The 112,792-nt window shown below is 72.1% G+C and carries 100 protein-coding genes, 3 tRNA genes and 1 pseudogene (1 of these 104 cut by a window edge); 76 read left to right on the top strand and 28 right to left on the bottom strand.

What is annotated here, in order from left to right:
• Positions 1-503 carry the 5' portion of an MFS transporter gene (locus ACLIBK_RS02105; protein WP_415385543.1) on the bottom strand. 667 nt of this gene lie to the left of the window's left edge, so 503 of the gene's 1,170 nt are visible here — the first part of the coding sequence; the start codon lies at positions 501-503; its stop codon lies off the left edge, out of view.
• Positions 504-929: 426 nt separating this feature from the next.
• Here ACLIBK_RS02105 and glmM point away from each other — a divergent pair, with 426 nt between their 5' ends.
• From glmM to ACLIBK_RS02085, 4 genes are all read left to right on the top strand, one after another.
• Positions 930-2,309, top strand: coding sequence for a phosphoglucosamine mutase (glmM, locus tag ACLIBK_RS02100; protein ID WP_415385542.1), 1,380 nt, complete (start codon positions 930-932; stop codon positions 2,307-2,309).
• Entirely contained in the window at positions 2,306-3,121 is an 816-nt protein-coding gene (thiD, locus tag ACLIBK_RS02095; protein WP_415385541.1) for a bifunctional hydroxymethylpyrimidine kinase/phosphomethylpyrimidine kinase, read from the top strand. The genes glmM and thiD overlap by 4 nt, the downstream gene beginning before the upstream one ends.
• On the top strand, positions 3,118-4,041 hold the full coding sequence (locus ACLIBK_RS02090) for a PhzF family phenazine biosynthesis protein (RefSeq protein WP_415385540.1): 924 nt from the start codon (positions 3,118-3,120) through the stop codon (positions 4,039-4,041). The genes thiD and ACLIBK_RS02090 overlap by 4 nt, the downstream gene beginning before the upstream one ends.
• Positions 4,042-4,381: 340 nt before the next feature.
• Positions 4,382-5,761, top strand: a complete 1,380-nt coding sequence (locus ACLIBK_RS02085) for a cytochrome P450 (protein WP_415385539.1) — start codon at positions 4,382-4,384, stop codon at positions 5,759-5,761.
• A gap of 154 nt (positions 5,762-5,915) precedes the next feature.
• Here the strand turns inward: ACLIBK_RS02085 and ACLIBK_RS02080 are convergent, their stop codons facing one another.
• On the bottom strand, positions 5,916-6,917 hold the full coding sequence (locus tag ACLIBK_RS02080) for an AI-2E family transporter (RefSeq protein WP_415385538.1): 1,002 nt from the start codon (positions 6,915-6,917) through the stop codon (positions 5,916-5,918).
• A gap of 75 nt (positions 6,918-6,992) precedes the next feature.
• Positions 6,993-7,916, bottom strand: a complete 924-nt coding sequence (locus tag ACLIBK_RS02075) for a LysR substrate-binding domain-containing protein (protein ID WP_415385537.1) — start codon at positions 7,914-7,916, stop codon at positions 6,993-6,995.
• Positions 7,917-8,036: 120 nt separating this feature from the next.
• Between ACLIBK_RS02075 and ACLIBK_RS02070 the strand changes: the two genes are divergently transcribed.
• On the top strand, positions 8,037-9,062 hold the full coding sequence (locus tag ACLIBK_RS02070; protein WP_415385536.1) for an amidohydrolase family protein: 1,026 nt from the start codon (positions 8,037-8,039) through the stop codon (positions 9,060-9,062).
• 137 nt (positions 9,063-9,199) lie between these two features.
• Entirely contained in the window at positions 9,200-10,381 is a 1,182-nt protein-coding gene (locus ACLIBK_RS02065; protein ID WP_415385535.1) for a phosphoserine transaminase, read from the top strand.
• 27 nt (positions 10,382-10,408) lie between these two features.
• On the opposite strand, the gene ACLIBK_RS02060 is transcribed toward ACLIBK_RS02065, so the two are convergent.
• Positions 10,409-10,957, bottom strand: a complete 549-nt coding sequence (locus ACLIBK_RS02060; RefSeq protein ID WP_415385534.1) for a hypothetical protein — start codon at positions 10,955-10,957, stop codon at positions 10,409-10,411.
• A gap of 173 nt (positions 10,958-11,130) precedes the next feature.
• On the opposite strand from ACLIBK_RS02060, the gene ACLIBK_RS02055 reads away from it, so the two are divergent.
• The 3 genes from ACLIBK_RS02055 to ACLIBK_RS02045 all read left to right on the top strand — a co-directional run bounded on the left by ACLIBK_RS02055 (position 11,131) and on the right by ACLIBK_RS02045 (position 14,408).
• A complete protein-coding gene (locus ACLIBK_RS02055; protein WP_415385533.1) occupies positions 11,131-12,282 on the top strand; it encodes an ATP phosphoribosyltransferase regulatory subunit in 1,152 nt (383 codons plus the stop codon).
• 5 nt (positions 12,283-12,287) lie between these two features.
• Positions 12,288-13,577, top strand: coding sequence for an adenylosuccinate synthase (locus ACLIBK_RS02050; RefSeq protein WP_415385532.1), 1,290 nt, complete (start codon positions 12,288-12,290; stop codon positions 13,575-13,577).
• A gap of 186 nt (positions 13,578-13,763) precedes the next feature.
• Positions 13,764-14,408: a hypothetical protein gene (locus ACLIBK_RS02045; RefSeq protein WP_415385531.1), complete on the top strand. Its 645-nt coding sequence runs from the start codon at positions 13,764-13,766 to the stop codon at positions 14,406-14,408.
• An 88-nt stretch (positions 14,409-14,496) separates the two neighbouring features.
• Here ACLIBK_RS02045 and ACLIBK_RS02040 read toward each other — a convergent pair whose 3' ends face one another.
• Positions 14,497-16,077: an ABC transporter substrate-binding protein gene (locus ACLIBK_RS02040; RefSeq protein ID WP_415385530.1), complete on the bottom strand. Its 1,581-nt coding sequence runs from the start codon at positions 16,075-16,077 to the stop codon at positions 14,497-14,499.
• 206 nt (positions 16,078-16,283) lie between these two features.
• On the opposite strand from ACLIBK_RS02040, the gene ACLIBK_RS02035 reads away from it, so the two are divergent.
• The 3 genes from ACLIBK_RS02035 to ACLIBK_RS02025 all read left to right on the top strand — a co-directional run bounded on the left by ACLIBK_RS02035 (position 16,284) and on the right by ACLIBK_RS02025 (position 19,176).
• Positions 16,284-16,682 (top strand): GFA family protein, encoded by a 399-nt coding sequence (locus ACLIBK_RS02035; protein ID WP_415385529.1) that lies wholly within the window; start codon positions 16,284-16,286, stop codon positions 16,680-16,682.
• 74 nt (positions 16,683-16,756) lie between these two features.
• Complete coding sequence (locus tag ACLIBK_RS02030; protein WP_415385528.1) at positions 16,757-17,533, top strand: class II aldolase/adducin family protein; 777 nt, start codon at positions 16,757-16,759, stop codon at positions 17,531-17,533.
• The gene (locus tag ACLIBK_RS02025; RefSeq protein ID WP_415385527.1) at positions 17,530-19,176 is read left to right on the top strand and encodes an amidohydrolase; all 1,647 of its coding nucleotides are present in this window, start codon (positions 17,530-17,532) and stop codon (positions 19,174-19,176) included. Before ACLIBK_RS02030 ends, ACLIBK_RS02025 begins: the two co-directional genes overlap by 4 nt.
• Positions 19,177-19,196: 20 nt before the next feature.
• On the opposite strand, the gene ACLIBK_RS02020 is transcribed toward ACLIBK_RS02025, so the two are convergent.
• Positions 19,197-20,447, bottom strand: a complete 1,251-nt coding sequence (locus ACLIBK_RS02020) for a hypothetical protein (protein WP_415385526.1) — start codon at positions 20,445-20,447, stop codon at positions 19,197-19,199.
• 87 nt (positions 20,448-20,534) lie between these two features.
• Between ACLIBK_RS02020 and ACLIBK_RS02015 the strand changes: the two genes are divergently transcribed.
• Both ACLIBK_RS02015 and ACLIBK_RS02010 read left to right on the top strand, forming a co-directional pair.
• Positions 20,535-22,886 (top strand): glycosyltransferase, encoded by a 2,352-nt coding sequence (locus ACLIBK_RS02015; protein WP_415385525.1) that lies wholly within the window; start codon positions 20,535-20,537, stop codon positions 22,884-22,886.
• Between the two features lie 133 nt (positions 22,887-23,019).
• On the top strand, positions 23,020-24,189 hold the full coding sequence (locus ACLIBK_RS02010; RefSeq protein ID WP_415385524.1) for an iron-containing alcohol dehydrogenase: 1,170 nt from the start codon (positions 23,020-23,022) through the stop codon (positions 24,187-24,189).
• A gap of 21 nt (positions 24,190-24,210) precedes the next feature.
• Here ACLIBK_RS02010 and ACLIBK_RS02005 read toward each other — a convergent pair whose 3' ends face one another.
• The 3 genes from ACLIBK_RS02005 to secD are packed head-to-tail and all read right to left on the bottom strand — an operon-like array spanning position 24,211 to position 27,739.
• The gene (locus ACLIBK_RS02005) at positions 24,211-25,152 is read right to left on the bottom strand and encodes a tripartite tricarboxylate transporter substrate-binding protein (protein WP_415385523.1); all 942 of its coding nucleotides are present in this window, start codon (positions 25,150-25,152) and stop codon (positions 24,211-24,213) included.
• Positions 25,153-25,166: 14 nt separating this feature from the next.
• On the bottom strand, positions 25,167-26,141 hold the full coding sequence (gene secF / locus ACLIBK_RS02000) for a protein translocase subunit SecF (protein ID WP_415385522.1): 975 nt from the start codon (positions 26,139-26,141) through the stop codon (positions 25,167-25,169).
• 11 nt (positions 26,142-26,152) lie between these two features.
• Positions 26,153-27,739: a protein translocase subunit SecD gene (secD, locus tag ACLIBK_RS01995; RefSeq protein ID WP_415385521.1), complete on the bottom strand. Its 1,587-nt coding sequence runs from the start codon at positions 27,737-27,739 to the stop codon at positions 26,153-26,155.
• Positions 27,740-27,890: 151 nt separating this feature from the next.
• On the opposite strand from secD, the gene ACLIBK_RS01990 reads away from it, so the two are divergent.
• A complete protein-coding gene (locus ACLIBK_RS01990) occupies positions 27,891-28,871 on the top strand; it encodes a Gfo/Idh/MocA family protein (RefSeq protein ID WP_415385520.1) in 981 nt (326 codons plus the stop codon).
• Positions 28,872-28,970: 99 nt separating this feature from the next.
• On the opposite strand, the gene ACLIBK_RS01985 is transcribed toward ACLIBK_RS01990, so the two are convergent.
• The 6 genes from ACLIBK_RS01985 to hisI all read right to left on the bottom strand — a co-directional run bounded on the left by ACLIBK_RS01985 (position 28,971) and on the right by hisI (position 33,778).
• Positions 28,971-29,612, bottom strand: coding sequence for a DUF1345 domain-containing protein (locus ACLIBK_RS01985; protein WP_415385519.1), 642 nt, complete (start codon positions 29,610-29,612; stop codon positions 28,971-28,973).
• Between the two features lie 73 nt (positions 29,613-29,685).
• Positions 29,686-30,834 carry a lipid-A-disaccharide synthase gene (gene lpxB, locus ACLIBK_RS01980; RefSeq protein ID WP_415385518.1) on the bottom strand — a complete coding sequence of 383 codons (1,149 nt, stop codon included), beginning with the start codon at positions 30,832-30,834 and terminating at the stop codon, positions 29,686-29,688.
• A complete protein-coding gene (locus ACLIBK_RS01975; protein WP_415385517.1) occupies positions 30,831-31,712 on the bottom strand; it encodes a carbon-nitrogen hydrolase family protein in 882 nt (293 codons plus the stop codon). Before ACLIBK_RS01975 ends, lpxB begins: the two co-directional genes overlap by 4 nt.
• Position 31,713: 1 nt before the next feature.
• The gene (locus tag ACLIBK_RS01970) at positions 31,714-32,310 is read right to left on the bottom strand and encodes a GNAT family N-acetyltransferase (protein ID WP_415385516.1); all 597 of its coding nucleotides are present in this window, start codon (positions 32,308-32,310) and stop codon (positions 31,714-31,716) included.
• Positions 32,311-32,385: 75 nt separating this feature from the next.
• Positions 32,386-33,291 carry a tetratricopeptide repeat protein gene (locus tag ACLIBK_RS01965; protein ID WP_415385515.1) on the bottom strand — a complete coding sequence of 302 codons (906 nt, stop codon included), beginning with the start codon at positions 33,289-33,291 and terminating at the stop codon, positions 32,386-32,388.
• A gap of 31 nt (positions 33,292-33,322) precedes the next feature.
• On the bottom strand, positions 33,323-33,778 hold the full coding sequence (gene hisI / locus ACLIBK_RS01960) for a phosphoribosyl-AMP cyclohydrolase (protein WP_415385514.1): 456 nt from the start codon (positions 33,776-33,778) through the stop codon (positions 33,323-33,325).
• Positions 33,779-33,859: 81 nt separating this feature from the next.
• On the opposite strand from hisI, the gene ACLIBK_RS01955 reads away from it, so the two are divergent.
• Together ACLIBK_RS01955 and ACLIBK_RS01950 are read left to right on the top strand one after the other, a co-directional pair.
• Complete coding sequence (locus tag ACLIBK_RS01955) at positions 33,860-34,309, top strand: Fur family transcriptional regulator (protein WP_415385513.1); 450 nt, start codon at positions 33,860-33,862, stop codon at positions 34,307-34,309.
• A 36-nt stretch (positions 34,310-34,345) separates the two neighbouring features.
• The gene (locus ACLIBK_RS01950) at positions 34,346-35,029 is read left to right on the top strand and encodes a type 1 glutamine amidotransferase (protein WP_415385512.1); all 684 of its coding nucleotides are present in this window, start codon (positions 34,346-34,348) and stop codon (positions 35,027-35,029) included.
• Positions 35,030-35,047: 18 nt separating this feature from the next.
• On the opposite strand, the gene metC is transcribed toward ACLIBK_RS01950, so the two are convergent.
• The 4 genes from metC to ACLIBK_RS01930 all read right to left on the bottom strand — a co-directional run bounded on the left by metC (position 35,048) and on the right by ACLIBK_RS01930 (position 38,622).
• Positions 35,048-36,199 carry a cystathionine beta-lyase gene (gene metC, locus ACLIBK_RS01945; RefSeq protein WP_415385566.1) on the bottom strand — a complete coding sequence of 384 codons (1,152 nt, stop codon included), beginning with the start codon at positions 36,197-36,199 and terminating at the stop codon, positions 35,048-35,050.
• 131 nt (positions 36,200-36,330) lie between these two features.
• Entirely contained in the window at positions 36,331-37,173 is an 843-nt protein-coding gene (locus ACLIBK_RS01940; RefSeq protein WP_415385511.1) for a sulfurtransferase, read from the bottom strand.
• A gap of 4 nt (positions 37,174-37,177) precedes the next feature.
• Positions 37,178-37,894, bottom strand: coding sequence for an alanyl-tRNA editing protein (locus ACLIBK_RS01935; RefSeq protein ID WP_415385510.1), 717 nt, complete (start codon positions 37,892-37,894; stop codon positions 37,178-37,180).
• A complete protein-coding gene (locus ACLIBK_RS01930) occupies positions 37,891-38,622 on the bottom strand; it encodes an NUDIX domain-containing protein (protein WP_415385509.1) in 732 nt (243 codons plus the stop codon). Before ACLIBK_RS01930 ends, ACLIBK_RS01935 begins: the two co-directional genes overlap by 4 nt.
• A 100-nt stretch (positions 38,623-38,722) precedes the next feature.
• On the opposite strand from ACLIBK_RS01930, the gene ACLIBK_RS01925 reads away from it, so the two are divergent.
• Positions 38,723-39,619 carry a DMT family transporter gene (locus ACLIBK_RS01925; RefSeq protein ID WP_415385508.1) on the top strand — a complete coding sequence of 299 codons (897 nt, stop codon included), beginning with the start codon at positions 38,723-38,725 and terminating at the stop codon, positions 39,617-39,619.
• Positions 39,620-39,746: 127 nt separating this feature from the next.
• On the opposite strand, the gene parA is transcribed toward ACLIBK_RS01925, so the two are convergent.
• Together parA and ACLIBK_RS01915 are read right to left on the bottom strand one after the other, a co-directional pair.
• Positions 39,747-40,373 carry a ParA family partition ATPase gene (gene parA, locus ACLIBK_RS01920; protein ID WP_415385507.1) on the bottom strand — a complete coding sequence of 209 codons (627 nt, stop codon included), beginning with the start codon at positions 40,371-40,373 and terminating at the stop codon, positions 39,747-39,749.
• Between the two features lie 87 nt (positions 40,374-40,460).
• Positions 40,461-41,327 (bottom strand): dienelactone hydrolase family protein, encoded by an 867-nt coding sequence (locus ACLIBK_RS01915; protein WP_415385506.1) that lies wholly within the window; start codon positions 41,325-41,327, stop codon positions 40,461-40,463.
• 397 nt (positions 41,328-41,724) lie between these two features.
• Here ACLIBK_RS01915 and ACLIBK_RS01910 point away from each other — a divergent pair, with 397 nt between their 5' ends.
• The 52 genes and pseudogenes from ACLIBK_RS01910 (at position 41,725) to ACLIBK_RS01655 (ending at position 96,847) form a co-directional block, all read left to right on the top strand.
• Positions 41,725-43,278, top strand: a complete 1,554-nt coding sequence (locus tag ACLIBK_RS01910; protein ID WP_415385505.1) for an NAD(P)H-hydrate dehydratase — start codon at positions 41,725-41,727, stop codon at positions 43,276-43,278.
• Between the two features lie 33 nt (positions 43,279-43,311).
• A complete protein-coding gene (locus ACLIBK_RS01905) occupies positions 43,312-44,724 on the top strand; it encodes a malonyl-CoA decarboxylase (protein ID WP_415385504.1) in 1,413 nt (470 codons plus the stop codon).
• A gap of 121 nt (positions 44,725-44,845) precedes the next feature.
• A complete protein-coding gene (locus ACLIBK_RS01900; protein WP_415385503.1) occupies positions 44,846-45,832 on the top strand; it encodes a class I SAM-dependent methyltransferase in 987 nt (328 codons plus the stop codon).
• A 140-nt stretch (positions 45,833-45,972) separates the two neighbouring features.
• Positions 45,973-46,057, top strand: a tRNA-Leu gene (locus ACLIBK_RS01895).
• Positions 46,058-46,106: 49 nt separating this feature from the next.
• The gene (gene tig, locus ACLIBK_RS01890; RefSeq protein WP_415385502.1) at positions 46,107-47,450 is read left to right on the top strand and encodes a trigger factor; all 1,344 of its coding nucleotides are present in this window, start codon (positions 46,107-46,109) and stop codon (positions 47,448-47,450) included.
• A gap of 230 nt (positions 47,451-47,680) precedes the next feature.
• A complete protein-coding gene (gene clpP, locus ACLIBK_RS01885; RefSeq protein ID WP_415385501.1) occupies positions 47,681-48,337 on the top strand; it encodes an ATP-dependent Clp endopeptidase proteolytic subunit ClpP in 657 nt (218 codons plus the stop codon).
• A gap of 131 nt (positions 48,338-48,468) precedes the next feature.
• A complete protein-coding gene (gene clpX, locus ACLIBK_RS01880; protein WP_415385500.1) occupies positions 48,469-49,725 on the top strand; it encodes an ATP-dependent Clp protease ATP-binding subunit ClpX in 1,257 nt (418 codons plus the stop codon).
• A gap of 159 nt (positions 49,726-49,884) precedes the next feature.
• The gene (gene lon / locus ACLIBK_RS01875; protein WP_415385499.1) at positions 49,885-52,293 is read left to right on the top strand and encodes an endopeptidase La; all 2,409 of its coding nucleotides are present in this window, start codon (positions 49,885-49,887) and stop codon (positions 52,291-52,293) included.
• 190 nt (positions 52,294-52,483) lie between these two features.
• Positions 52,484-52,756: an HU family DNA-binding protein gene (locus tag ACLIBK_RS01870; protein WP_415385498.1), complete on the top strand. Its 273-nt coding sequence runs from the start codon at positions 52,484-52,486 to the stop codon at positions 52,754-52,756.
• Positions 52,757-52,857: 101 nt separating this feature from the next.
• A tRNA-Val gene (locus ACLIBK_RS01865) sits at positions 52,858-52,932 on the top strand.
• A 68-nt stretch (positions 52,933-53,000) separates the two neighbouring features.
• Positions 53,001-53,077, top strand: a tRNA-Asp gene (locus ACLIBK_RS01860).
• 169 nt (positions 53,078-53,246) lie between these two features.
• Complete coding sequence (locus ACLIBK_RS01855) at positions 53,247-53,615, top strand: NADH-quinone oxidoreductase subunit A (protein WP_415385497.1); 369 nt, start codon at positions 53,247-53,249, stop codon at positions 53,613-53,615.
• 34 nt (positions 53,616-53,649) lie between these two features.
• A complete protein-coding gene (locus ACLIBK_RS01850) occupies positions 53,650-54,201 on the top strand; it encodes a NuoB/complex I 20 kDa subunit family protein (RefSeq protein WP_415385496.1) in 552 nt (183 codons plus the stop codon).
• Positions 54,194-54,916: an NADH-quinone oxidoreductase subunit C gene (locus ACLIBK_RS01845; protein WP_415385495.1), complete on the top strand. Its 723-nt coding sequence runs from the start codon at positions 54,194-54,196 to the stop codon at positions 54,914-54,916. Before ACLIBK_RS01850 ends, ACLIBK_RS01845 begins: the two co-directional genes overlap by 8 nt.
• Positions 54,913-56,175 (top strand): NADH-quinone oxidoreductase subunit D, encoded by a 1,263-nt coding sequence (locus tag ACLIBK_RS01840; protein WP_415385494.1) that lies wholly within the window; start codon positions 54,913-54,915, stop codon positions 56,173-56,175. The genes ACLIBK_RS01845 and ACLIBK_RS01840 overlap by 4 nt, the downstream gene beginning before the upstream one ends.
• Positions 56,172-56,828 (top strand): complex I 24 kDa subunit family protein, encoded by a 657-nt coding sequence (locus ACLIBK_RS01835; protein ID WP_415385493.1) that lies wholly within the window; start codon positions 56,172-56,174, stop codon positions 56,826-56,828. The genes ACLIBK_RS01840 and ACLIBK_RS01835 overlap by 4 nt, the downstream gene beginning before the upstream one ends.
• Positions 56,829-56,833: 5 nt before the next feature.
• Positions 56,834-58,144, top strand: a complete 1,311-nt coding sequence (gene nuoF, locus ACLIBK_RS01830; protein ID WP_415385492.1) for an NADH-quinone oxidoreductase subunit NuoF — start codon at positions 56,834-56,836, stop codon at positions 58,142-58,144.
• A 7-nt stretch (positions 58,145-58,151) separates the two neighbouring features.
• Positions 58,152-60,230: an NADH-quinone oxidoreductase subunit NuoG gene (nuoG, locus tag ACLIBK_RS01825; protein ID WP_415385491.1), complete on the top strand. Its 2,079-nt coding sequence runs from the start codon at positions 58,152-58,154 to the stop codon at positions 60,228-60,230.
• Positions 60,231-60,235: 5 nt separating this feature from the next.
• A complete protein-coding gene (nuoH, locus tag ACLIBK_RS01820; RefSeq protein WP_415385490.1) occupies positions 60,236-61,246 on the top strand; it encodes an NADH-quinone oxidoreductase subunit NuoH in 1,011 nt (336 codons plus the stop codon).
• Between the two features lie 65 nt (positions 61,247-61,311).
• Positions 61,312-61,800, top strand: coding sequence for an NADH-quinone oxidoreductase subunit NuoI (nuoI, locus tag ACLIBK_RS01815; protein ID WP_415385489.1), 489 nt, complete (start codon positions 61,312-61,314; stop codon positions 61,798-61,800).
• 55 nt (positions 61,801-61,855) lie between these two features.
• Positions 61,856-62,542 carry an NADH-quinone oxidoreductase subunit J gene (locus tag ACLIBK_RS01810; RefSeq protein WP_415385488.1) on the top strand — a complete coding sequence of 229 codons (687 nt, stop codon included), beginning with the start codon at positions 61,856-61,858 and terminating at the stop codon, positions 62,540-62,542.
• Entirely contained in the window at positions 62,542-62,853 is a 312-nt protein-coding gene (gene nuoK / locus ACLIBK_RS01805) for an NADH-quinone oxidoreductase subunit NuoK (protein WP_415385487.1), read from the top strand. Before ACLIBK_RS01810 ends, nuoK begins: the two co-directional genes overlap by 1 nt.
• Before the next feature lie 4 nt (positions 62,854-62,857).
• Entirely contained in the window at positions 62,858-64,774 is a 1,917-nt protein-coding gene (gene nuoL / locus ACLIBK_RS01800) for an NADH-quinone oxidoreductase subunit L (RefSeq protein WP_415385486.1), read from the top strand.
• Positions 64,771-66,282 carry an NADH-quinone oxidoreductase subunit M gene (locus tag ACLIBK_RS01795; protein WP_415385485.1) on the top strand — a complete coding sequence of 504 codons (1,512 nt, stop codon included), beginning with the start codon at positions 64,771-64,773 and terminating at the stop codon, positions 66,280-66,282. Before nuoL ends, ACLIBK_RS01795 begins: the two co-directional genes overlap by 4 nt.
• A 7-nt stretch (positions 66,283-66,289) precedes the next feature.
• Positions 66,290-67,711, top strand: coding sequence for an NADH-quinone oxidoreductase subunit NuoN (nuoN, locus tag ACLIBK_RS01790; protein ID WP_415385484.1), 1,422 nt, complete (start codon positions 66,290-66,292; stop codon positions 67,709-67,711).
• Positions 67,708-68,472: a biotin--[acetyl-CoA-carboxylase] ligase gene (locus ACLIBK_RS01785; RefSeq protein ID WP_415385483.1), complete on the top strand. Its 765-nt coding sequence runs from the start codon at positions 67,708-67,710 to the stop codon at positions 68,470-68,472. The genes nuoN and ACLIBK_RS01785 overlap by 4 nt, the downstream gene beginning before the upstream one ends.
• A gap of 17 nt (positions 68,473-68,489) precedes the next feature.
• Positions 68,490-69,308 carry a type III pantothenate kinase gene (locus ACLIBK_RS01780; protein ID WP_415385482.1) on the top strand — a complete coding sequence of 273 codons (819 nt, stop codon included), beginning with the start codon at positions 68,490-68,492 and terminating at the stop codon, positions 69,306-69,308.
• A 26-nt stretch (positions 69,309-69,334) separates the two neighbouring features.
• On the top strand, positions 69,335-70,981 hold the full coding sequence (locus ACLIBK_RS01775) for a ribonuclease J (protein ID WP_415385481.1): 1,647 nt from the start codon (positions 69,335-69,337) through the stop codon (positions 70,979-70,981).
• Positions 70,982-70,984: 3 nt separating this feature from the next.
• Positions 70,985-71,242 carry a DUF1467 family protein gene (locus tag ACLIBK_RS01770; protein WP_415385480.1) on the top strand — a complete coding sequence of 86 codons (258 nt, stop codon included), beginning with the start codon at positions 70,985-70,987 and terminating at the stop codon, positions 71,240-71,242.
• Positions 71,243-71,666: 424 nt separating this feature from the next.
• Positions 71,667-72,974, top strand: coding sequence for a proline--tRNA ligase (gene proS, locus ACLIBK_RS01765; RefSeq protein ID WP_415385479.1), 1,308 nt, complete (start codon positions 71,667-71,669; stop codon positions 72,972-72,974).
• On the top strand, positions 72,974-74,227 hold the full coding sequence (locus tag ACLIBK_RS01760) for a lipoprotein-releasing ABC transporter permease subunit (RefSeq protein WP_415385478.1): 1,254 nt from the start codon (positions 72,974-72,976) through the stop codon (positions 74,225-74,227). Before proS ends, ACLIBK_RS01760 begins: the two co-directional genes overlap by 1 nt.
• Positions 74,220-74,906: an ABC transporter ATP-binding protein gene (locus ACLIBK_RS01755; protein ID WP_415385477.1), complete on the top strand. Its 687-nt coding sequence runs from the start codon at positions 74,220-74,222 to the stop codon at positions 74,904-74,906. Before ACLIBK_RS01760 ends, ACLIBK_RS01755 begins: the two co-directional genes overlap by 8 nt.
• A 73-nt stretch (positions 74,907-74,979) precedes the next feature.
• Positions 74,980-78,411 carry a DNA polymerase III subunit alpha gene (gene dnaE, locus ACLIBK_RS01750; RefSeq protein WP_415385476.1) on the top strand — a complete coding sequence of 1,144 codons (3,432 nt, stop codon included), beginning with the start codon at positions 74,980-74,982 and terminating at the stop codon, positions 78,409-78,411.
• 243 nt (positions 78,412-78,654) lie between these two features.
• Positions 78,655-79,401 (top strand): annotated as a pseudogene (gene rpsB / locus ACLIBK_RS01745) (30S ribosomal protein S2); the annotation flags it as partial.
• Between the two features lie 253 nt (positions 79,402-79,654).
• Positions 79,655-80,566, top strand: a complete 912-nt coding sequence (gene tsf, locus ACLIBK_RS01740; protein ID WP_415385475.1) for a translation elongation factor Ts — start codon at positions 79,655-79,657, stop codon at positions 80,564-80,566.
• A gap of 104 nt (positions 80,567-80,670) precedes the next feature.
• Positions 80,671-81,390 carry a UMP kinase gene (pyrH, locus tag ACLIBK_RS01735; protein WP_415385474.1) on the top strand — a complete coding sequence of 240 codons (720 nt, stop codon included), beginning with the start codon at positions 80,671-80,673 and terminating at the stop codon, positions 81,388-81,390.
• Positions 81,391-81,400: 10 nt separating this feature from the next.
• Positions 81,401-81,976, top strand: a complete 576-nt coding sequence (gene frr / locus ACLIBK_RS01730; RefSeq protein ID WP_415385473.1) for a ribosome recycling factor — start codon at positions 81,401-81,403, stop codon at positions 81,974-81,976.
• Positions 81,977-82,004: 28 nt separating this feature from the next.
• Positions 82,005-82,745, top strand: a complete 741-nt coding sequence (uppS, locus tag ACLIBK_RS01725; RefSeq protein WP_415385472.1) for a polyprenyl diphosphate synthase — start codon at positions 82,005-82,007, stop codon at positions 82,743-82,745.
• Entirely contained in the window at positions 82,746-83,606 is an 861-nt protein-coding gene (locus ACLIBK_RS01720) for a phosphatidate cytidylyltransferase (protein WP_415385471.1), read from the top strand.
• On the top strand, positions 83,603-84,769 hold the full coding sequence (gene dxr / locus ACLIBK_RS01715) for a 1-deoxy-D-xylulose-5-phosphate reductoisomerase (protein ID WP_415385470.1): 1,167 nt from the start codon (positions 83,603-83,605) through the stop codon (positions 84,767-84,769). The genes ACLIBK_RS01720 and dxr overlap by 4 nt, the downstream gene beginning before the upstream one ends.
• Before the next feature lie 25 nt (positions 84,770-84,794).
• A complete protein-coding gene (gene rseP / locus ACLIBK_RS01710; protein ID WP_415385469.1) occupies positions 84,795-85,910 on the top strand; it encodes an RIP metalloprotease RseP in 1,116 nt (371 codons plus the stop codon).
• A gap of 131 nt (positions 85,911-86,041) precedes the next feature.
• The gene (bamA, locus tag ACLIBK_RS01705) at positions 86,042-88,384 is read left to right on the top strand and encodes an outer membrane protein assembly factor BamA (RefSeq protein ID WP_415385468.1); all 2,343 of its coding nucleotides are present in this window, start codon (positions 86,042-86,044) and stop codon (positions 88,382-88,384) included.
• A 20-nt stretch (positions 88,385-88,404) separates the two neighbouring features.
• Positions 88,405-89,196, top strand: coding sequence for an OmpH family outer membrane protein (locus ACLIBK_RS01700; RefSeq protein ID WP_415385467.1), 792 nt, complete (start codon positions 88,405-88,407; stop codon positions 89,194-89,196).
• Between the two features lie 4 nt (positions 89,197-89,200).
• Positions 89,201-90,256: a UDP-3-O-(3-hydroxymyristoyl)glucosamine N-acyltransferase gene (gene lpxD, locus ACLIBK_RS01695; protein ID WP_415385466.1), complete on the top strand. Its 1,056-nt coding sequence runs from the start codon at positions 89,201-89,203 to the stop codon at positions 90,254-90,256.
• Positions 90,253-90,732, top strand: coding sequence for a 3-hydroxyacyl-ACP dehydratase FabZ (fabZ, locus tag ACLIBK_RS01690; protein ID WP_415385465.1), 480 nt, complete (start codon positions 90,253-90,255; stop codon positions 90,730-90,732). Before lpxD ends, fabZ begins: the two co-directional genes overlap by 4 nt.
• Complete coding sequence (gene lpxA / locus ACLIBK_RS01685; protein WP_415385464.1) at positions 90,729-91,562, top strand: acyl-ACP--UDP-N-acetylglucosamine O-acyltransferase; 834 nt, start codon at positions 90,729-90,731, stop codon at positions 91,560-91,562. The genes fabZ and lpxA overlap by 4 nt, the downstream gene beginning before the upstream one ends.
• The gene (locus tag ACLIBK_RS01680; protein WP_415385463.1) at positions 91,559-92,443 is read left to right on the top strand and encodes an LpxI family protein; all 885 of its coding nucleotides are present in this window, start codon (positions 91,559-91,561) and stop codon (positions 92,441-92,443) included. Before lpxA ends, ACLIBK_RS01680 begins: the two co-directional genes overlap by 4 nt.
• Entirely contained in the window at positions 92,440-92,841 is a 402-nt protein-coding gene (gene gloA / locus ACLIBK_RS01675; RefSeq protein WP_415385462.1) for a lactoylglutathione lyase, read from the top strand. Before ACLIBK_RS01680 ends, gloA begins: the two co-directional genes overlap by 4 nt.
• The gene (locus ACLIBK_RS01670; RefSeq protein WP_415385461.1) at positions 92,841-94,265 is read left to right on the top strand and encodes a YcjX family protein; all 1,425 of its coding nucleotides are present in this window, start codon (positions 92,841-92,843) and stop codon (positions 94,263-94,265) included. Before gloA ends, ACLIBK_RS01670 begins: the two co-directional genes overlap by 1 nt.
• A 53-nt stretch (positions 94,266-94,318) precedes the next feature.
• On the top strand, positions 94,319-95,155 hold the full coding sequence (locus ACLIBK_RS01665; protein WP_415385460.1) for a DUF697 domain-containing protein: 837 nt from the start codon (positions 94,319-94,321) through the stop codon (positions 95,153-95,155).
• A gap of 84 nt (positions 95,156-95,239) precedes the next feature.
• A complete protein-coding gene (locus tag ACLIBK_RS01660) occupies positions 95,240-96,496 on the top strand; it encodes an aminopeptidase (RefSeq protein WP_415385459.1) in 1,257 nt (418 codons plus the stop codon).
• A gap of 117 nt (positions 96,497-96,613) precedes the next feature.
• A complete protein-coding gene (locus ACLIBK_RS01655) occupies positions 96,614-96,847 on the top strand; it encodes a hypothetical protein (protein WP_415385458.1) in 234 nt (77 codons plus the stop codon).
• Positions 96,848-96,860: 13 nt separating this feature from the next.
• Here ACLIBK_RS01655 and gltX read toward each other — a convergent pair whose 3' ends face one another.
• Positions 96,861-98,255, bottom strand: coding sequence for a glutamate--tRNA ligase (gltX, locus tag ACLIBK_RS01650; RefSeq protein WP_415385457.1), 1,395 nt, complete (start codon positions 98,253-98,255; stop codon positions 96,861-96,863).
• A gap of 109 nt (positions 98,256-98,364) precedes the next feature.
• Between gltX and ACLIBK_RS01645 the strand changes: the two genes are divergently transcribed.
• Positions 98,365-100,581 carry a ComEC/Rec2 family competence protein gene (locus ACLIBK_RS01645; RefSeq protein WP_415385456.1) on the top strand — a complete coding sequence of 739 codons (2,217 nt, stop codon included), beginning with the start codon at positions 98,365-98,367 and terminating at the stop codon, positions 100,579-100,581.
• On the opposite strand, the gene lexA is transcribed toward ACLIBK_RS01645, so the two are convergent.
• The 6 genes from lexA to ACLIBK_RS01615 form a co-directional block, all read right to left on the bottom strand.
• Positions 100,575-101,288, bottom strand: a complete 714-nt coding sequence (gene lexA, locus ACLIBK_RS01640) for a transcriptional repressor LexA (protein WP_415385455.1) — start codon at positions 101,286-101,288, stop codon at positions 100,575-100,577. The genes ACLIBK_RS01645 and lexA overlap by 7 nt on opposite strands.
• 96 nt (positions 101,289-101,384) lie before the next feature.
• Positions 101,385-102,590 carry a gephyrin-like molybdotransferase Glp gene (gene glp, locus ACLIBK_RS01635; RefSeq protein ID WP_415385454.1) on the bottom strand — a complete coding sequence of 402 codons (1,206 nt, stop codon included), beginning with the start codon at positions 102,588-102,590 and terminating at the stop codon, positions 101,385-101,387.
• Positions 102,590-103,081, bottom strand: coding sequence for a cyclic pyranopterin monophosphate synthase MoaC (moaC, locus tag ACLIBK_RS01630; protein WP_415385453.1), 492 nt, complete (start codon positions 103,079-103,081; stop codon positions 102,590-102,592). The genes glp and moaC overlap by 1 nt, the downstream gene beginning before the upstream one ends.
• Before the next feature lie 11 nt (positions 103,082-103,092).
• Entirely contained in the window at positions 103,093-103,947 is an 855-nt protein-coding gene (gene trpC / locus ACLIBK_RS01625) for an indole-3-glycerol phosphate synthase TrpC (RefSeq protein ID WP_415385452.1), read from the bottom strand.
• Positions 103,948-104,022: 75 nt separating this feature from the next.
• Entirely contained in the window at positions 104,023-105,117 is a 1,095-nt protein-coding gene (gene trpD, locus ACLIBK_RS01620) for an anthranilate phosphoribosyltransferase (protein ID WP_415385451.1), read from the bottom strand.
• A 196-nt stretch (positions 105,118-105,313) separates the two neighbouring features.
• Entirely contained in the window at positions 105,314-107,215 is a 1,902-nt protein-coding gene (locus ACLIBK_RS01615; protein ID WP_415385450.1) for a SurA N-terminal domain-containing protein, read from the bottom strand.
• Between the two features lie 109 nt (positions 107,216-107,324).
• Here ACLIBK_RS01615 and tpiA point away from each other — a divergent pair, with 109 nt between their 5' ends.
• The 5 genes from tpiA to eno all read left to right on the top strand — a co-directional run bounded on the left by tpiA (position 107,325) and on the right by eno (position 112,688).
• The gene (tpiA, locus tag ACLIBK_RS01610; RefSeq protein ID WP_415385449.1) at positions 107,325-108,083 is read left to right on the top strand and encodes a triose-phosphate isomerase; all 759 of its coding nucleotides are present in this window, start codon (positions 107,325-107,327) and stop codon (positions 108,081-108,083) included.
• Positions 108,084-108,239: 156 nt separating this feature from the next.
• Complete coding sequence (gene secG / locus ACLIBK_RS01605) at positions 108,240-108,569, top strand: preprotein translocase subunit SecG (RefSeq protein WP_415385448.1); 330 nt, start codon at positions 108,240-108,242, stop codon at positions 108,567-108,569.
• A 170-nt stretch (positions 108,570-108,739) separates the two neighbouring features.
• Positions 108,740-110,374 carry a CTP synthase gene (locus ACLIBK_RS01600; protein ID WP_415385447.1) on the top strand — a complete coding sequence of 545 codons (1,635 nt, stop codon included), beginning with the start codon at positions 108,740-108,742 and terminating at the stop codon, positions 110,372-110,374.
• Positions 110,371-111,213: a 3-deoxy-8-phosphooctulonate synthase gene (gene kdsA / locus ACLIBK_RS01595; protein ID WP_415385446.1), complete on the top strand. Its 843-nt coding sequence runs from the start codon at positions 110,371-110,373 to the stop codon at positions 111,211-111,213. The genes ACLIBK_RS01600 and kdsA overlap by 4 nt, the downstream gene beginning before the upstream one ends.
• 194 nt (positions 111,214-111,407) lie before the next feature.
• Complete coding sequence (gene eno, locus ACLIBK_RS01590; RefSeq protein ID WP_415385445.1) at positions 111,408-112,688, top strand: phosphopyruvate hydratase; 1,281 nt, start codon at positions 111,408-111,410, stop codon at positions 112,686-112,688.
• Positions 112,689-112,792: the final 104 nt, after the last annotated feature.

The following is a 112,792-nucleotide window of genomic DNA, read 5'->3' as shown; positions in this document are numbered from 1 at the left end:
ACGCCGATCGCCACCACCGCCCAGAAGGTCGCCCGCCAGCCCGCCACCTGGCCCAGCGCCGTCCCCAGCGGCACGCCCAGCACATTGGCCAGGGTCAGCCCGGAAAACATCAGCGCGATGGCGGCCGACCGGCGATGCCGCGGCACCAGATCCGCCGCCACCACCGCCCCCGTGCCGAAGAAGGCGCCGTGGCAGAAGGCGGTGACCACCCGCGCGCCCATCAGCGTCGCGTAGCCCGGCGCGATGGCGCAGAGCAGGTTACCCAGGATGAAGATGCCCATCAGCCCCAGCAGCGCCGCCTTGCGCGGCAGCCGCCCGGTGGCCACGGCCAGCAGCGGCGCGCCCAGGGCGACGCTGATGGCGTAGCCGGACACCAGCAGCCCCGCCGTGGGGATATCCACGCCGAGGTCGCGCGACAGTTCGGGCAGGAGCCCCATGATGACGAACTCGGTGGTACCAATGCCGAAGGAGGCGATGGCCAGGGCAAGAAGGGGCAGGGACACGGGCAATTCCGGAACGGGGCGATGCTGCGGTGCAGCATGGCGGAGAGTTCGCGCCCTGGACGGGGGAGATCAAGGCCCGCCGCCCAGGCTGCCAGGGCCGCCGAGGCCGATCGCTCCGGCCTCCCCACCGCAAACCCCTGGCAGCCCGCCGCTTCCCGCACCGCCACCCACCGCCCGGACATGGCGGACCCGTGTTTTCCCGGCAGGCTCGGCCGGTTCCCAGGCCGCCCGGCCCACCGCCGGGGCCGCTTCGCTCGTCGGACTCGGCCGCATCGCCCGACCGGTCCGACGACCTCGCGCACCGCCCTGGCGCCTCCGCCCATCGGCCCCGAAGGCTGACCCACCGAACCCGTTCCGCTTCGATGGACCCGGCGCGGCACGCGGGCTACGAATCCACCCTTTCCGGTACGGGCTCCTCGTCGTCGCATGAACCACCTGACCCCACCGCCGTCGCGCCGCCTGTTCGGCACGGATGGGATTCGCGGCGTCGCCAACAGCGCGCCGATGGACGCGGTCACCGCCCTGCGCCTGGGCCAGGCGGCCGGGCTGTACTTCAACCGCGGGGCGCACCGGCACCGCGTGGTGATCGGCAAGGACACGCGCCTGTCCGGCTACATGCTGGAACCGGCGCTGACCGCGGGCTTCGTCGGCGCCGGCATGGACGTGGTGCTGGTGGGTCCGCTGCCGACGCCGGCCATCGCCATGCTGACGCGCTCGCTGCGCGCCGACCTGGGCGTGATGGTCTCGGCCTCGCACAACCCGTTCGAGGACAACGGCATCAAGCTGTTCGGCCCCGACGGGCTCAAGCTGTCCGACGCGCAGGAGCTGGAGATCGAGGCGCTGATGGCCAGCGACATCGCCGCCCTCGCGCCGCCGGCCAAGCTCGGACGCGCCTCACGCCTGGAGGATGCCGCCGGCCGCTACATCGAGGCCGCCAAGCAGGCCTTTCCCAAGGGCCGCACGCTGGGCAACCTGCGCATCGTCGTGGACTGCGCCAACGGCGCCGCCTACCGCGTGGCGCCCACCGTGCTGTGGGAACTGGGCGCCGAGGTGGTGTCCATGGGCGTCGCCCCCGACGGCTTCAACATCAACGACGGCTGCGGCTCCACCGCGCCGGGCCGCATGGGCGAGCTGGTGCGCGAGCGCCGCGCCGATCTCGGCATCGCGCTGGACGGCGACGCCGACCGGCTGGTGCTCTGCGACGAGGCGGGGCGCATCATCGACGGCGACCAGGTCCTCTGCCTGATCGCGGAAACCTGGGCGGCGCAGAACCGGCTGCGCGGCGGGGCGGTGGTGGCCACGGTGATGTCCAACCTCGGGCTGGAACGCCGGCTGGCGGAGAAGGCCATCGGCCTGCACCGCACCAAGGTCGGCGACCGCTACGTCGGCGAGCGCATGCGCGAGAGCGGCTGCAACCTCGGCGGCGAACAATCCGGCCACGTCATCCTCAGCGACCACGGCACCACCGGCGACGGTTTGGTGGCGGCGCTGCAGGTCCTGGCCGCGCTGGTGGAGGAAGGCCGTCCCGCCAGCGAGGTGTGCCGCCGCTTCGAGCCGCTGCCGCAGCGCCTGGTCAACCTGCGCCACGGCGGCGGCGACCTGCTGGCCACCCCTTCGGTGCGCGACGCCGTGGCGGCGGCCGAAGCGCAGCTGGGCCGCCGCGGCCGCGTGCTGATCCGCCCCAGCGGCACGGAACCGCTGCTGCGGGTGATGGTGGAGGCGGAGGAACAGTTCCTGCTGGACGAAACCATGGAACAGCTGCTGGCCGCCATCCGCGCCGCCGTGCCGGCCAGGGCCGCGGCATGAAGGGTCGCGTGCTGGTGATCGCGGGTTCGGACTCCGGCGGCGGGGCCGGGATCCAGGCGGACATCAAGGCGATCACCGCCCTGGGCGCCTATGCCGCCACGGCGATCACTGCCCTGACCGCGCAGGACACCCACGGTGTGCACGGCGTCCACCCGGTGCCGCCCGACTTCATCCGGCAGCAGATCAGGCTGTCCCTGGACGACATCGGCGCGGACGCCATCAAGACCGGGATGCTGGGCGACAGCGGCACGGTGGAGGCGGTCTGCGAGGTCCTGGCCGAAAAGGCCGCGGGCATCCCGCTGGTGGTGGACCCCGTGATGGTGGCCAAGGGCGGCTCCCGCCTGCTGGCCGGCGACGCGGTGGAAGCCATCAAGCGCCGCCTGCTGCCCTTCGCCGCGATCATCACCCCCAACCTGCCGGAGGCCGAGGTGCTGTCGGGCATGGACATCCCCGACCTGGCCGCCATGCACGCCGCCGCGCGCAGCATGCTGACCCTGGGCGTGCCGGCGGTGCTGCTGAAGGGCGGCCACCTGCCGGGCGACACGGTGTACGACTTGCTGGCCACGGAGGACGGCGTAGAGGTGATGCAGGGCCGCCGCATCGACACTTACCACACCCACGGCACCGGCTGCACCCTGGCCAGCGCGATCGCCGCCGGCCTGGCCCAGGGCATGGCGCTGCGCGAGGCCGTGCGCCGCGCCCGCGCCTACGTGCAGGCCGCCATCCTGGCGGCGCCCGGCTTCGGCGGCGGCCACGGCCCGCTGAACCACGCCGTCACCCTGGACCCCGAGCGGCTGCGCGCCCTGGCATGAAGCTGCGCAGCTTCACGGTGGACGCCTTCGCGGAGCGTCCCTTCGAGGGCAACCCCGCCGTAGTGGTGCCGCTGGAATCCTGGCTGCCCGACGCGCTGTTGCAGGCCATGGCGGCGGAACACAACCTCAGCGAGACGGCTTTCATCGTGCCGGAGGCGCGTGGGAACGGTGGAAGCGGCACCGCGGCGGCACACGGACAGGGCGCGCCAACGGCGGGCGAGGGCGCCGCGGCGCCCGCTGGCCACGGCGCGCAATGGCACCTGCGCTGGTTCACCCCCACCGTGGAGGTCGAACTGTGCGGCCACGCCACGCTGGCCACCGCGCATGTGCTGGCCTCGGAATTCGGCATCACCGACACGATGCGCTTCCGCACCCGCTCCGGCCTGCTCGGGGTGGAGCGGGATGGCGACCGCTACGTGCTGGACTTCCCCGCGATGCCGCCGGTGCCCAGCCGGGCGCCACCGGGCCTCGCGACCGCGCTGGGCGCTGTGCCGCGCGAAGTCTGGAAGGCGCGCGACTGGATCTGCGTCTTCGACGACCCCGCGGTGGTGCGCGACCTGCGGCCCGACCATGTCCGCATCGCCTCGCTGCCGGATACCCATGAGGCGCGGGGCACCGGCAGCCTGATCGCCACGGCCCCGGTGGCCCGCACCATCGCCACGGCTCCCGGCGGCGAGAGCGGCTACGACGTCGTGTCCCGCTACTTCGGGGCGCGCATTGGCATCAACGAGGACCCTGTGACCGGCGCCGCGCATACCGAGCTGGTGCCCTTCTGGGCGGCACGGCTGGGCCGCAACAGCCTGGTCTGCCGCCAAGTCAGCGCCCGCGGCGGCACCCTGTGGTGCGAGCTGCGCGGCGACCGGGTCCGCATCGGCGGCCATGCGGTGCTCTACGCGCAGTCGGAGATCACGCTGCCCTAGGCCTGGCCGCGGAACGGCCCGCGGCCGGACCCTTACGCGGACCGGGAATGGCAGAAACGATAGAAGTGGCACAAGACGCCAGAAGTGGCACAGAACCCGGAATCTGCCACGGCGATCACCACGCTTGACCGCTAGCACCCTGAAGTTGTAGGATTATTTTCTGAAAAACCGGTCGGCTGGGCGGGCGGCGGTAAGGAAGTAAGATGGTAAGGAAGTAAGGCGAAGCGCCGTTTCGGAGCCCTGGCCGCACCCGCGACGTCCGATGGCACTGGCGCGTCCGGCTGCGGTCCCGGCCGGCGGAAATGCTGGACCGCAGGCCGCGCCGTCCCATCTCTGGCGTATGGCCGAACTCCTCTCCTCCAGCCGCACCGTGGCCCTGCCGCGGCCGCCCGTGCCGACGCGGCTGCGCACGCAGCTCGAAGCCTTCCTGGTGCTGCGCCGCAACCCCCTCGAGCTCTGGGGAGAGGCGGCCTACGAGGAAGCCATCCTTCCCGGACGCTTCCTGGGGCGCGAGCAGCTCCTGCTCAACGACCCCGAGGCGATCCGCCACGTCCTGGTGGACAACCACGAGAACTACGGCCGCAACGTCGGCGCCCGGCGCGTGCTGCAGCCGGTGCTCGGCAGCGGCCTGTTCCTGGCGGAAGGCAAGGCCTGGAAGCACCAGCGCCGGACCATCGCCCCATCCATGGCGCCCCGCGTGATGCCGGTGCTGGCGCGCCACATCGTGGACGCCAGCGAAACCGCGGAACTCGCGCTGGACCGCCGCGCCGGCCTGCCGGTGGAGCTGCTGCGCAACCTGCAGCATCTGGCCCTGACCATCGCCGGGCAGTCCATGTTCTCGCTGGAAATGTCCAGCTTCGGCGACGAGCTGCGGGCGATGCTGGTGCGCTACGCCACGCGCTTCGCGCAGCCGGGCTTTCTCGACCTGCTGCTGCCGGGCACGATCTCCTCGCCGATGGATCTCGGCCGCGCCGGCTTTCGCAAGGACTGGCTGCGGCTGATCGACCGCATCATCGACGCTCGCGAAGCCCAGCCGCGCCGCAGGGACGAGCCGCGCGACCTGTTCGACCTGCTGGCCTCGGCGCGCGACCCCGAAACCGGCGAGGGCTTCGACCGCGGGCAGCTGCGCGACGAGATCGCGACCATGATCCTGGCCGGGCACGAGACCACGGCGGTGACGCTGTTCTGGGCCTGCTACCTGGCGGCGCTGCTGCCCGAACATGCCGACCGCATCGCCGCGGAGGCGGCTGAAGCCGACCTGTCGCCGGACAAGGCCGCCGCCAGCATGCGCGCGCTGCCCTTCACCCGCGCCTTCGTGGACGAGACTCTGCGCCTCTACCCGCCCGCTTTCCTGCTGGTGCGCGAAGCCCGCGGACCCGACCGCATCGGCGACCACGCGGTGGCCGCCGGGACGGTGGTCAGCGTGTCGCCCTGGGTGCTGCACCGGCACCGCAAGCTGTGGGACCGGCCCGGCGTGTTCGACCCCGGCCGCTTCTTGCCGGGCGCCACGCCGCCGCACCGCCACGCCTACATGCCCTTCGGCGCCGGGCCGCGCATCTGCGTCGGCGCGCAGTTCGCGTTGACCGAGGCCGTGGTGGTGCTGGCCCGCCTGCTGCGCCGCTTCCGGCTGGAGTTCTTCGGCAGCGGCACCGTGGTGCCGCGGGGCCTGGTCACCACCCAGCCCGACCGTCCCGTGCGCTTCATCCTGACACCGCGCTAGGCACGGCGGGAAAAGACAAGCCGGGGGGAGGTATCCCCCGGGACCCCCTTCTATTTTCGGGAGTCTGGGGGTGCTCCGATGGCCGATGGCGCTGCCCGAAACTCCCGAAAAAAGGAGGGGGCCCGGGGGAGTTCACTCCCCCGGCCTTCCTTCCTCAGTTCTCGCCTTCCAACCGCTGCTCGACGTAGCCGGCGCGGATCGCCGTCATCGCCACCGCCGCCAGCGGCGCGGCCAGGATGATGCCCAGCACGCCCAGCGAGGCCCCGGCCAGGGCCTGGGCCGCCAGCAGCAGCCCCGGCGGCAGGTCGGTGGTGTGCTTCTGCACCATTGGCGTCAGCACGTTGCCCTCAATGGCTTCCACCACGCAGAACAGGCCCAGCGCCCAAGGCAGCAGCGAGGGGTCCTGGCCCAGGGCCACCAGCGCCGCCGGCACCGCGGCCACGAAGGCGCCGATATAGGGCACGAAGCTCATCAGCCCGGCGATCACGCCCAGCAGCCCGGACAGCGGCACGCCCAGCGCCCAGAGGCCCAGGAACACCAGCGTGCCGTTGAAGGCCATGGCGCACATCGCGCCGATCAGCCAGCCGCGCAGCGCCGCGCCGGACTGGTCCAGCACGTACATGCCACCCGGCCGCAGCGCGGGCGCCAGCAGTGCCACGGCGCCGCGCCGGTACAGCGAAGGCTCCGCGGCCAGGAAGATGCCCAGCAGCACCACCAGCACGATGTCGCCCAGCACGCCCACGCCGCCGCTCAGCCCGGCCGCCGCGAGCCCGGCCGCATCGCCGGCGGAAGGGATCATCTGTTCCGGATGCACCCGTTCCAGCACCCAGCGGCCCAGCCCGTACTGGGACACCTGCTCGCGCAGGGACTGCAGGGTCCGGGGCAGGGACTCGGCGAAGTTGCCGGCCTGCTCGCTGAGCGGGGCGGCCACTGCCCAGGCCGCCACCCCGAACAGCAGCACCAGCGCCAGCGACACCAGCAGCACGGCCCAGCCGCCGCGCAGGCCGAGATGGATGGCCACCGGCGCCGCCAGGGAACGCAGCCCCACCGCCACCAGCGCCCCCGCGAAGATCACCAGCACCACGTGCGGGGTGAGCCAGCACAGCAGTGCGAAGGCCCCCAGCAGGACCAGGACGGACAGGGTGGAACGGGTCATGGCGGCGCGCGGCGTCTCCTCGGGCCAGCCGTCATGCGGCAGCAAACCCAGGGCGGCAAGCGAGTGGCCAGCGGCTCAGGGTGCGGCGGCTTCCCAGCCCAGCGCGCCCTCGGCGATCCGGCGCTGCACCAGCGGCCGCAGCAGCGCCGCCAGTTGCGCGGCCTGCTCGGCGGGCAGGGCGCGGCGCAGCAACAGGAACAGGGTGCGGCGAATCCGCGGGCGGACCACCCGGCGGGCGCGCATCCGCCCGGCGGCGATCTCGTCCAGGAACAGGCCGAAGGGCACCAGGCTGCCGCAGCCGCCATCGGCCCGCATCACCGCCCGCTTCATGTCGGAGGGCTCGATCTCCAGCCGCACGTTCAGCCGCACGCCCTCCGCCGCGGCCAGCGCGTCGATCAGCCGGCGCGTGCCGTGCGGCGGACGGTCCAGCACCAGGGGGATGCGCGGCAGCTCCGCCAGGGCGATCTCCTCGCCCGGCCCGATCACCTCCGGGCGGCCGACCAGGAACAGGTCCTCAGCGAAGAGCGGGGTGGCCGTCAGCCCTTCCGCGGCCGGGTCGTAGCACAGCGCCGCGTCCAGCGTGCCGGCCGCGACCTGTGCCGCCAGCTCGTCGCTCAGGCCTTGGCGCAGTTCCAGCCGCAGTGCCGCGTCCGGGGCGGCCCCGGCCTGGATCAGCTCCGGCACCAGCGCCTGCCCTGGGGTCGGCGTCACCCCGAGGGACACCGGCCGCGGCGGCGCCGCGCGGAACCCGTCCACCGACCGCTCCGCCGCCTCGGCCGCATCCAGCACGGCTTCCGCGCGGGGCAGAAAGGCACGCCCGGCCTCGGTGAGCCGGGCGCCCTTGGCGTGACGCTCGAACAGCACCACGCCCAGCCGTTCTTCCAGCCGCCGCACATGGCCGCCCAGGGCCGGCTGCGACAGGTGCAGCCCGGCCGCGGCCGCGGTGAAGGAGCGCGTGCGCGCCACGGCGACGAAGCAGCGAAGCTGGCGGAGGAGCATGCGGACACGGCACCGGGAGGAAGCGGTAAGCTTTCCTTACAGCACCGTCGCGCAAACGGTACTGGCCCCCGTGGCGCCACGGGCCGACAACCGCCCGCCGAACCACGGGAGGACCCGCCCATGCGCTACGTCGACGCCTTCAACCACTTCTTTCCCAAGCGCCTCTGGGAAAAGCTGGAATCCTCGCCGGGTGCGGGCCAGGACATCGGCAAGCGGATGCGCGGCATCCCCGCCATCTTCGACCTGGACGAGCGCTTCCGGGTGATGGACCTGTTCAGCCAGCACGACTACTCGCAGATCCTGTCGCTCGGCATGCCGCCGCTGGAAAGCCTCGGCACGCCCGAGGAGGTGCTGGAACTGGCCAAGCTCGGCAACGACGGCATGGCCGAGCTGGTGCAGAAGTACCCCGACCGCTTCGCCGGCTATATCGCCTCGCTGCCGATGAACGGTCCCGACCTGGCGGTGCGGGAAGCCGAACGCGCCTTCACGCAGGCCGGCGCCAACGGGCTGCAGATCCACACCAACGTCAACGGCGCGCCGCTGGACGAGGAACGCTTCTTCCCGATCTTCGAGATGGCGGCGAAGCACAACAAGCCCGTGCTGCTGCATCCCTCGCGCGGCGCCAACATGCCGGACTACAAGACCGAGGATAAGTCGAAGTACGAGATCTGGTGGACCTTCGGCTGGCCCTACGAGACCAGCACCGCCATGGCCCGCCTCGTCTTCTCGGGCTTCATGGACCGGCTGCCGAACCTCAAGGTGCTGGCGCACCACCTCGGCGCCATGGTGCCGTATTTCGAGGGCCGCGTCGGGCCGGGCTGGGACCAGCTGGGCAAGCGCACCTCGGACGAGGACTATTCCGTGGTGCTGAAGAACCTGAAGAAGCGCCCCGCCGACTACTTCAAGGATTTCTACGCCGATACTGCCGTGTTCGGCTCCCGCCCGGCGACGATCTGCGGCCTGGAATACTACGGCGCCGACAAGGTGCTCTTCGCCTCCGACTCGCCCTTCGATCCGGAGCGCGGCCCCGGCTACATCCGGGACACCATCGCGATCCTGGAATCCCTCGACCTGACGCCGGAAAACCGGGACAAGATCAACTTCCGCAACGCCGAGAAGCTGTTCGGCCTGACGCCGAAGAACTGAACCGGGCAGGGCACCCGCGGCCGGTCGCGCCGCGGGCGCCGCCTCTGGAGATTGATCGAGGGCCGTGCGGGCGCGTAAGGGCGTGCCCGGGCGGCCCTTTCCCGTTTCGGGCCCGCCACCCGAGGGAGCTCCCCGCCATGACTGCAGCGGACACCCGGCCCAGCCGGCGCCCGGCCAATCCCAACTTCGCCTCCGGCCCCTGTGCCAAGCGTCCGGGCTGGTCCCTGGAGGCGCTGTCGGGCGCGCTGGTCGGCCGCTCGCACCGCGCCAAGGGCCCGCATGCCCGGCTGGCGGAGGTGATCGCGCGGTCCAAGGCGATCCTCGGCATGCCGGACGACTGGCGGCTGGGCATCGTGCCGGCCTCCGACACCGGCGCGGTGGAGATGGCGCTGTGGAGCCTGCTGGGCGCCCGCGGCGTGGACGTGCTGGCCTGGGAGTCCTTCACCGGCGAATGGGCCACGGACGTCGTGAACCAGCTGAAGCTGCCGGATGCGCGGGTGCTGCGGGCGCCCTATGGCCGGCTGCCGGACCTCGCCGCGGTGGACTGGTCGCGCGACGTGGTTTTCGCCTGGAACGGCACCACCTCCGGCGTGCGGGTGCCCGACGGCAACTGGATCGCCCCGGACCGCGAGGGGCTGGCGATCTGCGATGCCACCTCCGCCGCCTTCGCGATGGAACTGCCCTGGGACCGGCTCGATGTGGTCACCTGGTCCTGGCAGAAGGTGCTGGGCGGCGAGGCGGGGCACGGCATGCTGGCCCTGTCGCCCCGCGCCGCGGAGCGTCTCTCCACCTTCACCCCCGACCGCCCGCTGCCCAAGATCTTCCGCCTGGCCAAGGGCGGGAAGCCGATCGAGGGCATCTTCGCCGGCGATACCATCAACACCCCCTCCATGCTCTGCGTCGAGGACGCGATCGACGGCTTGCGCTGGGCGGAGTCGGTGGGCGGGCTACCGGGGCTGATCGCACGTTCCGAAGCCAACCTCGCGGCCATCGCCCGCTGGGTGGAGCGCAGCGACTGGGCCGGCTTCCTGGCCGAGGACCCCGCCACCCGCTCCTGCACCTCCATCTGCCTGCGCATCACTGCGCCCTGGTTCGCCGGGCTGGAACCGGCGGAGCAGAACAAGGCTGCCAAGGAGATAGCAGCACTGCTGGACGCCGAGGGCGTGGCCCACGACCTCGCCCCCTATCGGGACGCCCCGCCCGGGCTGCGCATCTGGGGCGGCGCCACGGTGGAAACGGCCGAGATCGAGGCGCTGCTGCCCTGGCTGGACTGGGCCTTCGCGCAGATCACCGCCCGCTACGCCCGTCAGGCAGCCTGAAGCCGCCCGGATGCTCCGGGGAAGCGGCTAGAGGATACCGGGGCGCGCGCTGCGGCCACTGGGGTTCGCGGCCTGCGCCACGGCCTGCGCCGCCTCGTCCACCAGCCGCAGCCGCGGCAAATTGTCCAGCCGCGCCAGCGTGCCGGCCCCGCCCAGGGTGAAGCCCGGCGCGGACAGCGCCGCGGCGGCCGCGCCGCGGTCCCCCGCGCGCAGGGCCAGGGTGGCGCGATACAGCGCCGTTTCCGCCGCTTCCGGCGGAACATCGGGCGCGATGCCCAGGGCTTCCCGCATCTGCCGCCGTGCCAGGTGCAGCTGCGGCTGCAGCAGCGAGGTCCCCGGCGCCTGCCAAAGCGGCTCCGTGTCCACCGACCGGGCCTGCTGCTCCACCCGGAAGGCGGCCAGCGCGGCCTCGGCCGGACGGCCGGCGAGCTGGCCGGTGCGGCCGAAATCCCAGGGTGCGTTCAGGGCGCCGGCCCGCTCGGGGCTCCCGAAGCCGAACAGATAAGGCTCGCCCGGGTCGTTGCGGCAGGCCGCCAGCGCGAAAGGGGCGAGGAGGAGCAGGAAGCAGGGCCGCATGCCATCTCAACACCGGCGCGGCCGCGGCGTTGCCGTCCTCGGGCGTTGGATCGGACCGCGATCGGTCGCGCCTGCCCGTGCGGCGCGCGGCGCTTCGGGCCGGCCGGCCGCTTGCGGCCTTGCCGTTCCGGCCTCCCCCTGCCACACAGCCGCGCCCTATAGCGACCGGAACCATGTCCGCCGACGGCTTCAACCCCGCATTGCTGCCCGCGGGCCTGTCCGACCTGCTGCCCCCCGACGCCGCCCGCGAGGCCGCGCTGGTGGAAGCGATGCTGGCCGTCTTCGGCGCCCACGGCTACGAGCGGGTCAAGCCGCCGCTGCTGGAATTCGAGGAAGGGCTGCTCGCCGGTTCCGGCGCCGCGGTGGCGGAACAGACCTTCCGGCTGATGGACCCGGTGTCGCAGCGCATGATGGGCCTGCGCGCCGACACCACCCCCCAGGTCGCGCGCATCGCCGCCACCCGGCTGCGCGGCGTGCCCCGCCCGCTGCGCCTTTCCTACGCCGGCCAAGTGCTGCGGGTGAGGGGGACCCAGCTCGCCCCCGGGCGGCAGCTGCCCCAGGCCGGGGTCGAACTGATCGGCGCCGACAGCCCCGCCGCCGATGCCGAAGTGGCGCTGGTGGGCATCGAGGCGCTGGCCGCCGTGGGCGTGGCCGAGGTGGCGCTGGACATCACCCTGCCGGCCATGTCGCCCGCCCTGCTCGACGCCGCCGGGCTGAGCGGCGAGCAGCGCGCCGCCCTGGGTCGCGCCCTGGACCGCAAGGACGCCGCGGCCGTCACGCAGCTCGCGGAAGCGGCCGGCCCGCCCGCCGTGTTCCTGCCCGGCCTGCTGGCCGCCGCTGGCCCGGCCGACGGCGCCCTGGCCGCCCTGGCCGAGGCGGCGCTGCCGCCGGCCGCCCGCGCCATCGCCGACAACGCCGCCGCCGTGATTGCCGCCATCCGCGCCCGCGCCCCCGGGCTGCGCATCACCCTGGACCCCGTGGAGTTCCGCGGCCTGCGCTACCACACCGGCGTCGCCTACACCGTGTTCGGCCCCGGCCGCACGGGCGAGCTGGCGCGCGGCGGCCGCTACATGTCGGGCGAGGAGCCTGCCACCGGCCTGACCCTGTACCCCGATGCCGTGCTGCGCGCCGCCCCGCGCGCGCCGGAACCGCGGCGGGTCTTCCTGCCCTTTGGCGCCGATCCCACCGCGGCCGCGGCGCTGCGGGCCGCGGGCGACGTGACGATCGCGGCCCTGTCGGAGAGCGACGACGCGCAGCCCCAGCGCTGCACCCACATCCTGCGCGGCGGCACGCTCGAGCCCTGCGCCCCCATCGTGAAGGACTGAGAATCATGGCCAATGTCGCCGTGATCGGCGCCCAGTGGGGCGACGAGGGCAAGGGCAAGGTGGTGGACTGGCTCGCCAGCCGCGCCGACATCGTGGTGCGCTTCCAGGGCGGCCACAATGCCGGCCACACGCTGGTGGTGGGCAACCAGACCTACAAGCTCAGCCTGCTGCCTTCCGGCGTGGTGCGCGGCAAGCTCGGCATCATCGGCAACGGCGTGGTGCTGGACCCGCAGGCGCTGCTGGACGAGATCGCCCGCGTCGGCGCCCAGGGGCTGGAGGTCGGCCCGCACAACCTGCGCATCGCCGAGAACGTGCCACTGATCCTGCCGCTGCACCCGGCGCTGGACAAGGCGCGCGAGGCGGCGCGGGGGGACCGCAAGATCGGCACCACCGGCCGCGGCATCGGCCCGGCCTATGAGGACAAGGTGGCGCGCCGCGCCATCCGCCTGTGCGACCTGAACGACCACGAGGTGCTGAGCCACAAGCTCGACGAGCTGCTGCTGCACCACAACACGCTGCTGCGGGGCCTAGGCGCGCCCGAGTTCTCCAAGGACGAACTGCTGGCCGGGCTGCTGGACCTGGCTCCCAAGGTGCTGCCCTTCGCCGAGCCGGCCTGGGAGCGCCTGGACGCCGCCCGCATCGAAGGCAAGCGCGTGCTGTTCGAGGGCGCGCAGGCCGTGATGCTGGACGTGGACCACGGCACCTACCCCTACGTGACCTCCTCGAACACCGTGGCCGGCAATGCCGCCGCCGGGGCCGGCATCGGCCCGCACGCCATCGGCACGGTGCTGGGCATCGCCAAGGCCTACACCACCCGCGTCGGCTCCGGCCCTTTCCCCACGGAACTGCACGACGACGTCGGCAAGACCCTGGGCGAGCGCGGCCACGAGTTCGGCACCGTCACCGGCCGCCCGCGCCGCTGCGGCTGGTTCGACGCCTGCATGGTGCGCCAAGCCGTCAAGGTCGGCGGCATCCAGGGGCTGGTGCTGACCAAGCTGGACGTGCTGGACGGGCTGGAGGAGCTGAAGGTCTGCACCGGCTACCGCGTGGATGGCGAGGTGCTGAAGCGCCTGCCTGCCAGCGCCGCCGCCCAGGCCGCGGCGGAGCCGGTCTACGAGACGATGGAAGGCTGGACGCAGAGCACCCGCGGCGCCCGGTCCTGGGCCGAGCTGCCGGCCACGGCGGTGAAGTATGTCCGCCGCATCGAGGAACTGGTGGAAGCGCCCGTCACCATGCTGTCCACCAGCCCGGAGCGGGACGACATCATCCTGATGAGCGACCCCTTCGCGGGCTGAGGCAGGGCAGGGCGGCGCGGTCTGCGGCCGTGCCCCGCCGGGCAGCGTGCCGCCGGACCAGGCCGGCCCCGCCCGTGGCACGCGGCAGCGCGCCGGCGGGGCTCAACCTGGACCGGAATTTCGTGACACAGTGCAACGAGCCGGTCCCGGCCACATTTCCCGACCAGACGAGGATAGAAACGCCCCATGAACGCTTCCCTCACCCGTCGCCTGCTGCTCGCTGCCGCGATGTCGGGCCTGACTTCCGGGATCGCGGCCGCGCAGGGAAATGACCCCTCTTTCTACCTGCGCAACGGCGGCACCGAGACGATCCAGGAAGCCTACGTATCCTCCTCGCAGGTTTCGACCTGGGGCCAGGACCGGCTGGGCGCCAACGTGCTGGCCAGCGGCCTGGCCATCCGCATCGAACTGCCCGCCGGGCAGTGCGAGAACGACCTGCGCGTCGTCTACAACGGCGGCCGGTCCGAGGAGCGGCGCAACATCAACACCTGCCAGATGCAGGAAGTGGTGTTCGGCAACGCGCCCGCCGCAGCCGGCAGCAGCGGCAAGGGCGGTCCCGCCGCGGCCTCGCAGCAGGGCAATCCCTCCTTCAACGTGGTGAACAACGGCCGCGACGCCATCGTGGTGGTGCGCGCGTCCCTGACCACCGAGCAGAGCTGGGGCGAGGACCGGCTGGGCGCCAACACCGTGATCGCCCCGGGCCAGACGCAGGCGATCCGCCTGCCGCAGGGCGCTTGCAATTACGACGTCCGCTTCGAGTTCCAGGGTGGCCGCGCCGAGGAACGCCGCAACCTCGACCTTTGCGCCATCAGCAGCCTGACGGTTCCCTGACCAGACGGGAGCCCCGGCCGGGGCTCCCCCTCCCGTTGCTGGCGCGGTTTCCGCGGCAACGCGGGGCGCTCGGCCCCGCGCCCCGGCCTCAGCGCTTCCGCACGCCCCAGAACACCGGCACGGTGGTGGCGCGCACGCCCTCCACGTTGGAGCGGAAGGCGGCGCGGGAGCGGAACTGCCCGGCGTTGATGTAGGGCACTACCTCGAAGGCCCGGCGCTGGATGTCGTCCACCAGCGCGCGGCGCTTAGCGGCGTCGGTTTCCTCCCACCAGGCGCGGCGCAGCTGTTCCAGCTGCTCGTCGCAGGGCCAGCCAGCCAGGCCGCCCTGGCAGGGCGAGGCGAGGTACAGGCTGACCAGCGGATCGCCGCCGTCCAGCACGTTGCCCACGGTGACGAACAGGTTCCAGCCGCCCTGCGCCACCGGGTCGCGCTTGTTGCGCCGGGCGGTCAGGGTGGCGAAGTCGCTGGCCACCACGTCCACGTTCAAGCCGATGCCACGAAAGGCTTCCGCCAGCACGGAGGTGGCGGCGTGGTTGGTGGACAGGTCCGTGGCGTCCAGGAACACCACCGGGCGGCCGTCATAGCCGCTCTCGCGCAGCAGCGTCCGGCCGCGCTCCAGGTTGGGTCGCTCCAGCCCTTCCGCCCCGGCGGCGGTTTCCAGCGGCGTGCCGCAGTAGAAATACGCCGGGCACCAGTCGCGCCGATCGGCTTCGGGTATGCCGGCGGCGTCCAGCACGTCGCGCTGGTTGATGGCGTGCAGCAGCGCCTGCCGGGCGCGCGGGTCGTTGAAGGGCGGCTGCCCGTGGTTCGGCCGCAGCCAGACCTGCGAGCCCACCGGGTCGATCGCCGTCAGCCGGATCTGCCGGTTGCCTTCCAGCAGGGGGATCAGGTCGGGTGGCGGCAGTTCCCAGTAGTCGATCTCGTTGTTGGCCAGCGCGCCGGCCGCGGTGGCGGGGTCGGGCATGGAGATCCACTCGATGCCGTCCACCTCCGGCCGCTTGCCGCCGGCCAGACCGTCCGGCGCTTCGGCGCGCGGGCGGTAGTTCGGGTTGCGGGCATAGATCGCCCGGTCGCCCGCCCGCCACAGCTCGCGCCGGAAGATGAAGGGGCCAGAGCCCGTGGCGTCGGTGATCTGCTCCGTCGCGGGGGTCTGGGCGATGCGCTCGGGCATGATGAACAGGGCCGAGGCGGTGGGCCGCGCCAGGGCCTGCTCCACCAGTGCGAAGGGGCGCGACAGGGTCAGGGAGAAGCTGCGCTCGTCCACCACCTCCAGCTTGCCCGTGGCCGCGGCCAGGGCCCGGCCCACCACGTCGCGCTGCGCCCAGCGCCGGATGGAGGCCACGGCATCGGCCGCCCGCACGGGCTGGCCGTCATGGAAGGCGAGCCCTTCGCGCAGCACGAAACGGTGGGTCATGCCATCGGCCGAAACCTCGTGCCGCTCCACCATCTGTGGCCGCGCCTCGCCCTTGGAGTCCAGCCCGTAGAGCTGGTCGTAGACCAGGAAGCCGTGGTTGCGCGCGAAGGTGGCGGTGGAGGCCACCGGGTCGATCCCGGCCAGCTCGTTGCGCAGCACCATGCGCAGAGTGGTCTGCGCCTGCGCCGCGGCGGAGGTGACGAGGCAGCACGCGGCCGCCACGGAGGCGACCCACGACGCGCGTGAAACAGGCATCCGAACGTTCCTTCCCAACCCTCGGCCGCGCGCGAACCCCGGCGCCGGCCTTCCCGCGCCACTAACCAGCGCCGCGATGGCTGGCAAGCGCCGCTGCCCTGGGAAGCATCGCCCGGAGCGAAATGGCCGTAGCCGCGCGGGCCTTTGCCCGGCGATGATGCCGCGCCGGCGCAGGACGCGGGATCGCCGGGAGGAAAGGACGGAACATGCTCCAGGGCGGGTGCTTCTGCGGCGAGGTCCGCTTCGAAACGGACGGGACACCGTTCCATTCCACGGTCTGCCACTGCACGGATTGCCGCCGTTCCAGCGGGGCCCCCTTCGTGGCCTGGTTCACCGTGCCGGTCGCCACGCTGCGCATCACCGCGGGGCAGCCGCGGCGCTTCGCGTCCAGCGAGGCGGGGCGGCGCAGCTTCTGCGGCGGCTGCGGCACCTCGCTGTTCTTCGCCAGCACCGCGCTGCCCGAGGAGATCGACATCGCCACGGCCACCCTGGACGCGCCGGACGCCGTGCCGCCCGAGGACCACGTCCACGTTCGCAGCCGGGTCGGCTGGGTGCGGCTGGGCGACGGGCTGCCGCAGTTCCACGCGTCGCGCTCCGACGGCTGAGGCCGGGTTCCCGTCGGTTGACGGCGCCGGGGGCCGGGGCAGAAACTCCGCTTCCGTTGTCGGAAGGGCCCGCCGTGAACCTCGCCACCCCGCCCAGCACGCTGCGAAACTGCTCGGCCGAGGAGTGGCAGATCCGCTGCGACCTGGCGGCGCTGTACCGCCTCGTCGCGCATCACCGCATGACGGACCTGATCTACACTCACCTCAGCGCCCGGCTGCCCGGCCCCGGGCATCACTTCCTGATCAACCGCTACGGCGTGCTGTTCCACGAGATGCGGGCCAGCGACCTCGTAAAGATCGACCTCGACGGCCAGGTGCTGGAGGACGAGCCGCAGAGCAAGCCGGTCAACGCCGCGGGCTTCACCATCCATTCCGCCGTGCACATGCACCGGCCGGACGCGATGTGCGTGGTGCACACCCACACCAGCGCCGGCATCGCCGTGTCGGCGCAGAAGCAAGGGCTGCTGCCGATCTCGCAGCACGCGCTGAAGTTCTACGGCCACCTCGCCTATCACGGCTACGAGGGGATCGCGCTGGACCTGGACGAGCGCGACCGGCTGGTGGCCGATCTCGGCCCGCACGACGCGATGATCCTGGCCAATCACGGGCTGCTGGCCTGCGGTGCCTCCATCCCGCAGGCCTTCCACACGATCTACTACCTGGAACGCGCTTGCCAGGCGCAGGTGGCGGCCCTGGCCGGCGGCGCCGAGCTGATCTTTCCGCCCGAGGAGGTGCGCCGGAAAACGGCGGCGCAGTTCAACCGTCCCGGCGGCGGCGGCGAGCACGCCCGGATGCTGTGGAACTCGGCGCTGCGGCTGATCGAGGGCGAAGGGACCGACTGGCGCTCGTGACCGGCGACCTCCTGCTGCGCGGCGGCCGCATCTTTCGCGGCCTGGGCCGGAACGGGGAAGGGGAGTTCGCCGAGGCGGTCCTGCTGCGCGACGGCCGCGTCGCCGCGGTCGGCGACCAAGCGGAGGTCGAGGCCGCCGCCCCCGCGGGCACGCCGCGCCTGGAACTGGCAGGACGCCTCGCCATCCCCGCCTTCAACGAAGCGCACATGCACCTGCTGCCCTACGGCCTGGGGCTCAGCCAGGTGAACCTGCGGCCGGATGACGGCGTCCGCAGCCTCGACGAGGTCCTGACCCGCGTCCGCGCCGCCGCCGCCCGGCTGCCGCGCGGCGCCTGGGTGCTCGGGCGCGGCTACGACCAGGGCGAGCTGGATATCGGCCGGCACCCCGACGCGGCGGAACTGCAGGCCGCGGCGCCCGACAACCCCGTGCTGGTGACTCGCACCTGCGGCCATAGGGGCGTGGCCAGCACCGGGGCGCTGCGCCTGGCCGGGCTGGGACCCGCCACCCCCGATCCGGAAGGCGGGCTGCTGGAGCGCCGCGACGGCCGGCTGACCGGCCTCCTGCAGGAACGCGCGCTGAACCTGCTGCGCGACCACGTCCCGGTGCCGGACGAGGCGGCGATGGTGGCCGCCATCGAGGCCGCGGGCCGCGACCTCGCCGCCCGCGGCTTCGCCAGCGCCACCGACATGAATGTCGGCATGGTGGCCGGGCTGGCGGAGGTCGCGGCCTATCGCCGCGCCCTGGCGGAAGGGCGGCTGCACCAGCGCATGTGGCAGGTGCTGGCCGGCAACCCGGAGGGCATCGCGGCCGAAGCCTGGGAGGCCGGGCTGCGTCCCGACCTCGCCGACGAGCGGCTCGCCTGGGCCGCGGTGAAGGTCTTCGCCGACGGTTCCGCCGGCGGGCTGACCGCGGCCTTCGGCGAGCCCTACCGCGCCGAGGCTGGCGGCGGCACCGGGCTGCTGTGCTTTCCCGGCTCGGCGATGCGGGAGATGCTCGGGCGCTATCATCGCCAGGGCTGGCAGCTGGCGATCCACGCCATCGGCGACGCGGCGATCGAGCAGGTGCTCTCCGCCATGGAAGCGGCCGATGCCGACGGACCGCCGATCGCCGGCCGGCGCCACCGGGTCGAGCATTGCGGCTTCCTGCGGCCCGACCAGGGGCGCCGCATGCGCGCGCGCGGCATCCTGCCCGTGCCGCAGCCGGTGTTCCTTTACGAGTTCGGCGACCTGTACCTGCGCAACCTCGGGCCGGAGCGCACCGTCGCGAGCTACCCGATGCGGTTCTGGCTGCGCGACGGCCAGCACCCCGCCGCCTCCTCGGACGCGCCGGTCAGCGCGGTGGACCCGTTCAACAACCTCCTCACCATGGTCACGCGGCAAACCAACCGCGGCACGGTGCTGGGGGCGGAGCAGCGCCTGACGGTGGCGGAAGCGCTGCACTGTCAGACTTGGTGCGGCGCCTTCACCCAGTTCGCGGAAGGGCGCCGCGGCACGCTGGAATCGGGCATGCTGGCCGACCTGGCCGTGCTGTCGCGGGACGTGTTCGCCGGCGGGCCCGAAGCGATCCGCGCCACCCGCGCCGACCTCACCCTGCGCGGCGGCGAGGCAATCTTCGACCGGCACGGCGAGCTGCCCGCCGGCTGAACCGCCGGCCGCTGCGCCGGTCAGGCGTAGTGGAACACCACCTCGGCCACGGCGACGGACAATTCGCGCGCGTCGTCGCCGACGCCCTCCCGCGCCGGGCTGCCGTGCGACAGGCTGTCCAGCCGCAGCACGTCGAAGGCCACCGGCACGTCCGCGGCCACCAGCACCTCGCGCCCCTCGTTGCGCAGCAGGGCGGGGGCATCGCGGGCGTCGAAGCTGGCCAGCAGCCGGGGCTGCCCGCCGCCGTAAACGTGGTGCAACCGCACCAGCACGGACTGCACGGGGCGCCAAGGATCGGGGTTCTCCACCAGACCGCTCGGCCCCATCCAGCGGAACTCCGGCTCGGGCGGGTGCCAGCCCAGGGTGTAGGCGGGGTGCCCGGCGGGCAGCACCCGCTGCGCCGGCAGTTCCGGCGGCGGCGGCACCGCGCCGGCCACCAGGGCCCGCAGCGCCTCGATCCGGGGATCCTCCGGCCCGACCCGCACCGGCTCGGCGCCCGGACCGGCCAGCAGCAGGCCCATCGCGTGCTCGGCGAAAGCCTCGAAGCGGGCGTCGCGCTCGGCCATGCCGCGGTCGAGGTCGAGCCGCAGCCGGGCGTCGCGCAGGGCGGCGGCGTGCTCGGCGCCGCGCTGGCGGGACAGCAGGCTGGCCATGGCCTCCTCCGCGGCGCCGGGCAGCAGCGGGGCGAGGGCCCAGCGAGCCAGCGGCGCCTCGACCCCCTGGGCGGCAATCTCCACCGTCAGCCCGGTTTCGCCGATGTCCTCGACGCGCAGGGTCAGTGCGAAGCGGATGGAGGAGCTGCCGTCGGGGCGCGGCCGCGGCGGCTCGCTCACCACGGCCCGCGGCGGGCCGCCATTGACCCGCGCCGACAGCACCGGGGCGAAGAGGCCGTTCACGGCATTCAGCACCACCCCGCGCAGCACGCCGTTCTGCACCTCCAGCCCTTCCACCTCGGGCGCGCCGGCCCCCAGCAGGCGCCAGGGCGTCAGCCCGTCCCCCAGCGGCAAGGGTGGCGCGAGGTCCTCGACTCCCTCGGGCACGGCGAAGCGCAGCAGCGCGGGCGGCGGCACGCAGGGAAGGCGCGACACCGCGAGTTCCAGCTCCTCGTCCAGCTGCACGGCGCCGGCCTGGGCACCCATGCCGACCTCGATGCCGCCCAGCCAGGCCACCACCGGCTGCGGCAGGGTGCCGGGCGCCACGCAGCGCAGGCGGATCAGCTGCGGGCCGATGCCGGCATGCTCGAACTGGGGGCAGGCTTGCTCGTCGGACATGAGATGGGCGACTCTCCCTGGACGGCGCTCACCGTCATCCGCAACATCCCGGCTTGCCCCGGCCGGGCATGAGGGACCATCAACGCGTTGCCGCGCCTTCATATGTTCACGCCCTTGCCCCCCGCGCGCAACGGCGTCGCCGATTATGCCGCCAGCCTGCTGGAAGCCTTGTCGGCCCATTACGACTGCGTGGCGCATGCCGAAGCACCGGCGGAGCCGCCGGCCGGCGTGCGGCTGGCCGAGGACGACCCGCCGCCCTTCGCGCGGGTGCTGCACCAGCTCGGCAACAGCGCCGGCCACGCGGCGGTGCTGCGGGCGATGCGGCGGGTTCCCGGCGTCGTCACGCTGCACGACCTGACCCTGGCGGTGCCGGTGCGGCTGGCCGCGGCCGGCGCGGAGGCCGGGCTGCGGGACGCGATGCGCGCAGCCTCGCCCGCGCTGGCGGACACGCTGGGGCGGGAATGGCTGGACACCGGCGGGCAGGCCGGGGCGGCGGCCGCGGTGTTCGACCTGGTGGCGCAGGGGCTGCGCGACGCCCGCGCCGTGGTGGTGCATTCCCGCTACGCGCTGAACCGGCTGCGGCAGCTGCACCCGGCCCTGGCCGGGCGCTGCGCCGTGATCCCGCACCTCGCGCAACCGGCGTCCGCGGACCGGGCGGCGGCCCGCGCCGCGCTGCGCTTGCCGCCGCACCGGTTCATCCTGCTGACCGCCGGCTTCCCGGCGCGGGCGAAGCGGCTGGACTGGGTGGCGGAAGCGGTGGCCGAGGCGCTGCGCCGCCGCGCCGACCTGCTCTGGATCCATGCCGGGGAAGGGGATGCCGCGGCGATCGCGCCGGCCCTGGCCGCCTCCGGCCACCTGCGCGCGACGGGCTACCTGACCGAGGAGTCGCTGGCGCAGCACGTCGCGGCCTGCAACGCGCTGGCCAACCTGCGCGCGCCCTCCGTCGGCGAAAGCTCCGGCACGCTGGCCCGCGCCCTGGCGGCCGGGCGCTGCACCCTGGTGTCGGGGGTGGCCGCCTACGCCGAGCTGCCCGTGGACGCGGCGCTGCACCTGCCCGCCCTGGGACCGCAGCAGCCCCTGGCCGAGGCGCTGGTGGCGATGGCGGCGCAGCCCGGCCTTGCCGACCTTGTGGGCGAGCGCGCGGCACGCTACGCCCGCACGGCGCTGGACCCGGATGCGGTGGCGCGCGCCTACCGCGACGTGATCGAGGAGTTCCGCGCCGCACCGCCGCTGCGCGCGCCCGGACCGCTGAGCGCCGCCGGGCCGCTGCAAACGCCTGGGTCGCTGCACGCGCCCGGGGTGTCACGGCGGGCGCCGCCGAAGCTGCTGATCGTGTCGCCGATGGCGCCCTGGCCGGTGCGGGCGGGCAATGCCGCGCGGCTGCGCGCCCTGGGCGAGGCGCTGGCCGCGCGCGGCCTGCCGGCCGAGCTCGCCTGCCCGGTGGACGGCGAGGCGTCCACCGACCACCGGGCCGCGCTGGGCCGCGGCTGGGCGGCGCTGCACCCACTGCCCTGGCGCACCCGGCCGATGCCCTCGCATCCCGACCGCTGGGCGCTGGACGATTGGTGCCCGGACAGCACGGTGGAGGCGGTGGCGGCGCTGCACGGGAAGCATCGCTACGACGCGGTGATCGCGTCCTACACTTGGCTGTCGGCGGTGCTGGAAGCGGTGCCGGGCGCCCTGCGGCTGCTGGACACGCATGACCTGGTCGGCGGCCGGCGGGAAGCGGCGCTGACGGCGGGGCTCGCGCCCTCCTGGTACTGGACGGGCCTGGCGGAGGAATCGCGCGGCCTGGACCGGGCCGACCTCGTGCTGGGAATCCAGCCGGCCGAGAGCGAGGTGCTGCGCGGGCGCACCGGGCGTCCCGTGCTGACGGTGGGCCATGCCCCGCCGCTGCGCTTCGGGGAAGGAGCCGAGCCGCCCGGCCCCTGGCCCTTCGGCACCCTGGCCAGCGCCAATGTCTGGAACACCCGGGCGCTGGAAGCGCTGGACGATGCCCTGGCCCGCATCGAGGCCGAGGGCGGCCCCGAGCTGCCCTGGCTAGTGGCGGGCGATGCCGCCGTGCCGCGCCGCTTCCGCTCGGCGGGCACGGCGATCGGCCCGGTGCGCGATGCGGAGGAGGTGTACCGGCTGATCCGCTGCGCCGTGAACCCGATGGAGGGCGGCACCGGCCTGAAGATCAAGACGGTGGAGGCGCTGTGCTTCGGCCGCCCGGTGATCGGTACCTCCGACGCCTTTGCCGGCCTGCCCACGACCCATCCCGCGCAACAGGCCATCGATGCCGCCGAGGTGGCCGCCTGGATGACGGAGCACGAGCGCTCCGCCGGCCTGCGCGACGAGTTGCTGGCGGGTTCGCAGCAGCTGGCCCGCGACTGGCACGCGGAGGTCGCCGCCGGGCTCGACGTGCTGGCGGCGACGCTGCGCCGCGGCGCTGTGTAAAGCGCGCGGGCTGGGGGCCGCTGACCTGCGCCGGGCCGGCCGTAGCGCGCGGGCCTGACAGCGCCCGTCGAGGCCCGCTAACCTGCGGCGGAAGGGCCGGGAACACCCGGCCCGCCAGGAGGGAGCGGTTCGCATGCAGGTTTCGCTGTTCGCGCCCCGGCTGATGCTGGTCGGTGGTGGCACCGTGTCGCGCCTCGCCGAGGTGCTCGGGCAGCTCGGCCTGCGCCGGCCGCTGGTGGTGACCGATCCCTGGATGGTGTCCTCCGGCACGGTGGAGCGCTGCCTCCTGCCGCTGCGCCGGGCGGAACTGCCGGTCGAGGTGTTCCACGACACCGTGCCGGACCCCACCGACGCGGTGGTGACGGCCGGCGTGGCGCGGCTGCGGCGGGGCGGGTTCGATTGCCTGATCGGCTTCGGCGGCGGCAGCCCGATGGACACGGCCAAGGCCATGGCCCTCCTCGCCGCCCTGCCGGAGGGCGAGCACATCCGCACGCTCAAGGCGCCGAACAGCGCCGACCGCGCCGCCCTCCCGGTGATCTGCGTGCCGACCACGGCGGGCACCGGCAGCGAGGCCACCCGCTTCACCGTGATCACCGACACCGAGCGCGACGAGAAGATGCTGATCGCCGGGCTCGGCGCCCTGCCCGTCGCCGCGGTGGTGGACCACGAGCTGAGCTGGAGCGTGCCGCCCCGCACCACCGCGGACACCGGCGTGGACAGCCTGACCCACGCGCTGGAAGCCTTCGTGTCGAAGCGCGCCAATCCCTTCTCCGACGACTTCGCCCGGGCGGCCATGCGGCTGATCGCGCCGCACCTGCGCACCGCCTTCGCGGAGCCGGGCAACGCCGCAGCGCGGGAAGCGATGATGCGCGGCGCCACCCTGGCCGGCCTCGCTTTTTCCAACGCCTCCGTGGCGCTGGTGCACGGGATGTCGCGGCCGCTGGGGGCGCATTTCCACGTCCCGCACGGGCTGTCCAACGCCATGCTGCTGCCCGTGGTGACGGAGTTCAGCCTTGCCGCCGCACTGCCGCGCTACGCCGAGGCTGCCCGCCTCATGGGCCTGGCCGGCGCGACGGCGGGGGACGAGGCGGCCGGGCGGGCGCTGCTGGACGGGTTGCGGGCCCTGAACCGCGACCTCGGCGTGCCGTCGCCGGCGGCCTGGGGGATCGACGGCGCGCGCTGGGACGCCCTGCTGCCCACCATGGCGGCGCAGGCGCTGGCCTCGGGCAGTCCCGCCAACAACCCGCGCGTGCCGGACGCGGCGGAGATCGTGGCGCTGTACCGCCGTGCCTTTGCCGGCTGAGAGGCCCGGCCGGCGGCCCGGTCAGCCCGCCGGCGCGACCCAGGGCGCGGTGGCCCAGCGCTTGGTCAGCGCGGCCAGATCGCGGCGCACCAGATCGGTCCAGGCGGCCTCGTCGAGGTAGCGCGGCAGGCTGCCGAGGGCCTGGGCCTGGGCCGCGTATTCGGGGTCCGACACCGCGTCGCGCAGCGCCGCCGCCAGCGGGCGCGCCAATTCGTCCGGCACGCCCAGGGGCAGCACGAAGCCGCGGCGGGATGCGGCGCGCACGGGCACGCCCTGTTCCGCCAGGGTCGGCACGTCCCCCAGCAACTCGCAGCGCCGGTCGGAAGCGACGCCCACGGCCGAAAGCCGGCCGTCGCGCAGGGCGGCGATCGTGTCGGGCAGCCGCACCAGGGCGGCCGCCACATTGCCCGACAGCGCCGCCTGCCGCGCCGCCGCCCCCGAGGGGAAGTTCAGCGGCGAGAGCGACAGCAGCCCCACCAGCCCCGAGGCGGCGAGGGCGGCGCCGGTGCCGGCCGGCGGCAGGCCGAGCACGCCGCCATCCCCCAGCGCGCGCAGCTCCGCCAGATCCACCCCGGGAGAGGCCACCAGCACCACGGGCTCCTCGGCCACCGAGCCCAGGAAGCGCAGCCGCAGCGGCATGTCCGGCGCGCCCTGTTCCACCGCGCGGGCCAGCAGTTCCGGCGTCAGCACATGGCCCAGCATCCGCCCGTCCGGGGCGGCGTCCACCAGCGCGTTCAGCATGCTCAACCCGCCGAGTCCGGAGCGGCTGACCACCTCCACCGAACGCCGCGGCAGGTGCCGTTCCAGAAAGGGCGCGAAGGCCCGCACCCAGTTGTCCGCCGCACCCCCTTCGGTGGCGCCGCTCATCAGCGTCACCCGCCCGGCGCTTCCCGCCACGCCGAGGCGCGGCGGGGCGGCGAGGGCAGCCCCCAGGCCCAGCAGCAGGCTGCGCCGTCCGGGCATGGGGGCGGGGTGGCTCATCGCGGCGAGGCGGTGGCCGGGCGCTTCGGCGCCGCCGGCAGTTCCACGCCGCGGCGCAGCCGGTGCTCGCCCAGGAACAGCAGCAGCGGCGCCGCGATGAAGATGGAGGAGGAGGTCGCCACCACGATGCCGAACAGCACCGTCCAGGCGAAGCCGGACAGCGCCTCGCCGCCGAACAGCGCCAGCGGCAGGGCCGAGAGCAGCAGCGTCGCCGAGGTGCCGACCGTGCGGTTGAGCGTCTGGTTGATGCTCATGTCGATCAGGTCGCGCAGCGGCATGGTCTTGAACTTGCGCAGGTTCTCGCGGACGCGGTCATAGACCACGACCTTGTCGTTCACGCCGAAGCCGATGATGGTCAGGATCGCGGCCACGGTGGTCAGGTTGAACTCGATCTGCGTGACCACCAGGAAGCCCACCGCCTTGGTGGTGTCCAGGATCAGGGTCGCCACCGCGCCGACGGCGAACTGCCATTCGAAGCGGAACCAGATGTAGATCAGCATCGCCAGCAGCGAGAGGCCGAGCGCGTACATGCCGCTCAGGAACAGCTCGTCCGACACGCGGTTGCCCACGGCGTCGGTGCGCAGGATGCGGGTGCCGGGGGCCAGCTGTTCCAGCGCGCCGCGCACCTTGGCCACGGCCTGCTGGGTGGCGGATTCCTCGCCCTGCACGGGCAGGCGCAGCAGCACGGAATCGGGCGCGCCGAATTCCTGCACGCCGGCTTCGCCCAGGCCCAGCCGGTCCAGCGCCGTGCGGATCTGGCCGATATCGGCCGGGCCGGGGGTGCGGGCTTCCATCAGGATGCCGCCGCGGAAGTCGATGCCCTTCTGCAGGCCGGGGTGATAGGCCAGCACCAGCGATGCGGCGGACAGGAAGGCCGACACGATCAGCCCGGCGAAGCGGCCGCGCATGAAGCGGATCTTGGTATCGTCGGGCACCACGCGAAACATCGGGCGGGACAGGAAGCTGAGCATGGGACTGCCCTTCAGACCGGCAGCACGCGCGGCCGGCGCCACGCGTACCACCGGGAGATCATGAGGCGAACCAGTGTGGTCGCGGTAAACAGGTGCACCACCGTGCCCAGCGCCACCGTCACCGCGAAGCCCTTCACCGGGCCGGAGCCGAAGGCGTAGAGGCAGGCGATGGCGATCAGGTTGGTCAGGTTGCTGTCCAGGATGGTGCCGTAGGCCTTGCCGAAGCCGGCTTCCAGCGCCGAGACCGGGTTGCGGCCGGCGCGCACCTCCTCGCGGATGCGCTCGTTGATCAGGATGTTGGCGTCCACCGCCGTGCCCAGCGTCAGCACCACGCCGGCGATGCCCGGCAGCGTCAGCGTCGCCTGCAACAGGCTCAGCGCCGCGCCGGTCAGCACCAGGTTGATCAGCAGCGCCAGGTTGGCGAACCAGCCGAACAGCCCGTAGGCGAAGCCCATATAGGCCAACACCAGCACCGTCCCGACGGCCAGGGAGATCAGCCCGGCGCGGATCGCGTCCGCCCCCAGCTCGGGCCCGACGGTGCGCTCCTCCACCACGGTCAGCGGGGCGGGCAAGGCGCCGGCGCGCAGCAGCACCGCCACGTCATTGGCGCCCTGGGCGGTGAAGTTGCCGCTGATCTGCCCGCGGCCGCCGGTGATGGGCTCGCGGATGACCGGGGCGGTGATCACCTTGTCGTCCAGCACGATGGCGAAGGGCCGGCCGACATTGGCGCGAGTGATGTCGGCGAAACGGCGGGAGCCGACGCTGTCGAAGGTGAAGTTCACCACCCATTCGCGGGTCTGGCTGTCCTGGCCGGCGCGGGCGTCGCTCAGGTTGGCACCGTCCACCTCCACGCGGCGGCGCACGGCGTAGCGCTGGCCATCGCGCTCGCCCTGCAGGAACTGCACGCCCGGCGGCGGCAGCGTGGCCTGCAGGTTGGCGTTCTCGTCCAGCAGGTGGAAGGTCATCCGGGCGGTGCGGCCCAGCAGGTCCTTGATGCGGTTCGGGTCCTCGACGCCCGGGAGCTGCACCAGGATGCGGTTCTGGCCCTGGCGCGCCACCAGCGCCTCGGCCACGCCCGTCTCGTCCACGCGGCGGCGCACGATCTCGATGGACTGTTCCACCGCACCGCTGGCGCGGCCCTGCAGGCCGCTCTCCGTCACCGTGGCGGTCACAACGCCGTCGGGGGTGGCGGCGACCTCGATGTCCGGGCTGGTGCTGCCCTGCGGTCCGGGCACGGGGTTGGCCAGCTCGCGCAGTTGGGCCACCGCGGCCGGGGCTTGGTTCGGGTCGCGCAGGCGCAGGGTCACCCGGCGGGCGGCGTTGTCGGCGGCCAGGGCGGTGTAGCCGATATTGGCCTGCCGCAGCCGGGTGCGGGCGCCGTCCGAGATGGCTTCCAGCCGGTCGCGCACGACGGTGCCGAGATCCACCTCCAGCAGCAGGTAGGACCCGCCGCGCAGGTCCAGGCCGAGCGAGATCTGCCGCCCCGTGGCCCAGCCCGGCAGCGAGGAGCGGGGGATCAGGTTCGGCAGGCAGAGCAGCACGCCCAGGACGATGACGCCGAGGATCGCGGCAACCTTCCACCGCGCGAAATACAACATGGCCCGGCTGGGACCCCCGTTTTCATGGGACCGGTCGGCGGATGCCGGCGTGGTCGAGGCGGCCGGAACATGCGTCTCGCGACCCCGTGATGCAAGCGAGGGCGGGACCTGCTAGAGCCGGCGCCGATTCGCGACGGGTACGGGGGCAGGCATGCGGCTGAAACTGGGCGTTCTCGGGGTCGGGCATTTCGGCCGCTTCCACGCGCTGAAGGCGGCCGCCGGTGCTCGGACCGAGCTGGTGGGCGTGCACGACGCCGACCCCGCCCGGGCCGCTTCCGTGGCGGCCGAGGCCGGGGTCGCTGCCCTCGACGCCCCGGCGCTGATCGCCGCGGCCGACGCGCTGATCGTGGCCTGTCCCACTGCCTTCCATGCCGGCCTCGCCATGGCGGCGCTGACGGCCGGGCGCCACGTGCTGGTGGAGAAGCCGATCGCCGCCACCCTGGCCGAGGCCGACGCCCTGATCGCCCTGGCGGCGGAACGGGGCCGGGTGCTGCAGGTCGGCCACCTCGAACGCTTCTCCGCCGGCATGGCGGCGCTGCGGGCCGAGGGCGGGGTGGCCGCCCGGGTCGGCCGGCCGCTCTACCTGGAAGCGGTGCGCATCGCGCCCTTCCGCCCGCGCTCGCTGGATGTGTCCGTGGTGCTGGACCTGATGATCCACGACCTCGACCTCGCCCTGGCGGTGTTCGGCGCGCCGCTGGTGGGGGTGGACGCGGTGGGCAGCGCCGTGGCCTCCGAGCGGACGGACATCGCCAATGCCCGGCTGCGTTTCGGCAACGGCGCCGTGGCGACGCTGACCGCCAGCCGGGTCAGCCTGAAGATGGAGCGCCGCCTGCGGCTCTTCGGCACCGCGGGCTACCTGCAGATGGATTTCCTGGCCCGCACGCTGCACGTCGTCCGCAAGGGCGCGTCCGGCGCGGAAGTGCAGCCGCTGGACCAGCTGCCCGGCTTCGGGGCCCTGCAGTCCTCCTGGCAGGACCGTGACAGCCTGGAAGCCGAGCATGCCAGCTTCGCCGCGGCCTGCCTGGACGGCGCCGCGGTGGAAGCGGACGGCACCGCCGGACGCGCCGCGCTGGATGCTGCCCTGCGGGTCGAGGAGGCCGTGGCCGCGTCCCGGCTGGCGGCCGACGCCTGATCCCGCCCGTCACCCCGGTCGCCAGCCCGAGTCCGCAGCGTCCCGTCGTGCTGCGCGCCGTGCCGCCCGCGCGGTGAACGCCGCCGCTTGCTGGTCGGGCTACTTCACCAGCCCCGCCGCGATGTTCACCGCCCCCGCGACCACGGCGGTGTTGAACACGAAACTTACCACCGCGTGCACCAGCACCAGCCGTCGCATCCCGGCGGAGGCCGTGGTCACGTCCGATACCTGGGCGGTCATGCCGACGGTGAAGCTGAGGTACAGGAACTCCAGCAGGTCCGGGTTCTCCGCCCCGCCGGGGAAGTCGATGCCGCCGCGCAGCGCCTGCTCGTGCAGGTAGTGGTTGGCGAAGAGCACGTGGAGGAAGCTCCAGGACAGCAGCACCGTGGCCACCGCCAGCCCGATCTCGGCCCCGTTCGGGGCGCCCTGGGCCCCCGCCAGGTCGGCGCCCACCGCCACCAGCGCGGCCAGCACCGTCAGCAGCGTGCCGCCCAGAACCGTCCAGCGCCCCTCGTCCAGCTCTTCCGCCTGCTTCCGCGCGGCCGAGGGGTCCATCGAGAGCGCGGCCCGCAGCAGCATCGCCAGGTAGGCCAGCACCGCGACGTCCCAGCCCAGCAGCAGGGCCGTGGTGGAGCGCAGGTCGAGCGCCAGCACCACGGCCAGCCAGGCCGCCGGCCCCGCCAGCAGGGCGGCCCGCAGCCCCGGCCGCCGGTGCAGCCTCAGCCCTGATCCGATCGCCAAGCGCCCACCCTCCGCCCGCATCCCGCCGCCGAAGGGGCACGCCGCAACAGGATGCACGGCGGGCCCGCGGGCGTCACCGCAGGCTGTTCAGCACCGCCGCCGCGGCCGCCTCGCTGGGCAGGCCCTCGGCCGGGCGCAGCAGGTCCAGCACCTGCGCGAAGCCCTGGCGCTGCGCGGCCGCCGCCTCGGGCTCGCGCAGCAGGCGCACCAGCTCGGCCGCCAGCAGCTCGGGGGTGCAGCGCTCCTGCAGGTATTCCGGGATCACCGGCGCGTCGGCCAAAAGGTTGACGATGCTGGCGTAGCGCACCTTCAGCAGGCGCCGCATGATCGCCGCCGTGACGGGGTTCACCCGGTAGCCCACGGCCATCGGCACCCCGGCCATCGCCACCTCCAGCGAGGAGGTGCCGGACTTGATCAGCCCCGCCGCCGCCGTCGCGAAGGCGTCGTGCTTCGCCGCCACGTCGTGCAGCAGGATCGGCGCCGGCTGCCAGAGCGAGGCCGCGGCGCGCACGGTGTCCTCCACCGGCCCGGCCAGCGGCACCACCGGCCGCAGCCCCGGCACGGCGGCGCTGGCCAGCCGCAGGGCCTCGCCGAACACCGGCAGCAGCCGCGACACTTCCGTGCGGCGGCTGCCGGGCATCACCAGCACCACCCGTTCCTCCGGGGCGATGCCGTGCGCCGCGCGGAAGCGGGCGGCGTCACCCGTGTCGGCACCGCTTTCCAGCACGGGGTGGCCGACGAAATCCACGGCGATGCCGGCCGCCTCGAAGAACGGCGCCTCGAAGGGCAGCAGGGCGAGGATGCGGTCCACCCGCTCCGCGATCTCCCGGACGCGCCCGGGCCGCCAAGCCCAGACCTGCGGCGCCACGTAGTGGATCAGCGGCACGCCCAGCGGCTTCACCCGCTTGGCCAGCCGCAGCGCGAAGCCGGGGCTGTCGATCGTCACGATGGCGGCCGGGCGGCGCGCCTCCACGTCCGCGGCGGTTTCCGTCATGCGCCGGGCCAGACGGCGGAGGTTGGGCAGGACCTCCAGCAGCCCCATCAGCGACAATTCGCCCATCGGAAACAGGCTGCGCAGCCCTTCCGCGGCCATGCGGTCGCCGCCGACCCCGGCGAAGCGCAGCTCCGGCCGCCGCTGCCGCAGGCGCGCCATCAGCCGCGCCCCCAGCACATCGCCGGACGCCTCGCCCGCGACGAGGTAGATCAGCGGCGCTTCCGTCACGCGAAGCGCGCCGGGCTGGCGGGCGGGAAGGGCGCCGAGGGCCAGTCCGCGTGGTTGCGCACGCCGCCATCCCGGCGCACCGCCTCCAGCCGCGCCGGGTCCAGCGTGGCGAAGACCCAGCCCGCCTGGTCCAGCGCGCCGCGCGCCAGCACGCCGTCCTCGGGGAAGCCGCGGTCCACGGGGCCGAACACGGCGGCGAAGCCGCGGTTCACGTCCAGCGCGGCGGACCAGGGCGCCGTTCCCACAGTGGGAGTGACCGCCACGAAGCACTGGTTCTCCAGCGCGCGCGCCGCGGCGGAAAAGCGTACGCGGTTAAAGCCGTGCATGCTGTCCGTGCAGGAGGGCGCCAGGATCAGCCAGGCACCGGCTTCCACCTGGGTGCGCGCATGGGCCGGGAATTCCACGTCGTAGCAGATCGACACGCCGATCCGGCCCCAGGGCGTGTCGAACACGGCGGGCGGGGCGCCGGGGGCGACCATCCAGCGCTCCGCCTCGAAGCGGGTCATGACGCACTTGTCCTGGAAGGCGAGGCTGCCGTCCGGGGCGATCAGGGGGGCGCGGTTGCGCACCCGGCCGTCCCGGTCGCGCATCGGCAGGCTGCCCGGCAGCAGCCAGAGCCCCGCCCGGCGGGCGGCGCCACGCATGGCCTCCAGCACGGCGGGTGCCGCGGCCACGATGGCGGCCAGCTCTCCGGCCTCGTCCGCCTCGCCGCCGGCCAGCCCGGTGCCCAGTTCCACGCAGGCATATTCCGGCAGCACGGCGAGGTCGGCGCGCCCGACCGCCTCGGCCAGCCAGGTGTCCAGCTTGCGCGCGAAGGCCTCGACGCTGGTCGGCCGCTCCACCGGGTATTGCAGCAGGCCCAGGCGCAGGGCCGTCACCTCAGAGGTCCTTCACCCAGGCGGATAGCTCGTGCGGCTCCTCCATCCAGCCGTCGACTTCCTTCCAGGACATCCGCACCACGATGTCGTAGCGCGGGCGGTAGCCGCGCTTCTTCCAGAAGCCGTCCAGCGGCACGTAGTCCGGCGGGCGGCGCGGGTCGTCCGCGTCGCGCTTCACCGACACGAAGGCCACCCGCGTCAGCCCGAGGGCGCGGGCATGCGCTTCCCGCCCGGCCAGGAAGGCCAGCCCCAGCCCGCGGCCACGATACGGCGGCAGCAGCACGGACTCGCCGAAGTAGCAGCATTCCGCCGGCGGCAGCCCGCCCGCGGCAAAGGAGGCCTGCAACTCGGGCGAGGTTTCGGCCATGGGCTGGCAGGTGGCCGCGCCCACCACCGCCTCGCCGTCGAAGGCCAGCACCGCGGCGGCGTTGGGGCTGCCGGCGAAGTTGCGGATGTAGCTGCCCTCGTGGGCCGCGTCGCCGTCGTACAGGTAGGGCCATTCACGAAACACCGCCACGCGCAGCCGTCCCAGGGTGGGCAGGAAAGGCGCTAGCGCGTCGGCATGCAGGGTGCGGGTGGTCAGGTCGGTTCCGGACATGCCCGCTGCATAGAGCAGATCGCCCGGCGCCGGGAACGGGGGCAGGGCTTCGGTGCGTCCTTTCCCGGCGCCTGCTCAGCCGCCCCGCAGCAACCGCCGGAACAGCCCGCCGAGGCGCCGGGTCGGCGGTCCCCAGGGTGGCAAGGGATCGCCGCGATGCGCGATGGCCGGCTCCCTGCTGCGCACCAGCGCCAGGGTGCGGGCAATGCGCGCCCGGTCCTCGGGCCCCAGGACCGCCGGTTCCGCCAGGCCCGCCCCCGCCGGGGCCGCGGTTGCCGTGCCGGCGTGCCGGCGCGGCCCGGCCAGGGCGGCCTCGGCGGCGGTGAGGCCCTCCTGCGCCTGGGCGTGGCCGGGTTCCTGCGCCAGAACGGAGCGGAACAGCGTCGCGGCTTCCGCCAGATCACCCACAGCGCGCAGCAGGTGGCCGAGCCAGAACAGCCGCGCCGCGTCCGCCGGGGCGGCGGCGAGGGCGGCCCGGGCTTCCGTGACGGCTTCCGGCATGCGGCCCTGGCTGGCCAGGGCATTGCTGAGGCCCATCCGGGTCCAGCCGGGGTCGGGATGGCCGGGCAGGGCGGCGCGGAAATGCGGCACCGCGGCGCGGGGATCGCCGGCCTCCAGCAGCAGGTGGCCCACCAGGGCCGCGAGGGACGCGTCCTCCGGCACCCGCTCGCGCCCTTGCCGGGCGACGGCGAGCGCCTCGGCGTGGCGGCCCTGCGCTCGCAAGGCCGCGGACAGGCCGAGATGCCCGGCGGACGCCCCCGGCCGCAGCCCGGCGGCCATGCGGAACAGCGGTTCCGCGGCGGCGGCCTCGCCGGCCTCGGCAAAGGCCTGCGCGGCGGCCGCGAGCGCGTCGAAATCCTCCGCCAGCGCCCCGGCACCGTGCTGCCAGGCCGCCTGGGCGGCGTCGCGGTCGCCTTGCCGGAGCAGGTCTCGGATCCGTTCGGGAAGCGCGGCGCGGACGGCCTCCGCGGCGGTGCTCACGCCCGGTACGGAGCGAGGCGGCAGGGGCGCGTCACGCCGGGTGCCCGTGCGCGTGGTCCTGCCCGTAGAGCGCGGCCGGGTTTTCCAACGGCGGCGCGATGGCCGCGACCTCCCCGTCCCGCAGCGCCCAGGAGAAGCAGGACCGCCGCCCGGTGTGGCAGGCCACCCCGACCTGGTCCACCAGCGCCAGCACCGCATCGCCGTCGCAGTCCAGCCGCAGCTCGCGCAGGTGCTGCACCTGGCCGGAGGTGTCCCCCTTGCGCCACAGGGTGCCGCGCGAGCGCGAGAAATAGGTCACCCGCCCGGTGGCCAGGGTTTCCTCCACCGCCTCGCGGTTCATCCAGGCGAGCATCAGCACCTCGCCGGTGTCGTGCTGCTGCGCCACGGCGGCCACCAGGCCGCGGGCGTCGAAGTGCAGCGCCTCCAGGAAGCGGGCGCGCGCCTCGGGCGGCAGGGTGACGGCGGGCGGAGTGGCTGCGGGCTGCATTCCCCACCATATAGCGACGGGATCGGCGTGGCGGGAGGCGCAGGGATGGCGCGGGAGTCGGGGCGTGTCGGAGCGGAAGGGATGGACCCGGTGCTGGACCGGGTCGCGGCCTCCTGCGCCGCCCGCGGCGCGCAGCTGACGCCGCTGCGCCGGCAGGTGCTCGCCCTGGTGCTGGATGCCGAGTCGCCGGTGGGCGCCTATGCCCTGCTGGACCGCCTGAAGGCGGAGCGTCCCGGCGCGGCGCCGCCCACCGTGTACCGCGCGCTGGATTTCCTGTTGGAACAGGGGCTGATCCACAAGGTCGAGCGGCTGAACGCTTTCGTCGGCTGCGTGGAGGCCGATCACGGCCACGGGCCGGGCCTGCACCACCCGCATCAGTTCCTGATCTGCGGCACCTGCGGCGCCACCCAGGAGGTGGCGGACGAGGCGGTGACGCGCGCCGTCGCCGCCGCGGCGTCGCGCGCCGGCTTCCGCCCGGCCCGCGCCACGGTGGAGGTCGAAGGCACCTGCGCCCGCTGCGTGGCGGCCTGACCGGAACCGGGCGGATCACGGGAGATGGGGCGGCGCATGGGCCTGCGGGTCACGGTGATCGAGAACGCGCCGGGCGCGCCGGTCGGCAGCTTCGGCGACTACCTGGTGGCGGAGCACGGCGCCGCGCTGCGGGTGATCCCCGGGCCCGGCCTGCCCGACCCGGCGGCGCTGGCGGAGGCCGACCTGCACGTGGTGCTGGGCTCCCCGCATTCGGCCTACGACGAGCTGCCCTGGATCGCCGCCGAGCGCCGCCTCCTCGCCGAGCTGATCGCGGCCGACCGCCCGGTGATCGGCATCTGCTTCGGGGCGCAGATGATCGCCGCCGCGATCGGCGGCACCGTGCAGCCCACGGGCACCTTTCACGGTGGCTGGACGGAGGTGGCCTCCCTGGGCGACCCGGTCTGGCAAGGCCCCTGGGTGCGCTGGCACGGCGACCACTTCCAGCTGCCGCCGGCGGCGGAGGTCCTGGCGACGGCGGACGGCACGATCCAGGCTTTCGGGTACCGCCGCGCCGTGGGCGTGCAGTTCCACCCGGAGGCCACGGAAGCGATCCTGCGGGGCTGGGCCGGGCGCGCCGATCCGCGCCGGGCGCTCGGCCCGGAGGGCACGGCGGCGATGCTGGAGGCCGCGGCAGCCGGGCTGCAGGGCGCGGCGGCCCGGCGGAAGGCGCTGTTCGACGCGATGCTGCGCCGCTGCCTCGCGCCGGTACCGGCCGGCTGAGCGGCGGCGCGGCCGAGTTCAGCGCGGCAGGGTGTCCAGCCCCGCCTGCAGGTCGGCGATCAGGTCCGCCGGGTCTTCCAGGCCGATATGCAGCCGGAAAGTCGGGCCGCCCAGGTCCTCGGCGGTGGCGGTGCGGCGGATGAAGCCGGTGGTGGGCAGCGCCAGGCTCTCGTAGCCGCCCCAGGAAGCACCGATCCCGAACAGCTTCAGCCCGTCGATCATCGCGAAGACCTGCGCTTCCGTGTAGCCGGGCCGCAGCACCACGCCGAACAGCGAGCAGGCGCCGGAAAAGTCCCGCCGCCACAGCGCGTGCTGGGGATGCGAGGGCAGGGCGGGATGCAGCACGCGCAGCACCTCCGGCCGCGCTTCCAGCCAGCGGGCGACCTCCATCGCGTTGGCGGCCTGCTGCTTCAGCCGCACCGGCATGGTGCGGGCGCCGCGCAGCGCCAGCCAGCAATCGTCCGGGCTGGCGTAGTGGCCCATGGCGCCGCCGGCGGTGCGCACCGCCACCCAGTCGGCCTCGTCGTTCACGGTGACGGAGCCCAGCAGCACGTCGGAATGGCCGACCACGTACTTGGTGAGCGCCTGGATCGACACGTCCACCCCGTGCCGGAAGGGCTGGAAGTGGTGGATGCCCCAGGTGTTGTCCATCAGCACCTTGGCGCCGGCGGCATGCGCGGCGCGGGCGATGGCGGGGATGTCCTGCACCTCGAAGGAATGGGAGCCCGGGCTCTCGGTGTAGACCACCTTGGTGTTGGGGCGGATCAGCGCGCGGGTTGCGGCCTCGTCCACCAGCGGGTCGTAGAAGGTGGTCTCGACGCCCCAGCCGCGCATCAGCCCTTCCGCCAGGGTGCGGGCGGGGCCGTAAACGCTGTCCGGCATCAGGCAATGGTCGCCGGCCTTGAGGAAGGCCAGCAGCGGCACCGCCACCGCGGCCAGGCCGGTGCCGACGATCATGCAGCGCGAGCCGCCCTCGATCTCCGCCACCACGTCCTCCAGGGCGTGGTGCGTCGGGCCGCCAGCGGTGCCGTAGGTCAGCACCTGCTCGAAGCGCTGCTGCGCCAGGTCCCGCCGCGCCTCGCAGGACGGGTAGAGCACGGTGGAGCCGCGATGCACCGGCGGGTTGACGAAGCCGTGCGAGCGCACCGCCGGACGGCCGGCATGCGACATGCGCGTGCTGAAACCGCCGGCCGGGTGGTCCGCCGGCACGTGCGCCGGGGCGGTGGGGGTCTCGTAGGCCGAGGCGGCGTCCAGCGGGGCGTCCGCGTCGGGCGCGCTGGCGCAGGGGGCGTCGTCGGGCATCAGGGCACCTTCGGGGTTTCGGGGCGCGACGCCCATTCGGTCCAGGATCCGTCGTACACCGCGGCTTCCGGGAAACCGGCGCGTTCCAGCCCCAGCGCCAGCACCGTGGCGGTGACGCCGGTGCCGCAGGAGGTGATCACCGGGCGGGTGCCGTCCACCCCCGCGGCGGCGAAGCGCTCCCGCAGCGCGTCGGGGGGCAGGAAGGCGCCATCGGGGCCCATCAGCTCGGTGGCCGGCAGGTTGGCGGCGCCGGGCATGTGGCCGGAGGGAAGGCCGGGCCGCGGCTCGGGCGCCGTGCCGTCGAAGCGGCCGCGGGCGCGGGCATCCAGGATCAGCGCGCCGCCGCCGCCCTGGCGCACCACGCGCTTCACGTCGCCGATCCCGGCCAGCCGTTCCGCGCGCAGGTCCGGCACGAAGCTGGCCGGGGTGGGGGCGGCGGGCTCGCCGGCCTCGACGGGGTGGCCGTCGGCGCGCCATTTCGGCAGGCCGCCATCCAGCACGGCCACCTGCTCGTGCCCGAACAGCTTGAACATCCACCAGCCGCGGGGCGCGCGGGTGGTACCGATCTGGTCGTAGAACACGATGCGGGACGCGTTGGACACGCCCATCGCGCCCACCAGCTTCGCGAAGCGCCCGGCGGAGGGCACCATGTGCGGCAGGTCGGTGTCGGGATCGGCGACCTCGTTGATGTCGAAGTAGCGCGCGCCGGGGATGTGGGCCGCGGCGAACTCCGCCCGGCCGTTCTTGCCTTCCGTGGGCAGGTAGTAGGTGGCGTCCAGCACCACGAGGTCGGGGGCGCCGAGGCTGCCCGCCAGCCATTCCGTCGAAACGAGGGGACCCATCCGCTTAATCCTCCAGCACCAGGTAGACCCGGCGGTTCTGCTTGCCCTTGCTTTCCAGCTTGGTGACGGCGATGCGGCCGATCTCGCCGGTGGCGCGGACATGGGTCCCGCCGCAGGGCTGCAGGTCCACCGGTGCTTCCTCCGGCCCGATCCGCACCAGCCGGATACGGCCGGCGCCGCGCGGCGGCTGCACCGAGAGCGTGCGCACCAGCTCCGGCTGCGCGTCCAGCTCGGCTTCCGAGATCCAGCGCTCGCCGACGGGGTGGTCGGCCTGCACCAGCGCGTTCAGCTGCTCCGCCAGCCATTCCTTGGTCGGCGGCTCCGGCAGGTTGAAGTCGAGGCGCGAGCGGTCGGCGCCGATCTGCCCGCCGGTGACGGAAATCTCCGGCATCACGCTGCACAGCAGGTGCAGCGCCGTGTGCATCCGCATGTGCCGGTGCCGCCGGTCCCAGGTCAGTTCAGCCGTCACCGTGTCCCCCACGGCGGGGCGGGGCGCGTCCTCGGGCAGGACGTGCAGCGCGGCGCCCTCCGGGTCCTTCACCGTGTCGGTGACCGCGGCCTCGCCGCCGGCCCAGCGCAGCGTGCCGGTGTCGCCGGGCTGGCCGCCGGCGCGCGGGTAGAAGACGCTGCGGTCCAGCACCACGCCCTCGGGGCCGCTGGACACCACGCGGGCGTCGCAGCGCGCGGCGTAGGCGTCGTCGCGGAAGATCGCGCCGCTCATGCCCATTCCGTCCGCAGCCGGGCGTGGTTGGCCTGCAGCCACAGGATCGCCAGGGCGGCGGGCGCCCCCTGGATTCGGTTGTCAGCCACCATGGCGAAGGCGTCCTCCGTCGGGATCACGACGAGTTCGGTTTCCTCGTGCTCGCTGTCCAGCCCGCCCCTGCGGCCCGCGGCGGCCGCGTGCAGGTCCACCCGCGCGAGGTGGAACTGCAGCATCTCGTCGCAGCCGCCGGGCATCAGCAGGAAGCGGCCGAAAGGTTCCAGCCGATCGCAGTGCAGGCCGGTTTCCTCCTCCAGCTCGCGGCGCGCCGCGGCCAGCGGGTCCTCGTCCGGCTCCAGCAGCCCGGCCGGGCATTCCGTCTGCAGCGGGTCGATCCCGGCGGCCAGGGCGGGCAGGCGGAACTGGCGGATTAGCGCGATGCGCCCGGTGCGGGGGTCCCAGGGCAGGATGATCACCCCGCCGTTGCGGCGCCACAGCTCCCAGGTCAGCTCACCGGACAGGCGGCCGTCGCCGCGGCGGTAGCGGAAGCGGACGCGCTGCAGCGGGAAGCGGCCGTTCCACACCACCTCGTCCGCGGCGGGCTCATAGAGCGGGTGGGCGGGCACCGGCGGGGCGCGGCCGGACCGCTCGGCCACGGGGCCAGAGGGGGCGGGGCCGACGCGGGCGAGGCCGACGGGGGCGAGGCCGGAGGGGATGGCTGCCGGCGCGGTGCCCCCGGCGTCAGGCACCCGGAACGGCGATGGCCCGGGCTGGGGCGGTCTGGCCTTCATCTGCGGCGGACCGTAACCTCCGCCCCCCACGCCGTCCACATGGGCCCCGCTGCTCCCGATGATCCCCTCCGCCGAGGCCGCGCGCGGTCGTGCGATCCTCTGCGTGGTCGGTGCCGCGCTGTTCTTCAGCCTGGCCGCGGCGGCGGTGAAGGGGCTGGGCGGGTCGCTGCCGCTGGCCGAGCTGATCCTGTTCCGCAACCTGCTGGCGCTACCGGTGCTGCTGCCGCTGGCCCTGGCGCAGGGCGGCTGGAGTCTGCTGCGGACGCGCGACCCGCTGGGCCACGCGCAGCGCTGCTTCTGGGGCCTGCTGGGCACGGCGGGGCCCTTCTACGGCTACGCCCACCTGCCGCTGGCCACCGTCACCGCGATCAACTTCGCCATGCCGCTGTTCCTGACCGCGCTGAGCGTGCCGCTGCTGGGCGAGCGCGTCGGGCCGCGCCGGGCCGCGGCGGTGGCGGTGGGCCTGTGCGGCGTGCTGCTGATGCTGCGGCCCGGGATGGGCGCCGGCGCGGCCTCGCCCGACCTGGTCGCCGTGGGCGCGGTGGTGGCGGGGGCCTTTTCCTGGGCGATGGCGATGATCTCGATCCGCCGCATGGGCGAGCGCGGCGAGGCCGGGGTGACCATCGTGCTGTGGTTCACCCTGGGCGCCGCCGGGGTATCGCTGCTGCTGGCGCTGCCGGTCTGGGTCTGGCCCACGCCGCTGGCCTTGGGGCTGCTGGCCGCGGTGGGGCTGCTCTCGGCGGTGGGGCAGCTGCTGATGACGGCGGGCTACCGGTCGGGGGAAACCACGCTGCTGGCGCCTTTCGAGTATTCCGCCATCCTGTGGACCACGCTGATGGGCACGCTGATCTGGGCGGAGGTGCCGGATGGCTGGGATGCCGGCGGGGTGGCGATCCTGGTGGCCTCGGGCCTGTATATCTGGCACCGCGAGGTGACGCTGGGCCTGCGCCGCTGAGGCGGGACGCCGACCCCCGGCCGGGCCCGCGTCCCGCTGAGGCGCTTGGCTCCGCCGCGGCCCAGGCCGGACGTTTCGCCGTGGTGGCGGGTTCGCCCGGTGGCCGGACCCGCGTTGCCGGCGGGGTTCAGCCCGCGGCTTCGCGCCGGATGGCTTCCGCCAGGGCGCGGGCCTCGTCCGCGGCGGGGCTGCGCGGCGCCTGTTCCACCACGCCCAGCCCGTGGCCGAAGGCGCTGGCGAAGGCGGTGCGGTTGCCGAAGGCGCCCGCCAGCAGCGGCAGGTCGCGCTCCGCCACCGCGGCCGCCACCTCGTCGCGCAGGCGGCCCTGGGCCGGGACGCGGTTCAGCATCAGCGCCACCGGCTTCTTCTCGGCCGCCGCGATGGCCAGCGTGCCGTCGATCGCCCACAGGTCGGGCATGGAGGGCTGCAGCGGGATCACCACGAGGTCGGCGGTGCGGATCGCCAGCTTGGCGTCGTTGTCCGCGTGCGGCGGGGTGTCGAGGATCACGAAGCCGTCCTCGCGCCGGTGCCGGTCCACCGATTGCGGCACGCGCCAGCCGGCCGCGGCCTCGAAGCCGATCTCCGGCACGGTGGCGGGCCGGACCTGCGCCCAGCGCGTCAGCGTGCCCTGCGGATCGACGTCGAGCAGCGCCACCCGGGTTCCGGCGGCGCGCAGGGCGGTGGCCAGGTTGGCCACCACCGTGGACTTGCCGGCGCCGCCCTTGCGGCTCGCCACCGCGATCACGAAGGCCATGACGGCGCCCCTTCCCGTGCTGCGAGGAGCCCGGCCCAGGTGGGCCGGGGTTGCCGGTCGCGGCGCCACACGGCGCCGCGGCCGCCGTCAGGCCACGCCGTTGCGGCGGAACCAGTCCAGCATCCGCTTCCAGCCATCCTCCGCCGGTTCCTGGCGGAAGCTGGGGCGGTAGTCGGCGTGGAAGCCGTGCGGGGCGTCCGGGTAGACCACGATCTCCACCGTCTTGCCGGCCTGCCGGGCCGCGGCTTCCGCCGCCCGGACCTGGTCCACGGGGATGCCGGTGTCGGCGCCGCCGTAGAGGCCCAGCAGCGGGCAGCGCAGCTCCGCCGCCACGTCGGCGGCGTTGCGCGGCTGGATGGCGCTGGGCGTGCCGCCCACCGGGCCGTACCAGGCGACCGCCGCTTTGGGCTTGTCCGAACTCGCGGCGTAGAGCCAGGTGTTGCGGCCGCCGCGGCAGAAGCCGGTGACCGCGATGCGCCCCGGGTCGCCCTTGCCTTCCGTGGTGGCCCAGCTGGCAGCGGAGTCGAGGTCCGACAGCACCTGGGCGTCGGGCGCCTTGCTGATCACGTCGCGCACGATCTGCGCCGCGTCCGTCATGGTCGAAAGGTCGCCCAGCCGCGCGTAGAGCTCCGGCGCGATGGCGAGGTAGCCGGCCTTGGCCAGGCGGCGGCAGGTGTCCTTGATGTATTCGTGGACGCCGAAGATCTCCTCGATCACCACCACCGTGGGGAAACGCCCGGCGCCCACGGGGGCGGCGACGTAGGCGGGGATGCGGCCGTCCGTGGTGGGGATGGAGATTTCGCCGGCATCGAGGCCGACATTGTCCGTCTTGATCGGCGCCGCCTCGCCGCGCGCGGTGGCCAGGGTGAAGCCGGCCACCAGCGAGGTCATGATCACGCCCCGCCGTCCCAGCGGCGGCGGCAACAACCCGTCCAGCCCGTGCAGATCGTCCATGCGCTCGCCGCTCCCTGGCCGCGACGCGGTGCCCGCGTCGATCGTGCGGCACCATGGCGCAAAGGCGGCGGTGCGGACAATGTGGCTCGTCGCGCAGGGCCGGGCGCCCGCGGTTCCAGGCCAGCGCCTCGCCTTACTTCCTTACGACCTTACTTCCTTACCGGGAGCCGCCGTGACGGAGTGCTTTTCAGAATAAAATCCTACAATAACCGGATCTTGGTGGTCAAGCTCGGCGAAGGCCGTGGCAGATTCCGCGTTTTCTGACACATCCGGCGCCGTGGCCGCCCGACGGTGGCGCCCTGGTCCCTGTCCGGCCCGGGCCGCCGCCGCGGCGATCCCGGCCGGGGACCAGCGGATGGTTGGACGCCGATGCGGGACAGCCTCTAGGCTCGCGGGCGTGACGCACTCCTCCTCCGCCCGAAACGGCCCGGTGACGCCCGCCGCGGCGACCCGGCGCGGGGCCGGCACTGCGGACCGGGGCGGGCGGCCGGCCCCGGTCCGCGGTTCCGCCGCCTGGCCGGCGGAACTGCTAACGCCCGCGCAGATGGCCGCGGTGGACGCGGCCGCCGTGGCAGCGGGTTTTCCCCTGGCCGGGCTGATGCAGGCCGCGGGTCGCGCGGTGGCGCGGTCGGCCATGCGGCACTGGCGGCCGCGGCGGACGCTGGTGCTGGCCGGGCCGGGCAACAATGGCGGCGATGGCTGGGTGGCGGCGCGGCTGCTAGCGGAGGCCGGCTGGCCGGTGTCGGTGGCCGCGCTGCCGGTCGCCGATCCCTCCGGCGCCGCCGGGCAGGCGGTGGCGCGCTGGCGCGGGCCGCTGCTGCCGCTATGTGCCGAGGTGGCGGAACGGGCCGAGCTGGTGATCGACGCGCTGTTCGGCGCCGGCCTGTCCCGCCCGCTGTCGGAGGAGGTCGCGGCCGTGCTGCGGGCGATCCGGGCGCCCGTGCTGGCGGTGGACATGCCCAGCGGCCTGGACGGCGGCACGGGCGCGCCGCTGGGCTTCGTGCGCCCGGCGGCGGTCACCGTGACCTTCGTGCGCCGCAAGCCCGGCCACCTGCTGCTGCCCGGCCGCGACCTGTGCGGGCGGCTGGAACTCGCGGATCTCGGGCTGCCGGAGGCGGTGGTGGCGGGCGTCCTCGGCCAGGCGGAGGCGCGCAGCTTCAGCAACGGGCCCGCGCTGTGGCGCCTGCCGCATCCGGCGGCCGACACCCACAAGCACGCCCGCGGCCACGTGGTGGTGGCCGCCGGCAGCCGGATGCCCGGCGCGGCCCGGCTGGCGGCGGCGGCGGCGCGGCGGGCCGGGGCGGGCATGGTGACCCTGGCCGCGACCTCGGCCGGGGCCGCCTTCCTGCTGCGCGGCGCGGTGGAGCCCGGCCAGATCGTCGCCGACCCGCCGGCCGAGGCCATCCTGGACGGGGGCAGGGCGCGCAGCTGGGCCCTGGGCCCGGGACTGCCGCCGGACGAGCGCACGGCCCGGCTGCTGGACGCCGTGCTGGCGGCCGGGGCCCCGGCGGTGGTGGATGCCGGCGCCCTGACGGTGTGCGCCGGGCAGCCGGAGCGCCTGCGCGGCGCGGCCGTGCTGACGCCCCACGCCGGCGAGTTCGCCCGGGTCTTCGGGGCGCCCGGACCCGACCGGCCGGCCGCGGCGCGGCGGGCGGCGGCGCTGTGTGGCGCGGCCGTGGTGCTGAAGGGCAGCGACACGGTGATCGCCGCCCCGGACGGGCGGGTGGCGATCAACGGCAACGCGCCGCCGACCCTGGCCACGGCGGGAACCGGCGACGTGCTGGCGGGCAGCATCGCCGCGCTGCTGGCGCAGGGCATGCCGCCCTTCGAGGCCGCCGCGGCCGGGGTCTGGGTGCACGGGGCGGCGGCCTCGCCGGCGCCGGGCCTGATCGCGGAGGACCTGATCGACCGGCTGCCGGGGGTTCTCGCGGGGTTGTTCGAGAAGAGCTAGCGATCCGGCGGGGCTCACGATATGTTTCCGGTCATGTCAGGCAGTGCACCGCCCCTCGATCTCAACGCTCCGGAAATCGGCTTCCTGGACCGGGCGTGGAAACGCGTCTCCGGCCTTTGGCGGGACATGGCCTCCACCGTGTCGCGGGAGGACGGGCCGGACCTGGCCGAACGGATGCGGGCCTGCCTGAGCGCCCGAGGCGGCGAAGTGTCCGCCCGATCCCGCGCCGCCGGGCTGGCGCAGGAATACCTGGCCCGCAGCCCGGAGGAGCGGCTGGAGTTCCTCCGCACCCTGGCGCAATTCGATTCCGACCTGGAAGTGGTGCAGGCGGCGATGCGGCGGGTGAACGATGCGGACAGCCCGGCGGAGCGCGCCGTGGCCAAGGCCGCCCTGCGCCGCTCGCTGGAGCCGCCGCGGATCCGGCTGCTGTCGCAGTTCGCCACCATCCCGGACGGGGTGAAGCTGCTGGTGGATCTGCGGGCCGACCTGCTGCGCCACAGCCGGGAAGACGCGCTGCTGCGGGCGCTGGATGCGGACCTGCGATCGCTGCTGGCCTCCTGGTTCGACCTGGGCTTCCTGGAGCTACGCCGCATCGACTGGAGCAGCCCGGCCTCGCTGCTGGAGAAGCTGGTGGGCTACGAGGCCGTGCACCGCATCCGCACCTGGCGGGACCTGAAGAATCGTTTGGATTCAGACCGTCGCTGCTACGCCTTCTTCCACCCTCGCATGCCGGACGAGCCGCTGATCTTCGTGGAGGTGGCGCTGGTGAAGGGGCTGGCGGGGTCCGTGCAGGACCTGCTGGACGAGAAGGCGCCGGTGCTCGACCCGCTCAAGGCCGACACCGCGATCTTCTACTCCATCAACAACTGCCAGCGCGGGCTGGACGGCATCTCCTTCGGCAACTTCCTGATCAAGCGCGTGGTCGCGCTGCTTCAGGATGAATTCCACAATATCAGTAACTTCTCGACGCTTTCTCCTATCCCAGGTTATCGCAAGTGGCTGGACAAGGCGGTGGCGGAGCAGGGCAGCGACCTGCTGACGGAGGACGAGGCGGAAACCCTGGTGGCGGCGCTGCCGGGGACGCCGGACGCCTTTGCCGCCTTCACCGCGCTGCTCGGGCAGCGCAACCCGCTGGCCGACCCGCTCGCCCGGGCGGCGGAGGCGCCGCTGGCCCGGCTCTGCGCCCGCTACCTGATCACCGAGGCTTCCGCCGACGGGAAGCGGGCCAAGGACCCGGTGGCGCATTTCCACCTGTCCAACGGGGCGCGGATCGAGCGGCTGAACTGGCGCGGCGACGTGTCGGACAAGGGTATCCGCGAGAGCCTGGGCTTCATGGTCAATTACCTCTACGACCCGGCACGCATCGAGGAGCACCACGAGGCCTACGTCGGCGAGGGCCGGCGGGCGGCGACGCCGGCGCTGCGGCGGCTGGCCCAGGCCGGTTGAGCGAAGCCGGGAAGCGTGCTCTCGCTTCCCGCGGGCGCGAAACCGCCGCCGGCCGGCGGAAGCGCGGCAACCGACACCCCGGGCGCCGGCCCGAGCGGCGGGGTGTTGCTGGAGAGCTGAGATGGTCACCCCCGACGACGTGCGAGCCGCCTACCGGCTGATCCTGGGACGCGAGCCCGAGAACGAGGCCCTGCCGGAGTCGCTGGCCAAGGACTTCGAGGAGCTGTCGCAGCTTCGCCGGGTTTTCCTGAATTCCGATGAATTCAGGAGGATGGAGGACCTTCCTCCCGTGCTGCCTCCGCCGGTGATCGCGCAGACCTTGCCGCTGGACGCGCCGCCCCTGGCGGTGGAGGTGCTGGCCGCGCGGCCGGACCTGGAGCGCATGATGGCGCGGGTCGCGGCCTTCCGCACCAGGCTGGGGGAGGAAGCGCCGCACTGGTCCATCCTCACCGTGGACCGCTTCCGGCCGGAGCGGATCGAGGCCGAGCGCGGCACCTTCTACGCCACCGGCAAGGACGACCTGACCACCCTGCGCGGGGTGCTGGCGCGGATCGGGCTGGCGCCGGCCGACCTGCCGCGGGTGGTGGAATACGGCTGCGGGGCGGGGCGGGTGACGCTGCACCTGGCCCGCAGCTTCGGCGAGGTGACGACCTGCGACCTGTCGCGGCCGCATCTGGACGTGGCCGAGCAGTACCTGGGCGAGCAGGGGCTGACCAACCTGCGCTACCACCACGTCACGCCCGAGGCGCTGATCCCGCGGGGCAGCTTCGACCTGTTCTTCTCGGTGCTGACGCTGCAGCACAACCCGCCGCCGGTGATCCACGCCATCCTGGAAGCGGCGCTGGAACAGCTGAGCCCCGGCGGCGTGGCCGTGTTCCAGCTGCCCGCCCACATGAAGGACTACCGCTTCACCGTGGCGGAGTATCTCGGGCAGCCCGGCGCCGGGCTGGAGATGCACTGCATGCCGCAGCGGGAAGTCTTCGCCCTGGCCGAGCATTGCGGCTGCAAGCCGATGGACGTGCGGGAAAACACCCGCTCCTTCACCCAGGACCCGCTGAACAACCTTTCCATGCTCTACGCCTTCCGCAAGCCGGCCATCCGGGGCTGAGCGGCGCCGCCCGGCCGCGGGCGGCTCAGCACTGCCGCCCGGCGGCGGGCGGCCGAGGAGGGTGCCGCGGCGGCGGGGGGCGGGCGGCGCTTGGAAAGGCGGCGGTCCTGGGTTACACGCCCACCCTTCGACGCGGCCGCGCGGGCGTGGTGGAATTGGTAGACACGCCGGATTTAGGTTCCGGTGGCGAGAGCCTTGGGGGTTCGAGTCCCTCCGCCCGCACCAGCGACGCGCTCCACGACGCTTTGGCTTCCAGGGACTGGGATTGAACGACATGCAGGTGACCGAGGTCGCGACGGAGGGGCTGAAGCGCGCCTTCGACGTTGTGGTTGGGGCGGCCGAGGTGGACGCGGCGCGCGACAAGCGGCTGGGCCAGATCGCCAAGGAGCTGCGCATCCCCGGCTTCCGGCCGGGCAAGGTGCCGATGGCGGTGGTCAAGGGCCGCTACGGCGCCTCGGTGATGAGCGAGGTCCTGGAAGAGCAGGTCAACGGCGCCACCCAGAAGATCGTCGCCGACCGCGGCCTGAAGCCGGCGCAGCAGCCCAAGATCGAGCTGCAGGACTTCGGCGACGGCAAGGACCTGAGCTTCCGGGTCGACCTGGAGGTGCTGCCGGAGATCCCGATGCCCGAGTTCGGTGCGATCGAGATCGAGCGCTTGCGGGCCGAACCCTCCGACGAGGAGGTGGACAAGGCGCTGGCCGGCATCGCCAGCCGCAACGCCCAGCTGGAGGACATCACCGAGGACCGCCCGGCCCAGACCGGCGACGTGGTGGTGTGCGACTTCGTCGGCCGCGCCCGGCCCAAGGACCAGCCCGAGGGTGAGTTGGAAGCCTTCGAGGGCGGTTCCGGCACCGACATGCCCGTCGAGATCGGCGGCGGCAACTTCATCCCCGGCTTCGCCGAGGGGCTGGAGGGGATCAAGGTCGGCGAAACCCGCCACGTCGAGGTGACCTTCCCCGCCGAATACCAGGCCGCCGAGCTGGCCGGCCGCCCAGCGGTGTTCGAGATCACCGCCAAGGCGCTGAAGAAGCCCGCCAGGCCCGAGCTGAACGACGAGTTCGCCAAGAGCCTGGGCGTGGAGGACGGCATCGACGCCCTGCGCACCCAGCTGCGCGAGGTGATCCAGCGCGAGTACGACCAGGCGTCCCGCCTGCGGGTGAAGCGGCAGCTGCTGGACGCCCTGGCCGACAAGGCCGATTTCCCCGTGCCCGAGAGCATGGTGGAGAGCGAGTTCAACCAGATCTGGCAGCGCGTCGAGGCCGACATGAAGGCCGGCAAGCTGGACGAGGACGACCAGGGCAAGGACGAGGCGACCCTGCGGGAGGAATACCGCAAGATCGCCGAGCGCCGGATCCGCCTCGGCCTGCTGGTGTCCGAGATCGGGCGGACCAACGGGGTCCAGGTCGGGCAGGACGAGCTGGCCCGGGCGATGCGGGCCGAGGCCGGCCGCTATCCCGGCCAGGAGAAGCGGGTGCTGGAGTTCTTCCAGAAGAACCCGCAGGCCATCGAGAATCTCCGGGCGCCGCTGTTCGAGGAAAAGGTGGTCGACTTCATGCTGGAGCTGGCCAAGGTCACCGACCGCGTGGTGCCCTTCGAGGAGCTGCAGGCGGCTGCCTGACGCGAATGCGCGCCCGGCCCCTTCCATAGGGCGGCCGGGCGCGCCATCTTTGTGCGGCCGAGGCGCGGGACGCGTCGGGGCGGACCGGCCTGCCGCATCTTTCGTTCACCGAACCTGTGTTTCAATCAGGGGTGGCACGGACCTTGGGGGCCGGGTCGGGGCGGGGCAGGGGCCTTGTCGCCGGACCGCCGCCTGCCAGTCCCGGGACCCGGTGGCGAAAGGATATCCGCATGTTTCGTGAACGCGACCCGGTCGAAGTCTACAACAACACCCTCGTGCCGATGGTCATCGAGCAGACCGCCCGCGGGGAGCGTTCCTTCGACATCTACTCACGCCTCCTGAAGGAGCGCATCATCTTCCTGACGGGCCAGGTCTTCGACCAGGTCTCGTCCCTGATCTGCGCCCAGCTGCTGTTCCTGGAGAGCGAGAATCCCAACAAGGACATCTCGTTCTACATCAACTCGCCCGGCGGCGTCGTGTCCTCCGGCCTCGCGATGTACGACACCATGCAGTACATCCGGGCGCCCGTGAGCACGGTGTGCCTGGGCATGGCGGCCTCCATGGGCTCCCTGCTGCTGACCGCCGGCGAGAAGGGCAAGCGCTTCGCCCTGCCCAACAGCCGGATCATGGTGCACCAGCCCTCGGGCGGCGCGCAGGGCCAGGCGACGGACATCGAGATCCAGGCGCGCGAGATCCTCAGCCTGCGCAAGCGGCTGAACGAGATCTATGTGAAGCACACCGGTCAGCCCATCGAGGCGATCGAGGCGAAGCTGGAGCGCGACACCTATATGTCTGCCGAGGAAGCGCTGGGCTTCGGGCTGATCGACCAGGTGGTCGAGAAGCTGCCCTCTGGCGCCACCCCCGGCGAGCCCACCAAGGCCGTCTGAACCCGGTCGCCCCGGTATCCCTGCGGATGCCGGGGCGGCCCGGCCTTTTCCCCCGGAGGTGGGGGGTCTAGCATTCCCGATGCCCTCGGCGCCCATCGTCGGGTGGAGCGCCCCGGGGGCCAGGAGCGAGCATGAGCAAGTCCGGCGATTCCAAGAACACCCTGTATTGCTCCTTCTGCGGCAAGTCGCAGCACGAGGTGCGCAAGCTCATCGCCGGCCCGACGGTGTTCATCTGCGATGAATGCGTCGAGTTGTGCATGGACATCATCCGCGAGGAGCACAAGACGCACCTCGTGAAGTCCCGCGACGGGGTGCCGACGCCCAAGGAGATCTGCAAGGTCCTCGACGATTACGTCATCGGGCAGGAGCACGCCAAGAAGGTGCTCTCCGTGGCGGTGCACAACCACTACAAGCGGTTGGCGGCGGGGGCCAAGAACGGCGAGGTCGAGATCGCCAAGAGCAACATCATGCTGGTCGGGCCCACCGGCTCGGGCAAGACGCTGCTCGCCCAGACGCTGGCGCGAATCCTCGACGTGCCCTTCACCATGGCCGACGCCACTACGCTGACCGAGGCGGGATACGTCGGCGAGGATGTGGAGAACATCATCCTCAAGCTGCTGCAGGCGGCGGACTACAACGTAGAGCGGGCGCAGCGCGGCATCGTCTACATCGACGAGGTCGACAAGATCAGCCGCAAGTCGGACAACCCCTCGATCACCCGCGACGTGTCGGGCGAGGGCGTCCAGCAGGCGCTGCTGAAGATCATGGAGGGCACGGTGGCCTCCGTGCCGCCCCAGGGCGGCCGCAAGCACCCGCAGCAGGAATTCCTGCAGGTCGACACTTCCAACATCCTCTTCATCGTCGGTGGCGCCTTCGCCGGGCTGGAGAAGATCATCGCCGCCAAGGGCAAGGGCTCGGGCATCGGCTTCGGCGCCGAAGTCCGCGGCCCCGACGAGCGCCGGGCCGGGGCCATCCTGCGCGAGGTGGAGCCGGAGGACCTGCTGAAGTTCGGGCTGATCCCGGAGTTCATCGGCCGCCTGCCGGTGATCGCCACGCTGGAGGACCTCGACGAGAAGGCGCTGATCGAGATCCTGACCAAGCCCAAGAACGCCCTGCTGAAGCAGTACCAGCGGCTGTTCGAGATGGAGGCGACCAAGCTCACCTTCACCGAGGACGCGCTGCGTTCGGTCGCCACCCGGGCCATCCAGCGCAAGACCGGCGCCCGCGGGCTGCGCTCCATCATGGAGGGCATCCTGCTCGGCACCATGTTCGAGCTGCCCGGCCTGGATGAGGTCGACGAGGTGGTGGTGAACAAGGAGGTCGCGGAGGGCCGCGGCACCCCGCTGTTCATCTACGGCGAGCGCCCGGCGGAGCAGACTTCCGCCTGACACCCCGCATCCGCTGCCCCGGCCGGCGCGTATGCCCTGCGGAAGGGCTCGGCGCTTGCCGGGGCGGTTGCGGCGCACCATTTGCTTGAGAACCCCGTGGCGCCGGGGCCGTGCCGAATCCGGGCGGCTTCTCGCGCCGACTGTCCTCTGTGAGGTCCCATGACGGAAACCATCCGCGGCGAACTGCTTCCCGTACTGCCGCTCCGGGACATCGTTGTTTTCCCCCACATGATCGTCCCGCTCTTCGTCGGCCGCGAGAAATCCGTCCGGGCCCTGGAAGCGGTGATGCGCGACGACAAGCAGATTTTGCTGCTGGCCCAGCGCAACGCCGCGCAGGACGACCCCGCGGAGTCCGACCTGTACGAGATCGGCACCGTGTCCACGGTGCTGCAGCTGCTGAAGCTGCCCGACGGCACCGTGAAGGTGCTGGTGGAGGGCGGCCGGCGCGCCAAGGTCGTGGGCTGGAAGGAAACCGCCAACCACTTCGAGGCCTATGCCGAGGGAGTCGAGGAAGGCTCCGCGCCCGCGAACAAGGAGACCGAGGCGCTGGCGCGCTCCGTGGTCACCCAGTTCGAGGCCTATATCAAGCTGAACAAGAAGATCGCGCCGGAGGTGCTGGTCTCGATCAACCAGATCGAGGACACGGCCAAGCTCGCCGACACGGTCGCCAGCCACCTGAACCTCAAGATCGCCGAGAAGCAGGAGCTGCTCGACACGACCTCGGTCGCCGCCCGCCTGGAGCGCGTCTTCGCGCATATGGAGAGCGAGATCGGCGTGCTGCAGGTGGAGAAGCGCATCCGCAACCGCGTCAAGCGGCAGATGGAGAAGACGCAGCGCGAGTACTACCTGAACGAACAGCTCAAGGCGATCCAGAAGGAGCTGGGCGAGGGCGAGGAAGGCAAGGACGAGACCGCTGAGCTGGAGGCCAAGATCAAGGCCACCAAGTTCACGGCCGAGGCGCGCGAGAAGGCGATGGGCGAGCTGAAGAAGCTCAAGACCATGTCGCCGATGAGCGCCGAGGCCACGGTGGTGCGGAACTACCTCGACTGGATGCTCTCGGTGCCCTGGAAGAAGCGCACCAAGGTCAAGCACGACCTGAATGCGGCCGAGGGCGTGCTGGACGCCGACCATTACGGGCTGGAGAAGGTCAAGGAGCGCATCCTGGAGTACCTGGCGGTGCAGTCGCGCTCCCAGAAGCTTAAGGGTCCGATCCTGTGCCTCGTCGGGCCGCCGGGCGTGGGCAAGACCAGCCTCGGCAAGTCCATCGCCAAGGCCACCAACCGGAACTTCGTGCGGATGTCGCTGGGCGGCGTGCGCGACGAGTCGGAGGTGCGCGGTCACCGGCGGACCTATATCGGCTCCATGCCGGGCAAGGTCATCCAGGGCATGAAGAAGGCGAAGACCTCCAATCCGCTCTTCCTGCTGGACGAGATCGACAAGCTCGGCGCCGACTGGCGCGGCGACCCGTCCTCCGCGCTTCTGGAGGTGCTGGACCCCGAGCAGAACTCGACCTTTGCCGACCATTACCTGGAGGTGGATTACGACCTGTCGGACGTGATGTTCATCACGACCGCCAACTCGCTGAAGATGCCCCAGCCGCTGCTGGACCGCATGGAGATCATCCGCATCCCCGGCTACACCGAGGATGAGAAGATCCAGATCGCCAAGCGGCACCTGTTCTCCAAGGTCACCGAGGCCAACGGCCTCAAGGCCGGCGAGTGGAGCGTGACCGACGAGGCGCTGCTCGATCTCGCCCGCTATTATACGAGAGAGGCCGGCGTGCGCTCCTACGAGCGCGAGCTCGGCGGGCTGGCGCGCAAGGTCGTGCGCGAGATCGTCACGGGCAAGGCAAAGAAGGTCGCGATCACCCGCAAGAACCTGGAGAAGTATGCTGGCGTGCGGAAGTTCCGCTACGGCGAGGCGGAGCTGGACGACCAGGTGGGTGCCGTCACCGGCCTGGCCTGGACCGAGGTGGGCGGGGAGATCCTGACCATCGAGGCGGTGCTGCTGCCGGGCAAGGGCGCGGTGAAGCACACGGGCAAGCTGGGCGACGTGATGCAGGAAAGCGTCTCCGCGGCGCTGAGCTACATTCGCAGCCGCTCCATCCAGTTCGGCATCAAGCCGAACATCCTGGAGAAGCGCGACATCCACATCCACGTGCCGGAAGGGGCGACCCCGAAGGACGGTCCGAGCGCGGGCATCGCCATGGCCACCGCCATGGTGTCGATCATGACGGGGATCGCGGTCCGCAAGGACGTGGCGATGACCGGCGAGATCACGCTGCGCGGCCGGGTGCTGCCGATCGGCGGGTTGAAGGAGAAGCTGCTGGCGGCGATGCGGGCGGGGGTCACCACCGTCTTCATCCCCAAGGACAACGAGAAGGATCTCGCCGAGATCCCCGACTCCGTGCGCAAGTTCCTGAAGATTATCCCCGTCGCCCATGTGGACGAGGTGATTGCCCAGGCCCTAGTACGGAAGCCGGAAGCCATCGAGTGGGAAGAGGTGGAGGAAGCGCCGCCGGCCAAGCCCGCGGCCGGCGCGCCGGCGACGCCCAGCCTGCCGCACTAAGGTCCTGCCCAACAGGGGCGGCCACCGTGTCGTGGCCGCCCCGGACCGGAGAAATCCGACCCGCCGGGACGAACGCCCCGGCGGCCCGCCGTTGACGCCCCGAAAGCCGCTTGCCTAGTGTCGATCGACCGGGGAAGGGCTGGAATCCGTTGCCATCCCCACTGAGCGGATATCCGAGGGGATCGAGGACGTGAACAAGCAGGATCTCGTGGGCGTGGTGGCCGAAACGGCCGACCTGCCCCGGGCCAAGGCCAACGAGGTTGTGGACGCGATGTTCCAGGCGATCCAGAACGCGCTCAAGGAGAAGCAGGAGGTCCGTCTGGTGGGCTTCGGCACCTTTTCCCTGTCCACGCGCAAGGCCGGGACCGGCCGCAATCCCCGGACCGGCGAGGAGATCAAGATCGAGGCTTCCACCAGCGTCCGCTTCAAGCCCGGCAAGGGGCTGAAGGACTCGGTGAACTGATCCTGCGGCGATCCAGTCAGTGATTTCGGGAAGGGCCGGCGATGTGCATCGCCGGCCCTTCTGCTTTCCGGCATCCGCGGGCATGATCGCGGTGCCGGGGAGGGCGCTTAGCTCAGCGGTAGAGCGCCTCGTTTACACCGAGGATGTCGGCGGTTCGATCCCGTCAGCGCCCACCACTCCCTTCCCCGACGGGGCCCGCTTGACACTGGCCGCGCCTCCCCGTATCCCCCGGCTCACGTCGCGAGCGGGTGTAGCTCAGTTGGTTAGAGCGCCGGCCTGTCACGCCGGAGGTCGCGGGTTCGAGCCCCGTCACTCGCGCCACGACGTTTTCACGAAGCCGACGGCATTGCCGTCGGCCTTCGTGTTTTCAAGACCTTGGGTCCGGCACGATCTTCATTACATGGTATGGCGGCGGGAAACCGGTCGCAGTATGTTCCGCCGCGCTGCGCTGCGGGATGACCCGCGCTGCCGCAGGCGATGGACCTGAGCGATGAACCAGCCGCTACTCGCGAATTACTTTCCCATCCTGGTGTTCCTGGCGATCGCCGCGGCGATCTCGATCGCCATGGTGGGGGGCTCCGTGCTCGCAGCCAAGCAGAAACCGAATCCGGAGAAGCTGTCGGCCTACGAGTGCGGATTCGAGCCTTTCGACGACACGCGGCGGCGCTTCGACGTGCGCTTCTACCTCGTGGCCATCCTGTTCATCATCTTCGACCTGGAAGTCGCCTTCCTGTTCCCCTGGGCGGTGTCGCTGGGCAGCATCGGCTGGGTCGGCTTCTTCTCGATGATGGGCTTCCTGGGCGTGCTGACCGTCGGGTTCATCTACGAGTGGCGCAAGGGCGCCCTGGACTGGGACTGATTTCGCCGTGCGGTTTCGCACGCAGGAGAGTTGCATGACGGACCAAGCGATCGCCTGGAACAAGGAGGCGCTGCCTCCCGGGCATGAGCAGGACGCCGTGATCAAAGGCATCACCGGCGAGGTCGAGGAAAAGGGCTTCGTGGTGGCCAACCTGGACAAGGTGGTCAACTGGGCCCGCACCGGCAGCCTGTGGCCGATGACCTTCGGCCTGGCCTGCTGCGCCGTGCCGATGATCCACGCCTACATGGCGCGCTACGACCTCGACCGCTTCGGCGTGATCCCGCGCGGGTCGCCCCGGCAGTCGGATGTGATGATCGTGGCGGGCACGCTGACCAACAAGATGGCGCCGGCCCTGCGCAAGGTCTACGACCAGATGGCCGAGCCGCGCTGGGTGATCTCCATGGGCTCCTGCGCCAATGGCGGCGGCTACTACCATTATTCCTACAGCGTGGTGCGGGGCTGCGACCGGATCGTGCCGGTGGACGTCTACGTGCCGGGCTGCCCGCCGACGGCCGAGGCGCTGGTCTACGGGATCCTGCAGCTGCAGAAGAAAATTCGCCGCACGGGGACCATTCTCCGTGGCTGACGCGAACACGCCCGACGGGGTGGAAACGCCGGTGGCGCAGGCCGCGGCCGCGCTGGGCCAGGCGATCGTGGCGGCCCTGCCGCGCGCGGCCGTGCTGGAAGCGCGCGTGACGCGGCTGGGCGAGCTGGTGCTCTCCGTCCGGCGCGACGCCGTGCTGCCGGTGATGCTGGTGCTGCGCGACGACCCGCGCTTCGCCTTCGAGCAGTGCATGGACCTGTGCGGCGTCGACTGGCCCGGGCGGCCGGAGCGCTTCGAGGTGGTGTGGAACCTGCTCAGCCTGACGCACAACCACCGCGTCCGGGTGATCACCACCACGGGCGAGGAACAGCCGGTTCCCAGCGTGTCTGCGCTGTGGCCCACCGCGACCTGGTTCGAGCGCGAGGCCTGGGACATGTACGGCATCGTGTTCGAGGGCCAGTCCGACCTGCGCCGCCTGCTCACCGACTACGGCTTCGAAGGACATCCGCTCCGCAAGGACTTCCCGCTGACCGGCTACGTCGAGATGCGGTACGACGAGGAGCGGAAGGAAGTGGTCTACGAGCCCGTCAAGCTGACGCAGGAATTCCGCTACTTCGACTTCCTTTCTCCCTGGGAAGGCATGACCACCCTGCCGGGCGATGAGAAGGTTCACCTGAACCGGATCGAAGCGCCGGCCACCCTGCTGACGCCGCCGGCGCCAGCCGCCGGGACGCCCGGCCTGAAGGCACCAGAATGAGCTTCGCGACCGACATCGCCGCGTCCGGTTCCATCCCCTCGGCTTCCGGCGGGGATCACCGGCCCGATCCCGGCACCACCACGGCCACGGTCGAGGTGGACAGCCACACCATCAACTTCGGTCCGCAGCACCCGGCCGCGCACGGCGTGCTGCGCCTGATCCTGGAGATGAAGGGCGAGCTGGTGGAGCGCGCCGATCCGCATATCGGGCTGCTGCATCGCGGCACCGAGAAGCTGATCGAGCACAAGACCTACCTGCAGGCCAACCCGTATTTCGACCGGCTGGACTACGTCAGCCCGATGTGCATGGAGCACGCCTTCGCGCTGTCGCAGGAGCGGCTGCTGGGCATCCAGGTGCCGGAGCGCGGCCAGTACATCCGGGTGATGTTCAGCGAGGTCACCCGCATCCTGAACCACCTGCTCAACGTCACGACCTATGCCCTGGACTGCGGCGCGATCACGCCGGCGCTGTGGGGCTTCGAGGAGCGCGACAAGGGGCTGGAGTTCTACGAGGCGGTCGGCGGCAGCCACTACCACGTGAACTACTTCCGCGCTGGCGGCGTGGCCAAGGACCTGCCGGCCGGCTTGGCCGAGCGGATCTGGGCCTGGGCCGACCACATGCCGACCTTTCTCGATGAGCTCGAGGGGTTGCTGACCAGCAACCGCATCTTCAAGCAGCGCACGGTGGATATCGGCATCATGTCGGCCGAGCAGGCAATGGCCTGGGGCTTTTCCGGCCCCTGCCTGCGCGCTTCCGGCTGCGCCTGGGACCTACGCAAGCAGCAGCCCTACGACGTCTACGACCGGATGAAGTTCGAGATCCCGGTGGGCCGCAACGGCGACTGCTACGACCGCTACCTCGTGCGCATGGCCGAGATGCGGGAAAGTGTGAAGATCATCAAACAGTGCCTGGACGAGATGCAACCTGGCGCGGTGAAGGTGCAGGACAACAAGATCACCCCGCCCAAGCGGGGCGACGTGAAGCGGTCGATGGAATCCCTCATCCACCACTTCAAGCTCTACACCGAGGGCTACCACGTGCCGGCGGGCGAGACCTACACGGTGGTGGAAGCGCCCAAGGGGGAGTTCGGCGTCTACCTGGTCGCCGACGGCACCAACAAGGCGTATCGCTGCAAGATACGCTCGCCGGGCTACGCGCACCTGCAGGCGATCGAGGCGATGTCGAAGGGCCACATGCTGGCGGACGCGGTGGCGATCATCGGTAGCCTGGACGTGGTGTTCGGGGAGATCGACCGGTGAGCGACCACCAGCACGAGGGCGCCACCCACGCCATCGGCAAGGCCGAGACGCGGGAGCAGCCGACCTCCTTCACCTTCGACGCGGAGAGCGAGGCGGAGATCAGCAAGATCCTCGCGCGCTACCCGGAAGGGAAGCAGGCCAGCGGCGTGATCCCGCTGCTGCACCTGGCGCAGAAGCAGATGGGCCGGCAGACCGGCAGCGCCTGGGTGCCGCGGGTGGCGATGGACGTGATCGGCAAGCGGCTCGGCATGGCGCCGATCCGCGTCTACGAGGTCGCGACCTTCTACCTGATGTTCAACACCAAGCCGGTGGGCCGCTTCCACCTGCAGGTCTGCGGCACCACGCCCTGCATGCTGCGCGGCTCGGACGACGTGCTGCGGGCCTGCAAGGATGCCGGGCACCTGAAGGGCTACGGGGACACTTCGGCGGACGGGCTCTTCACCCTGACGGAGGTCGAGTGCCTGGGCGGCTGCGTCAACGCGCCGATCCTGCAGGTGGACGACGACTACTACGAAGACCTCGACTACGACCGCACCGTGCAACTGATCGAGTCGCTGCGGCGGGGCGAGCGCCCGCCCATCGGCTCCACCATCGGCCGGCAGACCAGCGCGCCCGAGGGCGGACCGCTGGTGCTGACGGCTGTGAAGGACTGAGGGCCATGGCGCTCGAAGACAAGGACCGGATCTTCCAAAACCTCTACGGCCTGCATTCCTGGCACCTGGACGCCGCGCAGCGGCGCGGCTGCTGGGACGGGACGGCCGGGATCATCGCCAAGGGGCGGGACTGGATCGTCGAGGAGGTGAAGCAGTCCGGGCTGCGCGGCCGCGGCGGCGCCGGTTTTCCGACCGGGCTGAAGTGGTCCTTCATGCCCAAGCAGAGCGACGGCCGGCCGAGCTACCTGGTGATCAACGCGGACGAGTCCGAGCCGGGCACCTGCAAGGACCGCGACATCATCCGCCACGATCCGCAGACGCTGATCGAGGGCGCGCTGCTGGCCGGCGTCGGCATGAATGCCGTCGCCGCCTACATCTACATCCGGGGCGAGTACTACAACGAAGCCAAGGTGCTGCAGGCGGCCATCGAGGAAGCCTACGACGCCGGGCTGATCGGCAAGAACGCGGCCGGCAGCGGCTACGACTTCGACGTGTTCCTGCACCGCGGCGCCGGCGCCTATATCTGCGGCGAAGAAACGGCGCTGATCGAATCGCTGGAAGGCAAGAAGGGCATGCCGCGCCTGAAGCCGCCTTTCCCGGCGGCGATGGGCCTGTACGGCTGCCCCACCACGGTGAACAACGTCGAGACCATCGCCGTGGTGCCGGAAATCCTGCGCCGCGGCGCGTCCTGGTTCGGCTCCTTCGGGCGGCCGAAGAACCAGGGCACCAAGATCTTCTGCATCTCCGGCCACGTGAACAAGCCCTGCAACGTCGAGACGGAGATGAGCATCCCGCTGCGGGAGCTGATCGATCGCTACTGCGGCGGCGTGCGCGGCGGCTGGGACAACCTGCTGGCGGTGATCCCCGGCGGCTCGTCCACGCCGCTGCTGCCCAAGCACATCTGCGACGACGTGCTGATGGATTTCGACGCGCTGCGCGAACACAAGTCGGGCCTCGGCTCGGCCGGGGTGATCGTGATGGACAAGTCCACCGACATCGTGCGCGCCATCCAGCGCCTCTCGCACTTCTACAAGCACGAGAGCTGCGGCCAGTGCACCCCCTGCCGCGAGGGCATGGGCTGGGTGAACCGCGTGATGCAGCGGATGGTCGAGGGGCGGGCGGAGATCGAGGAGATCGACGTCCTGGAGGATGTGACCAAGCGGATCGAGGGCCACACCATCTGCGCGCTGGCCGATGGCGGCGTGTGGCCGGTGCAGGGGCTGATCCGCCATTTCCGCCCGGTCATGGAGGAGCGCATCGCCGAGTACCGGCGGCGGCACGCTGCGCCCGCTCCCATGCCGCTGGCGGCGGAGTGATCGCGCGATGAGCGACGTCAAGACCATCAAGGTCGCGGTGGACGGGCAGGAGATCGAGATCCCGGCCGGCGCCACCGCGCTGCAGGCCTGCGAGATCGCCGGCAAGGAAATCCCGCGCTTCTGCTACCACGAGCGGCTGAGCATCGCCGGCAACTGCCGCATGTGCCTGGTGGAGATCGAGAAGGCGCCCAAGCTGGTGTCCTCCTGCTCCTTCCCGGTGATGGACGGGATGAAGATCATCACCGACAGCGAGGCCGTCCGACGCGGCCGTCGCGGGGTGATGGAGTTCCTGCTCATCAACCACCCGCTCGACTGTCCGATCTGCGACCAGGGCGGCGAGTGCGACCTGCAGGACCAGGCGGTCGCCTACGGTTCCGACGTGACGCGCTTCCACGAGAACAAGCGCGCCGTGAAGGACAAGTATGTCGGGCCGCTGATCAAGACGATCATGAACCGCTGCATCCAGTGCAGCCGCTGCGTCCGCTTCTCGCAGGAAGTGGCGGGCGTGCCGGAGCTGGGCGCCACCGGCCGCGGCGAGGGCATGGAGATCGGCACCTACGTCGAGAAGGCGCTGACCACCGAGCTGGCCGGCAACCTGATCGACATCTGCCCGGTGGGCGCGCTGACCAGCCGCCCCTACGCCTTCATGTCGCGCCCCTGGGAGCTGACCAACACCGACAGCGTGGACGTGCTGGACGCGGTGGGGGCGAATATCCGCGTCGACGCGCGCGGCCCGGACATCCTGCGCATCCTGCCGCGCATCCATGAGGACGTGAACGAGGAGTGGCTGGGCGACCGGTCGCGCTTCGCGCATGACGGGCTGAAGCACAAGCGGCTGGACCGGCCCTGGGTGAAGCGGGACGGGCGGCTGCGGCAGGCGAGCTGGGGCGAGGCCTTCGCGGCCATCGCGGCGAAGCTGCGCGGCATGCCGGGCGAGCGGATCGGTGCCGTGGCCGGCGACCACTCGGATGCCGAGAGCCTGCTGGCGCTGCGCGACCTGATGCACGCACTAGGGTCCAACAACCTGGACTGCCGCCAGGACGGCGCCGCGATCGACGCCTCGCGGCGCGACTACTACCTGTTCAACAGCACCATCGCCGGCATCGAGCAGGCGGACGCGCTGGTGATCATCGGCAGCAACCCGCGGGTCGAGGCGCCGGTGCTGAACGCGCGCATCCGCAAGCGCTGGGGCAGCAACGACCTCGCCGTGGCCTATGTCGGCCCGGCCGGTCTGGACCTGACCTACGAGGCGGAGCACCTCGGGGAAACGCTGTCCGCCCTGGACGGCATCACCGACGGCGAGGGCGAGTTCGCCACGGCGCTGCGCGGCGCCAAGCGGCCGATGGTGCTGCTGGGTCGCGGCGCGCTGGCGCGGCCGGACGGCGCGGCGGTGCTGGCCGCGGCCTGGGCGCTGGCCGACCGGCTGGGCGCGCTGCGCCCGGACTGGCACGGCTTCAACCTGCTGCACCAGTTCGGCGGCCAGGTCGGCGCGCTGGACCTCGGCTTCCTGCCCGGGCCGGGCGGCAAGGACCTCGGCGGCATGCTGGGCGGCGGGGTGGACGCGCTGTGGCTGCTGGACGCGGACGGCTTCGACCCGGCGCTGATCGGCGACGGCACCTTCGTGATCTACCAGGGCCACCACGGTGACCGGGCGGCGGCGCGGGCGGACGTGATCCTGCCCGGCAGCACCTACCTGGAAAAGGACGGCGTCTACGTGAACACGGAAGGCCGGGTGCAGATCGGCCGCCGCGCCGTGGCGCCGCCGGGCGAGGCGCGGGAAGACTGGCGCATCCTGCGCGCGGCCTCCGCGCTGCTCGGGCACGCGCTGCCCTACGACGACGGGGACGCGATCCGGGCGGCGCTGGTGCGGGCGAACCCGGTCTTCGGCAGGGTGGACGCGGTGGCGGCCCCGGCCTGCCCGAACGCGACCGGGCCGGCGGCGCGGGGCGAGGTGGGGCAGGGCGGCTTCGTGCTGCCGATCACCGACTACTTCCGCACCGACTCGCTCAGCCGGGCCAGCGACGTGATGGCGGAGTGCAGCCGCGTCCGGCGCGAGGAAACCGTGCCCCGGCTGGCGGCGGAGTAGGGGCGATGGAAAGCTTTCTCGCGACCCCGCTCGGCTTCCTGTCCGTCACCGTGGCGCAGACCCTGGCGCTGCTGGTGCCGCTGCTGGTGGCCGTGGCCTACCTGACCTACGGCGAGCGCAAGGTCATGGCGGCGATGCAGCGCCGTAAGGGGCCCAACGTGGTGGGCCCTTTCGGCCTGATGCAGCCCTTCGCCGATGCGCTGAAGATGCTGATGAAGGAGACCATCATCCCGGCGGGTTCGTCGCGGGTGCTGTTCATCCTGGCGCCGATGATCACCTTCATCCTGGCGATGATCGCCTGGGCGGTGATCCCGGTGAACGAGGGCTGGGCGATCGCCGACATCAATGTCGGGGTGCTCTACCTGTTCGCGATCTCCTCGCTGGGCGTATACGGCATCATCATCGCCGGCTGGGCGTCGAACTCGAAATATGCCTTCCTGGGCGCGCTGCGCTCGGCGGCGCAGATGGTGTCCTACGAGGTTTCGATCGGCTTCGTGATCGTCACGGTGCTGATGTGCGTGGGCTCGCTGAACCTCAGCGAGATCGTGCGGGCGCAGCGGCACCTGTGGTTCGCGATCCCGCTCTTCCCGATGTTCATCATCTTCTTCATCTCGGCCCTGGCCGAGACGAACCGGGCGCCCTTCGACCTGCCGGAAGGCGAGAGCGAGCTGGTGGCGGGCTTCTTCGTCGAATACAGCTCCATGAGCTTCGGGCTGTTCTTCCTCGGCGAGTACGCGAACATGATCCTCATGTCCTCGCTGACCACCATCCTGTTCCTGGGTGGCTGGTACCCGCCGATGGACGTGGCGCCGCTGAACTGGATCCCCGGGCCGCTCTGGTTCATCGCCAAGATCCTGCTCTGCCTCTTCGTGTTCGTGTGGGTGCGCGCGACCTTCCCCCGCTACCGCTACGACCAGCTGATGCGGCTGGGGTGGAAGGTGTTCCTGCCGTTCAGCCTGGTCTGGCTGGTGCTGACCGCCGCCGCGCTGAAGGTTTTCGGATGGCTGCCCGCGTGAGGGCGCGTATGGACGTGGCGCGGGTGGGGCGGTATCCCGCCCGTGCCGGAAAGGCATAGGTACACATGGCAACGCTCGACAGGCTGGCGCGCTCCTTCCTGCTCACGGAGATCGTGCAGGGGCTGGGGCTGACGCTGAAGGCTTTCTTCGGCCGCAAGTACACCCTGAACTACCCGTATGAACGGCAGCCGCTCTCGGTGCGCTTCAAGGGCGAGCATGCACTTCGCCGTTACCCCAACGGCGAGGAGCGGTGCATCGCCTGCAAGCTGTGCGAGGCGGTCTGCCCGGCCCTGGCCATCACTATCGAGTCGGAGCCGCGCGAGGACGCCTCGCGCCGCACCACGCGCTATGACATCGACATGACGAAGTGCATCTACTGCGGGCTGTGCGAGGAAGCCTGCCCGGTGGACGCCATCGTCGAGGGTCCGAACCTGGAGTTCACCGTCGAGACCCGGGAGGAGCTGATCTACAACAAGGAGAAGCTGCTCGCGAATGGCGACCGCTGGGAACCGCTCCTGGCCGAGCGCCTGCGGATCGACGCGCCCTACCGTTGAACCTGGACCCGGGCGCCCATGCGTCCGGGTCCACACAGATGGACCTGATGGTGCGATGATCGCAGCCCTCGCCTTCTACGCCTTCGCCGCGGTGCTGATCGCCTCGGCGGTGATGGTGGTGACCAGCCGGAACCCCGTCCACAGCGTGCTGTTCCTGATCCTGGCCTTCTTCAACGCCGCGGCGCTGTTCCTGATCGCGGGGGCCGAGTTCCTGGCGATGATCCTGGTGATCGTCTACGTGGGCGCAGTGGCGGTGCTGTTCCTGTTCGTGGTGATGATGCTGGACGTGGACTTTTCCCAGCTGCGCCAGGGCTTCCAGCGCTACGCCCCGATCGGCGCCGTGGTGGGCGGTATCCTGTTCCTGGAACTGCTGCTGGTGCTGGGCGCCTGGGAGTTCAGCACCGACGCGGCCGGGCTGCGGCTGAACGTGGCGCCGGAAGGCGTGTCCAACACCCGGGCGCTGGGGCAGCTGATCTACACGGACTACGTCTTCCTGTTCCAGGCGGCGGGCATGGTGCTGCTGGTGGCGATGATGGGTGCGATCGTGCTGACCCACCGGGACCGGCATAACCCGCGGCGGCAGAACATCGCCAACCAGATCGCCCGGGCCGAGAAGGTCGCCATGCAGTCCATCCCGACCGGCGTTGGCCTGGGCCAGATCGGCATCCTGCGGCCGCTATCGCTGGAAGCGGAGAAGCCGAAGCAGGTCGAGCACGAGCATGGCGGCGGGGGGCACCACTGATGCTGACCGTGGGCCTGGGCCACTACCTGACGGTGGGAGCCATCCTCTTCGTGCTGGGCGTGTTCGGCATCTTCCTGAACCGCAAGAACGTCATCGTCATCCTGATGTCGGTGGAGCTGATCCTGCTCTCGGTGAACATCAACCTGGTGGCCTTCTCCTCGGCGCTGGGCGACCTCACCGGGCAGGTCTTCGCCATGTTCATCCTGACCGTCGCGGCCGCCGAGGCCGCGATCGGCTTGGCGGTGCTCGTCATCTACTTCCGCAATCGCGGCAGCATCGAGGTGGAGGATGTCTCCACCCTGAAGGGCTAGGGGCATGTTCGTCGGCGCCGTCTTCTTCCCGCTGCTGGGCGCCAGCATCGCGGGTTTCCTGGGCCGCTGGATCGGCGACCGGGCCGCGCAGTGGGCGAGCATCCTGTGCATGGCCCTGGCCGCGGCCTGCGGGCTGTCCGCCTTCTGGCAGGCGGCGCTGCACGCCCAGCCCACCACCGTGCTGATCGCCGACTGGATGGAGGTCGGCGCCCTGCACGTGGAATGGGCGCTGCGCTACGACACGCTGGCCGCCGTGATGGTGGGGATGATCACGCTGATCTCCACGCTGATCCACCTCTACAGCGCAGGCTACATGGCGCACGATCCCAGCCGGCCGCGCTTCTTCGCCTACCTGTCGCTGTTCACCTTCGCCATGCTGATGCTGGTGACGGCGGACAACCTCGTGCAGCTGTTCTTCGGCTGGGAGGGCGTCGGCCTCGCGAGCTACCTGCTGATCGGCTACTACTACGAGCGCGAGAGCGCCAACCGCGCCGCCATGAAGGCCTTCATCGTGAACCGGGTCGGCGACCTGTTCTTCATGATGGGCATGGCGCTGACCTTCTGGACCTTCGGCGCGCTGGGCTTCGACGAGATCTTCTCTTCCATCGAGGAAGCCCGCGCCCAGACCATCTTCGGCCTGCCGGTGCTGGAGGTGATCGGCGTGCTGCTGTTCCTGGGTGCCTGCGGCAAGTCGGCGCAGCTGGGCCTGCACACCTGGCTGCCGGACGCGATGGAGGGGCCGACCCCGGTCTCCGCCCTGATCCACGCGGCCACCATGGTCACCGCCGGCGTGTTCCTGATGGCGCGCATGTCGCCGCTGATGGAATACGCGCCCTTCGCCCTGTCCGTGGTGACGGTGGTCGGCGCCTCCACCGCCTTCTTCGCGGCGACGGTGGGCTGCACCCAGACCGACATCAAGCGGATCATCGCCTTCTCCACCTGCTCGCAGCTCGGCTACATGTTCTTCGCGGCCGGGGTCGGGGCCTACCAGGTGGCGGTGTTCCACCTCTTCACCCACGCCTTCTTCAAGGCGCTGCTATTCCTGGGCGCCGGCTCGGTGATCCACGCCATGTCGGACGAGCAGGACATCCGCCGCATGGGCGGGATCTGGACCAAGATCCCCGTGACCTATGCGGTGATGTGGATCGGCAACCTGGCGCTGGCGGGCATCCCCTTCTTCGCCGGTTACTATTCCAAGGACGCGATCCTGGAGGCCGCCTTCGCTTCGCACAGCGCGGTGGGCACCTACGCCTTCGTGCTGGGGCTGATCGCCGCTTTCCTGACGGCCTTCTATTCCTGGCGCCTGATGATCCTGACCTTCCACGGCAAGCCGCGGGCGGAGCAGCACGTGATGGACCACGTGCACGAGAGCCCGCCGGTGATGCTGATCCCGCTGATCGTGCTGGCGCTGGGCGCGATCTTCACGGGCGGCGCCTTCTACGAGCTGTTCGTGGGGCACCATTGGCAGGAGTTCTGGAACGGCTCGATCGTGAACGCCGAGCACAACCACATCATGCACACCATGCACGAGGTGCCGGAATGGGTGCCGCTGGCACCGTCGGTGCTGGGCGTGGCCGGCATCGCGATGGCCTACCTGTTCTACATGTTCTTCCCGGCCATTCCGGCGCGCATCGCGGCCGCCATCCCGGCGGTCTACAACTTCGTGCTGCGCAAGTGGTACTTCGACGAGCTGTACGACCTGATCTTCGTCCGCCCGATGCAGCGCATCGCGCGCGGGCTGTGGAAGGTCGGCGACGCGCAGATCATCGACGGCCTGCCCAACGGCGCCGCGGAGCTGACGCTCGGCGCGTCGCGCGGGGCGGTGCGGATCCAGACCGGCCGGGTGGCCAACTACGCCTTTATCATGATCGCGGGGCTCGTCCTCTTCGTGTCCATCTTCCTCGTGGGAGTGCTGCGATGAACGCGGCCGGCTTCCCGCTGCTCTCGCTGCTGACCTTCCTGCCGCTGGTGGGAGCCGCGGTGATCCTGATGGTCCGCGGCGACGAGGCCACCGTGGCCTCCAACGCCCGCTGGGCGGCGCTGTGGACCAGCCTGATCGTGCTGGCGCTGTCGCTGATCCTGTGGTTCCGCTTCGACCTGGCCAATCCGGGCTTCCAGTTCGAGGAGCGGCTGGACTGGCTACCGGACTTCGGCGTCGGCTACCACATGGGCGTCGACGGCATCTCCGTGCTGTTCGTGCTGCTTTCCACCCTGCTGACCCCGATCTGCATCCTGGCCTCGTGGGAGAGCGTGCAGAACCGCGTGCGGGAATACATGGTCGCCTTCCTGCTGCTCGAGACCATGATGGTCGGCATGTTCTGCGCCATGGACATCGTGCTGTTCTACGTCTTCTTCGAAGGCGTGCTGATCCCGATGTTCCTGATCATCGGCGTCTGGGGCGGGCAGCGCCGGGTCTACGCGGCGTTCAAGCTGTTCCTCTACACGCTGCTCGGCTCCGTGCTGATGCTACTGGCGATCCTGGCGCTGTGGTTCCGCGCCGGCTCCGCCGACATCCCCGCGCTGATGCAGCTGACCATCCCGCGTCAGACGCAGATGTGGATGTTCCTGGCCTTCTTCGCCGCCTTCGCGGTGAAGGTGCCGATGTGGCCGGTGCACACTTGGCTGCCGGACGCCCACGTGGAAGCGCCGACCGCGGGTTCGGTGATCCTGGCCGGCGTGCTGCTGAAGATGGGGGCCTACGGCTTCATCCGGCTGAGCATCCCACTGCTGCCGGAAGCCTCGCAGTACTTCGCGCCCTTCATCTTCACCCTGTCGGTGGTGGCGGTGATCTACACCAGCCTCGTGGCCTTCGCGCAGGAGGACATGAAGAAGCTGATCGCCTACTCCTCCGTGGCGCATATGGGCATCGTCACCCTGGGGCTGTTCACCTTCAACCAGCAGGGCGTGTCCGGCGCGCTTTTCCAGATGGTCAGCCACGGCGTGGTGTCGGGGGCGCTCTTCCTCTGCGTCGGCGTGCTGTACGACCGCGTCCACACGCGCGAGATCGCGCGCTACGGCGGCGTGGTGAAGATCATGCCGGCCTACGCGCTGGTGTTCATGCTGTTCACCATGGGCTCCGTGGCGCTGCCGGGCACGGCGGGCTTTCCCGGCGAGTTCCTGGTGCTGACGGGCGCCTGGCGATCCAGCCCCTGGGTGGCGCTGGGCGCCGCGACGGGGATGATCCTGGGCGCCGCCTACATGCTGTACCTGTACCGGCGCGTGGTGTTCAGCCGCATGACGCGGGACGACCTGCGGGCGCTGCTGGACCTCAGCCCGCGGGAATACGCGACCTTCGCGCCGCTGATCCTGCTGACCCTGTGGATGGGCATCTACCCGTCCTCCTTCCTGCAGTTCTTCCAGGCGAGCGTGGCCGCCCTCGTGCAGCGGCATGAGGCGGCGCTCGCCATTCCTCGCCTGGCCGGGATGTGAGCGCGCTATGAACTGGATCCTCGCCCTGCCGGAACTGGTGCTGGCGCTCTCGGTGCTGGCGCTGCTGGTGATCGGGGTGCTGCCCAAGCGCGACACCAGCTTCGCCATTACCATGGGCGCCATGGGGGCGCTGCTGGTCACCACCGTGCTGGTGTTGGGGCAGGCCAACGGCAATGCCTTCGGCGGCCAGTACGTGTCCGACGCCTTCAGCCGCTTCACCAAGGTGCTGGTGCTGCTGGGCGCCGCGGCCGGGCTGCTGCTGGCCCTGGACTGGAACGCCAAGGAGGGCATCGCCCGCTTCGAGTTCCCGCTGCTGGTGATGACGGCGACGCTGGGCATGCTGGTGATGCTGGCGGCCAACGACCTGATGACGCTGTACCTGGGCCTGGAGCTGCTCTCGCTGTCGCTCTACGTCGTGGCCGCCTTCGATCGCGACAACGCCCGCTCGGCCGAGGCCGGGCTGAAGTACTTCGTGCTGGGTGCCCTGGCCTCGGGCATGCTGCTCTACGGGTCGAGCCTGATCTACGGCTTCTCCGGCTCCACCAACTTCGACCGCATCGCCGAGGCGCTGGCCGATCCGGCCGGGCCTTCCGCCGGCGTGGTGGTGGGGCTGGTCTTCGTGATCGCCGCCCTGTGCTTCAAGATTTCCGCCGTGCCCTTCCACATGTGGACGCCCGACGTTTACGAGGGCGCGCCGACCCCGGTGACGGCCTTCTTCGCCTCGGCGCCCAAGGTGGCGGCGGTGGCGCTGCTGACGCGGGTGGCGGCCGGCCCCTTCGCCGATCTCGCGGCGCAGTGGGGGCAGGTGATCGTGGTGGCCTCCATCGCCTCGATGGTGCTGGGCTCCCTGGCGGCAATCGGGCAGCGCAACATCAAGCGGCTGATGGCCTATTCCTCCATCGGCCATGTCGGCTACGCGCTGATGGGCCTCGCCGTGGGGTCCGAGACCGGGGTGCGCGGGCTGCTGCTCTACCTCGCCATCTACCTGGTGATGAACATCGGCGTCTTCGCCGTGCTGGTGTCGATGCGGCGCGGTGGCCGCTCGGTGGAGGGCGTGGACGACCTCGCCGGCCTCGGACGGACCGATCCGGGGATGGCGCTGGCCATGGCGATCTTCATGTTCTCCATGGCGGGCATCCCGCCGCTGGCCGGCTTCTTCGGCAAGCTCTACGTCTTCCTGGCCGCGGTGCAGGGCGGCTTCTGGACCCTGGCGGTGGTGGGCGTGCTGACCTCGGTGGTCTCGGCCTACTACTACCTGCGCATCGTCAAGGTGATGTACTTCGACGCCTCGCAGGGCAGCATGGATGCCCGGCCGGCGGGGGTGTCGGTGCTGCTGGCGGCCTCGGGGCTGCTGAACGTGCTGTTCTTCGTGTTTCCCGCGCCGGTGCTGGCGGCGGTGCAGTCCGCCGTGGCGGCCCTGGTCGGATGACCGGCGCGGCGTCCGGGACGTCCGATCCTTGGCGCCTGCGGGTCCATGAGAGCCTGCCCAGCACCTCCGACCTCCTGCTGACCCTCGCGGCGGCGGGGGAGCCGGAAGGGCTGGCGGTGCTGGCGAAGCGGCAAACCGCCGGGCGCGGCCGCCAGGGCCGGAACTGGGAATCCGAGAGCGGCAACCTGCACCTTTCCGTGCTGCTGCGGCCGCGCACGCCGCTGCGGCTGCTGCCGCAATGGTCGCTGCTGGCCGGCGTGGCGCTGGTGGACGCGCTGCGGGCCTTCCTGCCGGACGCGGAGCGTCCGCGCCTGCGCCTGAAATGGCCCAACGACGTGCTGCTGGACGGCGCGAAATGCGCCGGCATCCTGCTGGACGCCGGGACGCAGGGCGAGGAGGGCTGGCTGGTGATCGGCTGCGGCGCCAACCTGACCCATGCCCCGGCGGTCGCCAGCCGCGCCACCGCGCATCTCGCGGCGGCCGGGATCGCCGCGCCTCCGGTGGAACTGGTCGCGGAACGGCTGCTGGATGCCCTCGGCCGCTGGCGGCGGGTGCAGCTGCTGGACGGCTTCGCCGCCATTCGCGCCGCCTGGCTGGAGCGCGGGCCGGAACGGGGCACGCTCCTGACCCTGCGTCCGCAGCCGGGTACGGGGCAGCTGCCGCTGGGCGGGCGCTTCGAGGGCCTGTCGGAGGATGGCGGCCTGCTGCTGGCCAGCGGCGGCCGCGTGCACGCCGTGCTGGCCGGCGAGATCCTGGGATAGGACGGAGCGCGCGCGCGATGCTGCTGGCTGTGGATGCGGGCAACACCAACGTCGTCTTCGCCGTGCACGACGGGCAGGAATGGCGCGGCCGCTGGCGCATCGCGACGCGGGCCGACCGCACCAGCGACGAGTACGGCGTGTGGCTGCTGGCGCTGTTTCAGCATGTCGGCCTATCGCCCGCCGCGATCACGCGCTGCGCCATCGGCACGGTGGTGCCGGCGGCGCTGTACAACCTGCGCCGCCTGGCGCGGGAATGGTTCGACTGCGAGCCCCTGGTGGCTCGGTCGGGCTTGGACTGGGGGTACCAGATCAAGGTCGACCGGCCGATGGAAGTCGGGGCCGACCGGCTGCTGAACGCCCTGGCGGCGCACCAGCGCTACCGCGGTCCGCTGGTGGTGATCGACTTCGGCACGGCCACCACCTTCGACGTGGTGGATGGCGACGGCGCCTACCTCGGTGGGGTGATCGCCCCGGGGGTAAGCCTATCGATCGAGGCGCTGCACAAGGCGGCGGCCCGGCTGCCGCGGATCGGCATCGGCCGGCCGCAGGCGGTGATCGGGCGCGACACCGTGCCCGCCATGCAGTCCGGCATCTTCTGGGGCTATGTCGGCCTGATCGAGGGGCTGGTGGCCCGGATCCGGGCCGAGCACGGAAGTCCCCTCAAAGTGATCGCCACCGGTGGCCTGGCGCCCTTGTTCACTGAGGGCACCATGGTCATCGATCATACCGACCCCGACATCACCCTGGATGGGTTGCGGCTGTTGGCGGATCGCAACCCGACGCCCATCTTTCACCGCACGACCCTCCCTGACACGCTCAAGCCGGATCCGGACTGAGAACGACAACGAACGATCGAGAAAACATGCCCGCTACTTCCGGAGACCTCGCCCTGATCCCGCTCGGCGGGACCGGGGAGATCGGCCTCAACCTGAATGTGTACCGTTGCGGCGAGGACCTGCTCGCCGTCGACTGCGGCATCGGTTTCGGCGGTTCCGACAGCCCCGAGGCCGAGGTTATGGTGCCCGACGCCACCTGGCTGGCCGAGCGCAAGGACCAGCTGCTCGCCCTGGTGATCACCCACGCGCACGAGGACCATCTGGGCGCTGTGGCGCACCTGTGGCCGCAGCTGCGCTGCCCGATTTATGCCAGTCCCTTCGCTTCGGCCGTGCTGCGGCGCAAGCTCGGCGAGGCCGGGCTGCTGCAGCAGGTGCGGCTGCACACCGTGTCGTTGGGCGGCGCCTTCGAGCTGGGTCCCTTCGGGCTGCAGTTCCTGCGGGTGACGCACTCGGTGCCGGAATCCCAGGCCCTGGTGCTGCGGACGCCCTTCGGGACGGTGCTGCACACCGGCGACTGGAAGCTCGACCCCACCCCGCTGCTGGGCCAGCCCACGGACGAGGCGGCCTTCGAGGCGCTGGGCCGCGAGGGCGTGCTGGCCATGGTCTGCGACAGCACCAACGCCCTGGTGGACGGCCATTCCGGCAGCGAGGCCGAGGTGCTCGACGCGCTGACGGAGCTGTTCGGCGAGCTGAAGGGCCGCATCGCCGTCACCTGCTTCGCCACCAACGTGGCGCGGCTCTACGCCATTTCGCAAGCGGCGATGGCCAATGACCGGCAAGTGGCGCTGTTCGGCCGCTCGCTGCGCAACGCCGATGCCGCGGCGCGGGAAGCGGGCTACCTCAAGGACGTGCCGCCCTTCCTGACGGAGGAGGAGGCCGGCTTCCTGCCCGACGACGCGTTGGTGATCGTGTGCACCGGCAGCCAGGGCGAGCCCCGTTCCGCCCTGTCCAAGATCGCCGCCGACACGCATCCGCAGATCTCGCTGGGGGAGGGCGACACCGTCATCTATTCCTCCCGGCAGATCCCCGGGAATGAGCGGGCGATCAGCCGGGTGCAGGACCAGCTACGCCGCGCCGGCTGCCGCGTGGTGACCGCGGATGAGCGTCCGGTGCACGTGTCCGGCCACCCCGCACGGGACGAACTGCGCAAGCTCTACGCGCTGGTCCGGCCGCGCTTCTCCGTGCCGGTGCATGGCGAATGGCGTCACCTGGAGCAGCATGCGTCCCTGGCGCGCGAGGCCGGGGCCGAGCCGATCCTGATCGAGGATGGCGACGTGCTGCGCCTGTCCGGCAATCGGCCCTCGGTGGTGGAATCCGTGCCGACCGGCCGCCTGGCGGTGGATGGCGACAGGCTGCTGCCGCTGGAAGGCGGCGTCCTCGCGGCACGGCGGCGCATGCTGTTCAACGGCGTGGTGGTCGCCTCGCTGGCGGTGGACGGGGATGGGCGCGTGGTGGGGGAGCCGATGGTGTCCGCCCCGGGCCTGTTCGAGCACCTGGACGCGGAGCCCGGGCAGATCGCCTCCGAGCTGGCTCGGGCCGTGGGCGACCTGCCCAGCAACCTGCGGCGGGACGACGATCCGCTGCGCGAGGCGGCGCGGACGGCGCTGCGGCGCGCCCTGGGACGGCGGCTGCGCAAGCGTCCGATGGTGGATGTTCACCTGCTGAGGGTCTGAACCATGGGCTGGTTCACCGGCTTCGTCGTGTTTTTCCTGGTCTGGTGGACCGTGCTCTTCGCCGTGCTGCCGATCGGCGTGCAGCCGGCCACGGGCCAGGACCTCGCGGGCGGCTGGCAGGGGCCGCCGAAGCAGCCGCGGCTGCTGTGCAAGGCGGCCGTGACGACGGTGGTGTCGGTGGTGCTCTGGTTCGGCATTTACCTGCTGGTGCAGAGCGACTGGCTGTCCTTCCGCTCCGGCTGGCTGGCAATGCCCGATTAATAGGCATAGGGTCCAGTTTTTCACCAGGCCTGCACAGGAGTTAGGAAATTCCGGTCCGGCTGCCGCTTTTTGCGGCTTCTAATCTGCGTTTTCGCGTTGTGAGCCGGACCGTGTGCCGTCACATTCACATCCAGGAAGAGGGCTGGTCCTCTTCCTGCCGTGTGACTGGCGTTTCCTCCCTAAACTCGGGCCGTACCCTGCATGGGTACGGCCCATTTCTTTGTTAGCGTCCTCGTTGCCTCGGCGCAAGAGATTTGCTGCGGCCCAGCGCAGGAAATCTTCAGCTTCTTCTGATAAAGCGGCGAACCGAGTTATTTTATTGCGTGACGCCGCGGCGTCGCCGGGCCGCTTCCCCCAGCCGTGCGAGCCTCCTAGGTTGCGCCGCTCCGAAGCCCTGCCGCACATATCCTGGGAGACTGCTCGCTTGCGCCTGTCCCGCGCCTTCCTGCCCACGCTGAAGGAAACGCCCGCCGAGGCGCAGATCGCCTCCCACCGGCTTATGCTGCGCGCCGGGATGGTGCGGCAGACCAGCGCCGGCATCTACGCCTGGCTGCCGCTGGGCCTGCGCGTGCTGCGCAAGATCGAGAACATCGTGCGCGAGGAGCAGGGCCGGGCGGGAGCCCAGGAGATCCTGATGCCGACGATCCAGCCGGCGGAGCTATGGCAGCGTTCCGGCCGCTACGACGACTACGGCAAGGAGATGCTGCGGCTGCGCGACCGGCACGACCGCGAGATGCTGTTCGGCCCGACCAACGAGGAGATGGTCACCGACCTCTTCTCCTCCTTCGCCAAGTCCTACCGGGACCTACCGCGCAACCTGTTCCACATCCAGTGGAAGTTCCGCGACGAGGTGCGGCCGCGCTTCGGCGTGATGCGCGGCCGCGAGTTCCTGATGAAGGACGGCTATTCCTTCGACCTTTCGCCCGAGGCGGCGCGGCATTCCTACCGGCAGATGTTCGTGGCCTACCTGCGCACCTTCGCGCGGATGGGGCTGAAGGCCATCCCGATGCGGGCGGATACCGGCCCGATCGGCGGCGACCTCAGCCACGAGTTCATCATCCTGGCCGAAACCGGCGAGAGCCAGGTCTACCTGCATCGCGAGCTGCTGGACTTCGATCCGCTGGCGGAAAGCCCGGACTACGCCGGCGACCTGACGCCGCAGGTGGAGTTCTGGACCCGCCGCTACGCCGCGACGGAGGAGCTGCACGATGAGGCCGCCTGGAACGCGGTGCCCGAGGCCGACCGCGTCGCGGCGCGGGGGATCGAGGTCGGGCACATCTTCTACTTCGGCACCAAGTACTCGGCCTCCATGGGCTTCCAGGTCGCGGGACCGGACGGCAGCCCGGTGACGCCGGAGATGGGCTCCTACGGCATCGGCGTGTCGCGGCTGGTGGCCGCGGCCATCGAGGCCAACCACGACGAGGCCGGCATCAAGTGGCCGGACGCCATCGCGCCGTTCAAGCTGGCGATCCTCAACCTCAAGCCCGGCGATGCCGCCTGCGACGCGCTGTGCGAGCAGCTCTACGCCGCGCTGCCGGACGACGCCGTGTACGACGACCGCGGCGAGCGCGCCGGGGCCAAGTTCGCCGATGCCGACCTGCTGGGCTATCCCTGGCAGGCGGTGATCGGGCCGCGCGGGGCAGCCGCGGGGCGGGTGGAGCTGAAGCGCCGCGCCACCGGCGAGCGGCAGGAGCTCTCGCTGGACGACGCCCTCGCGAAGCTGCGCGGCTGATGTTCGGCGGGTTCGAGCGCGCCGTCGCCTTCCGCTACCTGCGCGCCCGCAAGGGCGAGCGCTTCGTGTCGGTGATCGCCATCTTCTCGCTGGTCGGCATCGCGCTGGGCGTGGCGACGCTGATCATCGTGATGAGCGTGATGAACGGCTTCCGGCAGGAGCTGCTGGGCCGCATCCTCGGGCTGAACGGCCACATGGGGGTGCTGTCCGCGGCGAGCGGCCCGCTGCCGAACTTCGACGAGATCGCGGCCAAGATCCGCGGCGTGCCGGGGGTGGTAGTGGCCACGCCCATCGTGGAAGGGCAGGTGCTGTTCACCTCGGAAGCCGGCGGTGCCTCGGGCGGACTGGCGCGCGGCATCCGGCCGGAGGACCTGCGGAACCGGCACATCATCGCCGACAACCTGCGCGGCGGCAGCCTGGAGCGCTTCGGCGGGCAGGACACCATCGTGGTCGGCTCGCGGCTGGCGCAGAAGCTCGGGCTGGCGGTGGGCGACCGCATCACGCTGGTGTCGCCGCAGGGCCGCGCCACCGTGGTGGGCACCGTGCCGCGGCTGCGGTCCTACGAGGTGGTCGCCCTCTTCGAGGCGGGCATGAACGAGTACGACAGTTCCTACGTCTTCATGCCGCTGGAGGCCGCGCAGATATACTTCCAGATGCGCGACGCCGTGTCGCAGGTGGAGGTCTTCGTGCGCGACCCCGACCGGGTGGCGGCGGTGGCGCGCGACATCTACCGGGCGCTGGAACCCACGCGCGTCCGCATCCTGGACTGGCAGAGCGCCAACTCGTCGTTCTTCAACGCGGTGCAGGTGGAACGCAACGTCATGTTCCTGATCCTGACGCTGATCATCGTGGTGGCCGCCTTCAACATCGTGTCCTCGCTGATCATGCTGGTGAAGGACAAGGGGCGGGACATCGCGGTGCTGCGCACCGTGGGCGCCACGCGCGGCGCCATCATGCGGATCTTCCTGCTCTGCGGCGCCAGCGTCGGCGTCGCCGGCACGCTGATCGGCTTCCTGCTCGGGGTGGTGTTCTGCGCCTATATCGAGAACATCCGGCAGCTGCTGCAAAGGCTGTCCGGCACGGAGCTGTTCAGCCCGGAGGTCTACTTCCTGACCAAGCTGCCCGCGGTGGTGAACCCGCACGAGGTGGCGCAGGTGGTGCTGATGGGGCTGGGCCTGTCGCTGCTGGCCACGCTGTACCCGTCCTGGCGCGCGGCGCGCACGGACCCCGTGGTGGCGCTGCGCAATGAGTGACGCCGCCATCCCGCTGCGCCTCGCCGCCGTGGAGCGGCGCTTCCGCACCGAGGCCGGGGAGCTGCCGGTGCTGCGCGGCGTGGAGCTGTCGCTGCGCGCAGGGGAGATCGTGGCGCTGGTGGCGCCGTCCGGCACCGGCAAGTCTACTCTGCTGCACCTCGCCGGGCTGCTGGAACGGCCGGACGGCGGCGAGGTGTTCATCGCCGGCCAGGCCGCGGGGTCGCTGGACGACGCCGCGCGGACGGCGCTGCGCCGCGGCACGATCGGCTTCGTGTACCAGTTCCACCACCTGCTGCCGGAGTTCACCGCCGAAGAGAACATCGCCCTGCCGCAGATGGCGGCGGGCGTGGACCGGCGCACGGCAACGGAGCGCGCCCGGACCCTGCTGGCCAGCTTCGGGCTGACGGGGCGGGAAGCGCATCGCCCCGGGCGGCTCTCGGGCGGCGAGCAGCAGCGCGTGGCCATCGCCCGCGCCCTGGCCAATGCCCCGCGCATCCTGCTGGCCGACGAGCCCACCGGCAACCTGGACGTGGCGACCTCGGACCGGGTCTTCGCGGAGCTGCTGGACGCCGTGCGGGGCAGGGGGCTGGCGGCGCTGATCGCCACCCATAACCCCGAGCTCGCGGCGCGGATGGACCGGGTGGTGACGCTGCGCGACGGGGTGCTGGTGGAAGGCTGAGCGCGGGTCCCGGCCGGCGCGGGGCGGCCATGACGGCCCGCCCGAATCGGCCGGCGGATGCTATATCCCTCCCATGCGCGGCGACTTCATCCACCTGCACGTCCATTCCGCTTATTCCCTGGCCGAGGGGGCGATCAAGGCGGACAAGCTGCCCGCCCTGGCCAAGAAGCACGGCATGCCCGCCGTGGCCCTCACCGACACGGCCAACATGTTCGGCGCGCTGGAATTCGCCCAGTACGCCACCAAGGAAGGCGTGCAGCCCATCATGGGCTGCCAGCTCTGGCTGGCCCGCGGCCCGTCCGAGGACCGTCCCGACCCGACGCGCATCCAGCCCGACCCGGTGGTGGCGCTGGCGATGGACGCGGCGGGGCTGGGCAACCTCCAGCGGCTGTCTTCGCTGGCCTGGATGGGCGAGGACCCCTCCGGCCGCCCCTGCGTGACGCTGGACCAGCTACGCGAGCTGAACGGCGGGCTCACCCTGCTGACCGGCGGCACCAAGGGCCCGCTGGCGCGGCTGCTGTTGGAAGGCCGGCGCGAGCCCGCCGAGCAACTGCTGCGGGCGCTGCACGAGGCCTTCGGCGACCGGCTGGCGGTGGAGCTGACGCGGCACGGCGCCGACCGCGACCGCCTTTCGGAACCCGGGCTGCTGGCCCTGGCGGATGCGGTCGGGGTGCCGATCGTGGCGGCCAACGACGTCCATTTCGCCGAGGCCCGCATGCACGAGGCGCACGACGCGCTGCTCTGCATCGCCAATGGCCGCACCCTGGCCGAGCCGGACCGGCCGCGTTGCACCCCGGAACACTGGTTCAAGTCGGCCGAGGCGATGCGCAAGCTCTTCGCCGACCTGCCGGAAGCCTGCGACAACACCCTGGCCATCGCCCGCCGCTGCGCGGTGATGGCGGAAACCCGCAAGCCCGAGCTGCCGATCTGTCCCAAGGTGCAGCCTGGCATGACCGAGGCCGAAACGGTGCGCGACATGGCCCGGCGCGGGCTGGAAGCGCGGCTCGACGCCCAGGGCACGGAAGACCGCGCGGTGTACCGCGACCGCCTCGCCTTCGAGCTCGACGTGATCGAGAAGATGGGCTTCGCCGGCTACTTCCTGATCGTGGCGGACTTCATCCAATGGGCGAAGTCGCAGGACATCCCCGTCGGTCCCGGGCGCGGTTCGGGCGCCGGTTCCGTGGCGGCCTGGGCGCTGCAGATCACCGACCTCGACCCGCTGCAGTTCGGCCTGCTGTTCGAGCGCTTCCTGAACCCCGAGCGGGTGTCGATGCCGGACTTCGACATCGACTTCTGCCAGGACCGCCGCGACGAGGTGATCCAGTACGTCCGCCGCGAGTACGGCGAGGACCGGGTCGGCCAGATCATCACCTTCGGCCGATTGCAGGCCAAGGCGGTGGTGCGCGACGTCGGCCGCGTGATGGGCATGCCCTACGGCCAGGTGAACCGCATCGCCGAGCTGATCCCCTTCAACCCCGCTAAGCCGGTGTCGCTGCAGCAGGCGCTGGACGGCGAGCCGCGCCTGCAGGAGATGCGCAAGGCGGACGAGAACGTGTCCCGCCTGATGGACACGGCGCTGGAGCTGGAAGGGCTGTTCCGCAACGCGTCCACCCACGCCGCCGGCGTGGTGATCGGGCGCAAGCCGCTGATCGACATCGTGCCGCTGTACCGCGACCCGCGCTCGCCGGACCTCGTGACGCAGTACTCGATGAAGTACGTCGAGAGCGCCTCGCTGGTGAAGTTCGACTTCCTGGGCCTGAAGACGCTGACGGTGCTGCAACGCGCGGTGCAGCTGCTGGCCAAGGAAGGCGTCACCGTGGACCTCGCGCGCATCCCGCTGGATGACGCGAAGACCTACGAGATGCTGGCGCGGGGCGACGCGGCCAGCGTGTTCCAGTTCGAATCGCAGGGCATGCGCGACGTCCTGCGCCTGATGCGCCCCGACCGGTTCGAGGACCTGATCGCGGCGGTGTCGCTGTACCGCCCGGGGCCGATGGCCAATATCCCCGCCTACTGCGCCCGCAAGCACGGCGAGGCGTGGGACGCGCCGCACCCCAAGATGCGCAAGCTGGTGGAGGAAACCTACGGCATCCTGGTCTACCAGGAACAGGTGATGCAGATCTCGCAGGAGCTGGCGGGCTACTCGCTCGGCGGCGCCGACCTGCTGCGCCGCGCCATGGGCAAGAAGAACCGCGCCGAGATGGAGGCGCAGCGCAAGATCTTCGTGGACGGCGCGGTGAAGAACGGCGTGCCGGACAACAAGGCCGGCGAGATCTTCGACCTGATGGAGAAGTTCGCGGAATACGGCTTCAACAAGTCGCACGCTGCGGCCTACGCCCTGGTCGCCTACCAGACCGCTTGGCTCAAGGCGAACCACCAGGAGGAGTTCCTGGCCGCCTCCATGTCGCTGGACCTGGGAAACACCGACAAGCTGGCCAACCACATGCAGGAGGCCTCGCGCCTCGGCATCAAGGTGCTGCCCCCGGACGTGAACCTGTCCGAGGCGGAGTTCACCGTGGAGCGGGTGGGCGAGAAGAAGGCCATCCGCTTCGCCCTGGCCGCGGTGAAGCGCGTCGGCATGGGGGCGATGAAGGACCTCGTCGCGGCGCGGGACCAGGGCGGGCCGTTCCGCAGCCTGACGGAGTTCGCGGCGCGGGTGGACCCCAAGCTGCTGAACAAGATGCAGCTGGAGAACCTGGCCCGCGCCGGCGCCTTCGACTCCCTGGAGCGCAACCGCGCCCGGCTGTTCCTGGGCGCGGAGGCGGTGCTGCGGCGCGCCCAGTCCTCCGCCGGGGAGCGCAACAGCGACCAGATCGGCCTGTTCGGCGCGGAACCGGCCGAGGCCGCGCCGCTACGGCTGCCGGACGCCCAGGACTGGCCGCAGCTGGAGAAGCTGTCGCAGGAAGCGGAGGCGGTGGGCTTCCACCTCTCGGCCCACCCGCTGGATTCCTACAAGGAGGCCTTGGGCAAGCTGCGCGTGACGCCCATCGCCCGCATGACGGAGGCGGCGCGGCGCGGTGCCGGGCGGCTCAAGCTGGCGGGCACGGTGGTGGGCACCAAGGAGCGCACCACCAAGACCGGCAGCCGCATGGCCTGGGTCCGCATCTCCGACCCCTCGGGCAGCACGGAGGTCACCTGCTTCTCCGAGGTGCTGTCCAAGTGCCGGGAGCTGTTCAAGGAAGGCAACGCCGTGGTGTTCACCGCGGAAGCCCGGATGGAAGGTGACGCCCTGCGCCTGACCGCCGGGGACTGCGAGTCCCTGGACAAGGCGGCCGCTTCCGTCGGCACCGGCATCCGCGTCTTTATCGGCGAGGAGCAGGCGATCGAGCCGGTGTCGCAGGTCCTGGCCCGGGAAGGCCGCGGCAAGGCGCGGGTGGTGCTGGTGCCCCGGCTGGACGACATGCGGGAGCTGGAGATCGCCCTGCCGGGCCTGTGGAACATCTCGCCCCGGCTGACCCAGGCGCTGCGGATGCTGCCGGGCGTCGAGGACATCCAGGCGGCCTGACCAGCCGGACGGGGTTCACGCCGGGCGCGGGGAAGGGGCTTCCGGCGCCCCCCGCCGACCTTGCATCGGCGCCCCTCCTATGCCATTTGCCCCCTGTCGCCGCCGGGGCCCTCCCTGGCGGCGGCAAATCCGCACGCGGCGCGCCCTTCCGAGATAAGCGGCAAGGGTCCGGTCCCCCGGTTTCGGGGGTTCAGCGCCGCGGAGGCTCAACCGGACTTCATTCGGAAGGAAAGGATTCGCCCCATGGCGATGCCGGAAGTTTCCCTGCGCGGCCTGCTCGAGGCCGGCGTCCACTTCGGTCACCACACGCGCCGCTGGAACCCGCGGATGGCGCCCTACATCTTCGGCGTCCGCAACCAGGTCCACATCCTCGACCTGCAGCAGACCGTGCCGATGATGGACCGCGCCCTGCGCGCCGTGCGCGACGTGGTCGCGGCCGGCGGGCGCGTGCTGTTCGTGGGCACCAAGAAGGCCGCCGCCGAGTACGTGGCGGAAGCCGCGACCCGCTGCGGCCAGTACTACGTGAACCACCGTTGGCTCGGCGGCATGCTGACCAACTGGAAGACCATCACCGGTTCCATCAAGCGCCTGAAGCAGATGGAAGTGCAGCTGGTCGGCGACACCCAGGGCCTCACCAAGAAGGAAGTCCTGATGCTGACGCGCGAGAAGGAGAAGCTCGAGCGCGCGCTGGGCGGCATCAAGGAGATGGGCGGCCTGCCGGACATCATCTTCGTAATCGACACGGTCAAGGAGAAGCTGGCGATCGAGGAGGCCAACAAGCTCGGCATCCCCGTGGTCGCGGTGTGCGACAGCAACGCCGACCCGCAGGGCGTGGCCTACCCGATCCCCGGCAACGACGACGCGATCCGCGCGATCAACCTGTACTGCGACATGGTCGCCGGCGCGGTGTTCGACGGCATCTCGGCCGAGCTGCAGGCCTCGGGCGTGGACCTGGGCGCGCAGGAAGAGCTGGGCGACGACGTGCTGCCGCTGGACGGCGACGACGCGCTGCCGGCCTCCCCCGCGGACGTGGCCTCCACCGACGGCGTGGGCATCTTCGCCGAGAGCGTGCCGGACACGCTGGGCGGCGCTTCCGTGTCGGCCGGGCCTTCCCTGCCGACCGCGCAGTCCAGCGACTCCGCTGGGCTGGACAATGAATCCCTCGAAGCGATGGTGCAGAACGATCGCGACGACGGCAGCTCGGCCGGCAAGGTCTGAGCGCCGAGAGAACCGGAGAAGAGCGATGGCCGAGATCACGGCATCCCTGGTCCGTGACCTGCGCGAGAAGACCGGCGCGGGCATGATGGACTGCAAGAAGGCCCTGGTGGAGAGCGGCGGCGACATGGAAGCCGCCGTGGACTGGCTCCGCAAGAAGGGCCTGTCCGCCGCCGCCAAGAAGTCCGGCCGCGTCGCCGCCGAAGGGCTGGTGGCGGTGGCCTCCGCCGCGAACCGCGCCGCCATGGTGGAGGTCAACGCCGAGACCGACTTCGTGGCCCGCAACGAGCAGTTCCAGGACTTCGCCACCCAGGTGGCGAAGCTGGCGCTGGACGCCGGCGAGGACGTGGAGGCCATCAAGGCGGCCGCCTATCCGGGCGGCGAGGGCACGGTGGCCGACAAGCTGACCGCCCTGATCGCCACGATCGGCGAGAACATGTCGATCCGCCGCGCCAGGGTGCTGAGCGTGTCGCAGGGCGCGGTCGCCACCTACGTCCACAACGCGGTGAAGCCCGGCCTGGGCAAGATCGGCGTGCTGGTGGCGGTGGAAGGTGCGTCCGAGGTGGACGCGCTGGAAACCCTGGGCCGGCAGGTCGGCATGCACGTGGCGGCCACCCGCCCCGAGGCGCTGGACGTGGATGCCGTGGATCCCGCCGCGCTGGAGCGCGAGAAGGCCGTGCTGAGCGAGCAGGCCCGCGCCTCCGGCAAGCCCGAGAACATCATCGAGAAGATGGTCGAGGGCCGCATCCGCAAGTACTACGAGGAAGTGGTGCTGCTGGAGCAGGTCTGGGTGCATGACGGCGAGACCCGCGTGCGCAAGGTCGCGGAAAAGGCCGGCGCCAAGCTGAGCGGCTTCGCCCGCTTCCAGCTCGGCGAGGGCATCGAGAAGCAGACCGGCGACTTCGCCGCCGAGGTTGCGGCCGCCGCGGGCGTGGGCTGAAGCCCCGCGCTTCGGCCTGACGGTTCGCCGCCGGTTCCGGGAGGCTCTTGCCCGGGCCGGCGGCGCGCGACTAGTTTTCTTCCCTGATCGGAAACGCCCCACGGATGTCCAGGCCACCCTATAAGCGCGTCCTGCTCAAGGTGTCCGGCGAGGCGCTGATGGGCACGCGCGACTACGGCCTGGACACTGCCATGCTGCGCACCATTGCCGAGGACGTGCGCGGCGCGGTGGCACTGGGCCTGGAAGTCTGCATGGTGATCGGCGGCGGCAACATCTTCCGCGGCATCGCTGGCGCGGCGTCCGGCATGGACCGGGTGCAGGCGGACGGCATGGGCATGCTGGCCACCGTGATGAACGCCCTGGCGATGCAGAGCGCCCTGGAAAAGGCCGGCGTGGTGACGCGGGTGCAGAGCGCGATCCCGCTGGCCAGCCTGTGCGAGCCCTTCATCCGCCGGCGGGCGATCCGCCACATGGAGAAGGGCCGGGTGGTGATCTTCGCCGCCGGCACGGGCAACCCCTTCTTCACCACCGACACGGCGGCGGCGCTGCGCGCGGCGGAGATGAGCTGCGACGCGCTGTTCAAGGGCACGCAGGTGGACGGCGTGTATTCCGCCGATCCCCGCAAGAACCCGAATGCCGAGCGCTACGAGACGCTGACCTACCTGGACGTGCTGTCGCGCGACCTCGGCGTCATGGATGCCGCCGCGATCTCGCTGGCGCGCGAGAACAAGCTGCCCATCATCGTCTTCAACATCCACGAGCCGGACGCCTTCACTGCCGTCATGAGGGGCGAAGGTCGCTTCACGACGGTCGTGGAGCACTGAGGGAAACGCCATGGCCGCCGCCCCGCCCGATTTCGGCACGCTCAAGAAGGATCTGACCCGCCGCATGGACGGGGCGCTGGAAACCCTCAAGAAGGAATTCTCCGGCCTGCGCACCGGCCGCGCCAGCCCGGCGCTGCTGGAGCCGGTGCGGGTGGAAGCCTACGGGTCCAACCAGCCGCTGAGCCAGGTCGCCACCGTGTCCGTGGCCGGGCCGGGGCTGCTGTCCGTGCAGGTCTGGGACAAGAGCGTCACCAAGGCGGTGGAGGTCGCGATCCGCGACGCCAATCTCGGCCTCAACCCGCAGGCCGAGGGCCAGGTGATCCGTGTCCCCCTGCCGCCGCTGACCCAGGAACGGCGCAACGACCTCGCCAAGCAGGCCGCCCGCTATTCCGAAGCCGCCAAGGTGGCGATCCGCGGCGTGCGCCGCGACGGGATGGAGCAGGTGAAGGGCTGGGAAACCAAGTCCGAGATTTCCAAGGACGACGCCAAGCGCTGGTCCGACGAGATCCAGAAGCTGACCGACCAGTACGTGAAGAACATCGACGCCGCCCTGACCGACAAGGAAAAGGACATCCGGTCCGTCTGACAGGCAGCGCGGGGGTGGACCGGCGCCGATGAGCGCGGTTCCCGAACAGGTCTTCGCCGGTGCACCCGTGGTGCCCGTGCATGTCGGCATCATCATGGACGGCAATGGCCGCTGGGCCACGGCGCGCGGCCTGCCGCGGGCCATGGGCCACCGTGCCGGGGCGGAAGCCGCCCGCCGCGCCATCGAGGGTGCGGCCCGGGCCGGCGTGGGGTGGCTGACCCTTTTCGCCTTTTCCTCGGAAAACTGGCGCCGGCCGGAGCCGGAGGTGCGGGAGCTGACCGGGCTGCTCGGCCACTACCTGCGGCACGAGGTGTCGCAGCTGGTGCGCGACGGCGTGCGGCTGCGGGTCATCGGCGACCGCGGCCGCTTCGGCCCGGACACCGTGGAGGCCATCCACCAGGCCGAGGCGCGCACAGCTGCGGGCACGCGGCTGAACCTGAACGTCGCCCTGTCCTATGGCGGGCGGGCGGAGATCGCCGCGGCCGCCCGGGCCATCGCCCAGGCTGTGGCGGCAGGGCGTGTTTCCCCGGCCGAGGTGGATGAGGCGCTGCTGGAGCAGCACCTGGCCACCTCGGGCATTCCCGACCCCGACCTGGTGATCCGCACCTCCGGGGAACAGCGCCTGTCCAACTTCCTGCTCTGGCAGTCCGCCTATGCCGAACTGGTGTTCCTGGACGTGCTGTGGCCCGACTTCACCGGGGCGCACCTCGTGACCGCGATCGAGGAGTTCAGCCGCCGCGAGCGCCGCTACGGCGCCCGGCTGGGCTAGATGACGGCCGCAGCCCCCACGCAGCCGGAGGCGAAGCGCTGGCGCGACCTGCGCAAGCGCTTCCTGTCGGCCCTCGTGCTCGGCCCCACCGCGCTGCTCTGCGTGTGGCTGGGCTCCGACCCCTTCACCTTGCTGATGGCAGCCTGTGTCGGCGTGCTGGCCTGGGAATGGGTGCACCTTTGCGGCATGCGGACGCGCGCGCTGCCCGGGGCGGCCGTGCCGGTCACCGTGTTCGTGGCGGGGGCGCTGGCCGTGGTGGAACGTCCCGGCTGGAGCTGGACGGTGCTGTTGATCGGCTTCCTGCTCGCCTGGGGCGGGGCGCGCTATGCCCGCTGGCGATCCGGCGTGCCGCGGCAGCCCGCACTGCTGCTGGCGCTGGGCGTGCTCTATATCGGCGTCGCCGGCCTTTGCCTGATCGAGCTGCGGCACGACAACGCGGCCGGGCGGGCCAACGTGCTCTTCCTGCTCACGGCCGTCTGGGCCAGCGACATCGGCGCCTACATGGCCGGCCGCATCCTGGGCGGCCCGCTGCTCTGGCCCAGCGTTTCGCCCAACAAGACCTGGTCGGGCTCGGCCGGCGGCCTGCTGCTGGCGATGCTGTGCGGGATGGGCATGGCGGCGGCGATGGCGCCGGGCTCGCTGGCGCGGGCGGCGGCCTTGGCCGCGATCCTGGCCGTGGCGACGCAGGCGGGCGACCTGCTGGAAAGCGCCATCAAGCGACACTTCAAGGTCAAGGACACCTCCAGCCTGATTCCCGGGCATGGCGGGTTGCTGGACCGGTTGGACGGGCTGCTCGCGGCGGCCCCCGCGGCGGCGCTGCTGGCGGCGGCGGTGGGGTACGGAGTTCCCTTGTGGCAGTGACCCGACGCGTTTCCGTCCTGGGCAGCACCGGCTCGGTGGGCCGCAGCACCCTGGCCCTGCTGGATGCCGCCCCGCCCGGGACCTTCGCCGTGGAGGCGCTGGTGGCCGGCCGCGACGTGGCGGCCCTGGCGGAACAGGCCCGGCGGCTGGGCGCCGCCACGGCGGTGCTGGCCGACGAGGCCGGGCTGCCCGCGCTGCGCGAGGCGCTGGCGGGAACCGGCATCAGCTGCGCCGCCGGCGCGCGGGCGGTGGAGGAAGCGGCGTCCCGCCCGGTGGACTGGACCATGGCGGCCATCGTGGGCGCGGCCGGGCTGCGCCCCACCCTGGCGGCGCTGGGGCATGGGGGCACGCTGGCCCTGGCCAACAAGGAATCCCTGGTCTGCGCCGGCGCCATCGTGCTGCGCGCCGCGGCGGCCTCGGGGGCCACGCTGCTGCCGGTGGATTCCGAGCACAACGCCATCTTCCAGGCCCTGGACGCCCGCCAGCCCAGCCAGCCGGAACGCATCATCCTGACCGCCTCGGGCGGGCCCTTCCGCAACGCCAGCCTGGAGGAGATGGCGGCGGCGACGCCGGAGCAGGCGGTGCGCCACCCCGTCTGGAGCATGGGCGCCAAGATCAGCGTCGACAGCGCCACGATGTTCAACAAGGGGCTGGAGATCATCGAGGCGGCCCAGCTGTTTCCCGTGCCGCCGGATCGGATCGACGTCCTCGTCCACCCGCAATCGGCGGTGCACGGGCTGGTGCAGTACAGCGACGGCTCGCTGCTGGCGCAGCTCGGCACCCCCGACATGCGCACGCCCATCGCCTATGCCCTGGCCTGGCCGGCGCGCATGGAGGTCGCGGTGGCCCGGCTGGACCTCGCGGCGCTCGGCCGGCTCGACTTCTTTCCCCCCGACCCCGTTCGTTTCCCCGCGTTACGGCTGGTGCGCGAAGCCTTGTCCGCGGCCGGGGGGGCGCCCACCATCCTCAATGCGGCGAACGAAGTGGCCGTGGAGCGCTTCCTGGCCCGGCGCCTGGGCTTCCTGGACATCGCCCGCGTGGTGGAAACCACCCTCGACACCCTGGGTGCGCCCGCGGCGGATGATCTGGATGCCGTGCTGGCCCTGGACGGCGAAGCGCGGGACGTCGCCCGGCAGGTCGCGGATCGCCTCGCCCTGAACTGAAACATCTCTCGCTCGGGAGCTTCTCTTGGACGCCCTGCTGGCCTCGCTCCGCACCCCGGTCGCCTTTCTGGTGGTCCTGGGAGTGCTCGTTTTCGTGCATGAGGCCGGGCATTACCTCGCCGCCCGCTGGCGGGGCGTGCATGTGGAACGCTTCGCCATCGGCTTCGGCCGGCCCCTGGCGCGCTGGACGGACCGGCGCGACACCAAGTGGCAGATCGGCTGGCTGCCCCTGGGCGGCTACGTGAAGCTGCACGGCCAGGAACAGCCGGGCGACGTGGACCCCGAGATCCGCGCCACCTGGAAACCCGGCCAGACCTTCCATGACAAGCCCGTGCTGGACCGCGCCCTCGTGGTGGCGGCCGGCCCGGCGGCCAACTTCCTGCTGGCGATCCTGTTCTTCGCCGTGCTGTTCGTGGCCGTCGGTCGGCCGGTGGCCACGGCCACGGTGGGCAGCGTGGTGGCCGGCAGCGCGGCCGAGCGCGCCGGCGTGCTGGCGGGCGACCAGATCACCGGGCTGGACGGCCAGGCCATCGGCCGCTTCGAGGAAGTGCAGCGCTACATCCAGCCGCGCGCGGGCGTGCCGGTGCAGATGCAGCTGCGCCGCGAGGGCCGGGAGCTGTCGCTGCCCATCACCCCCGATTCCCGCGCCCGCGGCGAGGGCACGCCGCCGGTGGGCGTGCTGGGCATCGCCGGCGGCGCGCCGGTGTTCGAGCGCGTGGACCCCTTCACCGCGGTGGTGGCGGGCGTGACCCACACCGCCGACATTTCCTGGCAGACCCTGGCGGGGGTCTGGCAGATGATCACCGGCCAGCGCGGCACGGAGGAGCTGGGCGGGCCGCTGCGCATCGCGCAGCTGTCCGGGCAGGTCGCGGAGCTCGGCATCGCCAGCCTGATCACCTTTATGGCGGTGCTGTCGATCAACCTCGGCCTGATCAACCTGTTCCCGATTCCCGTGCTCGATGGCGGCCACCTGCTGTTCTACGCGGCCGAGGCGATCCGCGGCCGGCCCCTGCCGCCGCGCTTTCTGGACTATGGGCTGCGGGCGGGACTCGCGGTACTGGCCGCGCTGTTCCTGTTCTCTACCTGGAACGACCTGTCGCAGCTGGGGGTGGTCCGCTGGATCACCGGCGCCGGCGGCTGACCCGGCACGGGGCAGGGCGCCCGGCGGCCGGGACGGGGTTGGCGCGGGCGGGGGCTTGCAGCTAGGTTGCCGCGGCCCTACGGCTCCCCCCACGGGAGCCACCCGGGACACGACGGCACGGAACCTCGACTTTGCACGCCACACGCGCCCTGCTCCTCGCCGCCACCTGCCTGGTTCCGGTCCTCGTGCCGAACCCGGCCGACAGCCAGCCGCGGCGCGGTGCCGCCCCGCCTGCCGCTGCCCCGCGCCGGGCCGATACCGGCACGGTCCAGGGCATCGACGTGACGGGCAACCAGCGCATCGAGGCGGACACGATCCGCTCCTACATGCTGCTGCAGCCGGGCGACGTGTTCGAGAGCGACCGCCTCGACCGCAGCCTGCGCACCCTCTACGCCACCGGGCTGTTCCGCGACGTCCAGGTCGCCCGCCAGGGCAACCGCATCGCGGTGACGGTGCGCGAGAACCCGATCGTCAACCGCGTGGCCTTCGAGGGCAACCGCCGCCTGTCCGACGACGTGCTGCGGCCGGTGGTGCAGCTGCGGGAACGCTCGGTTTTCACCACCCAGGCGGCCCAGACTGACCGCCAGCGCCTGCTGGAACTCTACGCCCGCCGCGGCCGCTTCGCCGCGACCGTGGAGCCCAAGATCATCGAGCTCGACCAGAACCGCGTCGACCTGGTGTTCGAGATCACGGAGAACGCCTCGGCGCTGGTCAGCCGCATCAACTTCGTCGGCAACACCGCCTATTCCGACAGCCGCCTGAAGGAAGTGGTGGCGACGCGCGAGGCGGCCTTCTACCGGCCCTTCTCCTCCTCCGACACTTATGACCCCGAGCGGCTGAACTTCGACCGCGAGCTGCTGCGCCGCTACTACCTGCGCCAGGGCTACGCCGACGTGCAGATCACGGCAGCGACCGCGGAGCTGGCGCCCGACCGCTCCGGCTTCTTCGTCACCTACACGGTGGACGAGGGCCGCCGGTACCGCGTGGCCAAGGTCGACGTGACCTCGCAGCTGCGCAACGTGCCCGCCGACGCGCTGCGCGGGGCCGTGGATTTCTCCTCGGGCGATTGGTACGACGGGGAGGCGGTGGAGCGTTCCACCCAGGCGATCCAGGACGCGGGCAACCTGCGCGGCGCGCCCTTCGTCGAAGTGACGCCGCGCATCGAGCGCAATCGCGACGCCGGCACGGTGGACATCACCTTCGACGTGCAGGAAGGCCAGCGCCTCTACGTCGAGCGTATCGAGATCACCGGCAACACGCGCACCCAGGACCGGGTGATCCGCCGCGAGTTCCGCATCGCCGAGGGCGACGCCTTCAACGCCGCCCAGGTCCGCCGCACGCGGCAACGCATCCGCGACCTCGGCTACTTCAACGACGTGGCCATCACCACCGCGCCGGGCTCCGCGCCCGACCGTATCGCGCTGGGCGCCGCCGTGTCCGAGCGGGCCACGGGCGAGATCAGCCTGGGCGGCGGCTATTCCACGGATGCCGGCGCGCTGGCCGATATTGGCCTGCGCGAGCGCAACCTGCTCGGCACCGGCATCGACGCGCGCATCAACGCCACCATCGCGCAGCGGCGCTCCTCGCTGGACACCTCCGTCACGGACCCGTCCTTCCTGGACCGCAACCTCGCGGTGGGCGCGGACGTGTTCTACGTGACGCGCGACCTGCGCGACTACTCCGGCTACCAGGAGCGCCGCTACGGCTTCGCGCTGCGCGCCGGCTACGAGTTCAACGAGTACCTGCGCCAGTCGCTGACCTACACCCTGTCGCAGCGGAACGTGTTCAGCGTCGATCCCGACGCGTCGCGCTACATCAAGGAACAGGAAGGCCGGACGCTGCTGTCGCAGATCGGGCAGACCCTGACCTATGACCGCCGGGACTCGCGCCTGGATCCGCACAGCGGCTACGTGGTGCGGATCGGCACCGACGTCGCCGGCCTCGGGGGCGAGGCGCGCTACGTGCGCGGCCGCCTGGACGGGTCCTACTACCTGCCCTTCGAGCGGCTGCTGGGGGACTCGAACTACGTCCTCGCGATCTCGGCCGGCGCCGGCTACCTGGCGCCCTGGGGCGGGCGGCGCGAGCTGATCGTGGACCGCTTCTTCCTGGGTGGCGAGAACCTGCGCGGCTTCCAGGTGGCTGGCGCGGGTCCGCGCGACCTCAGCGCCGGCTCCAACCAGGACGCGCTGGGCGGGCGCCTGCTGCTGACCCAGTCGACCGAGTTCCGCTTCCCGCTGCCGATCCCCACCGAGCTGGGCATCACCGGGCGCGCCTTCGTGGATGTCGGCTCCCTCAGCCAGGTCCGCGCCGGCCCGGGCGTGGTGGACGAGGCATCGCCCCGCGTCGGCGCCGGCGTGGGCGTATCCTGGAACAGCCCTTTCGGCCTGATCAACCTCGACTTCGCGGCCCCGGTGGTGAAGAAGTCCTACGACGAGACGCAGGTGTTCCGCTTCGGTTTCGGCACACGCTTTTGATCTGAGTTGGAGTGATGACGATGAAGGCGCGTACCGCGTTCGCGGCCCTTGCGGTCCTGCTACCGACCATCCCGGCGACGCTTCATGCCCAGGCGCAGCAGGGTGGGGAATGGTTCGTGCCCAACCAGCCCCGGCCCGCCCAGCCGCCCGCGCCGGCGCGCCCGGCACAGGCCCCCGCGCGTCCGGCGCAGCAGGCGCAGCGCCCGGTGCAGCCCAACCCGGCGCCGCTGGCGCCCGGGCAGCAGCCGCCCGACGCGGTGATCGGCATCGTGGACGTGCCGGAGGTGCAGCGCAGCTCCACCGCCTTCAACACGGTGCGCGAGGAAGTCGAGCGCCGGCGGCAGCGCCTGAACGACGACCTGCAGCGCGAGCAGGCGCGCTGGCGCGACGCCCAGACGGCGCTGCAGAACGACCGGCCCAACCTCCAGCCCGAGGCGCTGCGCACGCGCGAGCGGCAGCTGCAGGAACAGATCACCGAGAGCCAGCGCGTGTTCCGCGACCGCTCGCGCGGCATCGAGCAGGCGGCCCAGGCGGCGCTGCAGGAAATCGAGCAGGCGCTGGCGGTGGTGATCCGGCAGGTGGCGGTCAGCCGCAAGGTCAACATCGTGCTGCCGCGCCCGCTGGTGATCTTCAACGACCCGCCCTTCGACCTGACGGACGAGATCAGCCAGCAGCTGAACCGCGTGCTGCGCAACGTCACGCTGGCGGCCGAAGGCGCAGCACCGGCTGCCGCGCCGGCCGCCGCTGCCGCCCCGGCCGCGCCGGCACGGCCGGCGGCTGCGCCACAAGGCCAGCAACAGCGCCGGAACTAGGCCCTTGGCGGCGGATCCCCGCTTCCACCCGGCCTCCGGTCCCTTCACCCTGGGGGACATCGCGAAGCGGGCCGGCCTGCAAGGGCCGGCCGAGGCGGAGCGCCTGTTCCGCGGGGTGGCGCCGCTCTCGGAAGCCGGGCCGGACGAGGTGTCCTTCGCGGAAGGCCGGCGCAACGCCGATGCCCTGCGCGCGACCCGCGCCGGGGCCGTGCTGGTGTCGGCCGCCCTGGCGCCGGAGGTTCCCGGCGGCACCATCGCGCTGGTGACCCCGTCGCCGCAGCTGGGCTTCGCCCGCGTCGCCGCCGCCTTTCATCCTCCGGCCAGGCCCAAGGGCGGCATCCATCCCACGGCGGTGATCGCCGCGGATGCCATGATCGGCGAGGACTGCGAGATCGGCCCCTATGCCGTGGTGGGGGAGGGTGCCGTGCTCGGCCCCCGCTGCATCCTGGGGCCGCACGCGGTGGTGGGTGCGGGCTGCGTCTTCGGGGCCGATGGCCACCTGCACGCCCATGCCTCCGCCCAGTTCTGCGTCGCGGGCGACCGCGTGGTGCTGCACGGGGGCGCCCGTGTCGGCAATGAGGGCTTCGGCTTCGTGCCGGACGACGCCGGCGGCTTCGTCACCGTGCCGCAACTCGGGCGCGTGGTGCTGGGCGACGGGGTGGAGATCGGGGCCAATGCCTGCGTCGACCGCGGCGCAGCCGGCGACACGGTGCTGGGCGCCGGGACGCGGCTGGATAACCTCGTGATGCTCGGACACAACGTCCGCACCGGGCGCGGTTGCGTGGTGGTGGCGCAGGTGGGCATCTCCGGCTCCACCGTGCTGGGCAACCACGTCACCGTTGCCGGGCAGGCGGGGCTGGCCGGGCATCTCAAGGTGGGCGATCGGGCGCGGATCGGCGCGCAGGCCGGCGTGCTGTCCGACATTCCGGCGGGGATGGACGTTTTCGGGACTCCCGCCATACCGGTGCGGGAAGCTTTCCGGGCGGCGGCGACGTTGCGAAAACTGGCGGCCGGGCGGTTCAGGAGCGGCCGGCGCGATGGGACGGACGAGACGGAATGAGCGGGCAGGGCGAAGCGCCGGCCGAGGGGCATAGCCTCGGTACCTTCGACATCGCGCAGATCATGGAAGCGATCCCGCATCGCTACCCCATGCTGCTGGTGGACCGGATGGTGGAGGTGGTGCTCGGCCAGAGCGCCGTCGGCATCAAGAACGTCACCATCAACGAGAACTTCTTCCAGGGGCACTTCCCCCGCCATCCCGTGATGCCCGGCGTGCTGATCGTGGAAGCCATGGCGCAGACCGCCGGCGTGCTCGTGGTGGAAACCCTGGGCAAGCGGGCGGAAGGCCTGCTGGTGTATTTCATGAGCGTGGAGAACGCGAAGTTCCGCCGCCCCGTGGTGCCCGGCGACCAGCTACGCATCCACGTGGTCAAGGAACGCAGCCGCGGCAGCGTGTGGAAGTTCAACGGCGTCGCCAAGGTCGACGGCGTGGTCGTGGCCGAGGCCACCTATACCGCGATGATCGTGGACAGGTGAGCGTGGCCGAGATCCATCCGACCGCGATCATCGCCGCAGGCGCGCGCCTCGGGCAGGGGGTCCGCGTCGGGCCCTGGTGCAGCGTGGGGGCCGACGCCGTGCTGGGCGACGGCGTGCAGCTCGTTTCCCACGCGGTGGTGGACGGGCACACGACGCTGGGCGAGGGCGTAACGCTGATGCCCTTCGCCTCCGTCGGCCTGCCGCCGCAGGACCTGAAATACAAGGGCGAGCCGACCCGGCTGGAGATCGGCGCACGCACCGTGCTGCGCGAGCATTCCACCGTGCACCGCGGCAGCGTCGGCGGCCACGGGCTGACCCGCGTCGGCGCCGACTGCCTGATCATGGCCTGCGCCCATGTGGGCCACGACTGCACCCTGGCCGACCACGTGATCCTGGCCAACAACGTCATGCTCGGCGGGCATGTCGAGATCGGCGACACCGTGTTCGTGGGCGGCGGTGCCGCGGTGCACCAGTTCGTCCGCATCGGCCGGCAATCGGTGATCGGCGGCATGAGCGGCGTGGAAGCCGACGTGATCCCCTATGGCGCCTGCCTGGGCGACCGGGCGCGGCTGACCGGGCTGAACCTGATCGGCCTGAAGCGACGCGGCTTCGACCGCGCCCGCATCCACGCCCTGCGCGCAGCCTTCCGGTCGCTCTTCGCCGCCGAAGGCGTGTTCTCGGACCGCTTGGCCCAGGCACGCAACCGCTGGGGCACCGATCCGGCAATGGCCGAGATCCTGAACTTCATGGCGGTGCAGAGCCGGCGCGGGCTGATGCGCGCCCGGACCCACGCTGTGGTCGAGGACGAGGCGGGCGGAGAGGCCGGGTGAGCGAGGCCCCCGCGCCGCTCGGCATCTTTGCCGGCGCGGGATCGTTGCCGCTCCGGGTCGCCGCGGCGGCCGCGGCCTCGGGGCGCGGCGTCCGCGCGGTGCTGCTGCAGGGCTTCGCCGAACCGGAGCCCTGGTCGGCGCATCGCTCCATCACCCTGCGCCTCGGAGCGCTCGGCTCCGCCATCGAATGGCTGCGCGGGGAAGGGGTGCGGCAGCTCGTGCTGGCGGGCCATGTCCGGCGCCCCTCCATGCTGTCGCTGCGGCCGGACATTGCCTCGGCGCGCTATCTCGCGCGCATCGGGGCGCGGGCCTTTGCCGGGGATGACGGGCTGCTCTCGGCCATCCGCGACGTTTTGCGGGAGGAAGGCTTCTCGCTGATCGGCCCCAACGCCGTGCTGACGGACCTGCAGGTGCAGCCGGGGCTGCTGTCCCGCGCGGCGCCGGACGCGGCCACCCTGGCGGACATCGCCCGCGGCGTGGCGGTGGTGCGGGCGCTGGGCGCGCTGGATGTCGGGCAGGCCGCGGTGGTGCAGCAGGGGCTGGTGCTGGGCGTCGAGGGCGTGGAAGGCACCGATGCGCTGCTGGCCCGCTGCGCCGCCCTGCGCCGGGACGGTCCGGGCGGCGTGCTGGTGAAGCTGGTGAAGCCCGGGCAGGACCGCACCCTGGACCTGCCGGCGCTGGGCCCGGCCACCGTGCAGGCCGCCGCGGATTCCGGCCTGGCCGGCATCGCCTTTGAGGCGGATGGCGCGTTGCTGGTGGAGCGCGAGAAAACCGTGCGCCTGGCCGATGAGCGCGGCGTGTTCCTCCTGGCGATGCGCCCGGCGGACCACATGCCGCCCCAGGGGCCGGCCGGACCCACCAGCAGCGGAGAGCAGCGATGAGCACCCAGGGCCGTTTCCTTCACACCATGATCCGCGTGGGGAACCTCGACCGCAGCATCCGCTTCTACACGGAACTGCTGGGCATGCGGGAGCTGCGCCGCAGCGACGTGCCGGCCGGCCAGTACACCCTGGTGTTCCTCGGCTACGGCGAGGGCAACAAGGAGAATGGCGGCGAGATCGAGCTGACCTACAACTACGGCGTCGAGACGTACGAGATGGGCAACGCCTTCGGCCACCTCGCGGTGGGCGTGCCCGACGTGGCCGCCGCCTGCGATCTGGTGCGGCAGGGTGGCGGCAAGGTGGTACGGGAAGCCGGGCCGGTGAAGCACGGCACCACGGTCATCGCCTTCGTGGAAGACCCCGACGGCTACAAGATCGAGCTGATCCAGCGGCCCTGATGGCGACCGACCCGCTCGGCATCCTGGCGGAGGCGCCCCGGCGCCTGCTGTCGGATGCCTGGGTGGGCGCGGGGGATGCGGCGCGCTCGCTGGCCGGGCGCGACCGCGTCCGGCTGGCCGTCACCGGCCTGTCGCGCGCCGGCAAGACGGTGATGCTGACCTCGGCGGTGGCGAACCTGCTCGCCTCCGGCCAGCGCGCCCGGACGCTGCCGGCGCTGGAAGCCATCGCGGGCGGCCGGCTGGTCTCCGTGCTGCCGGTGCCGGCGGGGACGGAAACCACGCCCCGCTTCGACGCCCTGACCTACCTGGACGCGCTGGCGGCGGAACCGCCGCGCTGGCCCGAGCGGACGGAGGACCTGTCCACCCTGTCCCTGGCGCTGACGCTGCGCCGGCGCAACTTCTGGGGGCAACTCCTGCCGGACCGGCAGGTGGTGCTGGACCTGCTGGACTACCCCGGCGAATGGCTGCTCGACCTGCCCATGCTGGGCGGCAGCTTCGATAGCTGGTCGGACGCCACCCTGGCGCGGCTGCGGCGATCGGCCGACGTGCCGCCGGTGGCCGCCTTTCTCGCCTTCGTGGAAGCCCTGCCAGCGGCCGTTTCCGCCGAGGAAGCGCTGACCCGCCGCGGCTGGACCCTGTACCGCGACGCGCTGCGGCACGGGCGGGACGTGCTCGGGCTGCGCTTCCTGCAGCCGGGGCGGGCGCTGAACCCCGGTCCGCGCGGCGAGGCGCCGCTGCTGTGGTTCTTTCCGCTCCCCCCCGCGGTGCGCGGCGGCGCCCTGGGTGCCCTGCTGGGCCGGCGGCACGACGCCTACCTGGACGACCAGCGGCGGGAGTTCTTCGAGCCGGTGTTCCGCCGCTTCGACCGGCAGGCCGTGCTGGTGGACGTGCTGGGCGCCCTGCATGCCGGCCGCGCCGCCTTCGAGGACACGGCCGAGGCGCTCGCCGCCATTTCCGGCGCGCTGCGCTACGGCGGCTCCTGGCTGGACCGGCTGACGGGGGCCGGCGTATCCCGCGTCGCCTTCGCCGCCACCAAGGCCGACCACGTGCCGGAGGTGTCGCGCGACGCGCTGACGGGGTTGCTGTCGGACCTGGTCGCGGGGCCCAAGGCCCGTATCGGCAGCGCTGGCGCGGCGATCTCCGTGCACGCCCTGGCAGCCGTGCGCTGCACGGAGGAGGCGGTGGCCGAGCGCGACGGCCGCCCGGTTCCCGCCGTGCGCGGCGTGCTGCTGGACAGCGGCCGCTGGGCCAAGGTGGACCCCGGCGTGGTGCCCTCGCGCCATCCCGGGGAGGGCTACTGGCGCGCCAGCTTCTTCGAGATGCCGGTGTTCCGCCCGCCGGTGCTGGAGCCCGGCGGCGCTTCGGGCGTTCCGCACCTGGGGCTGGACGCGGTGCTGGCCGCGCTGATCGGGGACCTGCTGTGAGCGACACCACACCGCGCGGGGGCGCCGGGCCCCGGGTCATCCTGGAAGACGCCGTGAGTCCGGATGCCCCGGCGGAAAAGCTGGACCTGCGCTGGGAACAGGCGGTGGTCGCGGTGCCGGAAGCGCGCACCGGCGGCTGGTCCAACCTGTCCCTGGCCGCCCTGGGCGCGGCCTCGCTGGTGCTGGGCCTGTCGGCGCTGGATGCGGCCAACTTCGTCGCGGAACAGTTCGCCCGCAGCCCCTGGCTGGGCGGCATCACCCTCCTGGTCGCGCTGTTCGGCTTCGGGCTGATCGGCTGGGCCGGCATCCGCGAGATGCGCGGGCTGGCCGCGCTGGACGCGGTGGACCGGGCGCGGGTGGCCTTCGCCGCCGGCGACACGGCGCGCGCCCGGCTGGAAACCCTGCGCTGGGCGGAAAGCGTGCCGGCGGCGCGCGACCTGCTTCCCGCGCTGCGCGACGCGCCGGACACGGCCACGCTGCGCGCCCTGCTGGAAGCGGGCCCGCTGCGCACCCTGGACGCCCAGGCGGTGTCGCTGGGCCGGGTGGCGGCGACCCAGGCCTTCGCCGCCACCGCCATCAGCCCCTCGCCGGCCTGGGACGCGCTGGTGTTCGGCTGGCGCGCGATCCGGCTGGTGCGGCAGGTGGCGGCGCTGCACGGCCTGCGCCCGGGCTTCGCCGGCACGGTCGCGCTGCTCCGCCGCTCGGCCTTCTCGGCCGTCAGCGTGGCCGCCACCAACGTGCTGGCCGATGCCGCGACGCGCGCCGTGGTGAGCAACCCGCTGATCGAGCGCCTGGCGGGCGAGGCGGCCACCGGCCTCGTCGCGGCGCGGCGCATGCTGTCGCTGGCCCGTGCCGCCGCCGCGGCCTGCCGCATCGTGCCGCCGGCTTGAGCGTTTCACCCGCACCACGCCGGCCTTCGTCCCTCGGCGCAGGGACGGTGGCCTTCCGACACCTGCCGTGAACCGGATCCCCGCATGAACGACCTGCACGATGCTTCCCTCGCCGCCTCGCACGCCGCCCGGCTCGACCGTTTGGCGGAGGTCGCGGTGCGGGTGGGCCTGGGCCTGTCGCACGGCCAGGAGCTGGTGATCACCGCACCCCTGGAGTCCCTGGCCCTGGTGCGCCGCATCACCGAGCACGCCTACCGCGCCGGTGCCGCCCTGGTGACGACCCTGTACGGCGACGAGGAAGCGACGCTGATGCGCTTCCGGCACGCGCCGGAGGACAGTTTCGACCGCGCCACCGGCTGGCTGTTCGACGGCATGGCGGCGGCCTATCGCGGCGGCGCCGCGCGCCTGGCCATCACCGGCGAGGACCCGGCGCTGCTGGCGGCGCAGGACCCGGACAAGGTGGCGCGGGCCAACCGCGCCCGGTCCAAGGCCTACCTGCCGGCGCTGGAGCGGATCGTCGCCTTCGACATCAACTGGTCCATCGCGTCCTTCGCCAGCCCGGCCTGGGCGCGCACCGTGTTCCCCGACCTGCCCGAGGAGGTCGCGGTGGCGCGGCTCTGGGACGCCATCTTCGCGGCCTCGCGCGTGGATGCCGCGGACCCGGTGGCGGCCTGGTCGGCGCACAACGCGGCGCTGCACGCCCGCACCCGCTTCCTCAACGAGCGCCGCTTCGCCGCCCTGCATTTCCGCGGCCCCGGCACCGACCTGCGGGTCGGCCTGGCGGACGACCACGCCTGGCTGGGCGGGGCGGAAACGGCCCGGAACGGGCTGGTCTGCAACCCCAACATCCCGACGGAGGAAGTCTTCACCACGCCGCACGCCCACCGGGTGGACGGCACGGTGCGGTCCACTAAGCCGCTCTCCTACCAGGGCACGCTGATCCGCGAGATCGCCGTGACCTTTCGCGAGGGCCGCATCGTCGAGGCGACGGCCATCCAGGGCGCGGAGGTGCTGCACAAGGTGCTGGAAACCGACGAGGGCGCGGCGCGGCTGGGGGAGGTGGCGCTGGTACCGCATTCCTCGCCGATCTCGGCCAGCGGGCTGCTGTTCTTCAACACCCTGTTCGACGAGAACGCGGCCAGCCACATCGCCCTGGGCCAGTCCTACAAGACCTGCTTCGTGAACGGCGGCGCCCTGAGCGCCGAGGACCTGGCGGCGCGGGGCGCCAACAGCAGCCTGATCCACATCGACTGGATGATCGGCTCGGGCGAGATCGACGTGGACGGCGTCGGCGCCGACGGCACGACCGCGCCGCTGATGCGCGGCGGCGAATGGGTCTAGCGCGTTGCTGGCAGGCCCGATTCACCGCCGCGGCCGTTTCCCGCCCGGGCGGATCGGGGGTGGGGGCGGCCACCGGCTGCCGCAAACGGAACCACGCAACATCGAGGGAGCGGATGCATGAGCGGTATCGTGGATGACAGCGCGCCTTTTCCGGCGGAAGCCGAGCTCGCCGCCGTGGCGGAGGTGCCGCTGGGACCGGTGGGCCGGTTCCAGCTGGTTTGCGCCCCCGGCCCGGGCGGCGAGGTGGCCGCCTTCGTGATCGACACCACCGACGGCCGCAGCTGGACGCGGGTCAACAGCCGCTGGGAGCCGCTGGAATACGGGCTCGGGAGCCCGATGCCGGCCCCCTGACCAGCCCGATCCCTCAGGCGCTGCGAATCCGCGCCAAGCTTTCCTCGCGGCCGAGAGCCGTGAGCACCGCGTCGATCGGCGGGGACTGGGTGGTGCCGGTCAGGGCCACCCGCAGCGGCTGGGCGAGGACACCCAGCTTCACCCCGCGCGCTTCCGCCTGCTGGCGCAGCAATTCCTCCAGCGCGGCCCGCTCCCAGGGGGCGCCCTCGAAGGCCGTGGCCAGCTCGGCCAGGTGGGCGCGGGACTCCGCCGTCAGCAGCGCGGCCGCCTTGCCCTCCGGGGTGGGCCGCGCCAGCACGAAGGCGGCTCCCTCCGCCAGGTCCAGCAGCGTCCGGGCGCGGGGCTGCAGGTCCGGCACCAGCGCCCGCACGCGCGCGGCTGCGGTCTCGTCGGCGTGCAGGCCACGGGCCGCGAGACGCGCCAGCACCTCCGCCGTCAGGCGGTCGGGATCGGCGGCGCGCAGGTACAAGCCGTTGAGGTGCGACAGCTTGGCGTAGTCCATGCGGCTGGCGGCGCGGCCGACATCGGACAGCTCGAACAGCTCGATCGCCCGGTCGCGCGGGACGAACTCCTCGTCGCCGTGCCCCCAGCCGAGCCGGAGCAGGTAGTTGCACACGGCCTCGGGCAGCAGGCCCTGGTCGCGGAACTCCAGCGCGCCCACCGCCCCGTGGCGCTTGCTGAGCTTGCCGCCATCGGCGCCGTGGATCAGCGGGATATGCGCGAATTGCGGCTTCTCCCAGCCCATCGCGTCGTAGACCATCAGCTGCCGGAAGGTGTTGGTCAGGTGGTCGTCGCCGCGGATCACGTGGGTGATGCCCATGTCGTGGTCGTCCACCACCACGGCATGCAGGTAGGTCGGCGTGCCGTCCGAGCGCAGGATGATCATGTCGTCCAGCTCGGCATTGCCGACGCGGACCTCCCCCTGCACAAGGTCCTGCAGCACCGTCTCGCCCGTGCCGTCGGTGGCCCGCGGCGCCTTGATCCGGATGGCGCCGGCGCGGCCGGCCGGGGCCTCGGCCGGGTCGCGGTCGCGCCAGTTGCCGTCGTAGCGCAGCGGCCGGCCTTCCGCGGCGGCGCGCTCCCGCATGGCCGTGAGCTCTTCCGGCGTGTCGAAGGCGAGGTAGGCCTTGCCCTGGGCAAGCAGCTCCCGCGCTACCTCGGCATGGCGGGCTTCGCGGCTGGTCTGCATCACCGGCGGCTCGTCCGGCGACAGCTCCAGCCAAGCGAGGCTTTCCAGGATCTGCTGCACGGCTTCCGGCGTGGAGCGGGCGCGGTCGGTGTCCTCAATCCGCAGCAGGTACTGGCCGCCGTGGTGCCGCGCGAAGAGGTAGTTGAACAGCGCCGTGCGGGCCCCGCCGATATGCAGGAAGCCGGTGGGCGAGGGGGCGAAGCGCGTGCGGACGGTCATGATGGGCGCGGCATAGCACCCGCGGGCCGGGCTGTTGAGGCGTTGTTGCGCCGGCACGCCGTCCCCGGGCCGCAGTTGTGCCGGTCGGCGGGATGGTCAACCCTGCCGCGTGCTGTTCGCCAGCCATCCCGCCGCCGCACCTGTTTGGCACCCCCGGCGCCTCGCCGGCCGCCTGTCCGCCCTGCTGGAGGCCGAATGGCCCTCCCTACCGCTCTGGCTGCCGGTGGCGCTCGGGGCGGGGGTGCTGGTGTATTTCGCGCGCGGCAGCGAACCCGTGGGCGATTGGTGGTGGTTGCCCTGGCCCCTGCTGGCGCTCGCGCTAGCACTGCGCGCGCATCGGCCGGTCCCGGCCATGCTGGTCGGGCTGGTCGCGGCCGGAACGCTGGGCTTCGCGGCGGCGCATTGGGAAACGCAGCGGCAGCCACCCGTGCCGGCGCTGCCCACGCGGGCCGTGATCCTGACCGGTGAGGTCGATTCGGTGGACCTGCTGCCAGAAGGGCGGCGCGTGCTGGTGCGCGCCGCGCGCCTGGGCGAGGGCGCCGCACCCCTGGAGCGCAGCCTGCGCATCCGCCTGCGCGCCAATGATCCCGCGCGGCCGCAGCCCGGCGACCAGATCCGAGTGCGCGCGCTGCTGCGGCCGCCGGCCGCCCCCGTCGCCCCCGGCAGCTACGACTTCCAGCGCGCCGCCTTTTTCTCCGGCCTGGCGGGCAGCGGCACGGCACTGGGCCCGGTCGAGATTTTGTCGGCGGGTTCCAGCCTCGGCTTCGCCGGCCTGCGCGACGCCATCGCGGCCCGGGTCGGCGCGGCGCTGCCGGGCGCGCCGGGCGCCGTGGCGGCCGCATTGCTGGCGGGAACCCAGACGGGCATCCCGACCGAAGCCCTGGTGGCCATGCGCGACAGCGGCATCGCGCACCTGCTCTCCGTCGGAGGGCTGCACGTCGCCATCGTGATCGGGCTCGGCTTCGCCGTGACGCGCTTCCTGGTGTCGCTGGCGCCCTTCCTGGCGCTGCGCCTGGACGCGAAGGCGATGGGCGGCGTGGTCGGCCTGCTGCTCGGGGGCGCCTACACGGTGCTGACGGGATTGCAGGTTCCCATGCTGCGGGCCTTCGCGCTGGCCCTGGTGGCCACGGCCGGGCTGCTGCTCGGGCGGCGGGCCGTATCCTTGCGCAGCATGGCCCTGGCGGCCGCGGTCGTGCTGCTGTGGCAACCCGATGCCGTGCTCGGCCCCTCCTTCCAGATGTCCTTTGCCGCCGGGCTGGCGCTGTCCGCGGGGTGGGAGGCGATGCGCGGCACGGTCCGGCGCTGGCAGGGGGACGGGCGGCTCCGGACGCGTGCGCTCCTCCTGCTCGCCGGGCTGTGCCTCACTTCGGTGATCGCCGGGCTCGCCACCATGCCCTTCGGGCTGCACCATTTCGGCCGGCTGCAGATCTACGGCGTGCTGTCCAACGCCGTGGCGGTGCCCGTCACCTCCTTCTGGGTCATGCCGGCGGGGATGCTGGCCATGGCGCTGATGCCCCTGGGGCTGGAAGGCTGGGCGCTGACCGTCATGGGATGGGGGCTGGACGTCGTGCTGCTGACGGCGCGGGTGGTCGCTGCCTGGCCGGCCGCGGCCACGGTGGCGCCGCCGATCCCGGCCTCCGGTCTGCTGCTGATAGCGGCCGGTCTCTGCTGGCTCTGCCTGTGGCGCACGCGGTTGCGGCTGCTGGGCATTGCGCCGGTGATCCTGGGGATTGCCTCGGGCAGCTGGACACCGCGGCCGGACTTACTGGTGTCCTCCGACGGACGGCTGATCGCCCTGGCCACCGAGAACGGCGTGTTCCTGGAACGGGCTTCGGGCTCGGGGGACTTCACCCGGGACAACTGGCTGCGGGGATGGGGCGAAGTTTCCGCGCAGCCCTTCCCGCGGCACGGCGAGGCCGCGAACGGCGCCGTGTCCTGCACGGAAGCGAGCTGCCTGCTGCGGCCGGGGGACAACACGCCGATGGCCGCGCTGCTGCGGGCCGCCGCGGTGCCGAGGGGCTCGCCCCCCATACCGGTGCTGGCGGCACCCTGGTGCGGCCGCGCCGCCGTGCTGGTGTCGGCGGAACCGATCCGCGGCCGCTGCCCCCCGGGAACGGCGCAGCCTGCGATCGTCGACCGGTTCAGCGTGTGGCGAAACGGCGCCCACGCCATCCGCCTGCGCCCCGACGGGGTGGAGGTGGTGTCCGACCGCGCCTGGCGCGGCGACCGGCCCTGGGTTCCGCCGCTGCCCGTGCCGCGGCTGCGCGAACCCGCGGCGCCGACGGATGAGGGCGGCGCGGCCTTCCGCCCGGAAGCGCCTCAGTAGCGGCGCAGCAGCCCGATCAGCTTGCCCTGCACCTTCACGCGGTCGGGGCCGAAGATGCGGGTCTCGTAGCGGGCATTGGCCGCTTCCAGCGCGATGGAGTTGCCGCGCTTGCGCAGCCGCTTCAGCGTGACCTCGGCCTCGTCCACCAGGGCCACCACGATGGCGCCGTTATCCGCCACGTCGCCGCGCCGGATGATCACGGTGTCGCCGTCCAGGATGCCGGCATCCACCATCGAATCGCCGGCGACTTCCAGGGCGTAGTGGTCGCCGCTGCCCAGCAGGGCGGCCGGGACCTCGATGCTGGTGCCCTGGTCGCGCAGCGCCTCGATCGGCAGGCCGGCGGCGATGCGGCCGTACAGGGGCAGGTGCACCGCGGCGGCGTCGTTGCTGCGGGCGATGCCGCTCAGGTTGGGCGCGAAATTGCCGCGGATGACGTTGGGCGCGAAGCCTGCCGCGGGGGCGGGCGCCGGGGCCGGCTTCACCGGGGCCAGGTTGTCGGGCAGCCGCATCACTTCCAAGGCGCGGGCGCGGTGGGCGCGCCGCTTCAGGAAGCCGCGCTCCTCCAGCGCCGTGATCAGGCGGTGAATACCGGACTTGGAGCGCAGGTTCAGCGCTTCCTTCATTTCCTCGAAGGACGGCGAGAACCCGGTCTGACGCAGGTGCTGATCGATGAAGGCGAGCAGCTCGTGCTGCTTCCGCGTGAGCATGATGCGTTCTCCGGCCGCGATGCGGGCGAACAAAACAGCAACCCGCTCCGCTGTTCTAGATAGGTTCCAACCGGTTGGTCAAGTTGTCCCCACGATTCACAGGCCAAGTGCCGCGAGATGGATGATCTCCACCCGCGATCCCGCCGGCAAGGGGGGCGCGTGCGGCGCTCGGATCACCAGGGCATCGGCGGCCGCGAGGGTCCGCAGCATGGAGCTGTCCTGCATCGCGAAGGGCGTCGCCACGGTTTCCCCGCCCTCGCCGACCTCGATTCGCGCCCGCAGGTAGTCCTGCCGCCGGTCGTTCGCCGCCAGGTCGCGGCCGACCAGGGCGGTCTGGGTCGGCGTCGGCCCGGCGGGCAGGCCGGACAGCCGGGCAATGGCCGGCAGCAGGAACAGCACGCCGCAGACCAGGGCGGAAACCGGGTTCCCGGGCAGGCCCAGAAGGGGAACATGGCGCAGCCGGCCCCAGATCAGCGGCTTTCCCGGGCGCATGGCGATTTGCCAGAAATCGAGCTCGAATCCCTGCGGCACCAGGGCGCTCTGCACCAGGTCGTGGTCGCCGACGCTGGCGCCCCCCGTGGTCACCAGCAGGTCGCAGCCGGCCGAGGCCGCACCGGCCGCCGCGACGGCATCAGGCCGGTCAGCCGCGATGGGCAGCACCACCGGCTCCGCCCCGGCCGCGCGCACCAGGGCCGCCAGGGCGTGGGCGTTGGAGGAGACGATGTTGCCGGCGGCCAGCGGCTCGCCGGGCAGCACGATCTCGTCCCCGGTGGCCAGGATGCCGATTCGCGGCCGCCGGTGCACGGTCAGCCAGGGATGGTTGGCGGCCGCGGCCAGGCCGATGTCCCGGGCGTTGAGGCGGCGACCGGCCGGCAGCAGCGCGTCGCCGGCGGCGAAGTCCAGCCCGCGGCGGCGGATCCAGCGCCCGGCCGTCACGGCTTCCCGCACGGTGACGGCGTTTCCCGACCGCTCGGCATCCTCCTGCAGCAGGACGCCGTCGGCCCCGTCCGGCAACACCGCCCCGGTGAAGATGCGCACCGCTTCGCCCGGGCCGACCTGCCCGGCGAAGGGATGCCCGGCCGGGGCCTCGCCGGTGACCGACAGGGTGGCGCCCTCGGTCGCGTCGGCGGCGCGCAGGGCGTAGCCGTCCATCGCCGAAACATCGGCCGGCGGCTGGGTCAGCCGGGCGGCAACGGGGGCGGCGAGGACGCGGTTCCAGGCCTGCGGCAGCGCCACGACCTCGGCCGGGACCGGCGCCAGGGCGCCCAGGACGCGCCCGAGCGCCTCCTCGACGGAGATCATCAGGGGGCCTCGAACAGCCCGGACTTGCCGCCGGACTTGCGGGTCAGCCGCACCGCCTCGATGCGCATGCCGCGGTCGGCGGCCTTGCACATGTCGTAGATGGTCAGGGCCGCCACGGTGACGGCACACAGCGCCTCCATCTCCACCCCCGTGCGGCCGGCCGTGGTCACGGTGGCAGCGATCTCCACGGCGTCCTCGCCGGTGGGCTCCAGTTCCAGGGTCACGGCGGAAATCGGCAGGGGATGACAGAGCGGGATCAGCTCGGCCGTGCGCTTGGCCGCCATGATGCCCGCCACCCGGGCGATGCCGAGCACGTCGCCCTTGCCCACCTGGCCGCCGCGGATCAGCGCCAGCGTGGCCGGCTGCATCACCACGCGGCCGCGCGCCGTGGCGCGGCGCTCGGTTTCCGCCTTGCCGGACACGTCCACCATCGCCGCCCGGCCAGCGGCGTCGAAATGGGTGAGGGGGCTGTCCCCGCCGGCCCCGCTCATGCCGCCCCCGCTCATGCGGCGCGGATGAGCTCGCGGGCGGCGGCGCCCACGTCGGGCTGGCGCAGCAGGTGCTCGCCCACCAGCAAGCAGCGCGCCCCGGCCGCGGCCATGCGGCGCACGTCGGCGGGGGTGCGGATGCCGCTCTCGCCCACCGGGATGCGGTCGGCCGGCACCAGCGGCGCCAGGCGCTCCGTGGTGGCGAGGTCCGTGCGCAGCGTCCGGAGGTCGCGGTTGTTGATGCCGATCAGCCGGGTTTCCAGGCCCAGCGCCCGGTCCAGCTCGCGCTCGTCATGCACCTCGGCCAGCACGGACATGTCCAGGGCGCGGGCGGTGTCCTCCAGCTCCTGGGCCTGGGCATCGCTCAGCGCCGCCAGGATCAGCAGGATGCAGTCGGCGCCCATGACGCGGGCTTCCAGCACCTGCCAGGGGTCGAACAGGAAGTCCTTGCGCAGCGTGGGCAGGTGGCAGGCGCCCCGCGCGGCGATCAGGTGCTCGGCCGAGCCCTGGAAATCCGGCGCGTCCGTCAGCACGGACAGGCAGGCGGCGCCGGCCTCGCAATAGTCGCGCGCCAGGGCGGCGGGGTCGAAAGGCTCCCGGATCAGCCCGCCGGAGGGGGAAGCGCGCTTGATCTCGGCGATCAGGCCGGTGCGGCCCTCACCGACGGCGGCGCAGAGCGCCCCGGTGAAGGAGCGTGCCTTGGGGGCATGCCGCGCCCGCCGTTCCAGCTCGGAGGCCGGCGTTTCGAGGGAGCGCTCGCGCACCTCCACCGCCTTGCCGGCCATGATGCGGGCCAGCACGTCGGGGATGGCGGCGCTGGAGGAGGCGCCGGCCACGACCGGGGCTGCGAGCGGAGGGGTCTGGTCCATCTGGGGTTCCTGGAACCCGGTCGGCCGGGTCATGGAGCGTCGTTCGGGTGCGGAGCGGGGGGACAACGCACCAGGTCACTGCGGAGCGGTCGCGACGCGAAGGCGGTCGAGCACGGTTCGCGCTGCACCGCTGTCGATCGCGCGGGCGGCATCCACCGCGGCGGGGGCAAGATCGTCATGCTTGCCGGCCACGACAAGGGCCGCCGCCGCGTTCAGCAGGACGCAATCCCGATAGGCCCCGGGGGCGCCGTCCAGCAGGGCCAGCAGCGCCGCGGCGTTTTCCGCCGGCTCGCCGCCGCGCAGGGCCTCGTTGGGCGCGCGGGGCAGTCCGGCCTGCTCAGGGGACACCTCGAAGGCGCGGATGCGGCCGTCCCGCAGTTCCACCACCTGCGATGGCCCGGCCAGGCAGAGCTCGTCCAGCCCCTGGCCGTGCACGAGCCAGGCACGCTCCGTGCCCAGCCGCGCCAGGGTTTCCGCCATCGGCCGCAGCCATTCCGCGGAAAAGGCGCCGGTCAGCTGCCGCCGCACGCCCGCGGGGTTGGCCAGGGGGCCGAGCAGGTTGAACACCGTGCGGGTGCCCAGCTCGACCCGCGGGCCTGCCGCGTGGCGCAGGGCGGCGTGATGGCGCTGCGCCATCAGGAAGGCCATCCCGGCCGCAGCGAAGACGTCCGGCAGGCGATCGAGCGGCACGTCCAGGTTGACGCCCAGCGTCGCGAGGGCATCCGCCGTGCCGGAGCGGGAGGACTGCGCCCGGTTGCCGTGCTTGGCCACCGGCACGCCCGCGGCCGCCACCACCAACGCCGCCGCGGTGGAGATGTTGAGCGTGCCGGCGCCGTCGCCGCCGGTGCCGACGATGTCGATGGCGCCCGCGGGGGCCTGCACCGACACCATCCGGGCGCGCATCGCCCGCACCGCGCCGGTCATCTCCGCCACGGTTTCGCCGCGCACGCGCATGGCCATCACCATGGCAGCGATCTGGGCGGGCGTGGCCTCGCCGGCCATGACGGTGCCGAAGGCTTCCTCGGCTTCCGTTTCGGCCAGGCGTTCGCCCGCGGCGAGTCGCGCCAGGACTGGTCGGAGCGACACCGTCAGGCGGCCGATCTGTTGCGGCGGTGCAGGGTGGCGAAGCGCGCGGCGGAAGGGGTCATGCCCGCCGAGTTTCGGTCCCATGCGGCAGCGAAGCAAGCTGCGCGGACCGGGCGGGCGGCGCCGCCGCGCGCCTCGCCGCCGACGCCCAGCCGATCACCCCGCATCGCGGAACCAACGGCCGCGCCGGTATCCGGACCGCAACCGGTGGTGTGCCACCGGCGCAGTGCCGCAGGGGCCGGGCGTCGGCCGGCCCGGCCCGACCCGACCGCGTCGGGGGTCAGGGGGCGCTGACCTGGTTCATCAGGTCCTGGTTGATGCGGACCTCGGCGCGCTGGCGCAACGCGGCGCCGTACTGCGCTTCCAGGTCCTCCTGCATGGCCTGCTCCACCTCGCCGCGGATGCCGGCCAGCGCCGCCTCGTCCGTGCCGGGGTCGGGCAGGATTTCCAGCAGCTGGGCCACCACGTAGCCCTCCGCCGTGCGGGCCATGGTGGCTTCCAGCGGCTTGGCGCCGAACAGCGGTTGCAGCAGTTCGGGCGGCGGGTTCTGCGCCCCCGGCACCTGGGCGGGGTCGCGGCCGAAGGGACCGAGGCGCGTGGAGGTCAGCCCGGCCTGCTGCGCCGCCGCTTCCAGGGTCGCGCCGTCGCGCACGGCCCCGAGCAGGGCGGCCGCCCGGGTTTCCTCGGCCCGGAACATGGCGTCCCGGATCCAGGCCGCGCGGACCTGGGTTTCCACCTGCTCGAAGGGGCGCAGGGCGGGGGGCGTCACCTCGCGCAGTTCCACGCCCACGAAGCCGGCGCCGGCCGCCGACTCCGCCATGCGGGCGGGCTGGCCGCGGTTGGCCGCGAAGATGGCGGCCAGCGTCTCGGTGCGGGCGTAGTCGGGCACGGGCAGCGGCACCTCGGCGCCGCTGGCGTCGCGGCCGCTGACATCCGTGGTCACGGTGGCGACGCGCAGGCCGAACTGTCGCGCCACCTCCTCCAGCGTGGCGCCGCCGGCCAGCGCGTCCTCGGCGCCGTTGACCCGCTCGTAGGCCAGGTCGGCGGCCTTGGTCTGGGCCAACTCCCCGCGCAACTCGTCGCGCACCTCGTCCAGCGTGCGGGTGCTCGGCGGCTGGATGGCAGACACGTGCAGCACGTGCCAGCCGAAGGGCGACTGCACCGGCCCGGCCACGCCGCCTTCCGGCGCGGCAAAGGCGGCCTCGGCCAGTTCGGGGAAGGGCATGCCGGCGCGGTCCAGGGCACCAAGCTCCACGGCCTGGCCGCCCTTTTCCCGCGCCTGCTCGCTCAGCGCGGCGAAGCTCTCGCCGCCCGACCAGGCCTGCGCCAGGGCGCGGGCCGAGGCCTCGTCCGGCAGCAGCAGCTGTTCCAGCACCCGGCGCTCCGGCGTGTTGAAGCGGGCGCCTGCGGCGGCATAGGCCTGGGCGATCTCCTCCTCCGGCACGGTCACGTCGGCGGCGACGATCTCGGCCGCTAGCCGCGCCACGGTGGCGGTGCGGTATTCGGGGGCGGAGAACTGCGCGGCCTCGTTCTCGTGGAAGCGGCGCAGCTGCTCCTCCGTGGGCGCCGGCGGCTCGGGCGCGTCGGCGACGGGCAGGGTCACCAGCTCGGCCGAGCGGCGCTCGCGGGCGCTGGCGAGCAGCGGCTTCACCAGCTGGTCGGGCCCCGCCACGCCGGCGCGCACGGCGCCCACCAGCTGCTGCCGGCGCAGTTCCGCCGAAACCAGCCCCAGAAAGGTGTTCTCGTCCACGCCGTTGCCGCGCAGGAACTGATCGAAGATGGGGCGGCTGAACTGGCCGCCGGCCTGGAAGGCGGGAATCGCGAAAACGTAGTCGCGCACCGCCGCGGTGGACACGGACACCCCCAGCCGCGCCGCTTCCTGCGCCTGGGTGCGCTGCGCCACCAGGGATTCCACCGTTTGCCGGGCGATCGCCTGGCGCACCGTGTCGTTGGCGTCGAAGGCGGCGCCCAGCTGGCGCTGCAGGCGCTGGGTTTCGCGCCGCACCGCGGTCTGCGCCTCCGTCAGCGGGATAGGCTCGCCGCCGACATAGGCGACCGCCGTTTCGCGGCCGAAATTCCGCACGACATCCTCGATCCCCCAGATGCCGAAGGACAGGATCAGCAGCAGGAACAGGACCTTGGCGAACCAGGTGCCGGCCAGTCGTCGAAAGGCGGAAAGCATCGCGTGTCCGTGAGTGGGCGTGGGGCGGGACGCTTAGCGGAGGCGGGCACGGTTGCCAAACGCCCGGGCTGCGGATACCGCCCGAGCCTCGTAGCAGGAGCGCCCGACCATGACCCCCGGTGTCCGACCCCTGATTGCCGGAAACTGGAAGATGCACGGCACGCTGCGCGACGCCGCGGCGCTGGCCGAGGCTGTCAGGGCCGGCGCCCCCGCGGTGGTGGAACGGGCGGACCTGCTGCTCTGCCCGCCCTTCGTGCACCTGCACGTCGTCGCCGCCTCGATGGCCTGGAAGCCGGTGGCGCTAGGCGCCCAGGACTGCGCCGCGCAGGAGAAGGGCGCCCATACCGGCGACGTGTCGGCGCCGATGCTGGCCGACGCCGGCTGCGGCTACGTGATTCTCGGCCATTCCGAGCGCCGGGCCGACCACGGCGAAACGGACGCCCTGGTGCGCGCCAAGGCGGCGGCGGCCATCGCGGCGGGGCTGGTGCCGGTGATCTGCGTCGGCGAGAGCGAGGCCCAGCGCGACGCCGGACAGGCCGAGGATGTGGTGGCCGCCCAGGTGGCCGGCAGCCTGCCCGAGGGCTTCGCGGCGGCCAAGGGCGTGGTAGCCTACGAACCCGTCTGGGCGATCGGCACCGGCCGCACCCCGACCGAGGCCGACATCGCCGCCATGCATGCCCGCCTGCGCCGGGAAGTTTCGGCCGGGCAGGGAGATGCGACCACGCGGCTGCTCTACGGCGGCTCGGTGAAGCCGGGCAATGCCGCGGCCATCCTGGCGCTGCCGAATGTGGACGGCGCCCTGGTGGGCGGGGCCTCGCTGGTGGCGGCGGATTTCCTGGCCATCGCGGCGGCGGTCGCCGCCGGCTGAGGGCGGGAACCGGCCGGCGTCCCTTCGCGGGGCACCGGCTGGCCGGGCGCGACCGCTGGCAAGGTCGGTTGATCCGCCAGCCCGGCGCAACGAACCGGCCGTGCAACGCCGCGGGGCTGGCGGGATGGGGGCGGCCTCGGTATGAACCGCTCCGCCATGACCACCGTCCTGCTCGTCCTGCACCTGCTCGTCACCCTGGCCCTGATCGGGGTCGTGCTGCTTCAGCGCAGCGAGGGCGGCGGCCTGGGCATCGGCTCCTCCCAGGGGATGGGGTCCTTCATGACCGGCCGCGGGACGGCCAACCTGCTGACGCGCTCCACGGCGGTGCTGGCCACGGCCTTCTTCGTGCTGGCTCTGGCGCTGGCCCTGCTCAACCGGGGCAATTCCGGCCGCAGCGGCTCCATCCTGGACACCCCGCCCTCCGCCGTCTCGCCGGCCGCCCCGGCACCGGCCGCCCCGCCGCCACCCGCCGTTCCCGTGAACTGACGGCACCTGGATGGACCGGCGCGGAAACCTGCCGCCCGGTGATCCGGCCGCCGCGTGACCTGATCGGCGCGGCGCGGGCGCAACACCCGCCCGCCCTTGCGGCACGCATGGCGCCCCTGCGGCACAGGCTCCTAGCGCCGCACCGCCTCCGGGGGGTATGAAGATCGCCCATGACGCGGTTCGTATTCATCACCGGCGGCGTGGTCTCTTCCCTGGGCAAGGGTATCGCGGCGGCCTCCCTGGCAGCGCTGCTCCAGGCCCGGGGGCACAAGGTCCGCCTGCGCAAGCTGGACCCCTACCTCAACGTCGATCCGGGGACCATGAGCCCCTATCAGCACGGCGAGGTCTTCGTGACCGATGACGGGGCGGAAACCGACCTCGACCTCGGCCACTACGAGCGCTTCACGGGCGTGCACGCCAACCAAGCGGATGCCTGGACCACCGGGCGCATCTATTCCGACGTGATCGCCAAGGAACGCCGCGGCGACTACCTCGGCGGCACCGTGCAGGTGATCCCGCACATCACCGACCACATCAAGGAAGCGATCCTCTCGGGCACGGAGGAATACGACTTCGTGCTGGTGGAGATCGGAGGCACGGTGGGCGACATCGAGAGCCTGCCCTTCCTGGAAGCCATGCGGCAACTGGCCAACGAGCTGGGCCCGCGCCAGAGCCTGTTCGTCCACCTGACCCTGGTGCCCTGGATCGGCTCCGCCGGGGAACTCAAGACCAAGCCGACGCAGCACAGCGTCAAGGAACTGCTCGGCCTGGGCATTCAGCCGCAGATCCTGCTGTGCCGCTGCGACCGGCCGATCCCCGACAACGAGCGGCGCAAGATCGCCCTGTTCTGCAACGTCCGGCCCGAGGCGGTGATCCCGGCGCTGGACGCGGCCTCGATCTACGACGTGCCGCTGAAGTACCACGACGAGGGGCTGGACCGCGAAGTGCTGCGGCACTTCGACATGTCCGCCTACGGCGAGCCCGACCTGACCCGCTGGAAGCGCATCGTGCAGCGCATCGTCCAGCCCGAGGGCGAGGTGACGGTGGCGGTGGTGGGCAAGTACACCAACCTGCTCGACGCCTATAAGTCGCTCAACGAGGCCATGGCGCACGGCGGCATCGCCCACAACGTCAAGGTCAAGCTGGACTGGGTGGACAGCCGCGTCTTCGAGGACGACGCCGAGGCCATCGCCCGGCTGGAAGGCGTGCACGGCATCCTGGTGCCCGGCGGCTTCGGCGAGCGCGGCGCGGAGGGCAAGATCCGCGCGGTGCAGTTCGCCCGGGAACACAAGGTGCCCTTTCTCGGCATCTGCTTCGGCATGCAGATGGCGGTGATCGAGGCGGCGCGGAACCAGGCCGGCCTGCCCGGCGCTTCCTCCACCGAGTTCGGCCCCTGCGAGGACCCCGTGGTCGGGCTGCTGACGGAATGGCGCCGCGGCAACACCACCGAACGGCGCGAGCAGGGCGGCGACCTCGGCGGCACCATGCGCCTGGGCTCCTATCCCGCCGCGCTGGCGGAAGGCTCCCTGGTGCGCGAGGTGTACCAGGGCGAGGGCGAGATCACCGAGCGCCACCGGCACCGCTTCGAGGTCAACATCGGCTACCGCGACCGGCTGGAGCAGACCGGCCTGCGCTTCTCCGGCATGTCGCCCGACGGCGTGCTGCCGGAGATCGTGGAACGGCTGGACCACCCCTGGTTCATCGGCGTGCAGTTCCACCCGGAACTGAAGTCCAAGCCCTTCGCCCCGCACCCGCTCTTCGCCGGCTTCGTCGGCGCCGCGGTGAAGCAGGCGCGGCTGGTATGATCACCGTCCGGGTCGGCGCCCCCGGCAGCCGGGTCGTGGAGATCGCGACCGGCGCGCCGCTCGCCTTCATCTCCGGCCCCTGCCAGATCGAGAGCCGTCAGCACGCGCTGGAAACCGCCCACGCGCTGCGCGAGATGGCCGACCGCGCCGGGGTTGGGCTGATCTACAAGTCCTCCTTCGACAAGGCCAACCGCACCAGCGCCAATGCCGCCCGCGGCGTCGGCATGGCGGAAGGGCTGGCGATCCTGGCCGAGGTGCGCGAGGCCACCGGCCTGCCCGTGCTGACCGACATCCACGAGGCCGAGCAGTGCGCCCCCGTGGCGGAAGCCGTGGACTGCCTGCAGATCCCCGCCTTCCTGTGCCGGCAGACCGACCTTCTGCTGGCGGCGGGACGCACGGGCAAGCCGGTCAACGTCAAGAAGGGCCAGTTCCTCGCCCCCTGGGACATGCGCAACGTGGCGGCCAAGCTCGCCTCCACCGGCAACGACCAGGTCATGCTGTGCGAGCGCGGCGCCTCCTTCGGCTACAACACGCTGGTCTCTGACATGCGCGCCCTGCCGATCATGGCGGAAACCGGCTTTCCGGTGGTGTTCGACGCCACCCATTCCGTGCAGCAGCCGGGCGGGCAGGGGACCTCCTCCGGCGGGCAGCGGGAATTCGCCCCGGTGCTGGCGCGCGCCGCCGTGGCGGTGGGCGTCGCCGCCGTGTTCATCGAGTGCCACGCCGACCCCGACGCCGCGCCGAGCGACGGGCCCAACATGATCCCGCTGCGCGAGATGCCGGCGCTGATCGCGCGCCTGAAGGCCCTGGACGCGCTGACCAAGGCACCGGCCGCCTAGCCGGTCGCCACCGACCGCATGCGCCGGTTGCGCCGCCGCCCGCACCGCCCCGGTTACACCGGAAACGGCCCGGCCGCGGTGGTGGCCGGGCGGCGACGCCCGCGGCCGAAACCGGGCGGGCAGGACGCGAGGCTCTTGCCGTTCCCGGGAGGGCAACCTATCCGGCACTTCATCGACCGGAGAGAACTCAGACCATGGCCGCCATCGCCGACATCATCGCCCGCGAAGTCCTCGACTCGCGCGGCAATCCGACCGTGGAGGTGGAGGTGCTGCTGGACAGCGGCGCCGGCGGCCGCGCCATGGTGCCCTCCGGCGCTTCCACCGGCGCGCACGAGGCGGTGGAGCTGCGCGACGGCGACAAGGCGCGCTACGGCGGCAAGGGCGTGCTCAAGGCGATCGCCAACGTGGAAGGCGAGATCTTCGACGCCCTGTCCGGCCTGGAAGCCTCGGAGCAGGTCCGCATCGACGAGGCGATGATCGAGCTGGACGGCACGCCCAACAAGGGCCGCCTGGGCGCCAACGCCATCCTGGCCGTCAGCCTGGCGGTGGCCAAGGCGGCGGCGACCGATCTCGGCATGCCGCTGTACCGCTACGTCGGCGGCGCCTTCGCCCGCACCCTACCGGTGCCGATGATGAACATCATCAACGGCGGCCAGCACGCCGACAACCCGATCGACATCCAGGAATTCATGGTGATGCCGGTGGCCGCCGGCACGATGGCCGACGCGGTCCGCATGGGCTCCGAGATCTTCGCCGGCCTCAAGCGCGCGCTGCACGACGCGCACCACAACACCAATGTCGGCGACGAGGGCGGCTTCGCGCCCAACCTCAGCTCCGCCGACGAGGCGCTGAGCTTCATCGCCCGCGCCTGCGAGGGCGCCGGCTACCGACCCGGCGAGGACGTGGTCTTCGCTCTGGACTGCGCCGCCACCGAGTTCTTCCGCGGTGGCCGCTACGCCATGGAAGGCGAAGGCAAGACGCTGGAGCCCGGCGGCATGGTGGACTACCTGGCCGACCTGTGCGGCAAGTGGCCCATCGTTTCCATCGAGGATGGCTGCTCGGAGGACGACTGGGAGGGCTGGAAGCTGCTCACCGACCGGCTGGGCGGCAAGGTGCAGCTGGTGGGCGACGACCTCTTCGTCACCAACCCCGAGCGCCTGCGCCTGGGCATCGAGCGCGGCGTCGGCAACGCGATCCTGGTCAAGGTGAACCAGATCGGCACGCTGTCGGAAACGCTGGAAGCGGTCGAGATCGCGCACCGCGCCGGCTACAAGGCCGTGATGTCGCACCGCTCCGGCGAAACCGAGGACGCCACCATCGCCGACCTCGCGGTGGCCACCAACTGCGGGCAGATCAAGACGGGCTCGCTGTCCCGCTCGGACCGGCTGGCGAAGTACAACCAGCTGATCCGGATCGAGCAGGAGCTGGGCGCCGCCGCGCGCTATGCCGGCCGGACGATCCTGCCCAAGGCGTGATGCCCTGGCTCGGCGGGCGGCCTCGTCGCCCTCCGCCGGGCCTTCCTGCCACAGTGCCCCGCGAAATCACTGTGCACTGTGCGAATCCCTTGCACGCCCTCACG

The sequence above is a fragment of the Roseomonas sp. BN140053 genome (genome assembly GCF_047690175.1).
In the GTDB taxonomy this organism is placed as follows: domain Bacteria; phylum Pseudomonadota; class Alphaproteobacteria; order Acetobacterales; family Acetobacteraceae; genus Roseomonas.
The sequence above is the reverse complement of the archived record's forward strand: the minus strand, read 5'-3'. Positions and strand labels throughout refer to the sequence as shown.

Excerpts from the sequence above, each read along its gene's own strand:
- ACLIBK_RS01785 (WP_415385483.1), top strand. The coding sequence starts at position 67,708 with ATGACCGGCGCGGCGTCCGGGACGTCCGATCCTTGGCGCCTGCGGGTC.
- ACLIBK_RS01915 (WP_415385506.1), bottom strand. The coding sequence starts at position 41,327 with ATGGACGATCTGCACGGGCTGGACGGGTTGTTGCCGCCGCCGCTGGGA.
- pyrH (WP_415385474.1), top strand. The coding sequence starts at position 80,671 with ATGTCCAGGCCACCCTATAAGCGCGTCCTGCTCAAGGTGTCCGGCGAG.
- uppS (WP_415385472.1), top strand. The coding sequence starts at position 82,005 with ATGAGCGCGGTTCCCGAACAGGTCTTCGCCGGTGCACCCGTGGTGCCC.
- fabZ (WP_415385465.1), top strand. The coding sequence starts at position 90,253 with ATGAGCGGGCAGGGCGAAGCGCCGGCCGAGGGGCATAGCCTCGGTACC.
- parA (WP_415385507.1), bottom strand. The coding sequence starts at position 40,373 with ATGGCCTTCGTGATCGCGGTGGCGAGCCGCAAGGGCGGCGCCGGCAAG.
- ACLIBK_RS01970 (WP_415385516.1), bottom strand. The coding sequence starts at position 32,310 with ATGTCCGGAACCGACCTGACCACCCGCACCCTGCATGCCGACGCGCTA.
- ACLIBK_RS02045 (WP_415385531.1), top strand. The coding sequence starts at position 13,764 with ATGAACGCTTCCCTCACCCGTCGCCTGCTGCTCGCTGCCGCGATGTCG.
- dnaE (WP_415385476.1), top strand. The coding sequence starts at position 74,980 with ATGCGCGGCGACTTCATCCACCTGCACGTCCATTCCGCTTATTCCCTG.
- ACLIBK_RS01925 (WP_415385508.1), top strand. The coding sequence starts at position 38,723 with ATGATCCCCTCCGCCGAGGCCGCGCGCGGTCGTGCGATCCTCTGCGTG.
- moaC (WP_415385453.1), bottom strand. The coding sequence starts at position 103,081 with ATGAGCGGGGCCGGCGGGGACAGCCCCCTCACCCATTTCGACGCCGCT.
- ACLIBK_RS02075 (WP_415385537.1), bottom strand. The coding sequence starts at position 7,916 with ATGCTCCTCCGCCAGCTTCGCTGCTTCGTCGCCGTGGCGCGCACGCGC.
- secD (WP_415385521.1), bottom strand. The coding sequence starts at position 27,739 with ATGTTGTATTTCGCGCGGTGGAAGGTTGCCGCGATCCTCGGCGTCATC.
- frr (WP_415385473.1), top strand. The coding sequence starts at position 81,401 with ATGGCCGCCGCCCCGCCCGATTTCGGCACGCTCAAGAAGGATCTGACC.
- ACLIBK_RS01935 (WP_415385510.1), bottom strand. The coding sequence starts at position 37,894 with ATGAGCGGCGCGATCTTCCGCGACGACGCCTACGCCGCGCGCTGCGAC.
- ACLIBK_RS02085 (WP_415385539.1), top strand. The coding sequence starts at position 4,382 with ATGGCCGAACTCCTCTCCTCCAGCCGCACCGTGGCCCTGCCGCGGCCG.
- hisI (WP_415385514.1), bottom strand. The coding sequence starts at position 33,778 with ATGCAGCCCGCAGCCACTCCGCCCGCCGTCACCCTGCCGCCCGAGGCG.
- ACLIBK_RS02060 (WP_415385534.1), bottom strand. The coding sequence starts at position 10,957 with ATGCGGCCCTGCTTCCTGCTCCTCCTCGCCCCTTTCGCGCTGGCGGCC.
- ACLIBK_RS01905 (WP_415385504.1), top strand. The coding sequence starts at position 43,312 with ATGTCAGGCAGTGCACCGCCCCTCGATCTCAACGCTCCGGAAATCGGC.
- nuoI (WP_415385489.1), top strand. The coding sequence starts at position 61,312 with ATGGCAACGCTCGACAGGCTGGCGCGCTCCTTCCTGCTCACGGAGATC.
- gltX (WP_415385457.1), bottom strand. The coding sequence starts at position 98,255 with ATGACCGTCCGCACGCGCTTCGCCCCCTCGCCCACCGGCTTCCTGCAT.
- ACLIBK_RS01955 (WP_415385513.1), top strand. The coding sequence starts at position 33,860 with ATGGACCCGGTGCTGGACCGGGTCGCGGCCTCCTGCGCCGCCCGCGGC.
- nuoL (WP_415385486.1), top strand. The coding sequence starts at position 62,858 with ATGTTCGTCGGCGCCGTCTTCTTCCCGCTGCTGGGCGCCAGCATCGCG.
- ACLIBK_RS01795 (WP_415385485.1), top strand. The coding sequence starts at position 64,771 with ATGAACGCGGCCGGCTTCCCGCTGCTCTCGCTGCTGACCTTCCTGCCG.
- ACLIBK_RS02050 (WP_415385532.1), top strand. The coding sequence starts at position 12,288 with ATGGCCAATGTCGCCGTGATCGGCGCCCAGTGGGGCGACGAGGGCAAG.
- trpD (WP_415385451.1), bottom strand. The coding sequence starts at position 105,117 with ATGGGACCGAAACTCGGCGGGCATGACCCCTTCCGCCGCGCGCTTCGC.
- tig (WP_415385502.1), top strand. The coding sequence starts at position 46,107 with ATGCAGGTGACCGAGGTCGCGACGGAGGGGCTGAAGCGCGCCTTCGAC.
- ACLIBK_RS01840 (WP_415385494.1), top strand. The coding sequence starts at position 54,913 with ATGAGCTTCGCGACCGACATCGCCGCGTCCGGTTCCATCCCCTCGGCT.
- ACLIBK_RS01760 (WP_415385478.1), top strand. The coding sequence starts at position 72,974 with ATGTTCGGCGGGTTCGAGCGCGCCGTCGCCTTCCGCTACCTGCGCGCC.
- ACLIBK_RS02090 (WP_415385540.1), top strand. The coding sequence starts at position 3,118 with ATGAAGCTGCGCAGCTTCACGGTGGACGCCTTCGCGGAGCGTCCCTTC.
- ACLIBK_RS01770 (WP_415385480.1), top strand. The coding sequence starts at position 70,985 with ATGGGCTGGTTCACCGGCTTCGTCGTGTTTTTCCTGGTCTGGTGGACC.
- tsf (WP_415385475.1), top strand. The coding sequence starts at position 79,655 with ATGGCCGAGATCACGGCATCCCTGGTCCGTGACCTGCGCGAGAAGACC.
- ACLIBK_RS01775 (WP_415385481.1), top strand. The coding sequence starts at position 69,335 with ATGCCCGCTACTTCCGGAGACCTCGCCCTGATCCCGCTCGGCGGGACC.
- ACLIBK_RS01900 (WP_415385503.1), top strand. The coding sequence starts at position 44,846 with ATGGTCACCCCCGACGACGTGCGAGCCGCCTACCGGCTGATCCTGGGA.
- ACLIBK_RS01850 (WP_415385496.1), top strand. The coding sequence starts at position 53,650 with ATGACGGACCAAGCGATCGCCTGGAACAAGGAGGCGCTGCCTCCCGGG.
- ACLIBK_RS01755 (WP_415385477.1), top strand. The coding sequence starts at position 74,220 with ATGAGTGACGCCGCCATCCCGCTGCGCCTCGCCGCCGTGGAGCGGCGC.
- clpX (WP_415385500.1), top strand. The coding sequence starts at position 48,469 with ATGAGCAAGTCCGGCGATTCCAAGAACACCCTGTATTGCTCCTTCTGC.
- ACLIBK_RS01810 (WP_415385488.1), top strand. The coding sequence starts at position 61,856 with ATGATCGCAGCCCTCGCCTTCTACGCCTTCGCCGCGGTGCTGATCGCC.
- ACLIBK_RS01990 (WP_415385520.1), top strand. The coding sequence starts at position 27,891 with ATGCGGCTGAAACTGGGCGTTCTCGGGGTCGGGCATTTCGGCCGCTTC.
- ACLIBK_RS01780 (WP_415385482.1), top strand. The coding sequence starts at position 68,490 with ATGCTGCTGGCTGTGGATGCGGGCAACACCAACGTCGTCTTCGCCGTG.
- eno (WP_415385445.1), top strand. The coding sequence starts at position 111,408 with ATGGCCGCCATCGCCGACATCATCGCCCGCGAAGTCCTCGACTCGCGC.
- nuoK (WP_415385487.1), top strand. The coding sequence starts at position 62,542 with ATGCTGACCGTGGGCCTGGGCCACTACCTGACGGTGGGAGCCATCCTC.
- secF (WP_415385522.1), bottom strand. The coding sequence starts at position 26,141 with ATGCTCAGCTTCCTGTCCCGCCCGATGTTTCGCGTGGTGCCCGACGAT.
- kdsA (WP_415385446.1), top strand. The coding sequence starts at position 110,371 with ATGATCACCGTCCGGGTCGGCGCCCCCGGCAGCCGGGTCGTGGAGATC.
- ACLIBK_RS01660 (WP_415385459.1), top strand. The coding sequence starts at position 95,240 with ATGAACGACCTGCACGATGCTTCCCTCGCCGCCTCGCACGCCGCCCGG.
- glmM (WP_415385542.1), top strand. The coding sequence starts at position 930 with ATGAACCACCTGACCCCACCGCCGTCGCGCCGCCTGTTCGGCACGGAT.
- ACLIBK_RS02005 (WP_415385523.1), bottom strand. The coding sequence starts at position 25,152 with ATGCCCGGACGGCGCAGCCTGCTGCTGGGCCTGGGGGCTGCCCTCGCC.
- ACLIBK_RS01670 (WP_415385461.1), top strand. The coding sequence starts at position 92,841 with ATGGCGACCGACCCGCTCGGCATCCTGGCGGAGGCGCCCCGGCGCCTG.
- ACLIBK_RS01950 (WP_415385512.1), top strand. The coding sequence starts at position 34,346 with ATGGGCCTGCGGGTCACGGTGATCGAGAACGCGCCGGGCGCGCCGGTC.
- ACLIBK_RS01700 (WP_415385467.1), top strand. The coding sequence starts at position 88,405 with ATGAAGGCGCGTACCGCGTTCGCGGCCCTTGCGGTCCTGCTACCGACC.
- ACLIBK_RS02040 (WP_415385530.1), bottom strand. The coding sequence starts at position 16,077 with ATGCCTGTTTCACGCGCGTCGTGGGTCGCCTCCGTGGCGGCCGCGTGC.
- lon (WP_415385499.1), top strand. The coding sequence starts at position 49,885 with ATGACGGAAACCATCCGCGGCGAACTGCTTCCCGTACTGCCGCTCCGG.
- ACLIBK_RS01940 (WP_415385511.1), bottom strand. The coding sequence starts at position 37,173 with ATGGGTCCCCTCGTTTCGACGGAATGGCTGGCGGGCAGCCTCGGCGCC.
- thiD (WP_415385541.1), top strand. The coding sequence starts at position 2,306 with ATGAAGGGTCGCGTGCTGGTGATCGCGGGTTCGGACTCCGGCGGCGGG.
- metC (WP_415385566.1), bottom strand. The coding sequence starts at position 36,199 with ATGTCGCATGCCGGCCGTCCGGCGGTGCGCTCGCACGGCTTCGTCAAC.
- lexA (WP_415385455.1), bottom strand. The coding sequence starts at position 101,288 with ATGCTCACGCGGAAGCAGCACGAGCTGCTCGCCTTCATCGATCAGCAC.
- ACLIBK_RS01600 (WP_415385447.1), top strand. The coding sequence starts at position 108,740 with ATGACGCGGTTCGTATTCATCACCGGCGGCGTGGTCTCTTCCCTGGGC.
- nuoN (WP_415385484.1), top strand. The coding sequence starts at position 66,290 with ATGAACTGGATCCTCGCCCTGCCGGAACTGGTGCTGGCGCTCTCGGTG.
- ACLIBK_RS02055 (WP_415385533.1), top strand. The coding sequence starts at position 11,131 with ATGTCCGCCGACGGCTTCAACCCCGCATTGCTGCCCGCGGGCCTGTCC.
- ACLIBK_RS02070 (WP_415385536.1), top strand. The coding sequence starts at position 8,037 with ATGCGCTACGTCGACGCCTTCAACCACTTCTTTCCCAAGCGCCTCTGG.
- secG (WP_415385448.1), top strand. The coding sequence starts at position 108,240 with ATGACCACCGTCCTGCTCGTCCTGCACCTGCTCGTCACCCTGGCCCTG.
- tpiA (WP_415385449.1), top strand. The coding sequence starts at position 107,325 with ATGACCCCCGGTGTCCGACCCCTGATTGCCGGAAACTGGAAGATGCAC.
- ACLIBK_RS01855 (WP_415385497.1), top strand. The coding sequence starts at position 53,247 with ATGAACCAGCCGCTACTCGCGAATTACTTTCCCATCCTGGTGTTCCTG.
- ACLIBK_RS02010 (WP_415385524.1), top strand. The coding sequence starts at position 23,020 with ATGCAGGTTTCGCTGTTCGCGCCCCGGCTGATGCTGGTCGGTGGTGGC.
- nuoG (WP_415385491.1), top strand. The coding sequence starts at position 58,152 with ATGAGCGACGTCAAGACCATCAAGGTCGCGGTGGACGGGCAGGAGATC.
- trpC (WP_415385452.1), bottom strand. The coding sequence starts at position 103,947 with ATGGACCAGACCCCTCCGCTCGCAGCCCCGGTCGTGGCCGGCGCCTCC.
- nuoH (WP_415385490.1), top strand. The coding sequence starts at position 60,236 with ATGGAAAGCTTTCTCGCGACCCCGCTCGGCTTCCTGTCCGTCACCGTG.
- ACLIBK_RS01615 (WP_415385450.1), bottom strand. The coding sequence starts at position 107,215 with ATGCTTTCCGCCTTTCGACGACTGGCCGGCACCTGGTTCGCCAAGGTC.
- gloA (WP_415385462.1), top strand. The coding sequence starts at position 92,440 with ATGAGCACCCAGGGCCGTTTCCTTCACACCATGATCCGCGTGGGGAAC.
- ACLIBK_RS02020 (WP_415385526.1), bottom strand. The coding sequence starts at position 20,447 with ATGTCCGACGAGCAAGCCTGCCCCCAGTTCGAGCATGCCGGCATCGGC.
- nuoF (WP_415385492.1), top strand. The coding sequence starts at position 56,834 with ATGGCGCTCGAAGACAAGGACCGGATCTTCCAAAACCTCTACGGCCTG.
- ACLIBK_RS02065 (WP_415385535.1), top strand. The coding sequence starts at position 9,200 with ATGACTGCAGCGGACACCCGGCCCAGCCGGCGCCCGGCCAATCCCAAC.
- ACLIBK_RS01655 (WP_415385458.1), top strand. The coding sequence starts at position 96,614 with ATGAGCGGTATCGTGGATGACAGCGCGCCTTTTCCGGCGGAAGCCGAG.
- ACLIBK_RS02035 (WP_415385529.1), top strand. The coding sequence starts at position 16,284 with ATGCTCCAGGGCGGGTGCTTCTGCGGCGAGGTCCGCTTCGAAACGGAC.
- glp (WP_415385454.1), bottom strand. The coding sequence starts at position 102,590 with ATGATCTCCGTCGAGGAGGCGCTCGGGCGCGTCCTGGGCGCCCTGGCG.
- ACLIBK_RS02080 (WP_415385538.1), bottom strand. The coding sequence starts at position 6,917 with ATGACCCGTTCCACCCTGTCCGTCCTGGTCCTGCTGGGGGCCTTCGCA.
- clpP (WP_415385501.1), top strand. The coding sequence starts at position 47,681 with ATGTTTCGTGAACGCGACCCGGTCGAAGTCTACAACAACACCCTCGTG.
- ACLIBK_RS01720 (WP_415385471.1), top strand. The coding sequence starts at position 82,746 with ATGACGGCCGCAGCCCCCACGCAGCCGGAGGCGAAGCGCTGGCGCGAC.